The organism is Mesorhizobium sp. M0761 (genome assembly GCF_040320205.1).
Classification (GTDB): Bacteria; Pseudomonadota; Alphaproteobacteria; order Rhizobiales; family Rhizobiaceae; genus Mesorhizobium.
In genome coordinates this window covers 1-86,602 of the sequence record NZ_JAMYPF010000025.1, presented here as the reverse complement: position 1 = coordinate 86,602, position 86,602 = coordinate 1, and the positions used below count along the sequence as shown (strand labels likewise).

Genomic DNA, 86,602 nt, shown 5'->3' with positions numbered 1-86,602 from the left:
AACCATCGCCGGTCCTCCGGCGGACAAGAAAACTGTCACCCATGCTATCGGTCCATTCTGTTACCTATCTATCCGGTTCGGACACTTCGGCGACATCTCCCCCTCAAGGGGGGAGATTACGCTCTCAAAGCGCCTTCACCGCCACCGTCACCGGCTGCTCAATCTCCAGCGGGTTGCGCAGCGGCAGGCCGAAATCCCCGGCCTCGATCTCGAACACGTCGCCAGCCTGAGTCTTGATGCCGTCGGCAAAGGACAGCGTCGCCGTGCCGAACATGTGCACATGCACGTCGCCCGGCTGGCGGAAGGCCGAATATTTGAAGTGGTGATGTTCGAGATTGGCGATTGTGTGCGACATGTTCGCTTCGCCCGACAGGAACGGCTTTTCCCACAGCAAATTGCTGTCGCGATAGATTCGCGATGAGCCCCTGACGTCGGCCGGCAGGTCGCCGATCAGGATTTCCGGCCCGAACGAGGCGTTGCGCAGTTTGGAATGTGCCAGAAACAGATAGTTCACCCGCTCGGTAACATGATCGGAAAACTCGTTCGACAGCGTGAAGCCGACGCGGAACGGCGCGCCGTCGTCGCCGATGACATAGATGCCGGCGATTTCCGGCTCCTCGCCGGCGTCCTGCGCAAAGGCCGGCGACATCAGTGCGGCGCCCGGCGCCACCGCCATGGTGCCGTTGCCCTTGTAGAACCATTCCGGCTGCACGCCGGTCTGGCCCTTGGCCGGCTTGCCGCCTTCGAGCCCCATGCGGAACATCTTCATGGAATCGGTAAGCTGCTCCTCGCCGCCATCGCTGAGCTTCTTGTGCATGGAATCGCGCGTCGCCGCCGAGCCGAGATGGGTTAGGCCGGTGCCGGTCAGATGCAGATGCGCAGGATCGGGATGGTTGATCGGCGACACCAGCCGGCCCTTCTTGTAGACGGCGTCGAGGTCTATCGCTTCACCGAACCCCTTGCGCTCGATCAGCGCGGCGAGGCCCGTTCCGGTGCGCGCGGCTTCCATGGCCAGCGAATAGACGCTGCGGGCGCCGTTGATGATCCTGGTCTTGCCGCCGCCATTGCGGGCGACGACGCGGATGGTCTCGGCGTCGTCGAGGATCTGGGAGATTAGCATGATGAAATCCTCTCTCATGTGCCTTGGCCGGGTTGCCCCTTGGCAAACCTTGACCTGCGCGGCTCGGACCTCGCCGCGCCACGGGTTGAACTCTTCGTCCGGATTGCGCTCGCGAGCTCCATCCCTCGGGGGACTTCTTGTGCCGACAACTTGCCGGCTGCGCCGCGACCGTATGCCTCCTGCTTGCCTCGCCTGAAGCTTGTCAGGCCTTGTTCTTGTTGTAGACGTCGAAGATCACGGCGCCGAGCAGCACCAGGCCTTTGACCACCTGCTGCCAGTCGACATTGACGCCCATGATCGACATGCCGTTGTTCATCACGCCCATGATGAAGCCGCCGACGACTGCCCCGATGACCTGGCCGACGCCGCCCATCGCCGAGGCGCCGCCGATGAACACTGCGGCGATGACGTCGAGCTCCGAGCCGAGACCCGCCGCCGGCACCGCCTGGCCGAGACGAGCCGCGATGATCAGGCCGCCAAGCGCCGACAGCACGCCCATATTGATGAACACCATCAGCGTCAGCCGCTCGGTGTTGATGCCCGACAGCTGCGCCGCCTTGGGATTGCCGCCCATGGCGTAGATGCGCCTCCCGATGGTCATGCGCTTGGTGACGAAGACGAACAGCGTGATCAGCACGCCCATGACCAGCAGCACCACCGGCAGGCCGCGGTAGCTGGCAAACTCATAGACTAGGAACAGCGCCAGCGCGCTGGCGACCAGCGTCTTGACCACGAACAGGGTGAAGGGCTCGGCCTCATAACCATGGCGTTCTCGTTTGCGCCGGGTGCGGACCCCGAAATAGGCATAGGCGAGCACGGCGATCAGCCCCAGCACGACCGTCGTCATGTGCAGGGTCACGCCGCTGCCCATGATGGTCTTGCCGGCTGCGTTCACGACCGGCGGGACGAGCGTCAGTGGGCCGATCACATCCGGGATGAAGCCGGAACTGAGCATCTTGAAGTCGTCGGGAAGCGGACCCACCGACGAGCCGCCGCCAAGCAACGCCTGGCAAATGCCGCGGAAGATCAGCATTCCGGCCAGCGTGACAATGAAGCTCGGTATCCGGTGATAGGCGATCCAATACCCTTGCGCGGCGCCGATCAGGCCACCCGCGACCAGGCAGACGATCGAAACCACCAGGGGATTGCTCAGCGGTCCGAGTTGCCAGATGACCATCATGTTTGCCGCCAGCGCGCCAATGAAACCGGCGACCGATCCGACGCTGAGGTCGATATAGCCCGATACGATCACCAGCAGCATGCCCAGCGCCATCACGATGATGAAGGAGTTCTGCTGCACCAGATTGCTGAGGTTGACCGGCTTGAACAACGTCCCCGACGTGGTGAACTGGAAGAACAGCATGATGACGATCAGGGCTATGATCAGTCCGTATTCGCGCAAATTCGTCGCCAGCGCCGAGACGGCGATGCGCGGGCGCTGTTCGTCAGCGACGTTGCCCTGCGGGGCGGGGGCGCTTTCGGTGCTCATGCTGCTTTTCCTTCTCCCCGGACGATGGCGCGCATTATCTTTTCCTGGCTTGCTTCCGCCGCCGGCATTTCGCCCACCATGCGCCCTTCGTTCATGACGTAGATGCGGTCGGTAATCCCTAGCAATTCCGGCATTTCCGACGAGATGACCACGATCGCCTTACCCTCCGAGGCAAGGCGCGCGATGATCGTGTAGATTTCATACTTGGCGCCGACATCGATGCCGCGTGTCGGCTCGTCGAGGATCAGCACGTCAGGATCGGCAAACAGCCATTTCGACAGCACCACCTTCTGCTGGTTGCCGCCGGAAAGATTGCCGGTCATCTGATAGACGCTTGACGCACGGATATTGGTCTTCTTGCGATAGTCGTTGGCGACCGCAAGTTCGCGCATGTCGTCGATCACGCTGTGGCGCGACACGCCGTCGAGATTGGCCAGCGTAATGTTATGCTTGATATGGTCGATGAGGTTGAGGCCGTAGGTTTTGCGGTCCTCGGTGACATAGGCGATGCCATGTTGGACCGCCTTGCTTACCGAGGAGACATCGACCGGCTTGCCCTTGAGCAGCACTTCGCCGGTGATGCGGCGGCCATAGGAGCGGCCGAACAGGCTCATGGCGAATTCGGTGCGGCCGGCGCCCATCAGCCCGGCGATGCCGACCACCTCGCCCTTGCGCACATTGATGTCGATGCCCTTGATCACCTGCCGCTCGGCATGGAGCGGGTGATAGACCGACCAGTTCTTCACCTCGAACACGACTTCGCCGATCTTGGGCTCGCGCGGCGGATAGCGGTCGTCTAGCGAACGGCCGACCATCGAGGTGATGATGCGGTCTTCGGAGATATCCTTCTTGGCCAGCGTCTCGATGGTGCGCCCGTCACGGATGACGGTTACCTTGTCGGCGACCCGGTTGATCTCGTTGAGCTTGTGCGAGATCAGGATCGAGGTCATGCCTTGCCGCTTGAATTCGAGCAGAAGGTCGAGCAGCGCCTGGCTGTCTTTCTCGCTGAGCGACGCGGTCGGCTCGTCGAGAATCAAAAGCTTGACGTCCTTGCTCAGCGCCTTGGCGATCTCGACCAGCTGCTGCTTGCCGACGCCGATATTGGTGATCAGTGTCTTGGGGTCTTCCTTGAGGTCCACCTTCTTCAACAGGGCAGCGGTGCGCGCCTCGTTGGCATCCCAGTCGATGACGCCGTATCGGGCGTTTTCGTTGCCGAGGAAGATATTTTCGGTGATCGACAGCATCGGCACCAGCGCTAGCTCCTGGTGGATGATGACGATGCCCTTGTGTTCGCTGTCATGGATACCTTTGAACTGGCATTCCTGACCCTGAAAAATGATCTGGCCGTCATATGTGCCGACGGGATAGACGCCCGACAGAACTTTCATCAGCGTCGACTTGCCGGCGCCGTTCTCGCCAACCACGGCGTGGATCTCGCCTTCTTCGACGCTGAGGTTGACGTTCGACAGCGCCTTCACGCCGGGGAAGGTCTTGGTGATGTCGCGCATCTCCAAAATCGTCGTCATCAGGGCAAGCTCCTCCTGTTGCATGTCGCTCCAAAGTGCTTGCGGTTTGAGACAACGACATGCACGCAAACTAAGTCCGGTAGAAACAATACCGGGGTCGCTTGTGAACGGAAAGGGGTCCTGCGTCGCGCAGGACCCCTGTCTTTATAAACGGATTACTTCAGTTCGTCGGCCTTGATGTAGCCGGAGTCGACGACCAGTGCCTGGTAGTTCGACTTGTCGACCTCATGCGGCGTCAAAAGGATCGAGGGGACGACCTTGACGTCGTTGTTGTAGGTCTTTTCATCGAGGCCGTCCGGCTTGCCGCCCGAGAGCACCTTGTCGACGAGTTCGACGGTGGCCTTGGCCAGTTCGCGGGTGTCCTTGAACACGGTCGAGTATTGCTCGCCCGTGATGATCAGCTTGACCGAAGCAGTCTCGGCGTCCTGGCCGGTCACGATCGGCCACGGCTGGGCGTCGGTGCCGTAACCCACGGCGCGCAGCGAAGCGGTGATGCCGCGCGACAGGCCGTCATAGGGCGAAAGAACGCCATCGACGCGGCTGCCGTCCGAGTAGTTGGCCGACAGCAGGTTGTCCATGCGCGCCTGGGCGGTGGCGGCGAGCCAGCGCAGCGTGCCGACCTTGTCCATGCCGGTCTGGCCGGACTTGATCTTGATCGAGCCGTCATCGATCAGCGGCTGCAGCACCGAGATTGCGCCGTTGTAGAAGAAGAAGGCGTTGTTGTCGTCCGGCGAGCCGCCGAACAGTTCGACGTTCCACGGCTTGGTGTTCGGGAAGCGCTCCTTGAGGCCCTTGACCAGCGAGTTCGCCTGGATCACGCCGACGCCGAAATTGTCGAAGGTGGTGTAGTAATCGACATTGGCGGTCTTCTTGATCAGGCGGTCATAGGCGACGACGACGACGCCGGCGTCAGCGGCCTTCTGCAGCGCGTCCGACAGGGTCGTGCCGTCGATCGAAGCGATGATCAGCGCCTTCGGGCCCTTGGTGATTTCGTTTTCCAGCTGGCTGAGCTGGTTGGGGATGTCGTCCTGCGCGTACTGCAGGTCGACCGTGTAGCCGAGAGCTTCGAGCTGGGACTTGACGGCATCGCCGTCATTGATCCAGCGCTGCGAGGTCTTGGTCGGCATCAGCACGCCGACAAGACCCTTGTCGGCTGCATGCGCCGAGTAGGTCATGGCAGCGATGCCAAGGGCCGCGACGGCGGCCAGTGTCTTGATGATTTTCACGTAAAACTCTCCCTGGTTGATGGACGCGACACCTCGGGGCTTCGCGGGCCGCGCAGTCGGGCGGATGCGCCAAAGCGCCGCCGCCGTCATAATCGATCTCCGGTATCCTCCCAATCGGCCCTCAGATTTAAATCGATACGATTTTGCTCGTCATCGACCGTCAAGTCTTGAGGACGCGCGAAAGTGTGACCCTTTGCCATAACTGTCAAATGCGATCTTCGGTGGTTGCTATACCAAAACCGGTATATGACCAGGCCGGTTGGAACAGTGGCGGATGCGGGAAAAGGCATGGCGGCTTTACGAGGTCCTCAGGGAATTTCAAGCGGTTACGATGAATTGCCGGGCGATGGCGAGACACTTCTGCGCAGTGGCTTGAGCCTGCGTCACATGCGCATGATCGCAGCACTCGACGATCACGGTCGGGTGAGCGCGGCGGCCCAGGTGATGAACATCTCGCAGCCGGCGGCCTCGCGCATGATTTCCGAGATGGAAGCGGTGCTCGAGGTGAAGCTCTGCGAAAGGCTGCCGCGCGGCATCACACTCACCCCTTACGGCAAGGCGCTGGCCCGGCGCGCGCGCTCGATCCTGCTCGAAATGCGCGAGGCCGACCGCGAAATATCGGAGCTCAAGGCCGGCAAAGGAGGCTCGGTGTTCCTTGGCGCGGTGACGGCGCCGGCGATCGAACTGGCGGTCCCGGCGATCCGCGAGATACGCCGCCTCTATCCGCGCATCGAGATTACCATGCAGGTCGAGACGTCGAATGTGCTGGCGCGCGAACTGATCGCCACGCGCCATGATTTCATCATAGCCCGTGTCCCCGAAGACCTCAATCCGCGCCTGTTCGAATCGCGCGTCATCGGCGTCGAGAAGGCCTGCCTGATCGTGCGCCGAGGCCACCCGCTGAGCAACGGCCATCCTCTAAACAATGGGAAGGCGGTGCGGCTGGAGGACACCGCCGCCTTTGACTGGGTGTTCCAGTCGGGCGGGTCGCCGCTGCGCCAGGCGATGGAGAGCAATTTCCTGAACCGCAACATCGCCCTGCCGGACCGCATCCTCAACACCTCGTCGCTGCTGCTCACACTGGTCATGGTGGCGCAGTCCGACGCCATCGCCCCGGTGTCGATCCAGGTGGCAAAATTCATCCAGAACCCCGACGGTCTCGCCGGCGCCATCGATGTCGTCCAGACCGAGTTCGACATCGAGGTCCGCCCCTACAGCCTGATCACGGTGAAGAACCGCGTGCTGTCGCCGGCAGCCAAGATGCTGCACGATTTTATCTTGCGGGAAGTGGGATAGGAACTGGAGCGGGTAGAGGGAATCGAACCCTCGCGTTCAGCTTGGGAAGCTGACAAGCTACCATTACATCATACCCGCGTCGGTCTCTCGATATCATGATGGGCATGCTTCGGGCAATCGCCCTTGGACAGCTCTTCGGAAACGGCTGTTGGAAACCCGACCGATTGCGCCGGTCCGCCTGCCTTGATGCGGGCGCAGCAAGTGCGTATTCGTGGGTTTGTACCCCGAATCCGGGCACACCAATCTGGAGGCAGGCCCTTGTCCACAGTGACGCGCTTTCTCGGTGACTCGCCCGTCAGGGTGATCATCAAGCTGCTGGTCGTGTCGTTCCTCGTCGGCCTGGTCATGAATGCGTTCGGCTGGACGCCGATGGACGTCTTCTACCGCATCCAGGGTTTCTTCATCGATCTGTGGAATCTTGGCTTCAACGCGGTCTATCGCTTCTTGGGCTATATCCTGCTCGGCGCCGCGATCGTCGTGCCGGTGTTCATCCTGCTCAGGGTCGCGAACTACCGCAAGTGAAGCGGAGCATGATCCCGAAAAGTGGCAACCGGTTTTCGGAAAAGATCATGCTCAAACCAAAGGCCACTCAGGCAAAGTACGACGCCACCTCGAACAGGATGGCGTGGCGCGCGGCGAGCGCTGCGACATCGGTCGAATAGCCGCCGCCGATGACACCGCAGACCGGGATGCCCAGCGCGCGGAAATGACCGATCACCATGGCGTCGCGGGCACGCACGCCGTCATCGCTGAGCGACAGCCGGCCGAGCCGGTCCTCGGCATGCACGTCGACACCGGCATTGTAGAAGACGATGTCCCAGTGCGCCTTGGCCGAGAGCTCCGGCAGGAGGACACCCAGCCGTTCGAGATAGGCGCCATCGCCGGTGCCGTCCGGCAGGGCAACGTCGAGATCGGAGGCAATCTTGCGCACCGGATAATTGCGCTCGCCATGCATGGAAAAGGTGAACGCGCGTGGCTCGTCTTTCAGGATGTCCGCGGTGCCGTCGCCCTGATGCACATCGAGATCGACGATCAGGATGTTTTTCACCGCGTCTTCGGCTAGCAGCACCAGCGAAGCGACGGCAACATCGTTGAAGGTGCAGAAGCCCGCGCCTTGCGCGCGCCGCGCATGGTGGCTGCCGCCGGCGCTGTTGCAGGCAATGCCATTGATAAGCGCCAGTCGCGCCGCCAGCACCGTGCCGCCGGCGGCGAGTTGCGCCCTGAGCGAAACGCGCGGTCCCACGGGAAAGCCGATCTCGCGCTCGATCTTTTCAGGCACTGAACACGTGATGACCTGGTCGACATAATCAGCCGCATGGGCGAGCTTCAGCCAGGAGGCCGGCGCCGGCTCGGGCAGCGACAGCGCCCCGGTATGGATCAGACCCCTGATATGCAAGGCCTGCATCAGCAGCGGATATTTGCTCATCGGAAAGCGATGATTGACGGCGAAGCCGGCATCGTAGTCGGGATGATGGACGATCTGCAGGGGCATGGCTAAAGCAATTCCAGGAAAAGTGTGCAGCGGTTTTCCCGGGAGAAGCGCGTAGCGCTTCCCTTTGGGAATTGCTTAAAACCAGTACTGGGATCCGGCGGGCTCGCGCCAGAAGAACATTTCGGTTGGCCGTCACGGCAAGAGTGATTGCGCGGTGGCGGGAAAATGGGGCACATCGGCTGTTCGATCAAGCCGCAACCAGCAAGGCAGCAATCCCCTGGACACGGGTGCAACCCCAGCCGACGCGAGACCCTTCGCCGTCACCAACCGTTCGGTGCTCGCCATCGCCGTGCCGATGACGCTCGCCTATCTGACGACGCCGCTGCTCGGCATCGTCGACACGGCGGTGGTCGGGCAGTTCGGCGATGCCGCCCTGCTCGGCGGCCTGGCGGCCGGGGCCCTGGTCTTCGACGTGGTCTTCAGCACCTTCAATTTCCTGCGCTCCGGCACCACCGGCCTCGTCGCCCAGGCGTTTGGGCGCGGCGACGAAACCGAGGAGCAGGCGGTGTTCTGGCGCGCCGTGCTGATCGCGGTCGCCGCCGGCATCGTGCTTGTCGCCCTTGCGCCGCTGATCGCCATCGCCGGCCAGAAATTCATCGGCGGCGAAGCGCGCGTCGGCGAGGCGATGGGCGTCTATATCCACATCAGAATGCTCGCCGCCCCCTTCACGCTGATCAACTACGCCATCCTCGGCTATGTCCTTGGACGCGGCGAGGGCGGGCTTGGGCTGATGCTGCAGGCGGTGCTCAACGGCATCAACATCGTGCTTTGCATCCTGCTCGGCCTGAAGCTTGGCTGGGGCGTCGCCGGCGTGGCCTGGGCGACCGTCACCGGCGAATGTCTGGCCATGCTGCTGGGTCTCGCCATCGTTGTCTGGCGGTTCCGGGCCGCACCCCGCCTGCCGCGGCATCGCCTGCTCGACATGCCCGCTTTCCTGCGCATGCTGTCGCTCAACCGCGATATCATGATCCGCTCGTTCTCGCTGCTCGCCGCTTTCGCGCTGTTCACCCGCCAGGGCGCGCAGTTCGGCACGCTGACGCTGGCCGCCAATGCCGTGCTGATGAACTTCTTTCTCGTCGCCGGCTATTTCCTCGACGGTTTTGCCACAGCCGCCGAGCAGTTGGCGGGACGCGCGATCGGCGCACGCGCCGAGACGGCGTTCCGCCGGGCGGTGCGTCTGACCTTGTTCTGGGGGTTCGGCCTCGCCGGAACCGCGACGCTGATCTTCTGGCTCGGCGGCGCCGGCCTGATTTCTTTGATCACCACGTCGCAGGACGTTCGTGCTGCTGCCGACATCTATCTGCCGTGGGCGGCACTGACACCGATGAGCGGCGTGCTGGCCTTCCAGATGGACGGCGTCTTCATCGGCGCCACGTGGTCGCGCGACATGCGCAACATGATGCTGGTGTCGTTCCTGGCCTTCAGCGCCGCATTGTTCAGCTTGGCGCCGTCTCTCGGCAATCGCGGCCTGTGGGCGGCGCTGCACGTTTTCCTGCTGGTGCGCGGCTTCAGCCTGCTGGCCATCCTGCGGCTCAGGCTGCGCACGGCTTTTTAGAGCGCCTTGGCAGCCCACTGATCGAGCCGGCTGTCGCGCAGTTCGCGCAATGATTTCAGCCGCTCCTTGTCGGCAAAGCGCACCATCCCGGCAAGGATGCGGCCCGGCAGTGCCGGCCCGGCATAGATCATGCCGGTGTAAAGCTGGACGAGATCGGCGCCGGCGCGGATCTTTTCCAGCGCGGCATCAGTGGAATCGACGCCGCCGACCCCGATGACGGCGCGATCCGGCCCGAGCAGCCGACGCATCTTGGCGAGCACGATGGTCGAGCGCTCGAACAGCGGTTTTCCCGAGAGACCGCCGGTCTCGCCGGCGCCGCTTGGGCTACGCAATCCGGATCGCGAGAGCGTCGTGTTGGAGACGATGACGCCGTCGATCTGCTTTTCGGTCACTTCGGCGGCGATGTCTTCAAGCTCGGCCTCGACCAGATCGGGTGCGACCTTGAGAAAGATTGGTGGCTGGGCCGATGCCGAGCCACGGGCCGATATGACGCGAGCCAGAAGTTCGCCGAGCTGTTCGCGCGCCTGCATGTTGCGCAGGCCGGGCGTGTTGGGCGACGAGATGTTGACGGTGAGATAACTGGCGTATTTCGCAAAGCGGGAGACGCCGAGCTCATAGTCATGGACACGATCGGCGCTGTCCTTGTTGGCGCCGATGTTGACGCCGACGATGCCGACGCGTCCCTTGCGCGCGGCAAGGCGCATCTCGGCCGCTTCGTGGCCCTCATTGTTAAAACCCAGCCGGTTGATCACCGCATCATCCTCAGCCAGCCGGAAAATGCGCGGCTTCGGATTGCCGGCCTGCGGCAGCGGCGTCACGGTGCCGACTTCGGCAAAGCCGAAGCCGAGGCCAAGCAGCGCGTCAGGCACCTCGGCATTCTTGTCATAGCCTGCGGCCATGCCGAGCGGATTGGGGAAGGCGATGCCACAGAGGCTGAGCTTCAACCTGTCGTCGCGCACCGTCCGCGCGCCGACCGGCAGACCGCATCGCAGCGCCGCGATCGACATGCCATGCGCCGTTTCCGGATCGAAGGTGAACAGCAGTTTCTGGCCGATGCGATCGAACACGCTCATTCGGCCTCCAGCGCCGGAAACTGGTGTGCGCCATCAGCGCCGAGCGGCAATGGTTTCACCCACAGCACGGCGTTCATGTCGAGCACGCCATAGAGATGCGGAAACAGCGCGCCGCCGCGCGAGACCTCGTATTTCAGCGGGTCACCGAGCAGCGCCCCGTCGATGGCGATCAGCAGCAAATCCGTCTGGCCGGCGAAATGCTTCGCCGCCGTCTCCCTGGCCTGATCAGCAGTGGAGAAATGGATGAAGCCGTCGGCGACGTCGATCGGAGCGCCGGTGAAGCGGCCGTTTTTCTCGGCCTCGCGCCAAAGGGCTTCGGGCGCGATCTTGTAGATGATCTGAGACATTGTTGCGCTATAAAGCAATTCCAGGAAAAGTGTGAAGCGGTTTTCCGCCCGGAATTGCGTTAAAACAAGGAGATAGAGCGGAGCGCCGTGGAACGGCGACCCGCTCTGGTCCGGATGGCTCATGCGGGGAAGGGCAACTCGTCCGCATTTACGGCGCAAAGCTGTGATAGGTTGCGCATACTGGCTCGTGGAGGATGGAACATGCGTCTGCAGCACATACTGATCCCCGCCGCACTGGTCTCGCTGGTTGCGGCATCGGCCTGGTCCGAAGAGACCGACCGCTACCGGCTGGAAAAATCCGCCAACGGTTATGTCCGTATGGACACCCGGACCGGCGCCATGTCGATCTGCGAGGAGCGCTCCGGCCAGCTCATCTGCAAGATGGCCGCCGACGAACGCGCCGCCTTCCAGGAGGAAGTCGACCGTTTGCAGGCCTCGATGAAAGCAATGGACGAACGCGTCGCCAAGCTCGAGAACTCGCTGTCCGCCCGCCTCGAATCGAAGCTGCCGAGCGAGGAGGATTTCGACAAGACGATGAGCTATATGGAGCGCATGCTGCGCGGCTTCATGGGCATCGTCAAGGAAATGGACAAGGATGACGGCGCCAATCTCAATTCGCAAAAGACCTGAACTGCCCGGCGGGGAATGCCCCGTCCGGCCATTGCCGCATGAAGACAAAGCGCTTCGCCGCATAATCGTCCGGTCCCCGTAAAAGCCGATAATCAATAAGGGATTTGGGGAGGAACATTTGCCGTCGGGTTACACCTTCGTCATCGCCGACGACCATCCGCTTTTCCGCGGCGCGCTGAAAGAGGCGCTTGCCGGCGTTGGTGATGTCGCAGCCATTCACGAGGCCGGCGATTTCGAAAGCGCCAAGGTCCTGGTCGTGGCCAATGAGGATGTCGACCTGGTGCTGCTCGACCTGTCGATGCCGGGCGCCAGCGGCCTGTCCGGTCTGATCGCACTGCGCGGCATCCACCCGGCGGTGCCGCTGGTGGTGGTGTCGGCACATGACGACCCGGTGACCATCCGGCGCGCGCTCGATCTCGGCGCGTCCGGCTTCATCTCCAAATCGGCCAGTATGGAAGAGATTCGCAGCGCCGTGCAGACGGTGCTGGCCGGCGACATCGCAGCACCCGTCGGCATCGACCTCGGCGTCGAGCGCGACCCCGAAATATCCGACCTGATCAAGCGGCTGCAGGCGCTGACGCCGCAGCAGACGCGTGTCCTCGGCATGCTGGCCGAAGGCCTGCTCAACAAGCAGATCGCCTACGAACTCAGCGTCTCCGAAGCGACGGTCAAGGCGCATGTCTCGGCCATCCTGCAAAAGCTCGGCGTCGACAGCCGCACCCAGGCGGTGATCCAGCTGTCCAAGATCGGCAGCGATCCGTTGCAGCCAGCAGGCTAAAGCGCATCGCGCTGAACGGATTCATGCGACCCGCTTTAGCTCTTGTTCGATGCATGTCGTGGTCCCAGAACCGGGGCACACTTCTGGGCGACATGCATTGAACCCTACTCGGCCGCCGAGGCCAGCGGCCTGACCCTGGCCATCATCGAGCGCAGCACCGCCGGCTTCAGCGGCTTGTTGATTACCGGCACGTCGAGCGCGGCGGCAGCGGCACGGACCTCGGTGGAGCGGTCGGCGGTGACCAGCACGGCCGGCAGGTCGGAACCATGGATGTCACGCAGGCGCGCGATGATGTCGAGGCCGCTTCTGCCATCGAGATGATAGTCGGCAAGCACGATGTCGGGACGATCGGCCCTGCCAAAATCCTCCGAACCCGAAAACGTGCCGACGCTGCAGCCCCAGCCTTCGAGCAAAAGCCGCATGCCATCGAGAATGCGAGGGTCATTGTCGATGCACATGACGCGCAGGCCGGCCAGCGAATTCGCGGTGCGGGCAGGCGCCTTCGGCTCGACCTCGCGCCGCGGCGCCTCAACCGCCGCAACCGGCAGGATAACGGAAAAGCGCGTACCCTTGCCCGGGTTGGAAAAGATCTGGATCTCGAGCCGCAGTACCCGCGCGATGCGGTCTACGATGGACAGGCCAAGGCCGAGACCTTCGGCTTCGCGCACGCCTTCATCCAGCCGGGTGAACTCGTTGAAGACCGTGTTCAGCTTGTCGCCGGCAATGCCGATGCCAGTGTCGATCACCTGGATTTCGGCGAGTTCGCCGCGCCGTCGCACGCCGACCAGGATGCGGCCATGGGGGGTGTATTTGATGGCGTTGGAGACCAGATTCTGGATCAGCCGGCGCAGTAGGTTGCGGTCCGTCATCACGCTGAGCGACGAGGCCATGATCGTCAGATCGAGTTTCTTTTCGGCGGCGAGCGGCTGAAAATCATTGCCGATCTGGCGCAGCAGCCCGTCCAGGCGGAAGGCGCTGTCGTCCGGTTTCATCGCGCCGGCGTCGAGGCGGGAAATGTCGAGCACGGCGCCCAGGATCGTCTCGACCGATTCCAGCGAGGATTCGATGTTGATAGCGGCCTTGCCGGCCGGGCCCTTGCCGGCCTTTTCGATCAGCGACGAGCAGTAGAGACGGGCGGCGTTCAGCGGCTGCAGGATGTCGTGGCCAGCGGCGGCGAGGAAGCGCGTCTTGCCCAGATTGGCCTCCTCGGCCAGCATCTGCGCCTGCGCCAGCTCCTCATTGACCCGGGTCAACTCCTCGTTAACCCTAGTCAGTTCGATGGTCCGCGTCTTGACCCGCTGCTCCAGCGATTCATTGGCCCGCTTCAGCGCCAAATCCTGTTCGACGCGTCCTGATATGTCGGCATAGGTGGCGACGATTCCGCCGTCCGGCATCGGGTTGGAGCGCAGTTCGAGGATACGGCCACTGGTCTTCAACTCCATCTGCCATGGGCTGACGAAGCTGGTCAGCCGGTTGAGCATCGCCACGCGCTGGTCGGCCGGAATATCGCCGCGCTCGGCGAGGTGGCGCAGGATGCGGTCGAGCGAGACGCCGACCTGGCCCATCTCGTCGGGCAGGTCGAACAGCGCGCGATATTGTCTGTTCCAGCAGATCAGACGAAAATCGCGGTCGAATACGGTGATGCCCTGCTCCATCTGGTCGAGCGCGATTTGCAGCAGGTCGCGATTGTGCTGCAGCGCTTCGGTGGCGTCGTCGAGCAGGCGAAAGGCGTCCTTGGACTCGCGGTCGTTGCGGCGAAACAGCAGCGACAGGATCAGCCGCGCCGAAGACGAGCCGACCGCGCTCGCCAGCAGCTGCTCGGAAAAGCGGATGACATCCATGCTGGCCTGCTCATTGCCGTGCAGCGAGACGCCATTGCTTTTCTCGAAGGATTGGAAGGAGCGCTCGGTGCGCTCGACGCCGAGGTAGCGCGAGATGGTGTCTTTCAGCACATTGACGGTGATGGCGGTGCGGAAGCGGCGCAGGCTGGGCATCGGGCCGGATTCGCGCGGCACGAAGATCGACGCCTGGATCCGCTCCAGCGGCACTGACGCGCGCGACAGCGAGCCGAGCACGAAGAACAGCGTGTTGACCGACAGGCTCCAGAGCACGCCGTGGTTCAACGGTTCGGCGACGGTGCCGAACAGAGCCTGCGGCCGCAGCGCCTCGAAACCGAACAACCCCTGCACGACGATGTCCGCGTCGGCTGCCGAGAGCGACGGCAAAAGCAGCGTATAGCCCCAGACGAGGATGCCGGCGACCATGCCAAGGGCCGCGCCGCGGCCATTGGCGCCGCGCCAGATCAGCCCGCCGATCAGCGCCGGCGCGAATTGGGCGATTGCCGCGAACGACATCAGGCCGATCGACGACAGCCGCGCCGCGTTGGTGCTTTCGCGGTAGTAGAGGAAGGCAATGAACAACAGGATGAAGATGGCGCCGCGCCGCACGTTGAGGATCAGCGTCGACCAATCCTCATTCTCCGAGGTCGTGGTCTTGAGCAGGCGGCGCACGAACAGCGGGATGACGAGGTCGTTGGAGATCATGATTGACAGCGCCACGCTTTCGACGATCACCATGGCGGTCGCCGCCGACAGCCCACCGATGAAGGCGGCCATGGCGAGGAAGTCATGGCCGCCGAACAAGGGCAGCGCCAGCACATAGAGGTCACTGGTGGTTTTGGTGCCGACCAGCGCCAGGCCGGCGAAGGCGATCGGCAGCACGAACAGGTTTATCGCCACGAGATAGAGCGGGAACACCCAGGTCGCGGTGCGCAGTTCGGCCTCGCCGCGGTTCTCGACGATGGTGACGTAGAACTGGCGCGGCAGCATGATGATGGCAAAGCCGCTCAGGCAAGTCAGCACCAGCCAGGTGGCGAGCGAGGTGTTGTAGCCCATGGCTTGCCGCACCTGGCTGTTTTCGGCCAGCTTGTCGATCATGTCGCCCGGGCCACCGAAGATCAGGAAGGTGACCATCAGGCCGATCGCCAGGAAGGCGGCGAGCTTGACCACGGTTTCGACCGCCACCGCCAGCACCAGCCCGTCCTGGTGCTCGGTGGCGTCGGCATGGCGGGTGCCGAACAGCACTGCAAACAGCGCCAAGAGCATGGCCACCACCAGCGAGATGTCACTGACGAAGGGATCGAAGGAGGGCGGCGATCCCGTATAATGCTCGACCATCAGGCCGACCGAACCGGAGATCGCCTTCAGTTGCAGTGCGATATAGGGCACCGCGCCGATGGTGGCGATCAGCGTGGCGATCGCCGAGACGGCAAAGCTCTTGCCGTAGCGCGCGCCGAGGAAGTCGGCGATCGAGGTGATCTTCTCGCTCTTGGCCAGCCGCACGATGCGATTGAGCAGCGGAAAGCCGAACACGAACACCAGCACCGGCCCGGTGTAGATGCCCAAAAATTCGAGGCCGCGTTCGGACGACAGGCCGACCGAGCCGAAGAAGGTCCAGGAGGTGCAGTAGATGGCGAGGCTGAGCGCATAGATGAAGGGCCGGGCGCGGCCGGGTCCCAACGCCGTTGAACGCCGGTCGCCGAGGCTGGCGATGACGAACAGCAGCGTTACATAGGCGACCGCAATGATGACGATGAACCAGCCCTGCACGGCCCGAAAATCCTCCTCGGCCAGCTTTCACCCCGGCCTGCCCAGAGGCAATCACAGCTCTAAGGTCAAGTCCATCGCGGCTTTCGGCGCATGGTCGCGACGCTGCCCTGTCGAACCGTGAACCAAGGTAAGGAGAAAGCGGTGTTTTCCAGCTTTTGCTTCTGTTGCAACCGCAGGTTTTTGTTATGGTGCGCACGGGCCGACGCCGGAGGGACGGCGGCAGCGCGGTCCGTCATGACAAGGAGGGTCGAATGCTGAAAGAATTCCAGGAATTCATTTCCAAAGGAAATGTGATGGACCTTGCGGTCGGCGTCATCATCGGCGCGGCCTTCAGCAAGATCGTCGATTCTCTTGTCAACGACATCATCATGCCTTTCATCGGCGCACTTGGTGGCGTCGACTTTTCCAACTACTTCATAGGCCTCTCATCAACAGTGCATTCGACCAATCTTGCCGACGCGCGTAAGGAAGGCGCGGTGTTCGCCTACGGCAATTTTATCACCGTGGCGCTGAATTTCGTCATCCTGGCTTTCATCATCTTCCTGATGGTCAAGGCCGTGAACAACATGCGCAAGCGGCTCGAGCGGGAGAAGCCGGCCGCACCTGCGGCTCCGCCACCGGCCGACGTCGCTTTGCTCACCGAAATTCGCGATCTCCTCGCCAGGAAATAGATAAGGCCAGATTTCTGGACCAAAACCCCGGTCGTTCGCGGCCGGGGTTTTCTGTTGCCGCATCTGCTAAGAGCATCCGCCAATGCATGTCGCCCACAAGTGCGCAGCGGTTCTGGATAATGACATGCATCAAAGCAGACATCAAAACGGACCTGTTCATGACCCTGATCGATAGCTTGCGCGCCGAAGCGGTGGCCGCCCCCGAAAGCGGCATTGTCGCCGTCGTCAATTACGGCCGTTCGCGCGAGGGCATGATCCCGCTCTGGGCCGGTGAAGGCGATTTGCCGACGCCTGCCTTCATTTCGGAAGCCGCCGCCAAGGGGCTCGCCAATGGCGAGACATTCTATACCTGGCAGAAAGGCATTCCGGAGTTGAGGCAAGCGCTTTCTCGCTACTATGCCAGGCATTTCGGCAAGAGCTTCGCCGAAGAGGAATTCATCGCCACCGGTTCCGGCATGCATGCCATTCAGTTGGCATTAGCCGCGGTCGCCGGCAGCGGCGACGAGGTGGTCTATCTCTCCCCGGCCTGGCCGAATTTCGCCGCCGCCGCCGGTATTTCCGGCGCTACCCCGGTTGCGGTCACGCTCGACCAGTCGGGCAATGGCTGGTCCTGCGATGTCGACAAGATTGCGGCTGCGGTGACGCCGCGCACCAAGGCGCTGTTCGTCAACACGCCATCGAACCCCACCGGCTGGACGGCCGATAAGGAAACGCTGCAGGCGATCCTGAATCTCGCCCGCCAAAAGGGCCTGTGGATCATCGCCGACGAGATCTATTCGCTGTTCCACTACGGCCACGGCCGTGCGCCGTCCTTCCTCGACATTTCGACCGCGGAAGACCGCATCCTGTTCGTCAACTCCTTTTCCAAGAACTGGGCGATGACCGGCTGGCGCGTCGGCTGGATCAAGACCCATCCCGAGCTGCAGCAGGTGTTCGAGAACCTGATCCAGTATTCGACCTCAGGCGTCGCCCAGTTCATGCAGCGCGGCGCCGTCGCGGGGCTGGACCACGGTGATGCGTTCATCGTCGAACAGGTTGAGCGGGCGCGAAAGGCGCGCGACCTGGTCTGCGATATTCTAGGCGCAACCGGCAAAGCGCGCTTCACCGTGCCGCAAGGCGCGTTCTATTTGTTTTTCACGGTCGACGGCATCACCGATCCGCGCCGGGCTGCTTTCGACATCGTCGACAAGGCCAATGTCGGCCTGGCGCCGGGCACCGCCTTCGGCCCTGGCGGAGAGGCGTTTTTGCGCCTGTGCTTCCACCGCCGCCTCGACCAACTCGAGGAAGCGGCACACCGGCTGGCGGGATGGATGAGGACGGTTTGAGGTGAATGGGCGGCGGCTTCAGCCGCCCGACTTCGGCACAAGCAGCGGCACAATCCGGTCGCTCTTGGCGACAGTGGGCCGTCCGGCGGAGCCGTAGGGAATGCCGAGCGCATCCCATGTCTCGATCAGCGCGTCCTGAAGTCCCGCAATCAGCGCATCGGTATGGAACGGCGTCGGGGTGATGCGCAGCCGCTCGGTGCCGCGCGGCACGGTCGGATAGTTGATCGGCTGGATGTAGATGCCGTGCACGCCGAGCAGACGGTCGCTGGCCATCTTGCAGAGTTCGGGGTCACCGACCAGCACCGGCACGATGTGTGTCGGCGATTCCATCACCGGCAGGCCGGCTGCAGACAGAACCTCCTTGGTCCGCGACGCTTGGCGCTGTTGCGCATCGCGCTCGGCTTGCGACCGCTTGAGGTGGCGGATGGACCTGGTGGCGGCGGCGGCGACGGCCGGCGGCAGCGCCGTGGTGAAGATGAAGCCCGGCGCATAGGAGCGCACCGCGTCGATGATGGCGCTGTTGCCGGCGATATAGCCGCCCAGCGTGCCGAACGCCTTGGCCAACGTGCCTTCGATGATATCGATGCGGTCGGCAAGCCCCTCGCGCTCGGTGATGCCGCCGCCGCGCGGTCCGTACATGCCGACGGCATGGACCTCGTCAATATAGGTCATGGCGTTGTAGCGTTCGGCCAGTTCGACGATCTGCTTGATTGGCGCAATGTCGCCGTCCATCGAATAGACGCTCTCGAACACGATCAGCTTGGCGCGTTCGCGGCCCGCCGCCTGTAGCAGGCTTTCGAGATGCGCGACGTCATTGTGACGGAAGATCTTCTTTTCGGCACCCGAGCGCCGCACGCCTTCGATCATCGAGGCATGGTTGAGCTCGTCCGAAATGATCAGGCAATTGGGCAAAAGCCGCGCAATGGTCGAAATCGAGGCCTCGTTGGAGACGAAGCCGGAGGTGAAGACGAGCGCGGCTTCCTTGTCGTGCAGGTCGGCCAGTTCCAGCTCAAGCTCGACCAACGGGTTCGAGGTGCCGGAAATGTTGCGGGTGCCGCCGGCGCCCGAACCCATCTTGCCGGCCGCGTTCTGGAAAGCGGCGATGACATCGGGGTTCTGGCCCATGCCGAGATAGTCGTTGGAGCACCAGACGGTGATTTCCTCGGCGCGGCCGTTGGAACGCCAGATAGCGCGCGGAAACTTGCCGACAATGCGCTCGAGATCGGCGAAAACCCGGTAGCGCCGCTCGGCGTGGAGCTGGTCGATCGCTTCCTCGAAGAACCGCTGATAGTTCATGTCGCCTTCCCAGTTTTGCGCGGGATCATAATCGTTGGCCCATTCGTCGTCCACCGGGCCGTTTTGGTCAAAATGCCACGCCCCAAGCCTGTTCCTAACGACCCCGGATCGTGGCCTATTCCCTTGATGTGGATCAATTTTGTTTCCGTACGATGCCACAGGCCGGTGAGACTGTTACGGATTTAACATTCAGGCGTTTCTAATGGCCTTGCCGCAGACTTTCCAGTAAGGCGGTGATTGAGACAGTTTCCGATAAATCATGAGTAAAAGAGGACACGGATGACGGTTTTGGTAACGGGCGGCGCCGGTTATATCGGCAGCCACATGGTCTGGGAACTGCTGGATGTCGGCGAGAGCGTCGTCGTTCTCGACCGCCTTTCCACCGGCTTCGAATGGGCGGTAGCGCCGGAAGCCAAGCTTGTCGTCGGCGATGTCGCCGATAGGGAATTGGTCGGCCAGATCATCCGGGATAACGAGGTCGACGCGATCATCCACTTCGCCGGTTCCATCGTGGTGCCGGAATCGGTTGCCGACCCGCTCGCCTATTACGAGAATAACACCTCCAAGACCCGCACGCTGATCGAAACCGCGGTGCACGAGGGCGTGCCGCATTTCATCTTCTCCTCGACCGCCGCCGTCTATGGCGGCGCCGGCCTGGAGCCGGTGCGCGAGGATGCCCGCCTGGCGCCGGAATCGCCCTACGGCCTGTCCAAGCTGATGAGCGAATGGATGCTGCGCGACGCAGCGCTTGCGCATCCCTTGCGGTACACGGCGCTGCGCTACTTCAACGTCGCCGGCGCCGATCCCAGGGGCCGGACCGGGCAGTCGACGCCTGGCGCCACGCATCTGATCAAGGTCGCCTGCGAGACCGCGCTCGGCAAACGCCCCTTCATGCAGGTGTTCGGCACCGATTATCCGACGCCGGACGGCACCTGCATGCGCGATTATATCCATGTCAGCGACCTGGCCGCGGCGCACCGGCTGGCGCTGCAGCGCCTGCGCGCCGGCGGCGGCAGCCTCGTCGCCAATTGCGGCTACAGCCACGGCTATTCGGTGCTCGAGGTCATCGACAGCGTGCGGCGCGCCTTCGGCCGGGATTTCGAGGTCAAGATGGGCGACCGGCGCCCCGGCGACGCCGCCGCCGTGGTTGCCAATTCGGACCTTGCACGCGCCGAACTCGGCTGGACCCCGCAACGCGACGACCTCGACCAGATCGTCGCCGATGCACTCGCCTGGGAGCGTATCCTCACCGGCAAGAACTCCGCGCGGGGCTGAGCCGGGCACTTCCGAGGGCTCGCAAGGCGCGCAGCGAAGCGCTATTGAAGGCATTGGCGGTGCGGCGTGGAGGCGCTGTGCCGCGAAGAGCTTTGGGGGGTGGCATGAAGATAACGGTGCTTGGAGCCGGTGTTGTCGGTACCGCGGCCGCGTATTATCTGGCCGCCGACGGCCATGAGGTCACCGTGATCGAGCGCCATCCGGCGCCGGCGCGCGGCACCAGCCAGTCCAATGCCGGCCTGGTGTCGCCGGGCGACGCCACCGCCTGGGCCTCCCCGTCGGCGCTGAAGACCTTCCTGCGCGCGCTCTGGAACCATGATCTCGGCATCAAGGTCAGGCTGCGCTTCGACCCCTATTTCCTCGCCTGGAGCCTGCGCTTCCTGCGCCAGTGCACGGTGGAGCGCCTGCGCGCCAACAGCCAGGTCAAACTGCGCCTGGCGCTCTATTCGCGCGACTGCATCAACGCGCTCTCCGACGCCACCGGCATCCACTATGACGAGCGAAAGAAGGGCATTCTTTATTTCTTCCGCTCGCAGCACAGTCTCGACACCGGCACCGACAACTACCAGTTTCTGGCAAAGCATGGCCTGCCGATCGAGATCGTCGGCCGCGACCGGCTGGTCGAACTTGAGCCCGGGCTCGCCGGAGTGAAGGTAAAGATCGCCGGCGGCGTTTATTCGCCAATCGACCAGACCGGGGATTCCAGGATATTCGTCGATGGGCTGGCCGCCTATGCCGCCGAAAAGCTCGGCGTCAGATTCCTGTTCGACACCACGGTCGAGGGGCTCGACATAGAGGGCGACTGGGTGCGTGCGGTCATGACGTCGGCCGGCCCGGTGACGGGCGATGCCGTCGTCATCGCCATGGGCCCCGAGAGCGGCCTGATCGGCCGCCGCTACGGTATCGACCTGCCCGTCTATCCGGTTAAAGGCTATAGCGCGACCATCCCGCTGGAGGACGAGAGCAAGGGACCGACCATGGGCGGCGCCGACGAGGACCGGCTGGTTGGCTACTCCAGGCTCGGAAACCGCCTGCGCATGTCCTCGACAGCCGAGTTCACCGGCTTCGACCGCAGCTTCAAGCCCAGCGACTTCAAGTCTATGCTGAGCACCGGCAAAGACCTTTTCCCTGGCGCTTTCGACGAGAAGAAGGCGCTGTTGTGGGCAGGTCTGCGGCCGATGATGCCCAACTCGGTGCCGGTCATCGGCAAGGCGAAATACAAGAACCTTTACCTCGACACCGGCCACGGCCATGTCGGCTGGACCATGGCCTGCGGCTCGGGCAAGTTCCTGGCCGACCTCGTCGCCGGCCGCAAGCCGGAGATCGACCCGCAAGGGCTGGTCTACGGGAACTGAGGGAGCTCTAGTCGTCGTGTTGGCATCGAGTCCATTCGCCGTGCACCCATTCGGCAAGCCATCCGCGCTCAAGCTGGCCAATCTGTGCCAAGTTTTCCTGCCTGGAGGTCAAATGGCCGAGACCGATAACTTCGAAATCTCCACAGTCCGCGGGATGATCATGTTCGCCGCAGGTCAGTTGCCACTCACCATCGAAATGATGAACGACCAGCGTCACCGGCCTCTCCGATCGAAAGACGTGCCCACATACAATTGCTCTGGTTTCCAACATTGAGGCCGTCACTGCGCAAAGTTTGACAAATATCGTACGACGATCTGGAAGATGCATCTGGCTGACAGATTCTACAAACCCTGAGTGACGAAATGTCCGGACCGCAAGTCGCTATCGACCTTGGCCGCATCGAGCGCAACGCCCGCACCATCGTCGAGCGCTGCGCGCTGTCCGGCATCAAGGTGTTCGGAGTTACGAAGGGCACATGCGGCATGCCGCAAGTGGCGCGGGCCATGCTGCGCGGCGGTGTTGCCGGCATCGCGGAATCGCGCTTCGAAAACATCCGCCGGCTGCGCGACAGCGGCATCAATGCGCCGGTCATGCTGCTGCGCAGCCCGCCCATGGCGCGCGTAGAGGAGGTCGTGCGCACCGTCGACATCAGCCTGCAGTCGGAACTGACCACCATCCGCGAGATATCGCGCATTGCCGAGCGCATGGGCCGCGTCCACGATATCATGCTGATGATCGATCTCGGCGATCTCCGCGAAGGCATCTGGCCAAGCGACCTGATCCCCACCGTCGAGCAGATCCTACAATTCAAGGGCGTGCGCATCGCCGGCATCGGCACCAATCTCGGCTGCTTCGGCGCCATAATGCCGACGCCGGAGAACCTTGGCCAACTCGTCGCCCATGCCTACAAAACCGAGCGCCTGTCCGGCAAAAGCCTCGACTTCATTTCCGGCGGCGCCTCGTCATCGCTGACGCTGCTGCTCGAAGGCAAGCTGCCGCCCGGCATCAACAATCTGCGCGTGGGCGAGGCGATCCTGCAAGGCGGTGTCGAAACTTTCCGAGACGTGCCATGGCCGGAACTCGAACCCGATGCCTGCCGGCTGACCAGCGACGTCATCGAGGTCAAGCTCAAGCCGTCGCGGCCGATCGGCACGTCCGGCTACGACGCCTTCGGCAACCAGCCGGTCTTCGCCGACGAGGGCGACCGGCTGCGCGCCATCGCCAATATAGGCCGCGAGGACGTGCTGGTGGAAGGGCTGACGCCGATCGCCAAAGGGGTGAGGGTGCTAGGCGCTTCCAGCGACCATCTGCTGCTCGATGTGCAGGATGCCGATCCGCGACCCACCGTCGGCGACCGCGTCGCCTTCCGCATGAATTATGGCGCCATGCTTCTGGCGATGACCTCGGAATATGTCGAGAAGGCGCCGATGCACGACGTCGCGGATTTCTCCGGCCGCAAGATGGTGTCGATCTCGGCCGAACCGGAAGCCGGCGGGATTATCGCCCGCGAGGGAACCGGCGCGCGGCTGGAGGCAATGAATTTCGACGTGGTCGAACTCGCCGACGTCGAGCGGCCGCCCTCGGGCTTGATCCGGCTCGCTGCCGGCGCCGATCGCCGTATCGCCCACAAGGCGCTGACCGCAACGGCGCGCGCCACGCATTCCTTCGGCTTGATCTGGATCGATTCCATCGCCGCCCTGATGCCCGAGGACGAGGAGGCCGAAGACATGCCTGAAGTCTCGGTGCTGGCCCGCGCGCTCGGTCTCGATCACAAGCCCGGCGCGCTGCAGCCGCAGCTGTCGCCGGAAAATGTCGTCATCGTCGGCCTGCGTCACGCCGATCCTGCCGAGGCGAGGGTGCTCAAGGATTCGCGCGTCTCGGCCTTCACCATGACCGATATCGACGCCATGGGCATGCGCGACCTCATGCATGACGCGATCCGCATCGCGACGTCGGGCACGCAGGGCTTTCACGTCAGCTATTCGCCGACGGCGACCGAATTTGCTGGTTGGGCTGCGGGCTCGGGCGGGCTGACGGTGCGCGAGACACATCAGGCGATGGAGGCGATCGCGCTCTCCGGCGGCCTGCTGTCGATGGATGTTTCCGGACTGACCGCCGGTCTGGAGCCGCGGATTGGCGCCGACGCCGTCAACTTCGTCATGTCGGCCTTTGGCAAGCGGATTTTGTGATCAGCCTTGCGCGTCGACTGCCGCGCGCCACGCGGTGACATAGGCCGCCCAGACCGGGTCGGTCTGCGGTTCAGTTCTCTCGCCCTTGCCGTGTGGCACGGACTGATCCGTTGCCAGCAGCGCCCCGCCGATGCTGGTGCCGGTGGCGGCCTCGGAGGCGATGACGATTCGCGCGGTCGCTGCCGCCAGCATGCCGACAAAGAGGCGGTTGCGGGCAAACGGTCCTTCCACGGTGGTCGGGCCGTCGGCGCCGATCAGCTCAAGGCAGGTCGCCGTCATCAGCGCCAGATAGAAGGAGATGGCGGCGAACCGCTCGCCTTTGCTGATGCCCTCGGCACCAAGCCATGCCGCGGCATGGTGCGGGAACGGTCCTGATCCCTGCTGGGTAGAAGGCAAAAGCAGCATCTTTTTTGTCAGAACGGCCAGCACCTCGCTGCCGCTGCAGTCCTGCGGCTTGTCCTTGGTCAGCTGGGAAAACTCGCGGCCACCCATGAACCGCGCCGAGGGGACGGGAGCGCCAAGCGCGCTGACATTGACCAGCGTGTCGCGCGCAGCATCGAGCGCAATCTCTCTTCGGCCGACCGCCATTGACACCACCCAGGTGCCGGTCGAGACGACCGAGAAGGGCGGCGCGTCGGACAGGAGATGCGGCAGCAGCGAGGCGTTGGAATCGTGCAGTCCGCAGAAAACCGGGGTCTGCGGATCGAGCCCGGTGCGCGCGGCAAGCACCGGCAGGATCGGGCCGAGCTGGCCCCTGGCCGGCCGCACCGGCGCCATCAGCCTGCGCCAATCCAGCCTGTCGACCATCGAGGAAAAGTCCGCCTCCCAAGGGCTCCACAGATCGGTGTGGCAGCCGAGCGAGGTCACCTCGTTGGCGGCAACGCCGGTCAGGCGCAGCGCCCAGTATTGCGGATACATCAGCATCGCGGCGGCCCTGGCGAATTCGGTGGGAAAACGCTTCTCAAGCCAGAAGAATTGCGCACCGAGATTGAGGCCGAGCGGCAGGCGCGGCGTCCCAGTCTCAATGAAGGGCGGACGGATCGCACTATACTCTGTAGCCAGCCTGTCGGGGCCGTCGAACTCATAGTCGAGGACAGGCAGCACCAGTTCGCCCGCTGCGTCGACCAGCACGCCGGTCGCACCATGCGTGGTGATCGAAATCGCGTCGATACGCTGTTCGCGGTTGAGGCTGGCAAGGCTGTTGAGGATGAACCTCCACAGCGACTCGACATCGTGATGCGGGTAGGGCGCTTGCCGCAGCGGCGCGTTCGCCATGCGGCGCAACCCCACTTCGCTCAGCGTGACGAGATCGACCAGCGCGACCTTGGCGTTGGTCTTGCCGATGTCGATGACGGCGATATGGCGCAGCCCACTCATGCCAAATGGAACATTGTTTCCAGGGGGATGGCCACCGGTTGGTTGTCCGGCCTGGTCTCCATGATGTCGGCCATGTGCGCCCACCAGCGCTGCATCACCGGGTGCTTCGGCAGGTCGGCCATGCCATGGTCGTCCCGCCGCCACAGCACGCCGAACAGGATGTTGGTGTCTTCATCGAGATGGATCGAATAATCGGAAACGCCGGCCTCTCTCAGCAGCGCCACCAGCGACGGCCAGATCTCATCGTGGCGCTTTTTGTACTCGGCTTTCATGCCGGGTTTGAGCTGCATCTTGAAGGCGTATTTCTCGGGCATCAGCTGTTACCGCGCAGCCGTCGCCAGACGATCGGCAGCGCGATGACGAAGATCAAGAGCAGGCCGATGAAGATCGACATGACGATGCCGGGCACGTTGAGCAGGCCGAGGCCGAAGGTCACCAGCCCCATGATAAAGGCGGCGAGCACGACGCCAACAATGCTGCCGGAGCCGCCCAGAATGCTGACGCCGCCCAGCACCACCATGGTGATGACCTCAAGCTCATAGCCCTGCGCGATCGACGGCCGCGTCGAGCCGAGCCGCGAGGTGATCAGCACCGAGGCGATGCCGGCCATCAGCCCGGTCAGGCAAAACAGGATGAATTTGATGCGGCCGACGCGAACGCCGGAAAACTGTGCCGCGACCGGATTGTTGCCGATGGCAAAGACACGGCGGCCGAAGCTGGTGCGATGCAGCAGGAACCAGTAGGCGACGGCCGCGATGAGGAAGAGCACCAGTTCGAACGACACCACCCACCAGACATAACCCTGGCCGAAGAAAGCAAAACTCTCGGGATAGCCTTTGTAGGCCTGATCGCCCAGGATGATGAAGGCAATGCCGCGAAACAGGCTCATCGTGCCGATGGTGACGACGATGGAGGGCAGGCCGAGCCTTGTCACCAGGAGCCCGTTGAAGGCGCCGCAACCGAGCCCGACGACGATGCCGATAGCCACCAGCATCGGCGTGTCGGCGCCGGCCTGTACCGCCATGCCCATCATGGTCGAGGCGAGCGCGATGATGGCGGCGACCGACAGGTCGATCTCGCCCGAAATGATCAGCAGCGCCATGGCGAAGGCGATCAGGCCTTTCTCGGTGAAATTGAAGGTCAGGTCCGACAGCGAATAGGCATCGAGGAAATAGGGCGATGCGAAGCTGTTGATGGCGAAGATGGCGACCGCCACGACGACCAGCAGCGCTTCCCAGGAAAAGATCGCCGAGGAGAGCGGCTTGTCGAGCCGGTCGGGAATGTGGCGCGGGGCGGGGGTGTCGGTCATGCCGCCTCCGCCTTCCTCAGGATGATCCGCCCCTGCTGGCGTTCGCCGCGCGCGTTGAGCACGACGGCCAGGATGATGGCGCTCCCTGAAATCGCCATCTGCCAGAAGGGGGAGATGTTGATCACCGGCAGTGCGTTGGAGATGATGCCGAGGAACAGCGCCCCTAACACCGCGCCCCCGACCGAGCCGATGCCGCCGGCAATCGAAATGCCGCCGATGACGCAGGCGGCGATGATATTGAGTTCATAGCCATTGGCGACCTCGACCGAGGCGATGACATAACGAGAAATCCAGAGATAACCGGCGAGCCCGCCGATCATGCCGGAAATGCAGAAGACGATGAATTTGGTTCGGCCGACATCGATGCCGGCATAGACCGACGCCGTCGGGTTGACGCCGATGGCATAGATCGAACGGCCAAGCGCGGTTCGCGTCATCACCACGAAGAACAGCGCGATGACCAGTATGGCGATCCAGGACAGAACCGGAATGCCCAGGAAAGCTGCGCGCTGGAAGCCGATGAAGTCCGGGCTCATCTTGTCGGCATTGACCCATGCGCCGCCGGAGAGCACGAAGGTGGCGCCGCGATAGATGGTGAGCGTGCCCAATGTCACCACGATCGAAGGGATGTTCAGCCGCCACACCAGCAGGCCGTTGATGGCGCCGAGCACCAGTCCGACGGCCAGCGCAATGACGATCAGCAGCGGGATCGGGATCGCCGGATGCGCGGCGTTCAGCATCGCCACCACCATGCCGGTGAAGCACAGGTTGGAGGCCATCGACAGGTCGATCGAGCGGGTCAGGATGACGACCATCTGTCCCAGCGCCAGGATCATCAGGATCGAGGTGTCGTTGAACACCTGGGCGAGATTGCCGGGGTCGGCAAAGGCCGGGAAGCGCGTCGAGATCAGAGCAATCAAAACGACGATCGCCGCTGCCAGCCAGATCTCGCGGTATTTAAGGAGAGCCTTCATGCCGCGATCCCCGCTGCCGTCCGGACCAGCGTTTCGGCGTCCAGCCCCTTATTATCGTAGACCGCCGCAACCAGCCCTTCGCGCATGACGACGACGCGGTCGGACATGCCCAGAATCTCCGGCAGTTCCGACGACACCATGATCACCGACAGGCCCTGCGCGACGAGCTCCGCCATGAAGCCGTGCACGGCGGCCTTGGAGCCGATGTCGATGCCCTTGGTCGGCTCATCCAGGATGATCACCTTGGGCGCTGTCGCCAGCCATTTGGCGATGACGATCTTCTGTTGGTTGCCGCCCGACAGCGTGCCGACATCCTGGCTCAGCGACGAGGCGCGCAGGTCTAGCCGCTCGGTGTAGGAGCGGGCGAGCGCGAATTCGTCCGACAATCGCAGCAGGCCGGATTTGGAGGTGCGCTTGAGCGAGGGAAGCGAGACGTTTTGGAAGATCGGCAGGCCGATCACCACGCCCTGCTTGCCGCGCTCCTCCGGCACGTAGACGATGCCGGCTTCGATGGAATCCGCCGCCGATTTCGGCGTGATCACCTTGCCTTCCAGCGTGATCGTGCCGCCCGATATGCGGGTGATGCCTGAAATCGCCTGCATCACCTCTGACCGCCCGGCGCCGACCAGGCCATAGAAACCGAGGATCTCGCCCTCGTGCAGCTCGAAGCCGATATCGCTGAATTCGGTCGGGTGCGACAGGCCGGATACAGACAGCACCGGCGCGCCGATCTCGGCCTTGCGTTGCGGGAAGATGTGGTCGACCGAGCGGCCGACCATCATGCGCACGATCTGGCTCTGGCCGGCATCCTTTATAAGGCCCTCGCCAACCATCTCGCCGTCGCGGAACACGGTGTAGCGATCGGCGATCCGATAGATCTCGTCGAACTTGTGGCTGATGAACAGGATCGCCTTGCCTTCCTCCTTGAGGAATTCGATCAGCAGGAAAAGCTCCTCGATCTCCTTCATCGAAAGGGCTGCGGTCGGCTCATCCATGATGACGATCTGCGCATCGATCGACATCGCGCGAGCAACCGCTACCAGATGCTTGTTGGCGATGCCGAGGTCTTTCAGCCGCGCATCGGCGTTGATATGGCCGGCATGCATGGTGTCGAGCACTTCGCGCGCGTGTTTTCGCATGGTGCGCCAGTCGATGGTGCCTAGCCGCGTGCGCGGCGCATGGCCGAGAAAAATGTTTTCGGCGACGCTCAGATCGTCGAACAGCACGGTTTCCTGATGAATGGCGGTGACGCCGTGGCCGAAGGCGGCATGCGCGCTGGGCAGGGTGACGGCCTGGCCGTCAATGCTGATCGTGCCGGCGTCGGGCTGGTAGATGCCGGTCATGATCTTGACCAGCGTCGACTTGCCGGCACCGTTTTCACCGATCAGCGCCGTAACCTGGCCGGGGTAAAGCGACAGGCTGACATTGTGCAGCGCGCGCACGCCGGGAAAGCTTTTGGAGACGCCGGACAGCGTCAGGCGCGGGGCAGGACCCGTGGGCTCCTCCTTCGCAATGCCGTGCTGGGCTGTCGTGTCCATATCCGTATCAAGCCCTGAAACAAGGTCCGTTTAAAGTCGCGGCGGGATTTTGGTCCCGCCGCGCTTGGTCCGAGATCAATAGATCTTGGAGAACTTTTCGATGTTGGACTTGTCGAACTGGAAGGGCGGAGCCATCGCAGCCGAGTTGCTGTCATCGAGCGTGACCTTGCCGACGCGGCCGATCGACAGCGTTGCGCCCGGCTTTGCCTCTTCCTTCTTCACCGCCAGATCATGAGCGAGGTAGACGGCGGAGTAGCCGAGGTCGATCGGGTTCCAGAGGGCAACCGCCTGGCTGGAACCGTTGTCGATGAACTTCTTGAACTCCGACGGCAGCGCCAGACCCGTGACATTGACCTTGCCGATCAGGTTCGCGTCGGTGACGACCTGGGCAGCGGCAACGACGCCGACGGTGGTCGGCGCGATGATCGCCTTGAGGTTCGGATAGGATTTCAGCAGGCCCTTGGCTTCGTCGGTGCTCTTGGCCGAATCGTCATCGCCGTAGACGGTGGCGACGAGTTTGATCTTGGGGAATTTTTCCGGCAGGATTTTCTTGGCCGCGTCGATCCAGGCGTTCTGGTTGGTCGCGGTCGACGAAGCCGACAGAATGGCGACTTCGCCGCCTTCCGGCAGATAGTCGGCGGCAAGCTTGATGATGGTCTCGCCGATCAGGCCGGTGTCGGACGGGTTGAGGTGCAGCTGGCGGCCTTCCTTGGCGACGCCCGAATCCCACGAGATGACGGTGATGCCGCGCTCCATCGCCTTCTTCAGCACCGGCACCAGCGCGTCGGCGTCATTGGCCGAAATCGCAATGGCGTTGACCTTCTGCGCGATCAGCGAATTGACCACTTCGATCTGCGCTTCGGCGGTCGCCTTGGTCGGGCCGGTGTAGATGATGTCGACATCGCCGAGTTCCTTGGCCGCCTCTTCGGCACCCTTATTGGCGGCGTCGAAGAAGCCGTTGCCGAGCGACTTCACCACCAGCGCGATCTTGACGTTCTCGGCATAGGCGGCATTCACGAACATGGCGGCCGAGAACGCGGCCGTCACCATCAATTTCTTCAGAAAGCTCATCGTATTTCCTCCCTTGAGCGTTGCATTCCATCGTCGCTGCGGTTGGCCTCAGGCCTGCAGCGAGGATTCTTCCTTTGCCGACTTGCGGGCGACGGTCAGCGTCACACCCGCGGCCTCCAGCATGTTGGCTTCGCGATCCTCGATGCCGTCATCGGTGATGACGGTGGCGATGCGCTTGAGCCCGCACAGGATCAGGCTCGAGCGCTGGCGGAATTTCGATGAGTCGACCAGCACCACCAGTTCGTCGGCCTGGTCGATCAGTTTCTGCTCCGCCTGGATCAGCAGCGGGTCGCCTTCCATCAGGCCAAGCGGCCCGAGCCCTTGAGCGCCCATGAACATGCGGCGCGCGTAGAAATTACGCGTCACGTCATTGTCGAAGGGCGAGAGGATGATGTTCTGCTCGCGGTAGATGGTGCCGCCCGACAGCATGACGGTGTTCTTCGAATGCTTGAGCAGGTGCTCGGCGATGGGGAACGAATTGGTGAAGATCGGCATGCGGCGTCCGGTCAGGAAATGCACCATCTGGAAGGTGGTGGTGCCGCCATTGATGATGATCGGTTCGCCGTCCTTGCACAGCTCCACCGCTTCGCGCGCAATCGCGCGCTTCTGCGAAGCGTTAAGCGTTTCGTTGACGGAAAAGGGCCGGCCGGCGAGGCCGATGAACTGCGGTGGCGAGATCGCCTCGGCGCCGCCACGCACGCGACGCAGGCGCTTTTGCACATGAAGAGCCGCGATATCGCGCCGGATCGTCGCCTCGGAGGAGTCCGTCAGGTCGACCATCTCCTGCACCGTCACCACAGGCTTTTCCTGGACGGCGGACAGAATGATCCTGTGGCGCTCTTTTTCGTGCATGGTTCCTCCCTGCATGGTCATGAGGCACTAGAAAACCACCAGTGTCAATCATTTCCGCTCATATAATTTCATTGTGCAGTGCAATATGATCGATCTTGATCGTTTATGATTGACAACCGAGATGCTTGCGTAGACATTTCCGGCAAAATGGACCGCGCCTTTTGCGTCCCAGGGAGGATAATCATGCTCGACAAGCGCTCCGGCTCGCGCCTTGCCAACCTTTGGGACGATGCTAAAGCCAAGGGGCTGAGCGAGCCTGAGCTTCTGGTCTATCGCTCCAACACGCTCGGCTCCGACAAGCGTGTCACCAATTATGGCGGCGGCAACACCTCGTCCAAGATCCGGCAGAAGGACCCGCTCTCCGGCGCCGAAGTCGAAGTGCTATGGGTCAAGGGCTCGGGCGGCGACAGCGCCTCGATCAAGCTGGACGGTTTCGCCACGCTTTACATGGACAAACTGCAGGCGCTGAAAGGCCTTTATCGCGGCGTCGCGCATGAGGACGAGATGGTGGGCTATCTTCCCCACTGCACCTTCAATCTCAACCCGCGCGCGGCCTCGATCGACACGCCGCTGCACGCCTATGTGCCGAAGCCGTTCGTCGATCACATGCATCCCGATGCCATTATCGCGATTGCCGCGGCCAAGGGTTCCAAGGCGTTGACCAAGGAGATCTTCGGTGACGCCATCGGCTGGCTGCCGTGGAAGCGGCCGGGCTTCGAACTTGGCCTCTGGCTGGAGAAATTCTGCGTCGAACACCCCGAGGCCAAGGGCGTCATCCTCGAAAGCCACGGCTTGTTCACCTGGGGCGACACACCCAAGGAGTGCTATGAGACGACGATCTCGGTCATCAACCAGGCGATCGAGTGGTTCGAGCGCCGCTCCGAGGGTCTCGCCATCTTCGGCGGCGAAGTCGTCAAATCGCTCGACGCCGCTGAGCGCCGCGCCATCGCGGCGAGACTGATGCCGAGGATTCGCGGCCTGATTTCGGAGAAGAGCCACAAGCTCGGCCATTTCGACGATTCCGCCGCCGTGCTCGAATTCGTCAACTCCAGGGATTTGCGCCCGCTGGCGGCGCTCGGCACTTCATGCCCGGATCATTTCCTGCGCACAAAAATTCGCCCGCTGGTTATCGAGTTCGACCCAGCGAAGCCCGACGTCGAAGCCGTTATCGCCCGACTCGCCGACGATATTGCTGAGTACCGTGTCGGCTACCAGGCCTATTACGACAGCTGCAAGCATCCGGACTCGCCCCCGATCCGTGACCCCAACGCCGTGGTCTACCTGATGCCCGGCGTCGGCATGTTCACCTTCGCCGGCGACAAGGCGACGGCGCGCATCTCGGGCGAGTTCTACGTCAATGCCATCAACGTCATGCGCGGCGCCTCGACCGTCTCGTCCTATGTCGGCCTGCCGGCGCAGGAAGCCTTCGACATCGAATACTGGCTGCTCGAGGATCTGAAGCTGCAGCGCATGCCGAAGCCGAAGTCGCTCGCGGGCCAGATCGCGCTGGTCACCGGCGGCGCCGGCGGCATCGGCCGCGCCACCGCCAGCCGACTGCTGCGCGAAGGCGCCTGCGTCGTGCTGGCCGATATCGACGAGGCCGCACTTGCCAGCGCCAATGACGAACTGGCGAAAGCCTATGGCAAGGACTTCGTCCGGCCGGTGCTGATCAACGTCACCGCGGAGGAGCAGGTGATTTCCGGCTTCGCCCAGACAGCCGTCGAGTTCGGCGGCATTGATATTCTCGTCTCCAACGCAGGCCTCGCCTCCTCGGCGCCGATCGAGGAGACGACGCTGGCGCTGTGGAACAAGAACTTGGACATATTGTCGACCGGCTATTTCCTGGTCTCGCGCGAAGCCTTCCGGCTGTTCCGCGCCCAGAAGATCGGCGGCAATGTCGTCTTCGTTGCCTCCAAGAACGGTCTTGCGGCGTCGCCCAACGCCGCCGCCTATTGCACCGCCAAGGCCGCCGAAATCCATCTCGCTCGCTGCCTGGCGCTGGAAGGCGCCGAAGCCCAGATCCGGGTCAATGTCGTCAATCCGGACGCCGTGCTGCGCGGCTCGAAAATCTGGACCGGCGAGTGGAAGGAACAGCGCGCCGCCGCCTACAAGATGTCGACCGACGATCTGGAAGAACACTACCGCTCGCGCTCGATGCTGAAGCGCTCGGTGTTTCCCGAAGACATTGCCGAAGCGATTTATTTCTTCGCCTCCGACATGTCGGCCAAATCCACCGGTAACATCATCAACGTCGACGCCGGCAACGCGCAGAGCTTTACGCGCTGAGTTAAGAGCGGAGCGCTTCTCTTCTCCCCGTCACTATAAGGGGAGAAGGTGGCCCGAAGGGCCGGATGAGGGGCAGCGCTGACTGAACGCATTGGGAGGAATAGCACTTGTCCGAAACCATCATCGCCGCCGATCTCGTCTCCAGCCACAACGCCCAGCGCAAACCCGACCTCGAGCGCGACTACGCCTCTCTCGGCGAACGCCTCGACCGCCGCGGCATCGCCATCGATGCCATCCGCGACAAGGTCGAGAAATTCGCCGTCGCCATTCCGTCCTGGGGCGTCGGCACAGGCGGCACGCGGTTTGCCCGTTTTCCCGGCGCCGGCGAGCCGCGCGACATTTTCGACAAGATCGAGGACTGCGCCGTCATCAGCCAACTGACGCAGGCGACGCCGACCGTCTCGCTGCATATACCGTGGGACAAGACCGATCCGAACCGGCTGAGGCAGGCGGCCTCGCGCTTCGGCCTCGGCTTCGACGCCATGAATTCCAACACCTTCTCGGATGCCAGGGACCAAAAACTGTCCTACAAGTTCGGGTCGCTGTCGCATGCCGATGCCGGCACGCGCCGGCAGGCAGTCGAGCACAATCTGGAATGCATCGAGATCGGCAAGACGCTTGGTTCCAAAGCGCTGACGGTGTGGATAGGCGACGGCTCGAATTTCCCCGGCCAGGTCAATTTCGCCAAAGTCTTCGAGCGCTATCTCGACGCGATGAAGGAGATCTATGCCGGACTGCCCGCCGACTGGAAGCTGTTCACCGAACACAAAATGTACGAGCCGGCTTTCTACTCCACGGTCGTGCAGGACTGGGGAACCAATTACATGATCGCCAAGGAGCTGGGCGACAAGGCGTTCTGCCTGGTCGACCTCGGCCACCATGCGCCCAATGTCAACATCGAGATGATCGTATCGCGGCTGATCCAATTCAAAAAGCTCGGCGGCTTCCACTTCAACGATTCCAAATATGGCGACGACGACCTCGATGCCGGCTCGATCGATCCCTACCGGCTGTTCCTGGTCTTCAACGAACTGGTCGATGCCGAACTGTCGGGCGCGGAAGGGTTCGACCCCGCCCACATGCTCGACCAGAGCCACAACGTCACCGACCCGATCGAAAGCCTGATGCTGTCGGCAGTCGAGGTGCAGCGCGCCTATGCGCAGGCGCTGCTGGTCGACCGCAAGGCGCTCGAGGGTTTCCAAGACGGCAATGATGCGCTGATGGCGACGCAGACGCTGAAAGCTGCCTACCGCACCGATGTCGAGCCGATCCTGGCCATGGCGCGGCTGAACACAGGCGGCGCCATCGATCCAGTCGCCGCATATCGCGCGGCGGGCTACCGGGCGAAGGTCGCGGCGGAACGGCCGGCGGTTGTGGCCGGTTCAGGCGGGATTGTTTGAGATTGGCTAATCTCCACCACAGGGGGGAGATCAGCTTGCCTCCGCCAGCAGGCGAACACCAATATATGTTCGCTCATATTGATGATGGACTCGGCCGCTCCATGTAGGTCTTCTAGCCACACTGCACTTGGAGCACCGCCATGCCCTTGACCCGCCGGACGCTGATTGGCGTCACCCTTTCGCTCGCAATTGCGCTCGCGCCATCCGGCGCGCTCCATGCCGCATCGCCTCAACCTGCGAAGGGCGAGCACGGCATGGTCGTCACCGCCCAGCATCTGGCGTCGGAAGCCGGCGTCGAGGTGCTGAAGAAGGGCGGCAATGCCGTCGATGCGGCGGTCGCCGTCGGCTATGCGCTCGCCGTCGTCTACCCTAATGCCGGCAATATCGGCGGTGGCGGGTTCATGACCATCCGCTTCAAGGACGGCAAATCGACCTTCCTCGATTTCCGCGAGCGCGCGCCGCTGGCGGCAACCAAGACCATGTATCTCGACAAGGACGGCAATCCGGTGAAGGGCGCCAGCCTTGATGGCTACCTTGCGGTCGGCGTACCGGGTTCCGTGGCAGGGTTCGAGATGGCTCGTGAAAAATATGGCACGCTGCCACGCCAGGATTTGATGGCGCCGGCAATTGCCTATGCCAAGGATGGCTTCATCCTCGACCAGGGCGACGCTGCTTCATTCGCAAGCAATGCCGCACGGCTGGCGAAGGACCCTGCCGCCGCCGCCATCTTCCTGAAGCCTGACGGCAAACCCTATGGCGCCGGCGAGCGTCTCCTCCAGCCCGATCTTGCAGCCTCGCTCGCCGCCATCTCCGAAAAGGGCGCCGACGCCTTCTACAAAGGCGCCATCGCCGACGCCATCGTCAAGGCGAGCGGCGCCAGGGGCGGCATTCTGGCCAAGGCAGACTTCGAGCAATATAAGGTACGCGAGCTGCAACCGGTGAGCTGCACCTATCGCGGCTATGAGATCACGTCCTCGCCGCCGCCAAGCTCCGGCGGCGTCATCATCTGCGAAATCCTCAACGTGCTGGAGGGCTACCCGCTGTCCTATCTTGGCGCCGGCTCGGCCGAGACGGTGCATGTCATGGTCGAGGCGATGCGTTACGCCTATGTGGACCGCAACTCGGCGCTCGGCGATCCCGATTTCGTCGACAATCCGGTCTCGAAACTGCTCGACAAGGGTTACGCCAAGGAGATCCGCGACAAGATCGACCCGTTCCGCGCCGGCGTCTCGCAGGATTTGATGCCGAAGGGCTTCGGCGAGTCGAAGGAAACGACGCACTATTCGATCATCGACGATGACGGCAATGCGGTCGCGGTCACTTATACGCTGAACGGCTCGTTCGGCGCCGGCGTGGTCGCGGACGGCACCGGCATCCTGCTCAACAACGAGATGGATGATTTCACCCAGAAGCCTGGCGTGCCCAACCTCTACGGTCTCGTGCAGGGAGAGGCCAATGCTATCCAGCCGAAGAAGACGCCGCTGTCATCGATGAGCCCGACCATCGTCGCCAAGGACGGCAAGCCGTTCATGGTTATCGGCAGCCCCGGCGGCTCGCGCATCATCACCATCACGCTGGAAGCCATCGTCAACGTCATCGACCACGGCATGAACATCCAGGAGGCGATCGACGCATCGCGCATCCACCATCAATGGCTGCCCGACACGATCTATGTCGAACCCTTCGGCCTGTCGCCCGACACTGAAAAACTGCTGGCCGGCATGGGCTACCACCTCGATCTCGCGGATTCTACCTGGGGTCAGGCGGCCGGCATTCTTGTCGGCGGCAAGAGCCTGGCGGAAATCGAGAAGGGCGGCGGCGCCCGCTACAACGGCGCCATCGACAGCCGCGCCGCATCCGGCGAGGCGATTGGCTACTGATCAAAACAAGAGATTGATCAGAGGACGAGCGTAAGCGTCGACCCGACGAGCATCAGCGCCGCGATCACGACGAACGCCGCGTAGATGCGGGGACGGTCGAGGAGCAGCGCATTGCCCGATATCCAGGCCGCGGTTGCGCCGCCAAGCGCAAACAGGAAGCCGTTCCGGTGACCAAAGGTCATGGAAGCGGCCATCAGCCCGCCAATGATCAGCGCGCCGAAGACGATGATCACGGCAACGGCGTATTTCTCGAAGTCGTTGCCGCCGCCCATGGCCGGGCCGATCGCGTTCAAATTCGTCAGATCGTCCGGATCGAACGGGTTGGTCGATCCATATTCATCTTGACCGACAGGTTCTCGCATCATTCATTCTCCGCTGACCGGCAACAAATCATCAACATCTGCCGAGCGCAACCGGATCGCGCCGTGCCGAAGGCCGCCGATGCGGTCTTCAACACTTTCTGATGCCGACTTGCCACGGTTTTTTTGCGCCGGTTCACAAAATCTACCCTGCTTTCGGGTCCACACGCCTGAATACCTGGAAAATGAATTACCTGGAAAAATCGCTGCGCACGATGCGGTGCCGCTGCAGCTTGTCGTAGAAGGTCTTGCGCGGAATGCCGAGCGCTTCAATCGTGCGCCGGACATCGCCGTCATTGCGGCCAAGCGCCTCGCGGATGACATTGGCTTCATAGCGTTCCAGCCGTTCCGGCAGTGAGCTGGCGTCATCCGGCTCCGCCGGGGCGGAAGGTGGCGCTTGCGCCGCTTCCTCGAGTCCCAGCACGAAACGCTCGGCGAAATGCGCGAGTTCACGCACGTTGCCCGGCCAGTCGTGCTGGCTCAGATGGCGGTGCACTGAGGCAGGCACGGCTGGCATTTGCCGGCGGAAGCGGGCGGCTGCACGCTCTGCGAAGTAGAAGAACAGCAGGGCGACGTCGTCGCGGCGTTCGCGCAGCGGCGGGATCGAGATCGTCACCACATTGAGCCGGTAGTAGAGATCCTCGCGGAAGGCGCCGCGCCGGCTGGCATCGCCGAGATCGACCTTGGCGGCGGCGACGACGCGCAGGTCGACCGGCCGGATTTCATTGGTGCCGAGCGGCGTCACCTCGCGCATTTCCAGCACCCGCAGCATCTGCACCTGGGTCGAGGCCGGCATGCTTTCGATCTCGTCGAGAAACAGCGTGCCGCCGCTCGAATGCTCGATGCGGCCGATGCGCTTCTTCTGTGCGCCGGTGAAGGCGCCGGCCTCATGGCCGAACAGTTCGCTTTCGATCACCGTATCCGGCAGCGTGCCGCAATTCAGCGCCACGAAATTGCCCTTGGCGCGGCGGCTCCAGCGGTGCAGCAGGCTCGCCACCACCTCCTTGCCGGAGCCGGTCTCGCCAGTCACCAGCACGTCGACATCGGTGTCGGCGATCTGCCGCAGCGTGCGGCGCAGCCGCTCCATCGCCGGCGTCTGGCCGATCAGCGGCAGGCCGTCCTGCGCCTGTTCGGCGCTTTCGCGCAGCGCGCGGTTCTCCATCACCAGTCGGCGTTTTTCCGCCGCCCGCGCCACACTTTGCGCCAGCCGGTCGGCGGCGAACGGCTTGGTGATGAAGTCGTAGGCGCCGTCCTTGATCGCCTTGACCGCAACCGCGATGTCGCCATGCCCGGTGACCAGAATGACCGGAATGTCGGCATCAAGCTGCAAGACGCGGTCGAAGAGCTGCAGGCCGTCAATGCCGGGCATGCGGATGTCGGACACCACCACGCCGGGAAAATTGGCGTCGAGCCCGGCCAGCGCCTCGGCCGCCACCGCAAAGGCCGAGACGGAAAAACCAGCGAGTTCCAGCGTCTGCCGAGTGGCCCTCAACAATTCGCTGTCGTCGTCGATCAATACGACCGGTGCGGTGTCCATCATGCTGCCCTGGCGAGGTGAATGGTAAAGCGCGTGCCGGCCTGGCCGCTCACCACCTCGATGCGTCCGCCATAGTCGGCGACGATGTCCTGCGAGATGACGAGGCCGAGCCCGAGGCCCTTTTCCTTCGAGGTGTTGAACGGCGTGAACAATGAGTTGAGGATGGCAGGCGAAATGCCCGGCCCATTGTCGGCGACGGCAAGAGCCACGCCGTCGGCCGTCTCCTGCGCCGACACCTGCACCCTGGCGCCGTCGCGACCGTCCAGCGCTTCCAGCGCATTCTGGAACAGGTTGATCAGTACCTGTTCGAGCCGCAGCCGGTTGCCCATCACCTTGAGCGTTACCGGCGGCAGCGTGATATCGAGCGCGTCCAGCCGGCCGGCAAAGCGGCTTCTGAGCAGCACCACGGCGCCCTCGATGACGCCGCGCAGTTCGACCGGTTCGGCTGCCGTGCGCCCCTTGCGGGCAAAGACCTTCAACTCTTCGGTGATGCCGCCGATGCGCTCGGTCAGCGCGGCAATCGCTCCAAGGTTCTCCTCGGCCGAGGCGGTCTGCTTGCGCTCCAGGAACACACGCGCATTGTCGGCATAGGCGCGGATGGTCGCCACCGGCTGGTTGATCTCATGCGCGACGCCGGCGGCAACCTGGCCGAGGGTAGCAAGACGGTTGGCCTGCACCAGTTCCTGCTGCATGACCTGAAGCTTGGCTTCGGTGCTGCGGTGATCGGTGATCTCGGCCTGCAGCCGGTCGCGAGCCAGGCTGAGGTCATGCGTACGCTCGACGACGCGGCGCTCGAGCTCGATGCGCGCTGCCTGTTCGGCGGCGATGCGCATCTGCGCCGACTGACGGCGCCACAGGAGATAGCCGGCCAGCGCCAGCAACGGCACCACGACGCCCAGCGCCAGCAGCCGCATCTCACGCACCGCAGCCGCGATCGGCGCTTCGACCGGCACGAGATAATCGAGCCGCCATGGCGTCGATTGGACCAGTGTCGAAAGCCTGAGATATTCGGCATCGCTGCCGCCCGGTGTTATCGCATGCACCATCGACACGTCAGGGCTCAATGCCTCGGGGCGTGTGATCGGCAAGGGGATCAGCGGCGCGTTGCCGAATTGCTGGCTGCTCCGGATGGCGGCAGCCACCGGGCCGGTCAGCGGCGCGGTGGTCATGAAGCGCCAGGACGGCACGCTGGTGATCAGCACGACGCCGTGGTCGTCGCTGACATAGGCCGGCCGGTTGGCCTCATGCCAGTCGGCTTCAAGCTGGTCGAATTCCATCTTGACGACGACGACGCCGAGCGGTGCCGCCGCATTGCCGACGCGACGCGAAATATAGAGGCCCGGGCGCTTGCTGATGTTGCCCAGCGCAAAATATTCGGCCGTTCCCGATTGCATGGCGCCGGAGAAATAGGCGCGGAAACCATAGTCGTTGCCGACGAAGCTGGTTGTTTCGCGCCAGTTGCTGGAGGCGATCGCAAACCCGTCGACGCCGGTGACGTAAAGCACCGAAGCCTTGGTGCCGGAGACCAGCCCTTCGAGCTTGCGGTTGAGCACGTCGATCGTGACAGCGCCCTTGTTCTGCAGGGCGTCATGCACCTGCTGGTCCTCGGACAAGAGCAGCGGCAGCGCCCGCGGGCTTTCCAGCACGGCGCGCAGCAACGCAACCTTCAGATTGGCATCGGTGCGGCCTTGCGCCGCCAGTGCCGCGACCTCGGCGCGGCGCGCGTAGAGGCCGGCGCCGGTGAGCGCCGTGGCAACGATCACCAGCGCGATCGCCGCAAACAGCAGCCAGGCGCGACGCGCGCATTTGCCGAGTTGCTCGGGCGTCGGCGACAGGACCGCGGCAGGGCGTTGCAGCATTCCCTATTTGTGCATGATTTCGCACAAAGCACAATTCAGTCATGCGGATGTCCGCACTTGCGTTGAGCGGCAGCAGCCTCGATCGGACGAATACCCAACAAAATCAATGGCTGCGGTATGCCGCACAGTCTGGCACGGCAGTTGCAGTGACCAATACAGCAGTCGCAAGGCTGCGGAAAACAACTGCCCCGGGAGGTCGAGCTTTCGATCGGGGCGCCATGGAGGACGTCATGCAGCCAGCATTCGCTGCCGCCGAACCGCGCGGCAAGCTACCCTTTTACCGTCATCTCTACGTGCAGGTCCTGACGGCGATCGCCGCCGGCGTGCTGCTTGGTCATTTCTATCCCGAACTCGGTGCTTCGCTGAAGCCGCTCGGAGACGCCTTCATCAAGCTGGTCAAGATGGTGATCGCGCCGGTCATCTTCCTGACGGTGACGACCGGCATTGCCGGCGTTTCCGACCTGAAAAAAGTCGGCCGCGTCGCCGGCAAGGCGATCATCTACTTCCTGGTGTTTTCGACGCTGGCGCTGGTCGTCGGTCTGGTCGTCTCCAACGTCGTCCAACCGGGCGCCGGCATGCACATCAATGCGGCGACGCTCGATCCCTCGAAGGTCGCCACCTTCACCGAGAAGGCGCATGACACGACCATCGTCGGCTTCCTGCTCAACATCATCCCCGACACCATTACCGGCGCCTTCGCGCAAGGCGACATCCTGCAGGTGCTGTTCTTCTCGGTGCTGTTCGGCATCTCCCTCGCTCTGGTCGGCGAGCGCGGCCGCCCGGTCGTCGATTTCCTGCAGGCGCTGACCTCGCCTATCTTCCGCCTGGTCGCCATCCTGATGAAGGCCGCCCCCATCGGCGCCTTCGGCGCCATGGCCTTCACCGTCGGTAAATACGGCATCGGCGCGATTGCCAACCTCGCCTTTCTGATCGGCACCTTCTACCTGACGTCGCTGCTCTTCGTGCTGGTCGTGCTCGGCGCTGTCGCTTGGTACAACGGCTTCTCGATCCTCGCCTTGATCCGCTACATCAAGGAAGAGCTGCTGCTGGTGCTCGGCACCTCGTCCTCGGAAGCCGCTCTTCCCGGCCTGATGGCCAAGATGGAGCGCGCCGGCTGCAACCGCTCGGTGGTCGGCCTGGTCATCCCGACCGGCTATTCCTTCAACCTCGACGGCACCAACATCTACATGACGCTGGCGGCGCTGTTCATCGCCCAGGCGACCGATACGCCGCTCACCTATGGCGACCAGATCCTGCTGCTGCTCGTCGCCATGCTGAGCTCCAAGGGTGCCGCCGGCATCACCGGCGCCGGCTTTATCACGCTGGCCGCCACGCTCTCGGTGGTGCCTACTGTGCCGGTCGCCGGCATGGCACTGATCCTCGGCGTCGACCGCTTCATGTCGGAATGCCGGGCGCTGACCAACTTCGTCGGCAATGCAGTGGCGACGATCGTCGTGGCGCGCTGGGAAGGCGAACTCGACCAGACCAAGTTCGCCGCCGCCATGGCCGGCACATTGTCCGAGGAAGCCGACCTGGCGCTGTCGGGCGATCTGCAGCCCGCCTGACCGCTCCGGGCACTGACGTTTGAGCACAAGGCCGCAGCCGATTCGGTTGCGGCCTTTCCTTTTCCGCCTGCACGCGGCTGGCGCTGGCCGGGCCCTCCCGGGTAGGGTGCGGACGTAAAACCGAAAGGCCGGCCCATGAGCAATCCGTACCCCGAAATCTACCTCGTCCGTCACGGCGAGACGGAGTGGAGCGCTTCGGGAAAACACACCGGCCGCACCGACATACCGTTGACGCCAAAGGGCGAGGCGGCGGCTCGCGGCGTGGCGGACAGGCTCAAGGATCTGTCCTTCCAGGCGGTGTGGTCGAGCCCGTCGCAGCGCGCCTTCAGCACCTGCACGCTTGCCGGTTTCGGCGCTGCTGCCGTGAAGAAGCCGGACCTGCAGGAATGGGATTACGGCGCCTACGAAGGCGTAAAGACCAAGGAGATTCTTGTGCAGCGCCCCGGCTGGCAGTTGTTCCGTGATGGCTGTCCCGACGGCGAGTCGGCGGCGGATGTCGGCGCCAGGGCCGACAGGATCATCGCCGGGCTGCGGGCAATCGAGGGCAATGTGCTGGTGTTTTCGAGCTCGCATTTCCTGCGCGTGCTGGCCGCGCGCTGGCTCGGTCTGCCACCCGAAGGCGGTGCGCACTTCGTGCTTGATACCGCGAGCCTCAGCATCCTCGGCTATGAGCACGATCTGAGCGAGCCGGTGATACGCAGGTGGAACCAGAAGTAGGGTTTCGCGGCAAGCTGCCCCTTAACCCGCGAGTACCGCCAATTCCTCTGCCGTCAGATGCCGCGCCTTGCCCTTGGCGAGCTCGCCGAGCTGCAAACCGCCGATCGCCACCCTGACCAGCCTCAGCACCTCGACATCGAAGGCGCCGAGCAGGCGGCGGATTTGGCGGTTGCGGCCCTCGTCGAGCACGATTTCCAGCCAGGCAGTGCGGCCGCCGCTGCGCAGCAGTTCGATCGAACTTGCGGTCAGCAGTTCGCCGTCGACGATCGCTCCGTCGCGAAAGCGCGCCAGCATCGCTTCGTCGGGCGCGGTACCGATCTGCACATGATAGGTCTTGGCGACATGCGAGGCCGGATCGAGCAGGCCGTTGGCCCAGCGCGTGTCGTTGGTCATCAGCAACAGGCCTTCGCTGGCCTTGTCGAGGCGGCCGACCGGCGACACGAAAGGCAACTCCAGATCCACCAGGCAGTCATAGACGGTGCCACGATCCTGCGGGTCATCGCGCGTGGTGACCTGTCCGCGCGGCTTATTGATCATCAGGTAGACTTTTGCCTCGCCGACGATCTGCTCGCCGTCGACAGCGATGCGGTCGCGGCCGAGATCGACACGCAGCGACGGATCGCGCACCACCTTGCCGCCAACCCGCACGCGCCCTTCGGCTATCAGCAGCTCGGCCTGCTTGCGCGAACACAGGCCGAGTTTGGAAAGCGCCCGGTTCAGGCTAACGCCTGCCTTGGCGGCCTGGTGTCGGGCGATGTCTGGTGGCCGTGCCATTGTCCTGCTTGCCATCCCAATGATCGGCATCGACAAATGCCACGCCCCGCATTGGCTTCGCAACCTGCCGCGGCATCAACATCACGGGTCGCGGGAGCGGGGCTGTTCTCAAATACGATGTGTCAGGGGGTCGGGCTCAACAGCCCGCCATGGAACGCTGCCCCGCGACGGACGTTGTTGCCGACGAGCGATTTGTCGCGAAAGGCACCGCCATGAAGAAAATCTACCAAAAGCCGACGCTCGTGAAGCGAGGCAGGCTCACCAGCCTGACGGCTCAGATCGTCGCTTCTGGGGTCATTCTGGGGGAATGATCCCCCAGATAACGGAAGGGATAAATCGATGAGCGAGCGCGGCGTTGATTTCCTGCAGGGCTGGATCCACGAGCACCTGCCGGGCGAACTGCCTGCCGACAAGGCAACGGCTCGAACCCTAACCACGCGAGCTGCCCTGGATGCTCGGCATTTAGGCCTTGAGGTCAGCGAGATCGAAGAGGATCTCGGTCCGCTGGAACGGGTGATTTTCGAGGCGCTGGATCAGCCCGATATCTGAGCCCCCGATATGAGCCCATTGCAGGCGATATTGGCCCATCGCCATCCTGGCGGGGGCTTTTCCGTGATGGCATCCGTGGGTGCGCAGCCCTAGGCAGCCCGCGCAGCTGACGCTCCCCGTGCCGGCGGCAATTCGAACACAGTGGCGCCGTTCTCTCGGCCGCGTTCGACATAACCGATGACACGGAACCATTTGCCGACGTCGGCCCGCTGCAGCCAGCTGCGCGAGTGGATGGGAAGGTTGCCGGCCAGCGCCTGAATGTGGCGGATGTGGCGCCTGCAGAAGCGGACCGTCGCGGCGCTGAAGAAGCCCTCCTGCGCGGCAAACAGCGTGTCGGCGGCGTCGCTGTTCTCGTGCCAGGCGACGATCGCCACCGTCTTGTCGCCCTCGACCAGCGCGTGCGCTCGGCCTTCCTTCAAATTCATCATCAGATTGTCGTAGGCGACCTTGCTGTCCTTGCCGGCGGCCACATACTCGTCCGACATCCGCGTGGACAGATCACGGAAGACACTTTCGAGATCGCCGATCGTAGCTGCGCGTGCTCGCATTTCTCCTCCTGCAGCCCCGGCAGGCAGTTTGCCCTAGGTGGAGGGGATCACCAAGCAAAGCGAATCCGCCATTTGGCCGATGGGCGCAAAGTGATTTCATTGGGCGGCAAATGTTGGACGCCGCCATCTCCTATCGCGGCAAGCCTGTCATTCGCGTTGCGCCGGTTTTCGTATTTGCTTGACATTGGGCTGATGGAGGCGCGGGTTGCGCCGGGCGTTTGGGCCTCGGGGCATATTTCAATGAAAGAAGTATACGAAAAGCCGGTCCTGCACCGGAAGGGCAAACTTGCGGCGCATGTTGCTTCGCCTACGTCAGGTGGCGGCGGAACCATTGACGTTCCGCCATCCACTGACGAGACTTGATATAGACCTCCACTGAGCGCGAGACTTGCTGATCAACAGAAAGCCCGCTGGCTCAGGCTGGCGGGCTTCTTTCGTTTCTGGAACCATTTCAGTGCATGCCGAATTGACTCGCGATCGCGTTCGGGAGGGGAAGCATGCAAGACCAGCATGTCGATGAGCCGGTTCGCGTGGCGCTCGGCAGGTCCGGAAACACCATCTACAAGGTGGAGCGCGTGGCGCAGGCCGCCGACATCCTGATGAACCGCTGGCCCGCGAAGACGGGCCGCTATCACGTCGCCGCCCGCAAGGCCTGCCTCGGCGTTCTCGAAGGCCTGAAAGAGGCGCACTATGCCCGCGCTGCCTTCGTCAATGCGGCGATCGAGGCCGATATCCTCGTTGAACGCGACGCCTAGGCTTGAGCGGCCACCGCTCAAGTCAGTTCAAATCGTGCTGTGGGGCACAGGCCGTGGCTTCCCGGCCTACTCAATGATCGAGAGGCCACGCTGCCTGAAGTGCCGCAACGGTCCCCCCGTAGACATTTAGGTCCATGTCAGGGTCGGTCCCCGGTACTCGGTATGGGCAGGAAGCAGCAGAGCAGTTTATCTCGCTGGAGAATTGCCAGAGCGTGTAGCCGTGCCAAGGCCCTTCGGGGAAGTCGGTTACGTGCCGCTTGAAGCGTGCATACCAGAGCGGGACGCCGCCGAACTCGGTCGAGCCGTGCCAGTGGCGGGAGAGCTCTTTGGCGACGGAATGGTTCACATAGAGCAGCGGAAACCGTCCAGTCTCCGACTTCATCCTGCGAAGCGCGCTCTCGATCTGCACGAAAGTGACCTTGAACGTTCCATCCTGGCAGTCTGAGGACGTGGAAAGGCATTCCACATCAACGGCATGGGTCTCTGTCGTATCGTTTCCGACCACCTGGAGGTAGTTGCTGATCTGCCGGTCAACGTCGCTTTTTGTCAGGAGGTGGTATGAGCCCCATTTGAGACCGAGCGCCTTTGCCTCGCCTTTGCGGGTGGCATATGCGGAATCTCTGCCGAGCCCCTGCGTCGCCTTGTGAATAACCGCGGCGACGCGCCGGTCCGTCTTTACTTTGTCCCAGACGATGCCGTTGCCCTTGAACGGATCGAGCACGATTGCGTTCTGCGAATTTTCCCAAGGCGCTGAAAAAGGATCAGAAGTATCGGAAGGCGCCTCTTGCCGTGCAGCCTCCTCGCCATTGCCGGCCACGCAGGTACCCTTGGCGATGGCCCCGTCCGTCACCTCCACGAACTTACCGTCCGCTCCGGCGTAAAAAATTGTGAGGGCCGGCGTCTCGGTGGTGATTTCGCCCCCTTGCATCAAACCTTTCACATGAACGAGAGCGGCGAGGGCGCCGTCCAGTTCAACGAATGTGGCGTCAGAGGAAGTGCTGCCCTCTGCCTCAAGATCTTCGGGGTTTGATGCGACCATCTGGTAAGAATAGTTCGAATGCTCTGTGTTGATTTCGATAAGCCGGCTGCCATCGACGCCAGCCTGCCCCTCATAGGTACATTCGAGCGATTTCGCGGCACTCGGCGAATTCATGGCGATCGGGAAAAGCACCGACATTCCAAAAATCCACACGCGCACAATGCCTGACATGCCAGTGCCTCCATAAATACCAGAATTTGCCCAGCACAGTGCTACTGCGCCGCACGAAAATAGACAACGATCATTCAAAAGTGAGAAGCCGACAGGAGAAGGTTACTTTGATCTATTGTAAAAATCCAGTGGCTATTTCAGCGTCTTCGAAAATACCTGAATGCCATGGAAGGAATTGAGCGTGTATCGAGACAAAGACTTGAAGTGCGTCGCAGGATCCCGTTTAAATACGACGCGCTTCGGAAGAAGCTGTTCAAAACGGACAAAGCAAGTCAATCGTCTGCTCCACCCGTTCCCGACGGCTGTGCCGCATCGCGCGTTTGGCATGTTCTTGACGGGCCGGCGGATGGATTGAGCGCCATGACATGGTCGATTGACTCTCGCAAACTAAGCGCCTCGCTTGTGGCTGCGTGCCTGGCGGTTGGCTGGAGCGGAGCGGCGCTTGCGCAGGCTCCGCAACCTTGGACGATCCAGGGCAAGCTGACAGGCAAGCCGAAGAATCTCGAGGGATCGGAGAGCAAGAATTCCAAGGATGTGAGCGGCATTGCCTGCGCGACGGAAAGTGGCTTCCCGCGGCTTTGCCTCATTGCCGATGACGAGACGCAAGGGGCACAGATCATCATCCTGCAGGACGGTAAGCTGATCGCCGGGGATTTCGTGCGGCTGATCGACGACAGTTTCGTCGGCAAGCCTCTCGAACTGGACGCCGAGGGCGTGGCCTTCGCCGGCGGAGCCTTCTATGTCATAGGTTCACATGGCCGGCCGCGCCATGAATCCGGCGTCGACGCCGCCGCCGAGGTCTAGGCGAGGGTCATGGCGAGCAGTGAGATTTTCCGCATTCGCTTTGCGCCCGATTCGATCGATATGACGACCGGCAAGCTCATGGCCGAGCCGGAAAAGAGGCGATCGACGGAACTGCCGGCAATCGTGCGCGCCCAGCCCGAGCTCGCGCCCTTCGCCCAAAGCCCGCTTGAGGAAAACGGCCTCACCATAGAGGGCGTGGCGGTGCGCGACGGCGCCCTTTTGGCGGGGCTGCGCGGGCCGGTTCTGGAGGGCAACCGGGCCGTCATCCTGTCGGTGCCGCTCGGCATGCTGTTCGATCACGGGCCGGGCGGCGCGACCCTGCTGAAGCTGGAACTCGGAGTCGACGGCGAGGGACATGCGCGCGGCGTGCGCGATCTTCTCGCCTATCAGGGAAAGCTGCTCGTGCTCGCCGGTCCCGTCAACGACCCGCCCGAAGGCCAGCCCATCAAGCTCGGCGACTACTCAGTGTTCTCCGATGGCGATCAGGCCGATAAGCTTCTCGATCTCGAAGGCTATGGCGCCGAGATCAAGCCGGAAGCGCTGCTGCCGCTCGGCGAGACCGATGGCAGGCTGCGCGCGCTTCTGCTGTTCGATGGGCCGGCCGGCGGTCAGCCGACGCCGGTCGAGTTCGGACTGAAATAACCGGCGCTAATCGGCGCGGCGTTTCGGATGGCTGCAGGCGGAGTTCAACTCACTGGCGGCGCTGACACCGCGATGTGCAGCGCGGAGGCATTGCTCAGCTATGTGTCCGGAATGGACCCTAGGGTGATGGTGCCCAGAGGCGGAATGGGCAGAACGCTGAAAAAAGATAACAAAATCAATGGCAAAGAAAACGAGTTTGCTCGGCCTGTGTAGCACCTATGTGGGGCGTCGTCGAGACCGCGCTAACCCCATCTTTGTGGCTGCTAGCAAGGCTGGAGCCATAGGGCGCTCACGACAAGCCGCCGTGGGTCGCAGCTGGCCGGTCATGAACGCCTGAACCATTTCAGAATCGACATATTTTCTGTGTAGGCTCTTGTGCTCGGCCCAAGCTCTTCCCAAGTTCTACCATGTCGGCCATGCGGTGGGTCCGATGATGCTTTTTGGCATCCTAGTTTGGCCTTCCAAGGCTTAACTATTTAGAGACAGCGACTTTGCCCCTGAAATCGCGCGGGTAGTGGGGGGTAGAGTCAACGGCAAGCCTGAAAGGGTTGGCCTCCGGTTACCCGAACGGCCGTCTCGTCCTAGTCCAACTCAATCCATGAGTCGGGCTGCGGCGAGCGGCATATTTGCCAAAATCGCAAGCAGCCCGGCTCCAACGACGGAGCGTCCACATGGCTGAACCAACAAAATCCATGGACTACGCGATCCTCAACCTCATCGAGGTGTTGGAGCGAAAAGGCTTGCTCAAACTGAGCGCTCGCCGATATCAGACACCTTCGCCGCGATACCGGCCCGACGACCTTTTGCGCCCGCCTGCGGCTGCTGCTGTTTTGAGGACACCTGCGCGCTGGCGTGTCAGCGGTCTTGGTCCTCGGTACATCAAAATCAGCCGAACCGTCTCATCTCGGATTATGGACCCTCAAGAGTTCCTGCAGGGCAGCGAACGTACAAGAACACGTAATCGCGGAGAGCAATCATGATCTCTCCGTTAAGCTGGCCCCAGTTGCTTCCGCAATTTGAAAGACCTGACTGGTGCGCTGTTGACCGGCACAATACCGCAAATGCGTTCCGACGTCTTGGCTGGGACGAAGCTGCATCGCGAACATGCTCCGACGCTCGGCCCTGTCGGTCAGGCTTATGTGCTGTTTGCATCCGAAAGTTGCGGATAAAGCTGCTCGACTTCATTGATCGCCAACATCTCCATCGACTCCAGTGGCATTTCGCGACCGTTCGTGTCGGAGGCTGGAACATCGAAGCAGGAGATATGAAACCGTTCGGCCGTCTGCGCAATCACCTAATCATCAATAACCTTGTGGCGAGCCTGAGGCGAAAGCATATACCCGGCGTCCTCGTCTTCGGTTCCATCGAGACGGTATATCTGACGCTAGCCAACAAGCCGATGGGAAAGCCTTTTCATCTCCATCTGATGATTTCCGGCCTGCCCAGAGTTGTCATTGAACAGACAATCGAAAAGATCGTCGGCTTAGATGGGCATTACAACCGTCCCCAGCTTGTTAAGGCGGTCCGCCGGAGCAGGCGGGACTTCTTCCGGGTCTCGTCGTATGCGTTCAAGCAGCCTCTACAGAAGAAGTCCAGGATCTCGGAAGACGATGCGGGACAACGCCAATCGCCAAACGCTTCGGAGCGACGTGAATTGGTTTCCAACCTCGGGCTCCATCGATGGACTGAGCGCCTCATCTTAGTTGGAATAAGATGTGACGCTGGGACCTTCCGGCTAACAGCCGATCTGTCGGCGACAACGTGTAGAAGGTCGACTCAGGGTTCCGCTTCAATGGTAGCAAAGAAGCCACCGGCGAGCCCTAAGTTGTCCACGATCTTAGTGCCGGTCGAATCTGCCCCGAGGGAAAAACAGCAACACTGCGGCCCCGGTACAACACTGAAATGCGATCCTCATATAGGCCACCAGCCCCCTTGCCCAAACAGTGAGGCAGGTGAGGCAAGTGAGGCAGGTGAGCCAAAGCAATCTGCTTCACGGACTTCCAATTTGACGGCCGGTGCACTTGCCTCACCTGCCTCACCCCAAACCCACAACGCCCTGCGGAGGAGAAATCCATTGAGTGCACAATCGAAAATAGAGAACGCCAAGGATACGTCTGATTGGAATGTTTCCCGGTGGATTGACGGGGACTCTAAGCAGCACTTCATCGCATTGGCCTTCCTTAGCGCCAATGGCGAGAGAGAAGAGGTGATGTTGCCAATGGCAGCGATTGAATCACCGAAACAGATTTCCGCGGCGCTCAGAAATGCCGGAGCCGTCTTACCACTGGCATCTGGCGAAGGCGGGAATTTCATCCGCGGACTTGTCGCGCAAATTCCTGATCAGGCAGGTCTCTTGGCGGGTCGTTCTGGATGGCACGGCAACGATTTTCTGCTCGGCTCGGAACCTATTGGACGGAACTATTCCGGCCCTCTTTCTTGTTTCAACGACCAAGCGCCTACCAACATGCGCTTGAACTCCCGTGTTGCCTCGACCGCGCCCACTTTGAGCCAAAGGGGGACATTGGATACGTGGTTTAAGAATATTGCTGAACCCGCCACGGCCTCGACGGCGATATCCTTCGCAATAATGGTCGCGTTTGCTGCACCTCTGGCTCGCTTCGCCTCGCTAGACGAAGGTGCAATCTTCAATTTTTCTGGAAAAACATCGACAGGCAAGACAACCGGGTTACGTGCAGCGCTATCTATTTATTCAGCACCGAGAAAACTCACAGACTGGAACGTATCGCCGCGCGCGTTGGAGGAAAGCGCTGCGGCTTTTAGCGATCTGCCTTTTGTCATTGACGATCTCGAGAGACTTCGAAATGACGGTCGGCGTGTATCCGAATTTTTGAGTAAGCAACTCCACGTCATTACCGCTGGACGATCAGCGAGGAACTCCGACGTTGTTCGCGAGGGTTTGTCTCCGCTGGAATGGTCTGCCATGGCCTTGAGCACTTCACCTCGTACTCTGCGCGAACAGTTCGCGCGAGATCACAAAGAACCGACAGCTGGAGATGAAGCGCGATGGATTGATATCGCTGTTGATCCCATCAAGGGTGGGGTGTGGGACCGCTCTCCACCGATGTCATCGCCTGTTTCGCTTGCCCGTCGGTCCGAAGCGATCAAAGAGGCCACCGAGCATCATCATGGTGTGGTCGGAAAAAGGTGGCTCTCCAAGCTTGTTCGGCAACGCAATGTTCTACCGGCCGTCGTGACTCAAGGCATAGAAGAGTTCGTATCGGTATCGTTGCCTGAGGGTTCTGCAGAGGAGCGTCGTATAGCTCGAAAAATCGGCGCTGTTTATGCGGGCGGAATGTTGGCAGTCAAGACGGGCAACCTTCCGTGGTCGAAGGACCACCCCATGGCAGTGTGCTGCCGAGTACTGGACAACTACCTTAACAGTCGTCGGTCAGAGAGCGCTTCGCTGGATGCAATTCGAGCCGCGCTGGTCGGGAGAGTTCGTGATAGTTCAGTTATCCCGACCTATCAAATGGGGGTAGTCCCAGAGTTTGTGGACAACGCGCATTTCGTCGGGTTTCGTCGGGCAAACGACCGTAACGTGTTCCTTCGGAATGAATTCATCCAGCAGATGGCAGGTCCGCTTGCGCAACGTTTGCTGATCGATTTGCAGATGGCGGGGGCGACAAAGGCCGGTCAAGGTGGAAAAGCGACGGCGCAGGTTCGCGTTCGCGTAGGAGGCGGTTCAATCAAAGCTCGGCTACTCGTCTTCGATTTTGATTTGTTCGTTAGCACCCTCTCGCCCATGGGAGACCAGAAGATTTAGCGTTTCAAGGTGCGGCCGATCATAATCAAAGCTGCCACACCGATTTAGCTCGGCAGCTTGGGACTAGGCCTTAACGGCACAAGCGGAATCACGCACCGTGTCACAGGCGGGATACCATCGCGGTCGGTACTACGTGATTGATGCCAAGCTGGGACTGAATCTTAAGCCCGGGTTCGCGGGGCGAAAGCCTGACGTGGCCACCAAGTGCGGCTGCTTGGACATGTACTATTGACACCTGTCAGGAATAGATGTATATATGACGGGTGTCGCAGATGGAGGATCGCATGCCCGCAAAATTGGATGCCCTGGAATATCAGCCACAGAATTTTCGTGATCTGGCAGACACCGAACTAGGCAAGGAAATTTGGGCTTATCTGAAGGAGTATGACAACCAAATCAGGATGGAAACAGCTACTTTGCTAGAGCGGGCTGCGGTGGAACCGTTGGCGGCAGGCCTTATTGCTGAGTTTGGTGAAGACATCTCAGACGACCGCGTGAAGCAGATGATAGGTCATATGGTTAGGCAGGTAATGTTTGCACTCGGGTTTGAACCGGAGCGTTCAGCCCTGCGCATAACTCGTCCTAGCCTGTTCACAAGCGGGACGACCTATCGTCTCGTAGGTAGCGATCCTCGGACTATGAAAATCACACGGGAGCAGCGGGAAGCTTGGGTTAAGAACACCAAGAACAGCGCGTTCAACGTGTGGCTCAACAAGCAGGTTCGAGATGAAAACGGCGATCTGCTTCTGGAACGGCTTTATGCCGTAGCCAAAAAATATGGCATCGAAAAACGCTATGACAAACTCAATCCAGGCCAACAGCGCATGAACATCGGCGTTCAGCTGCGCAAACTGGTTGATCCCAAAGAATACGAAGCCAAGGCCTGAGGGGAAAACATGTACACGATTGACAAACTGAAAGCCAAAACGCTCGAAGAGCGTGACCAGATCTACAAGAACTGCCTCAAGAAGGGCGGACCCGAAGCGGAGGCTATAATTGAAATGTTGAAAGCCACAGGATCGCCGTATCAGAAGGACCAATCTCTCGCCCACGGCGATCCGACGTATCGGGCTATGGAGATCATCATCAACAACCCAGAGAACGTCGAGAAGATGTTGGATGCTGCGGCGAAGGGTCGGCCTCCGCTAGAAGCGGTCGATCCATTGATCAAAGCGAAGCTCGGCAAAGACTACGGCTCCCACAACGACGGGACTGTCACGGCTGGGTATCTGGTTGGGCAGAAGATGTACGCGCTCGATTACGAAAAGACTGGTGCACTGCCCATAGTCGGCTGCGTAGCCAAAACCGCAGCGACGTTTCGCAAGCGAAAGACGGGTTGATCGGTCGACGTAGGCGCGACCTACGCGGTCAGGTTGGTCACCCGATGCCGGTATAAACCGTCATTCGTCCGACCTCGTCCAAGTCAATAAATGCCCGCTTCCCGCGTCGGCCGACCGCCATGAAAACCAGTCGATCTTTATGATGCTCAAGCAGTCGTAACGCCTGCCCAGAGGGGTCGTAGTGGGTTATGTCCTCACCACCGGTCTCTTTAAATCCGATGCTGTCCAGAAATTCCTGATTTGCCTTGGAGACGGCAAATGTTCGTAGGCGGCTGGAGCGCTGAGCCGCTCCCCACATCAAACCTATCGCTACGAAGGCTGCTGTGATTGCGGCACAGACCAGTGCGGTTGCATGGAGCCCAGCGTTTGGCAGGGTTTCATCGTACGTCAGGTATCCAAGCAAGCAAAAAGCAAGCCCAAAGCCCAAGAGAATGAGACAAATGCTGCCAACAAAAGTTACAAGAAGACTAGCAATCGGTCCTCGATCATGGCCTCTTACCAGTGCCCGTCCACCGACAACCGGGAGCGCAACAGCGCCAAACAAGGCGACGGCAACCAGAATGACAGCTGAGCTCCGTTTGGTCGTTTTCCAAAGGTCTCTGCCAATTGATAGGCCGTAGCCTGCAACTGCTGCGCTACCGACTCCAGCCGCCACGAGCGCTAATGTAGACCGCTTCGCCAATCTCGACCCCTCCCAACCTCAGCGTAGCCTTCGCAAGTTGCGGACAAACGCAAACACTGACCAGACCGCACCAAGCACCCACACTACAGCGTAGATCACCGCGCCAATGATTGCATAGACCAGCTTGCCCAAGTAGATGCCGCTCTTGCCAAGCAGACGAATTATAGGTGACGAGCGCTTTCCTGCCTTCTTAGCCAACATCCCGTAACGGGCTAGGTCTGTCGGATTGTCCGATTTTGACAGCGCTTGAAAAGCAGCCTTTAGGCCACCGCCGTAGGCTACAGTCGAAACTCCACCTGTAAATTTCGCCACCTCTTCCAACTCTTCTGGCCGAAGAACCCCATTGAATTTTTTCCGAATAGCGTTGGTGTCTATGGGGCCGATTTCACTGGCTGCAGCCTTTAGCCTTGAGAAATCCAAATCCTCAATCTCCCTGACAGATATCTTGTCTCTCAGGCGCAAGATCGAACTGATGCTTGGCATTTTGAACAGTGGGTCGGCCGTTGAAAGGGGGCTTTTCAACGCGTCCAAGTCCACCAAATTGGCAAACGTTTTCTTGAGGAAGCGGACCATCGGGGCGGTCAGCTTCTTCGCCTTGTTGGCATTTTTCACAACTGAAGTGCCAACGTCTAACGTCCCCGTGCCGGGTACCACTGTCAGAATGCCGAAGACCGAAGCGCCTAGGGTAATCCGGTCATAATCTTCGCCTTTGATCGCCTTCTCACCTTCGATAGTTGCGTCCCTTATGTCGCCAAAGCCAACGTAGTCCGCGAGGATCGCTCCGGGCACACTGCCAAATGTCTTGACGTTGCCCGACAAAAAGCCGGAAACAAAATCATTAGCATTCCGCCATCCGGCTTGAAGCATTCCTTCTTTCGTTCGCGCGATCAGCTCGGAATTGAACGTGTGGCCTTGCTCGGTTCCGATCTCGACGAGCTTGGTTGCGTCGGAGAAATCCTTCTCAGCAATCGCTTCCTCAATCTTCGCCGCGATCTCATCGGTTGAGAGCCAGCGGAGCCTGAAGTCAGCAATCGAGATCGGCTCGCAGTAGGAGAATGCTAGCTTGGTTGCCCCGAACATCGGGGAAACAAAGTAAGCGACAGCGGTTGCGACCAAGCTGCTCAGCGCAATTGTTCTTCGAATGCCAGCTATCACGCATCGCCCCGCCCTGTTCCCCAAGCAACTATGCATCAAAGGCGCGGCGATTGCATCGCTTAGCAGTCATTTCGGCAAGTGAATTTCGCACCCATCCAACTTCACCTCGGTGGCCGCCAAACTAGCTCTTTTAGTGGAAAGCCTTGACAAGAGGCATATATTCCTATATACTGGAGCTGTTCGAATGGCTGCCTTTTGCGGTCGAAACGACCAAATAGGTGGGTATTTGCGCGATTTCAACATAGGGCTTCGACCCCCGTTTTTGCCGCCTTCGGCTTCACGCCGACGCCACCGATCATCATCTGAAAACTCAACCAAAGGGGCCTTCGGGCCTCTTTTTCGTTTTGGAGCCAATGAATGACCAACGCCGCTGTTTCTGCCGGTGCTGCTTCCGCCTTGCCCGCGCTGATCGTCCTGGGCTTCGATGATGGGGGCAAGGCTCACGCTTCATGGTTCGATGAGGCCGAAACCGACGTTGCCGAGAAGGCCGCAGGTATGATGGGGATGGCCGCGCTTCGGGCCTCGACCGACGAGTTGCGCGACTTAGCAGGCAAGCTGCCACACGGCCGGGTGTTCGCCTCTGGTAAGGCCTTCGTGCCTTTCGTGAAGGCGACGATGTTCGACAAGATCGCCACGCACTTGCCGAGATCCTATAGGTGGCCGGTCAAAGCCGCCAAGCCCGCAGCTGTGAAGCCCAAGCCCGGCAAGAAGGCATCGGCCGTCGGTGCCGCCCAATCGGGTGATCCAAACGAGGGCCTGACGATCCCCGAAGGGTTCGATAAGATACTGTTCGGCTCGTTGGTGCTGGCCTGCGAAGATCCCAACGAGGGCTGGTTTCATGCGCACGTGATCCAAGTCAGCGCCGACGGTCTTTTCACCCTCAAGTGGCGCGACTTCCCTGATTGGCCGGTCATCGTGCGTCGCACCCATCATCTTGCCCTGTTGCACCCCCGGCATGCTGAACGATGATCAGCAACTCAGCTCATGCCTGTTCGCCTGATCATCAACAGCCGGATCAACGATGACCGACAAAGCATCAGAAATTCGCCGCCTTAACGATGCCTTCCGCCGCAGCTTCATCGGCGGCCATGTCGTGGTCACCAGCGGCGTGGCTGCTCTTGCTGATACCGAACGCCGGGCGCTCCTGCGCTCGGTGCGGGCCTTCGAAGCGTTCGACAGCGACAACGATCCTTATGCCGAGCACGACTTCGGCGCCGTCGACATAGAGGGCTCGAAGTTCTTCTGGAAGATCGACTACTACGCGCCGGACATGCAGTCGGGGTCGCCTGACCCGGCAAACCCGGAAGTGACGCGCCGAGCGCTGACGATCATGCGCTCGGACGAGTATTGATGGTCGCGAGGATGAATGTTGCGACCACCACTCGCCGGGCCGTTGTCCTGGCCCTGCCAGCGGTGGCATCGTTGCCGCTGGCCTCCGGCGGCGCCTCGGCTACCATATCGGTCCTGCCTGTCGAGCTCCAAGTGGACCGGATTGCCCGGCTCGCCCACGAACTGTCAGAGGCGTTGAACGAGCTTGATGGCCGCAAATCGTTCGTGACCGTCTATCCCTCGGACTATGTCGAAAACCCCGTCAGGCACGGCGACATAGAGGACGCCATGGACGCGGCCGACACTGTATCGCCGGGCCTGATCGATGCCATGGTTTCGCACTGCGCTGCCAGCGCTGCGGTCGTCCAAGCAGCACGGCAAGCAGACACTGTCGCGCTTGACCGTGAGGTCAGCCGGGCTGAACGGCGCAGGCTGGAACATGCCAGTGACGTTGAACGCGACTTGTTCATGGCGCTTTGCCGATATCCTGCCCGGAATGATCCTGAGCGCCATGACAAGGCAACCTACCTGCTCGGGTTTTGCGAGGGCGACGAGCTCGAACGCGAACATGTAATCGCCATCTTGCAACCCATGAGACCGACGGTTGAAGAAGTCCCCGGCGCTGGAACTAACGGTCTTGATCGTCGGGCATCACGAGCTCGACATGGCTGACGCCAAGTGCCTTCGCGATCTGAAAGAGCGTTTGGACAGTCGGGTTGCGCTTACCGTTCTCGAGCCCGCTGACGTACTGCTGGCTGACATTGGCGCGCTCAGCGAATTGCTCCTGCGTCAGGCCACTCGCGGCACGTAGCCGCGCGAAGTTCCTCCCGACTAGTTTGCGCATATCCATGCGAAAGCAATCGAGGAAAATCGTCGTTGAGTTTATCAACTATAATATGTATCGCATCTTTGCTAACAGCGACATGAGAAGGGGGCTTATGGCCGACTGGTACTACGAAGAGAATGGAGCGCAACGTGGGCCGCTGTCAGAGAGCGACCTCAACTCGATGCTCGTCAATCATCTGCTGCCGCCAGACACACTGGTTTGGACGGAGAGCTTGGGCTCGAGTTGGAAGCCTGCTTCGCAAACGCATCTTGAAGCCGCGCCGCAGCGGGTAACGCCGCCACCCCTACCGAAGTCAGAAGCCGCGCCACCGCCCTTACCGGCAGCAGCTGCCCCTTCTCTGGGCAGACAGGTCACCGTCTCTCCCATCCCCGTGCCGGGCGGCATCCCAACGGAGAAATGGGCAATGTGGCTTGCCTGCCTGCCGCTCATCCTCCTCGCCGTCGAGATCGCGTTCGTATCGGCCGGGTTCGATCCGTATGGGCACAACCCTCAAGCAGGCGGCCTTTCGATTTGGACAGGCATCGCTACGATCTGGCTGGCGTACAAGGATGCAAAGGCGGTCAACAACGCGGGCCGCAACCCGCAACGCAAGTGGCTACTACCCTTTATTCTGCTCATGCCACTCGGCTATTTCATTCGCCGCTGGTATGTCGCTGCGACCCCGCTGACACCGCTTTGGATCTGCATAGTGAGCGCGGTTGTGTACGTGATGGGTGTCGGAGCGCTGACGGCACAATGAAAATTAGCTGGGGGATATCGCGCCTTGCCGCAATTTCGACCGCCACCGTGCTGATGTCTAGCAGGGCGTGGGCAGCCGACGAGAACCTCAATGCGGGAACCGCAGCCTTCGCGATCTTCCTACTGCTGATCGCAATCGTCTATGAGTTGCCAGCAATCATCGCCTTTGTTCGAGGTCATCCAAACCGCTGGCTGATCCTAGTGCTCTGCACGGCGCTCGCTGGCACCGGTATTGTTTGGCTAGGCTGCCTAATCTGGGCGTTCAAGGCACTGCATATTAGCGTTGATGCAACCGGCTCGAATGGTGGCGAATCCGGATTGAACCTGCTGGCAAATGACGTTCAGCGGGTGCGATTGGAAAATCCATCGGCCATACAGCCGTCAAGCATCCAGCCCGGGCATCACGACGCCGTCGACAAACTGGAGCGCCTAAAGAGGTTGCGCGACGATGGCGTGATCGACGATACGCAGTTTCGGCGCATGCGTGACCTGATTGCAGGCGGCTAACGAATTCGGTTGTGCTGGCTGGCATAACACGCAAGCGTTGCAATCGCCGAACTACCGAAAAACCGCCCCAGCTCAGCGCCTCGATAGGTGTTTTTCGGGCCGCACAGGGGCCGCCAGCGCGCGAAGCTGCCTGCGGGCTCGCTGGGTGGGCCGAGCCTCGGCTGCCGGGCCACGCCTCGTCGCAGCCAATCGAAAAAGCATTCAAATTTCACCTTGGGCAGCCACTAATTGACCACCCATAAGCTCTTCAGCTCGTGGCCAACTGCCCAATCAGATGAAGCGTCTTTCTCACATCTCGCCTCATATGGAGTCACGCACCATCTTAAATTCGTTATCGATCATGGCCCCGAAAACGAAACATTCATCTTTGATTCTCGGCGTCGCGCCAGATGGCCGAGAGTGGATGTTCGTTGACGGCAGAGGCCCACGTCAGTACCTTACTTTCAGAATTTCCGTTGGTATCTAGTGCCAACATTACAAGGGGGGGCGTTTATGAGCGATGCTGGCGACGCAAATTTCTGCACTGATTACCTTGCCACCGACGCCGAGGTCAAAAATATGATCGCTGCGGGCAAAGAGGAGTTTTACATTCAGTACAACAACTGGATAAATGCCTCAGAGCCGTCGAAGCCATCCGTTATGCTCGCTATTTTCGGCGCGATTGATGATGCCGAACGAAAATTGGATCTCGGTAAAGGTTCCAGTGGCTCGGGCGGTGTCTACAACCGACACTGTGGTGTATTCAATGACTTTGTCATGACATATAAAGCTGCTGGCGCCGTATATGATCAACAATATGCACAAAGTCTGCCTTTCTTTCGGACGGCCGGTGGCGGGAATCCGAGCCTTGTTGCGTTTAGGGTAGCTTTGGCCAAATATTTTGCTGGGCTTACGCTAAGTGAGGATGAGATGTATACTATAAACGGCGCGATGTTCGTGCAGGTGGACATTGATCCCGTTATTGGTTCGGGAGACAAGAGGCTGTTTGCGATTCCAGCGTATGCCCTTCTAGCTTATGATGTGAACTTGGACGATGCCGCGTGGGACCTAATTGATCAGCGCGTGGGAACGGCCCTCAACGCAGTCCGTGGCAACACTATCAATGTGACAGGCGCTGTCCATCTGAGGCTGGGCGACGACAATTTCCCGATCTACAAGCCTATTGTTATAGGTGATGGCATGGTCGTGATGGGGCGAGCCTGATCGCGGAAACATCCGAAACGGAGTACGGCTCGGTAGCATGGCCGTTGGCGCTCGCTGAGGCCGATGAGTTTGCGATCATTGGCAACCCGCGCATTTGCCGATCGAAGGCCACAATTAAGGCCGCGCTCCGCCTTGCAACTGCGGCTGGCATAACTCGCGTCGCAGACATTAGTGGCCTCGACGATCTAGCACTTTGCGTAGTGTCGATCGTCCGCCCGAATTCGGCGTCTCTTAGCGTCTCATCAGGAAAGGGCCTCGACATCCAGAGCGCTTGTGTGTCGGGGCTTATGGAGGCCCTCGAACTCTATCACGCCGAGACGTTTGCGGAATGGATCCCATTCGCCGAGATTCCGGATGGCGTACATGTTCCGCCTCTGGCAGCGTTGCCGAAGGCGTCGCTTCGTGGGACGCAGCCTTCTCGTTGGCCGAGAATGTCGATAGGTTGGGATATCGTATCCGGCAAGGTGACGGCCGTTCCTTTCGATCTCGTTCATGCCGATTTTACGACTGAGGCATCATCTCAAGGCGACGGTTTCATTGTCAGTAGCAACGGACTAGGCGGCGGGGTCTGTTACTCGGCTGCCGTAATACACGGACTATGCGAAGTCATTGAAGGCGATGCTATTGCAATTTTCCAGGCCAGCAGGCCTGAGCGATATTCACAGATCCTCTGGGACACAGTTTTGGACCCCGGCACGAGACTTCTATATCAAGCCTGTTCCATCGCGGGAATCGATGCGGTCGCATGGGACATTAGAACCGAATTAGGTGTACCGACCTATTATGTTCGGCTTGTCGAAAGTCGAAAGGACCCTCCCACCTTGATACAAAGTGCCACTGATGGTTCGTCGTCCCACCTCAATGCCGAAGTCGCCTTGAGGGGAGCCCTAATGGAGGCCATCCAAACTCGACTGATGCTGATTTCGGGTGCCCGCGACGATATTCGTCCCCGCTCATATGTGAATGGGCCGGGAAATTCGATTCAGTGCAGAGAAGTAGTGCCATTTCCGGCCGAATCGGCAAGTCAACAAATGACTGACGACGAAGCAGTTGGCAGGCTGGTGGAACAAGTAGTTCGAGCTGGTTTTCCGCAGGTCGTGGTCGTCGATTTGCAAAGCATGGCGAAAGAACTTTCGTTCGTTCGAGTTGTTGTACCCGGCTTGGAGGCGTATCCGCATTCTGTTGACTACTCCCCCGGTTCGCGCGCACTCGCAGGTCTCAACGAATGAAGGTCGCCATTTTCTCCGGTCCCACAATGCGAACCCGGCAGGTCGATATCTCGTCGGTATTTGGCTTTGAGTCGCGACCACCAGCCAAGCGCGGTGATATCTATAGGGCTGTCGTGGGAGACGGTGTATCGGTGGTCGGACTGATCGACGGCTACTTTGGCAGTGTTCCTTCCGTCCTGCACAAGGAGATACTATCCGCAATGGCCAAAGGCTGCACGGTATTTGGCGCGGCCAGTATGGGTGCCCTAAGGGCGTCCGAACTACACTCGTTTGGCATGATTGGCATCGGAAATATCTTCCATGACTTTGTGTGTGGCCGTCTGGTTAGGGACGACGAGGTAGCCATCGAGCATGGGCCTGAGCAAGTTGGCTTCGCACCCGCTTCTGAGGCCCTCGTCAACATTCGCTACACGCTCGCTAACGCTGTCACGTGCGGTAAAATTTCTGATCGCGCGTCAGATGAAGTAACTGAAATGGCCGCAAATACACGATATTCTCGTCGTACTCTTCTCGGCGCTCTCCACCTATACAATCAGCGCCGCCCACATGAGACAATTTCGGAAGAGACAATTGGTTGGATTTTGGCAAATAAAGTCGATCAGAAGTTTCGAGACGGTTCAGCCCTACTTAATGCTATCCGGGAGTTTACAGCGGGAGATTGTAACCGAGCGCAGACGGACCTCGATGTAAAGCAAACCAGATTCTTTACCGATTTTCGCGCTACAATGGACAACTCTCTGGTTAGAGACTTGGTATATTAGGAGACTGGGCCGGTATGGCGTTCTGAAGTGACAAGGCTAGCCGTTGTTCAATGCTAATTGTCAAAGATCTATACCGCTTGTGATTGCGAAGTGGCTCAAGGTCAAGGTCATTCGCCAACCATCGGCCGAACTCAGCTGGCATCTTGGGAAGACACGACTCCAACAGGCTGAGTGCCTTCTCCCGTTCGCCTGCCTGTGCCATGGCGCACGCAAGGTTGTATTGGTCGGTCAGGTCATCTGGTTCGATAATCAGCGCGCGATCGGCCCATTCGAGCGCTCGTTCATTGTCTCCCAAGCGAGCCCATGCGAGCGCACCGTGCGCTAAGGCGTTAGCATTGTCGGGCCGGGCGGCAATCTCCCTCTCTATGCGCTCAAGAGCTCGATATGTTGTAGTAGTGAACTCGTCATTGCGCCCCAAAGATCGCTGCGCCAAAGCGAGAAGGTTCAGGGAGCTATGGTCCGACTCCAATAGTCGCGCTGCTTCTTCAAAGTGTTGCAGCGAGTCTTCATGCCGTCCAAGCTCAAGGTAGGTGATGCCAAAGTTGTGGTGAACGTCAAACGAATCTGGCTCTAAACGCCGAGACTCTTCATGGGCGCATAAGGCCGCTTCGAACTCGCCTCTTTCGGCGAGAATGCGGCCCATCGCAGCATGGGCTTCGGCGAGGGTGGGATCGAGAATTGTAGCTTGCTGCGCTGCGTCTAGTCCGGAGTCGGTCGCCCTACCGCTCTGGTGTAGATACGATAAGCAAAGGGCGGATAGCGCCCAAGCTCGTGCATAGGACGGATCGACTTCCAAGGCGCGGCTGCAAAAACGGAGTGCGATCTGATAGTTGCGAACGCCTCGCAATACAAAGTACCTACGCCCCATGAGATAGAGACGGTACGCCTCTGAATCGTATGTTGAGCGGAATTCTAAGGCCCGTCGTTCAGTGGGCAGAAGCTTCACTCGAAGAGCAGCTACGATCGCCTTTGAAAGCTCGTCTTGAATCTCGAAGACATCTTGTAGGTCGCGGTCATAACGCTCGGCCCATATGTGCGTATCCCCGACTGCATCGACAAGTTGAGCACTTATGCGAATCCGCCCCCCAGATCGCCGAACGCTGCCCTCCAATAGATAACTTACTTTCAAACGTTGGGCGATCTGACTCACGCTGTTCGTGCGATCCCTGAATGCAAAGGCGGTGTGACGCGAGAGAACATCAAGCGCGGAAATCTTGGACAAATCGGTGATGATGTCTTCTGTAATGCCATCGCTAAAATAGCCTTGCTCCGGATCTCCGCTCACGTTTGCAAATGGCAGCACTGCAATCGTGATTTTCGAGTGCACCGAAGAGGCTGCGGTCGCTGAGTTTTGCTGGCCACGCCTAACCCGGAATACACGAACAGTTTGGCTAATGTTTTTCAGATCTTTGACGCCTATATCGTCAAAGTGGAAATCGCCTTTGCCGCGCGCTTGGCTAAAGACAGCCTCAGATACGAAAACGGTGCCCGGTTCCGCGATTTGCTGCAGGCGTGCAGCTATGTTCACACCCTCTCCAAAAAGGTCGTCGTTCTGAACAACTACATCGCCGAGACTGATCCCTATCCGATAAATGATCTTCTTGTCATCGGGCAGATCGCCGTTCGCGGCGATCAAGGCAGTCTGAAGTTCGATTCCGCATTCGACAGCGCCGACAGCGCTGGCAAACTCGAGAAGCACGCCATCGCCAATCAGTTTGACCACGCGGCCCTTGTGGGTCGATACCAGAGGCTCGACAATCGTGCTGTGCCGCGTTCTCATAGCGGCGATTGTCGCCGCTTCGCTTGCTTCAACCAGACGACTGAAGCCAACGATATCGGCAAAGAGGATAGCCGCTAGTCGGCGCTCCACGTTTGTACTCCATTTCGGCAATGTTCAAATCGAGCTTACGCTTCGTGAGCGGCCCGCAGAAGTGAAAAAGTCACATCCCCGCTAGCGCTACACGGCTTCGGATTTGAGTAGGTCGAAACAGCATCGACTGATTGATTGGTGGGACGGAAGGGATTCGAGCCCTTCGTCTGCCGCGCCTGCGCAGAAGACCATAGTCGACTAGCCATGCAAAGCGATGTCATCGAAGTCATTGGGTGGAGGAAATAGCATCTCCCAAGGTTGCGCACTTTCCGTTTCCTGATAGGACGGACCGAAACCAAGAGGGAAAATCGAACAATGGCAACCGAGAGTGAAGCAACTACAAGCGCGCATTTGTTGGAGCTGACTGCAGATATTGTAGCGGCGTATGTTCAAAAGAATGCAGTGCCGGTTACTGGGCTCCCTGATTTGATCGCCAGCGTGAATTCTGCACTGCTGGGGATTGGGCAGCCTGCGAAGGAGCCGGAGCCCGAACTCGTCCCCGCAGTCAATCCGAAGAAGTCGGTGTTTCCCGATTACATCGTGAGCCTCGAAGATGGGCGCAAGTTCAAATCTATGAAGCGCCACCTTGGCCTACTGGGCATGACACCTGACCAGTACAGAGCCAAGTGGGGTCTTGCGAAGGACTACCCTATGGTGGCACCGAGCTATGCGGCCCAGCGATCAGCTCTCGCAAAATCCATTGGTCTCGGCCGCAAGGCTGTTCCAGAAATGCCGCCGAAGAAAGCACCAGCAAAACGGAAAGCTAAGGCCTAGACACCAGTCACTATCTGCAACTTCTAGACTTCCGCTCCTAGCAGACGCATTCTCCCTCGAGAGGGCGATGGGCAAAGCAGTTCATCCCAAATGGACAGGACGGCGAAGGTTATGGTGGCGCTCGCATCGCGCCACTCGCCTTGTGGTGGTTCTTGCACTACTTGGGTTTACGTCCGTCGCCTACTTTGCGACCGGCGATCAGCACCAGCTCCCGCGGGTCCATTCGTCCGGCACGTCACCGAGCAATGTCGCCGCGCGGAAGGTGGGCTGCGATATCAAGGGGAACATCAACGAACGTGGGGAGCATATCTATCACATGCCGGGCCAGGAATATTATTCAGCCACGCGCCTAAACCCAGCGCGAGGGGAACGCTGGTTCTGCTCCCAATGGGAGGCTTGGTGGGCTGGGTGGCGAAAGGCTAAGTATGATTTCAATGAGCAAACGGATCGGATCCCTAATCGCGATTGTGTTCGCGTTGTCCGTCCTGTCGACGCGGCTGGAGGCAAGCCAATGCTTCGACATCTCTAAAGGGGGAGCCTGATTATCTATCGGGACTTCTCACCTATCGGATATTCCCCGGATCGCCAAATTTCGAGGATGTGACGAAGGGAGATGCCCCTGAGCCAGCATACATACTCCGTCTTGACTCACCCATTTGTCTGACGGGGGATGAGTTCATAAGCGAGGCGAATGAATTCTCGACGGTTCAGCTGTCGGGAACGCCCGCGACCGAAGCGCTACTTCGCTCGCTAGTTGGAAAGGATGTTGGTGTCCGTCTGACCGAACAAGCGGGGGCGATCACTGCTCATCACCACGCGCCACTCCTTGCGACGGCCGTCGAAGTCAATTTGAGCCAGGATACTACTGAAGAGGGCTCGATGCTGGTTAGCTGCAACGGTTGCTTGAGATGCCCATAGATTGCCGTGATCGCGGCTGCAGAAAGGGGACCACGCCTCCGCTTTTCCGGGATTACGTATTGCGCAGCCTGAACGCCGTCACCCTGCTCAAGAGCATAGTAGAATGCTCTCACAGTGGTGGCTGCGGTCCCATACTTAAAAAGGCCTCTCGCCCGACGAAGCATTTGGGCATTTTTGATGTTGGAAAACGGTCGCAATTTAGTAGAGTCTTTGGACGTGTGGCGTGGGGAGTGTCTGTGGTGGTTTGGCGTTCGTTTATTGCTTCTGGGCTATGCATGCTTGGGCTGCTCAGCAGCGCTGAGGCTGCCCCCCTTTTTGAAGTCAATTCCTGGATAGGCTTTCAGAATTACGATGCCACAGGGTGTATCATGATCTCACCCTTTCCGGACGGAAAAGCCGGGCTGGCAGTGGAGATGGCCGGTTCGGATGACATCACGATTGGTGTTCGCTGGATCGAGGCGGACTACTCAGGAATGATGGGACAGGACATTCCCGGCAAACTTCTTGTCGATGGTGACCCGCCTATCGAGGTTGTCGGACACTTCGTGCAGAAGGACTACCTTCGATTCTCCTCTGAACGTAAGGGTCTGCTTAAGCATGTATTCACCGCTGGACGGTCGATGAGGCTGGACTACAGGGATGGAGGCTGGGTTGCCGCCCCCCTCAGAGGCACTACAAAGGCAGTGGAGCGACTTGCCGCTTGTGCCGACAGGCAAAGAACGGCGGCGCAATTTGATCCCAAACCATCGTCGCCTCAAAGCGCAGATAGCACCTCCAAATCCGAACAACCCTCAGCCTCGCCCTTTCCATCGTTCATTGGCGACAAAGGCTCACTCGTTAATCAGCAGTCTTTCCTCTCAATATCTCTTGGGGACTTGATCACTAAAGAAAAACTTCAGGCAATATTCCCTATGACTGACATCGAGTTTCAGATGTACACGGAAGATGGGGAGTGTGCCGACGGCTGCTATACCATTGGGAGTAAAGACAAGGACGCGCTTAGCGCCTTCTTGAAAGTTAACAAGACCGGAAATTTGTTAAGCTTCTCGTTTTCTGGAGCCTCAGTGTCAGACTCCAATGGCAATAAGGCTGGTCAGCTTTTTAGTGACATCAAAGCATTTCCGGATATAACGTGCGACAGCGGTGACGTAATGACGTGTTATGGAGCACCTGACGCCGTGCAATACATCAATCCAGACGTTTCTTGCGACCTTAAAGACGCACTCACAGAGACGGCGCAAGGTATGTATATTGTTAAGAACCGTGGCTGTTTTAAAATAACATCTTTTCAATTTTATAGATATTAAGCTTGAGGAGAACGCTCACCTTTGGCCTTAGAACTTTAGTTGGCCCACAAGGTGCGCGAGGAGGAAAGGCGTGACCTTCATAGAGCAAGCCTATTACCCGCGGAGATCGGAAGTGAAAGTCGGAGTTTATTTTCTCGTTGCCTACCTTGGCGCCAGCGTCGCCGCAAAGGCAGATACCTTTGACTACCGATGCAAGTTTGGCGTCAAAACCTATTCCCTCAAGGTGAATACCGAGGCAAACACCCTCGAATGGAGGGGCCAGACATACAGGATAGTCAAATCCAGTTCTGACAGTGATTATAGCGTATGCGCCAATTACGGATGGCACGTGGAGGGTGACGGCACGTCTTTTGATTTCTGCACCGCCACTCAGGGATATGCAGACATCCAGAAGGACGGAGAGATTCAAGTGCAATGCGATATGAAGAGGTGATTGGCACTTGAGCCCAACTGCCCGAGTATCGCGACGAGAAGGAAATCAAGGTTAGCCAATCTGCAGGCGTCAAGCATCTCGCAAATGCGATAGACTTGCTGCCGCGAGAAGCCAACTGCCTTCGAGATTGCGGCAGCTCCTTCGCCGCCTCGGTGGAGTTGCAAAACGCGATTCCGGTCGAGTCTCTGGTTGCCGCCCCTAATAGACACCAGTGGCCTTAGCCGCCGCCGTTTGGGGGCGGTTTTGATCGGGCGCGCTGGTGGCCGCGCCTGCACCGTTTGCATTGAAGGTCGCCGCCAAGCTGCCAAGCCCTTAGCACCCGCTATCGACAAACGATGTCTGCCCGCGCACGAGCAAAGATAGGTGGTCCATCTTGACCCCTCTAAACATTCACGATATAGAGGGGCGATATCTAGCACCTAAAGGAGATCGGCAGATGCCTCAACCTAAGTTTCGTCTTGGAAAAGACCCACTCGGCAAAATGACTTGGACCGAAGTCATTTCACGACTGCATGAGTTGTCGGGGACTTACGCTGATCACGTGCTAGACGACGATGACATTGCTCCCGCTCGAGTCCAAGTGTGGGTCGTATCTACCGGCGCATCGGGTGAGAGCAAGTTTGCCTCGGCCAAGATGCTTGGCTATGCCTCCAGCGTCGCAAAGTACCTCAAAGCGCGAGAGCGTGGCGATGCGATGACCGGCGTGGATGCGGTCACAGCATTGCGGATGAGAGGCTTCGTCGATTGCGAGTGTGCTGCACATCCGAAACTCGACAGGCAGTTGACGAAATGGTTGAGCCAGATGGGGAGCCATCCTCGCTCCGCCTATCGCTTCATGATCCACCGTGTGGACCTTGCTCGCATGTCCAAACGGCTTCCAAAGATTTGCGCCTTGTTTGGTGGGTTGGACAGCACCGAAAAGAAAGTATTTGCCGACCTGCTCGCCAACGATGAGGTATCGAGCGTTCTGGAGCGGGATTCAGTCCTCTAGGTCATCTCGTCCAAAGCAAGCCGCGCAACGTCAACTCCAGCCTAGTAGGTGGAAGGCGACGGTCAGTCAGACTGCTCGGGGGGCGTTCCCCGAGACAGTCCTCTTCCGTCGTCGCTTGGCTGGGGGCCAGCGCCCGAGCAATTTGCGCGGGCCAGCATCCCTCGGATGGGTAGCGTTCAACGTGCCGCGCGGCTAGTGCGAAACCTCGCAGACACAAGTCCGAACTGCTTTGTCTGAGCGGAGCACGATATCGTTGCAGGGCCAGCAAACGGATCAGTAAATGTACAGGAACCGGATGCCCGATCCGCGCCCAGCAACTGACCTAAGCCCGACCCGATGTTGACGAATGTCAACGGTAGGCGAGCTGTAGTCTTGTTACCCACTACCTTCCGGCCATTTCCCTGAAAACTGATTATCCCACCAGTTCGGAGAGAGAACATGAAGGACACATCGCCTCGACCGTTGACGTTTGCGATCTCCCCTTTGCAATCCGCTGTGAAATTTGTCTTTCCAATGGAAAGGTGTAGGCATTTGCCCGGAAGTACCATCGTTCCATCGGCGCCCGGATTGTTATCTGCCAGCGCTGCACCGTCACCTACCATCACTGACAGTGCCGTTAGGCCGAGCCGACAAAGAAATGAGCGTTGCTTCATGCTTTCTCCATTAGATTAGCACAGAGTCTCGCATGCGACGCCGTCGCCATCACGGTCCAGCTTGCGACCCCACGAGCAGTTGTGCAGATACCATTGAGCTTCGTCGCAAGAACTGATCTGCGAGCAGTTTCTCCTCGGCTCACATGAAAGCCCGCTCTGTGCGACCAGCTTACGGCTGATGATCCCGAGTGGTTGCCTCGGGGGCGCTGCTCCATAAGCATGTTCCGCGCGCCAGTCCCAAGGCACTTGGAAGGCACCTACCCAGAGGCCAACCTTAGCCGACTTCGCCTTCGCCTGCTGCTCGGCATACGCGCCATGGCTATAGCGGGGCCAATCCACAGCTTGACCATGTTCGACCATCCATGAAGCAACACTCACGCCGTCGGCGCGTCGGCAATCACCGACGAACCGGCCATAGCGGTCCCAAGTCACGAATGCGCATTGCACCGGCTTAGATGCCGCAAGGAACGCATCCAGAGCTTCGGCCGAGCGGCGGCCACATGGATACTCAAAACCCTTGGCGTCGTCGCAGTACTGACGGCTCTCCGGGGCGTCGATCCCGTTGAACCTGATGCGTTGGCCGTGAACCTCTACGGTGTCGCCATCGATAACAGAGGCAACGCCGGAGAGTGCGTTCGGCTGTGCTCCTGACCACCTCGACAGGCTGATGTCAGGGACCCAATCTTTGTGGTCGTGAACGACCGACTGGATCAACCCTGCTATGGCGGCAATAGTCACAATGATTAGGCGCAACGTCACATATGGCCAGCGACGAAGTCGAAATCCTCGTCTGCCAGCGCGTCGCCGCCAACGGTCTGATTGGTTATTGTGTCGATAACGGTCCAAGCCCCTACCCCTAGGAATGGCAAAGCCATCAATTCATGCTACTTTGGTTGGCAAAACAAGAGGGGGCAAAGAAAGATGCTCGAAATGGGAGAAGAGACTGCGAAACGCATCGTTAACGCCATTGCAGTTGCAATAGACGGAAAACCATCGTCTGCGAAGACATTCAAGTCATCGCCGCACAAAGATTTAGGGTCATATAGCGATTGGGCTCAGGACGACAACAACAGCAAGTTCGACACAACGCGAACTCGTGCGCTTCTGATTTCGTACCTTGTATTTTCTGGAGGCCGCATCCCCCTGCTTGGCATCCCAATCGGCGAAAAGTGGTTTCGGCCAGACAAATGGGTTGCAGGCGCGCTGGTGAAGAAGGGTTTCTTCGACGTCGATGAAGCTGCGGGCGAGTTCGTGGTCACGCCAGCCGGATGGGAATATGTCGCCGAAACCCTTGAGACGCACCTCAAGGGATGAAACGAGCGGGGGCCGACTAGCCGGACTTTGAGGATACCCTTCAATCGGCGGCTATCGCACCACTGGCATGGCGTCGAACGGTGCGCCCAATCTCGGCGGCGCTATTTCCGAGCGTCGTAGTGCGCGAAGACAGCTTCGATCATATCAGCAGCCATCTCCTTCTGCTCTTCGGTGGGAGGATTTGCTTGCTTGAAATCGATTTGGCTCGGCAGTCCGTCCTTGTTGACGACTAAGAACGTAATGTCTGGCGTCTCCTCGCTACTAATTTGATCGAGAACTGGCTTCCAAGGTCCTTGAGCAGGAATGCCGACCGCCTTTCCGAGCACTCCGTACCTTATAGTCAGGCGCTGCATCGCGCAGTGTTTGAGCACGGCTCGAACGGCCTCTTTTTGATCAGCATATGGGATCATTCGATGGCCCTCTGTGATTTAGGTGATCGCAGTTCATTCTGATTTGTAACGGGCTAGTGCAATTCGGTCCTCGGGAGAGACGTGGATTGTAATCCCGTTGTACCCACCATCTGATATCGCAGAACGAACGACCTCGACCTTGAACCCGAGATCATGAGCAATGTTGGCGAAAAAATACTGCTGAAGCTCGCGGGGGTCATTAGCGATGAGGCGATTGACGTGATTCGCAACACGTCGGGCAAGTGCGATGGCATCGGCACTTTTGAGCTGGAGATCGCGCTTACCGCCCCGGTAACGTTTTACGTGCGGCACCAGCGGCAGGATTGCCATGCTCTTCACTCCTTCGGCCCTGTGAGCACCTGCGGAGAGCTACGCCTTGGTTCGACGATTGGCGCCCGTCTTCTTTGTGCTTTTCGCGGCACGTTTTGCCGACGCCTTGCGCCCAAGCCTGCCGGAACATTCAGGTCGAGCCTAGGGCGTGTCGCAGGTTGGCTAGGTCCGAAACGAGTCGCCCACCAGTGGTCTGGAGCGACTTGACTATTTGGTCAGCCTCGTTCTGTTCAATAACAAGAACTGTGCGTTGCGGCTGTTTTGATCGGAACGCAAGCGTCCGCAGTACGAGCAACCAATTCCCTTGTCGGTCAAGCACAACCTTACCGACACCGTGGGCCAGCGACGAGCGCAAGCCCTCATGTTCACGGAAGGCCAACAGCGCTGCTGCAGATGCCTTCCCTTTCGAAGCAAAAGCCCCGGTTGGTCCCATTAACGTCGCCAATTCTTCGAAGCGCTGTCCGACCAGATGAGGTAGTTTCACCACAGCATCACCCTTGGGCGCATTTGCCAGCAACAACAGCGTCTCGCTGACGGCCGCCTCACTCCGCGCGAACATGTCGAGGCAACGTCCACGCCATGCGTTTGCAGCGGTCAGCGCATTAAGCCACTGATCGTTTCTTACAGCAGGAATAGTGGTCGTTTCGATATCCATTTGGGAATAGATAATAGCAGGCGACACTTACCAGCAAGTGCCTATGGGCAAGTTTTGATAGCCATCTGTACTCAGTGCCGACATTTGCGAAAGCGACGTAAGGCATGCTCGTGTGTAGGCTAGTGAGGGCGCGATTGAAGGCGGCCGAGAAGCACTACCGCGAAAACTATGGGAAAAAGGACCGAAGTCATGAAAGAAGAAATCACCGCGGAAATGAGCAGCGGCAACGTGTTTGCGGACCTGCGCTTTGACAATCCCGAAGAGGAATTGCTTAAGGCCAAGCTGGCCCGCGAGATCCGCGCCATTATCAAACACCGCCGCCTGACTCAGGCGAAGGCGGCTGAGATGCTTGGTATGAAACAGCCCGACGTCTCCGCGATTGTCACCGGCCGCACGGGAAAGTTCTCTATCGACCACCTTGTCCGCTGTCTCGAATCGCTCAATCGGGCTGGAAAGGTCGACGCGGAAGACAACGCGGAAGGCAAATAGACATCACCTCCGACAGCCTTTTTAGTTGAACCGGGTGGAGGGCCGACATGCGCTTGCTTTAGCGTTCAGCCGTCTTCAAAAGCGCCCTCGCTCTTTTCAGCGCTGCCGAGCGGGACTCTGATCGGGTGGTTGGGAACCCTGCCAACCCATAGGCCTGGAGCATCGAGCCAAATCGCGATCTGAACACACCAGCCGCAGGAAGGTCTGGGTCCGCATTGATGAGAGCGGAGGTGATATATCCGAAATTTGCGTGTAGCCGTCGGAGTCCATCGAGAAGTTGATCATTCGTTAGTCCCCACTTAAACTTGCAGTGAGGATGTGCCGTCGCCCTTTTCATCCCCGCACGAACGGACTCAGATATAGTTGAAGGAAAGCCTGCCCGCGCATAGGCCCGCATTAACGAACCAAATCGGAACGTGAGCACACGAGCCACTGGAAGGTCTGGGTCTGCATTGATCATTTTAGCTGTGACATATCCGAACTTGGTATGAAGTCTTCGTATCCCGTCGATTAGATAGTCATCCGTATATCTGAGACCTTGCTGCCAAAGGCTTTTATATCCAACGAGTTCATAGCATGCTACGAGACTACCAAAGTGGTTAACATACGAACTCGAGGAAGCAGTGTATGAACAGGCATCAATTATTCCCTGAGAGAGCTTTCCCTTCTCCCTGAAAAGCCTCCTCAACCTATCGATCATGTCCGGCTTCGCATAGGCATTGCCGACTTTGCGTCTCATCTCCTGTTGGACCTTCGCGAATTGTTTTGGGTCAACAATCGGATCCATTACCCGCGTTCTGATCCATAGGTCGGGAGGATTTGGTCTGGACGGCCCTTTCATCCGCCGCGTTCGTACGTTGTAGACGTAGTATCCTATCATCAACTCGCTTGTGAGCAGGGTTCTGACGCGCCTCTGGGTCCAAGCCTGACCGTGTGTTGAAGGGACACGTTCAAGGTTCAGTCTCCAGGCGATGGTTGTCGTTGTTCGATGCTGGCTAACGAACATCCGGAAAATGCGGCGCACGGTTGTGATTTCATCCGGTGGACCGGGCACAAAGACGACGCGATCTGTGCTTAGGCCTTTTTGCTCGCCTAGACCGAGGAGAAATCGATGCTCTCCATCTTCGCTGACCAGCAGGCGTCTTACGCCGTAGAGCACCCCACCGCCCTGCCTAAACCCAAGACGTGCTTGCTGGGTTTGCGCCCTTGAGACTTTTGTAGACAGTTCGCGGCTGTACTCACCGGCCATCACCCGCTTCAGATTCTTAACGATCATCGAAACCATGCTGCCGTCGTTCTCGAATGGTTCACCGCAATACTCGACCGCGACCCCGGCGTCCCGACAGATGAATTCGTAATGCGCGGATTGGTCCGTATCCTGAAAGCGGCCCCATCGGCTGACGTCTAAAACGAGAATGGCAGAATAGGAGTGTTGGCCAGTCACAACGTCAGCCAACAACTGCTTCAGGCCATCTCTTCCCCTCAAGGTTAAACCACTTTTACCGGCATCGGCGTAGGTATCAATGATAGCGAACCCTCGTTTTTCGGCATACTCCCCGATGGCAGCGATCTGGTTCTCTAAAGAATACCGCTGGTTCTCGGTCGACATGCGAATGTATTGCGCAGCCGGAACACGGAGATCGCTTGTAAGCTCGGTCACTATAGTGCCTCCGCGCGAGCCGATTTCTAATGCGGCAGGAACGACGCTGATGATTACAAGCGCATATTACTCCTACAACGTGCTTGAGCAAAACGTTTTGAGCGGTCGATTCAGGTGTGCCTGCCATAGCCGAGGATAGCGCACCCAGACGGCGGGAAGCGATGCCAGCGCCGTAAGCGTAAGCCCTTAGCCGTGGCAGGCCTCGATGCACCGAAGGCTTCATGGCGGTGCCACCGCAGGCGCATTGAGGATACGGTAAACCTGCATCCTTGAGCAGCCGACTATTTTCGCGATCTGCGTCGGGCTCTGGCCGTCATCGCGAAGGGTCATCACCTTGTTCCTGTCAAGACGCTGTCTGCCCCCTTTGTAGGCACCGACAGTCTTTGCTCTCTCAATTCCCTCGCGCTGACGATCCTTGATGAAACGCCGCTCCATCTGAGCGACCATCCCCAGGACCGTCAGTACGATATGACCCATCTCACCACGAGTCGAGACATGCGGGTCCAGGACAGTCACGAAAGCACCCCGTTGCTCGCACTCGTGGATCAGGTTCAGAACGTCGCGGGTGTCGCGGCCGAGCCGGTCCAGCCGAGTGACGAGCAGTTCATCACCCGGCCGCAGAAACTCGATGATGGTGGCGAGTTCTGCCCTGCCGTCGCGGCTCGCACCGGACACCTTTTCAGATCGGATGATGCTGCACCCTTCGGTCTGCAGCTTGGCAATTTGGGTTTCAAGGTCCTGGTCGACGGTGCTGACGCGAGCGTAGCCTATCCGGCTCATGTGGTGTCACCTCAAGGTTTAGGCCTGAGGCTACCTTGTCACAAATAGTCGCTGTCAACCCAGATGTTACATGGCCGTTGCGGTCGGGCGTTACGTCACTTCAGGGCATACTCTGCCGTTACATCCATATTTCAATTTAAAAACCAAGCGCATTAGAAATCTAACAGGTCACCCTGTCCGGTGACCCTAGCGTTTTCTTTTCGAGCAAACGTCAGAGCCTCTTGCACCTTTGCGACGATGTATTTTGCACCCGAGTGCTTCGCATCAACGTAACCCGGGAAAGACATCAAAGCAGCCTCCTGCCGCCTAAGATACTTTTCGAATCCCTCCACGAGGTTCACAGCTTGATGGAGATGAATTTGTCCCGCCCGGTTTTCAACCTGCATCAAATCAAACACACGAGCTGCAAGGGTCTTGTCGTCCATTGGGGTGGTGGGAAGGACGGCCGACAAGTACTCGATGCGTGACGACAAAAGACGCATGTGCGCCCATCCACTGGCAGTCGCCTTCACGCTGTCGCGCTCTCTAATCGTATCCAGCGAGGATGTCTCGACTTCAATCAGCTCCTTTGTGAGGCAGAAGCGAGCTGCGTCTTCGATGTCAGATCGCACAAATCCAAGTGCCTCCATATTTGCCAATAGACGTGGAAGTGCGACAAAACCCATTTGGCCATTGTCGCCGCGGACCTTCCGCAAGGAGATAAGATAGAAAAGTATCTCAGAAAGTAGCATGTTCATGGGTCGCTGCCAGCGGCTATCGCAGTTGAATATATTGGCGATAAACCCGCTGTTGTTATTAAAATACCTGTAATCCTGCCGCATGAGCGCTCTTAGAATTCTGTATTCAGGAAATGAGCGGAAGCCGCTCCCTTGGGCGACTCCTACTATTACCTCTTCAGGCATATGCCCTGAGGTGATTATAGCCATAAACATATCGAGGGCACGTCGTACGTTTCGCCCCGCAAGAGCCTCCAGCATGCGTGAGAGATTATTGGGCCGCTGAAACAGCTCCACATAAATTCCTTTCAGGAATTCGCCCGCCCGGCTTTTCGGGTAAGAGATATGCATACCGGAGCGTGTCTCAAATTTTACGTGTTCCGGGGCTTCAGCAGCTAGGACCTCAAGGCTGAGCTCTAGCCGCTTCTTAACTACATCCACAAATCGAGGTGGGCTGATGTGAAAAATCTGGCCAGTTCGGTATGTATCAAGCGGTGGTTTATGCTTGAAAGCCTCGAAGGTCGAATCGCGCATTTGCAGAATAACAAGGCACTTGGTTTGGTCCATGAACCAGAGCGCGATCTGAAACGCAGCTAGTTGGGCTTCGGTCTCTCGCCGATCCACGTTGTCGAACACAACAATCAAATTTTCGCCACGGTCGCCTTGCAAATACCGTGAGATGCCGCGGGTGAGTATCAAGGAGTCGAGCCGCCAAGCTTCCAGATCACGTGCTCTCTCAAGCCCGCCACGACCAGCTTGAGACGCCTCCATCCTGTCATAGAATGCCTTCCGATCTTCCAAATCGCTAGAGAACACTCGCTCTTGGTCAATTGGGTCCCTCAAATCTATTGGAGCGCCCTCAGCGACTACGCTCTTCGCGAAAGCTTCACATACCCATTTGTCCCATAGATGATAATCTTCCGGCGCATTGTTGAAGTTGAGAAATGCCCAGTGATTCTTATCACGGAGCGGCCTCGGTTGTAGAAACTCCTTGTACCTCCTCGCAAAAAGGGATTTTCCGACTCCGACTCCCCCGGTTACTAGCTGAATATCTCCAGAGTTTTGCCGACTCTCTTGGAAATTCGAAATTGTCTTTGTAACGATATCAGATTTGCGCTTTGTAGTCCGTACTTCAACACGACGTTTAGCCCTTGAAAGGCGATCCTTCAGGTAGGATTCAAGGATTCTATCATAACTAGTAATCTCGTTTGAGGAGATATAAGCACGACTGTAGATCTCTTCGTCGGTCGACTGGTCCCGAGACGAGAAATACCGTCGCAGAACGGGTGCTAAATCGGCTGCGAAGGTGTTCGGCTCGATCCTAGAGGCAATTTGGCTAGGACCCGCGCCCTGATTGAACGGACGTTTAAAGCTCTTGGAGCGAAGCGCATCATTGAGTTGGCTGGCTAACCTCGATAAGATTTCATTACCTAGAAGGGCCGAAAGATCATCAAATGTAGAAGTACCCGGGGCAAGCAGTTCGATCTTTGTGCTAATGGCTGGGTCAGCGTCCCAATGGCCAGCGAGCAATGCGATTCCGTTAGTTGCGATGACTCGGCAGCACGGATTTATTCCAGCCGGAAAAGATCTGTTTATTTCGGTGGCGTATAGCCTAGCCTCCCCGTATGCAGCAACAACATCGCTCGACGGAGATTTTGCTTCTACGACAAGAACCGGAAGTGATTGTTTGTAAATGCAGAAGTCAGGAATATATCCGATCTTTCTCTTGGCGCCTTTCCCCAAATCTCTAGCTGAGATGCCTTCTTTGCTTCTAATTTCGTCGAGAGGTATCGCCAATAACTCTGCGCGAGTGAGGAGAGGCGTCAGGATTTGTGTTTCTACGTCGCCTTCAGTGGCGCCATCAAGGACAGGATTCATTGAAAAGCCACCTAATGTGATTCGCCGATACAGCTCAGATTATAGCATGAGTCCACCACCTTCGGCCTGAGCGGCCACCGGCGGTTTCGAGAATCCAAGCTCGCTGGTAGGAGAGCTAAAGCCGCGTGAGGGGAAAACGTTGTTTCGCAATTTACGCCCGCAGCTGGTAAAAAGTGTCGTCGGGGTTCTAAAGACTAGTGGCCCTTCCTGCCGCCGCCGTTTTTCGCTTTGAAGGGCTTACTATTAGCGGCGCTCTCAGGTTTTGGTGTAAGGACCGCCCCTAAGGGCCAAACAGCCACGGAAGTTTTTCCCGGAGCCTTGAACTCATTGATCGGCCATTTGAGCAGGTCAGGACCGCAAGCGTCGTGAATCGATTTCCTTTTCCGTTCAGCCCATAGGTTGGGGCGAGCTGGAAAACTACTATTGCCCTCCGCGTGGCCTTCATAAAATAATGAACGATTATCTTGACTTGTGACTTTAGCGAAGGTGTCCCAGCACAAAATAACGTCTGAGCGTCTCTTTTTCCGATCTAAGTAGTGGTAGTGCCAGCCGAAATGGTCGTGATGTTCACGTTTAAGCGTATGGTCATCACCAGATACGGTGATCAAATAGGCGACAAGACCCTCGTCTAGGATCACGTAATTCGCATAGCGAGCTGGTTCCAAAAAGCCACGATGTATCGGCCTAGGGGCAAATCGAAATTTGATGGCACCAAGGCTCCAAAATTCGCCTTCCTGCAAAGGCGGGTGGTGCGCATCGAAATGCTCTTTGTGGCGGAGCTGATCGAGCGCAGTCAGGAGCTCCTCCACTTCACGTAGGAGATGCTTTAGCCCGTGCTCCGTGACCCATCCCGGCGGATTGGGCCAAAGGGGCAGTTCCGAGGTCGGCCCAAACGGAAGATTGAGGTCAAAACGGCTCAACTCACTTGATTTGGCCTTGAGCAGAAGCGCGAGTCCGTACGCGTCGTTTCTAATGCCGGTTTTGTACAACACACCTCCGTTTGCTCACTGGAAGGGCGCGATGTGAGAACTTCGCGCGAGGCTGCTGGATGAAAAGAAGCCGCCACACTTATTGCATAGGGAGCAGCCGCTGCACTCATCGGCGTATTCATTTTTCCAATCGCTGATCGAGCGTTTTGCGTACTGATGGATGGAGCCATCAAGAAGACAGAGTTGGTGATTGTAGACTGAAACATTGATCCTAGCCGCAGCCAGATATTGCACAGCCGCCCGCAACTCACTTCGATAGTCGTATGGGTCCATCCAGAGCTTATCCATATTTGCCCTTGTGAAGCCAGTGATCTCCAGCCCCATGAACGTCACGTGGTCTACGAAGGTCAGGTTTCTAAAAATGAAATCTGACAGGTCGGCGAGACCTTCATAGGTTTGCTTGTGAACGACAACTCGTATCTCAACCTCAGCCCCGACGGACTTCAGGTTCATGATCCCGCGGATGGTTTCATCGAAAGCGCCTTTGGATTGAACCACATAGTCGTGCACTTCCGGGTCCGCCGAGTAGATCGGTATGCCGACGGAAAGACGAGGATGCCCGATTGCTTGATAGCGATGCGAGAAGGCCTTGTCCTTAAATGTCCGGCCATTGGAAAGAATATGAACCGGCGTAGACGGAAGGTGGTCACGAGCTGATGACAAAATGTAAAAAAAGTCCTCACCCACCAGCGTTGGCTCACCGCCAGTGATCCCGAGAAACGGGGTCGTTACGGGCAGCAGGGGCAGCACATCCAAAATCTCCCTCGCCAACCAGCGATCATCAACGTCTTTGGGTGGCTGGGAGCACATCAAGCACAGGTGGTTGCACCGCTCCGTTACGAGGAAATAGTTCGCGTTGGCATCCTTTCTGAACAGGACACGCACTGCCTTCCGATCCGGCACAAAGCGGATGACGTCTCCTTCGCTGAGGTAGTCGAACTCGTGGGGCAGAACGACTAGTCGTCGGTCTGAAAACAGTCGCTCAGCTTCCGGCCGATGCTCCTCAAAGGTGACAACCCACTGGCATTCAGGATGAAACGTCTGCCCCTTGAAAAGATACGCATCATGTTCTCGGTTAGGCGCTTGCTCAGTTTGGCCCGTCACGAGCCTAAGTGCCACTCGCTGTGAAAAATCACCGACGCTTGCTGACGCAGCGAAGCCACTCAGTCGCAACATCCTAATTCGCCCAACTTAGAAAGAGTTCTCGGGCGGTAACGTCCTTCTCCATGAGGTCGATCAGCCTCTTGAAGATCGACATATTGCGATTGCAGAATCCCGAGCGCGTTTTGAGGCCAACAAAGTCGCCCTGCGTTGCGGTATGGAACACCGGATCGGAGCCACAGAACGGTTCATAAGCGCAGTCGGCGCACATCGGTACGGAGCCTGCAAAAGACTGCTCGATAGGATCGAGGAGAGCGTCGGACCCGAAAATCTCAGCATAGTTGTTTTCGTGGACATTCCCGAGCAGAAATGTCTTGTCGCCCATTTCGGCCAACATTCGCGCTTCGTCGGACGCATAGACGCTGGCGTCATAGTTGTAGACAACGGCGGAGATGCCGATGCCTGCCGGGCTCATCAGGTCCACATATCCCGGCTCGAAAGGCGTGAGCATCTTTGTGAGGATGGTGGCTGCGTAAAATTCCTTGAAAGGAATGCCGTTCCGATTCAGTTCCAGGATGTAGTTCAGCCCATCAAAATAGAAGTCGAGCCAGCGGTCCACACCATAGGCGGCGTATGACTTCGTCTTGACCGCAAAACCGTATGGAGAAAGTGGCCGAAGAAATATTCCGGGGAAATCTAGCCGGACATATTCGTCAATGACCTCGCGCACCAGTGGAAGGCTGGCTTTGGTCGTCGTCATAAGTGCGCTGACGCGTTCATGGCCGAGAGCCAGTCTGGCCTTGTGGATACCTGCCACAGCCAATTCATAGCTGTTCTTTCCCGGGCGCGGTCGATTGGCATTGTGAAGAGTGGCCGGACCATCAAGCGACGTAGAAATTAGAATCCTGTGCTCGCGGCAAAACTCCAAGATTTCGTCCGTAACGACAGCGAGGTTCGTCGTGATGACGAACTGCAGCGACCGCCCGGCGACTTTGTTGATCGCTTCAGCCCGATGCACGACATGTTGGATCAATGGGAAGTTCAAAAGCGGCTCGCCACCCTGGAACTCGATCTTGATAGCCGGGCTTGGAGATTGAAAAATGAGTCCCAAGGCCTTCTCGGCTGTCTCCTCGGTCATATCGAAGGCTGATCGATCTTCGCTTTGACGGGATACCTGACAGTAGGGGCAGGAGTGCTCGCAACGCAGCGATACGACCATTATGTGAAGAGATGTGAAGTTCTCCAGCCTTTTTGCCTTGGTCCGAACCTTCAGCGCCAGCAGCTCCTTGCCGATATTGGAGGATGCATCAAAGAGGAACTGCCTGCTGCGCAGGCGGGGGTAGGCAGGGTGTGTGCTGGGAAGCTCGTGCTTGACAAACGAAGCCAGCACGGCGCGCGGCAATACCAGATATTCGCCCGCTTGGTTAGTCAGCACATACCGCTCGTCGTCCAACTGGGAAAAACGGAAGTACGCGAGCTGATATCTGTCGTCCCACGGTCGTTGGAACTCAGTTGCCGGAGCAAACTTAGTCATCGGACTGTAGGCCCGATCTGGAAAACGCCAGCGCCAGTATCGCGTTTCTAACCGTGGCGGTTTCGGCGGCGATGCTGCTACGCAGGTCCTGATCCAAGACCTCTAACCGCAGCCTTTCTATCGCTGCGTCGGCCGAAGCTCGCGCGGCCGCCTTATTGAAGTTGATCGTGCATACAGCGAAGCCGCCTTCGATCATGATCTCAACCGCAGCGTTTCCGGTCACCCGATAAGCTGCGCGCTTCACGCAGTCGAGGCTGAAGACTGACAGATCAAACTTGACTTGGGCAGTCTGGACGAGCTCGCTATCGCGAGAGGTGTCCGACATCAACAATAGCTGTAGCCAGAGCAGTGGGACCCGTGACTAGCATGGCTTGAATGGCTGGTGTGGTACGCCATGATGACGTCTGTGCCATTTGAGCGGTCGAGCACCTCACCGTAGCCGAGGTCCGCCGGAACAGTGCCAGCTTCAGCGAGCTTTGCCGAAGGCTGATTTGCCGATTCGACAAGGACTGCAGCCTGAACTTGGCCGCCGAGAATCATCGTGGCCGACAAGGCCATTGGTGACAGGAAATTGCGCTTCGACATTATCCAAACCCCCGTTTGTACGGACTCTTTAGCAAAACGGGCTAAGCCGGACAAGTACCGATTGTGGAGAAGTGCTTAAGAGATCACTAATGCTCCAGCCAAATACTGTAGTGCGGAGTTGACGGGGATCCGTCTTCTGAGCGCAATCGATCGCAGAAGCGGCCCGACGATGCTCTTTTGCAGCCGCTTCGGCTGCCGCCAGAAAGCGCTCGGATTTCAGCCCGAGAAAGCTGTTCGGAAGGTTTGGTTCTGGGCCATTGGCGATCTCCGCTTGGTGGGGTTCGCCGCAACGCGGACCATAGTCCTACATGCCACGCTTCCTGACCTCCTGGCCTACTCTCACGGGAGCGATAGGGCCAGGCGCCAAGCGCCACCATCAGGAGGGAAGCGGTCATGCCGACCATGTCTCGCGCCTGTAGCGTCTCGGGCGCCGCATCAAGGAAGCGGGCTACAGCGCTGCGGCCTGATACTGGACTCCGGGCTTCAGACGATGCATTCTCGCCTCGGGGAAGGGATCATGGGCAATTCTGTTCACGCCAGGAGGTTGGAGAGGCGACGGCCTTGGTGGCGCTCGCTTTTCCGCTATCGTCTCGCCGCCGTTCTGGTGATGCTCGGGGCGACTTCCGCGGGCTATCTTGCAGTCGGCGACGATCGGCACGAGCTGCCGCGCGTTCACCATGGCGGCGATTCGTCGGCCAGCAACGCGGCTGTCCGCGAGGCGGGCTGCGATATCAAGGGCAACATTAACGAGCGCGGCGAGCATATCTACCATATGCCGGGGCAGGAATATTACTCTGCTACGCGCGTCAACCCAGCTCGAGGAGAGCGCTGGTTCTGCTCACAATGGGAAGCGTGGTGGGCGGGCTGGCGGAAAGCGAAAGTGTAGCGATTGCCTTTAGACTACACCTTCAGTTGCTCGATGCGCGTGCTCTTTATTGGAAGTTCGAACATCGCGCCGCCCGCGACAATTTCCGATTGCTTTTCGATCGTGCACCAAAGGGCGAGTAGCCGCTCCATTTGCTTGACGACCGGAGCCTTGTAGAGGCCCTTCGAAAGAAAAAACCCGACGAGCCGAGAGCTTCGAAATGCAGCATATTCGACCTTGTTCCGGGTAATGCGTCGATCGCCAGAGATGACGATCCAACGCCCCTCCGTGCTCAGCTGGCCGATCCAGGCCACATCCGCGCCGATCCCATTCTCCGGCGCAAATGGCGCCGCCTTGGCCATCTCGGCAGATCGTCGAGTAGTCGGGCCAATGCCTTCCAAGCAGGAATGCAGCCAGAGCGACGCGGCAAAGCCCATCGGGACGCGCCAGCCTAGGTCTTCCTCCCCCCGCTGCATGCCAGACGTATTGTCCTTGGGCATCGCGCCGATCCATCGGCGAGGCGTCAGTTCGTCTCGCCGACGATACTGTCATAGTCGCGGCCGATCAGTAGCAGCACGAAGCCGCAGGGCACTGTCACGCTGGTGAGGGCAATAAGGCCGAGCCATCCATAGTCCGGCTTCGCAAAATAGTAGTACCAGCTAATCGCCTGCACCAGCGGAGACACGATCAACATCCAAGCACCCCATATGCCATCCGTGTTGAGCCGGATCGTTGTCGTCGCCCGATAGCTGATTGCCATACGTATGCCCTCCCGTTCCTCAAAAGGCAGCTTCGCGCCGGTTGAGCGCGAACGCAAGCGCCGGCCCGGCTACGGCTTTGCGAGCCTCACGCCGGCGCCTCCTCCATTCTGCGGAATGAGCTCAACCCCGGCAGCCTCCAGAGCGGCCTGCAGGTCGACCAACGTGCGGTCGTATGGCGTCCGCTTGCCAGCTTCGAAATTGGCAATGGTCGTCTTGGCCACCTGGGAGGCCGCTGCCAGCTGATCCTGCGACCATCCAACAAGCGCCCGGGCTGCCCGGCATTGAGATGGCGAAATTTTCATTTTAGTTAAACCTTACATTAAAGTGCGACTGTACGATACGTGCAGCCTTATACCATTAGTGCAACGTTATCGCAAATGCAGACCCAAATGCCTAACACCCCTCTTCTGGAGGCCGGCGAAGCTATGGCCGCTGCCTTCCCTTAGAAGATTTTCCCGCGCCCTGCTCGGTGCCATCGCCTCTATTCCGGGCATAAGAGGCGCGGCCGCGGCGCATGTCTCGCCGCAACCGGCGCCTCTGCCCTCCCAGGAGGAACTGCTGCAAGCCTACAGTGAGTGGCTGTTCTTCGAACGTCTGCTGCTTATGCGCGACATCTACCCTGGCGAGCGCAACCCCTACCGCCAAACAGCCCTCGTGCCCTGCAACACTCTTGCGGCGCATTACCATTTCCCGCTACGATGACCGAGAGTTATAGCCCGACATGGGAAACGGTGCCCTCGCCAGCCACGCGTGCGCTGCTCGTCTTGCAGACTGTCGGCGTTGACTTCAGGCCGCTGAGTGAACGGCAATGATCTTTCGTTCAGAAGGAAACTGCCATGCGAACGACCGAACGTGATCGACCGCCTTCCGGCTGGTTTGTGGTCGACGTGATGCGCCGCGAAGCCCGGAAGTGGGACTGGGCGGCGCTTGTCACCGATACGCATCCTGACGACGATCTAGAAGCTCGGATCTTTGCGAAGCAGTGCTGGGTCCCCATTCCCGGCAAGCACCGAAACCGAGATGCGGCTTGGGATATGTTCGAGGCGATGTCAGCCACGCGGCACTGACTGACTTTCATTCCGCAGAAGAGAAACGAACAGCCCGCTGCTGCTGGTGGCGGGTTTTTCATGTCGCGTTTCATGTCGCGTCCATCAGCCGCGCATCAGTAAAAACCGTCGGAAACCAAGGATACTCAGTTGCTACATGGTGTAACATGAGCTGAATATTACAGAAACAAGTGGTGCCCAGGGGCAAGTAGGAAATGTCTGTGCTTTCAGATCTTACCACGCACATGGCCTGCGGACAACCAACAGAAATACCAACAATATATTCTGGTGGGTTATTTCATTCCTCCCGGAATGTCCGACTGATTTGGTCCGACAGCGGCTTCACGAAATAGGAAAGCGCCGTACGCTCGCCCGTCTGGACCATTGCTTCGGCCGGCATACCGGGCACGAGCGTCAGGCCCTTGAGCTTCGTCAGTTCCGCCTGCGGAACCGACAGGCGCACCAGGTAGTACGAAATGCCGTTTTTTTCATCCGTCGCCAGATCCGCTGCGATCCGGCTGACATATCCGTTCAATATCGGCGTGGTTCTCAGATTGAAGGCTGACATCCGCAGCACGGCCTTGTGACCAAGCTGGATTTGGTCGATGTCCTTCGGGGTGATTCGTACTTCAAGCGCAAGATCGTCGCCTTCCGGCACGATTAGCATGATCGGATCGGCGGGCGTAATCACTCCGCCGACCGTATGAACTGCGAGTTGTTGAATGGTGCCTGACTGCGGCGCGACGATATCGATCCGCCGCAGTTCCTGTTCAACCGCCACCTTGCGCTCAACATACTCCCCGACCTGCGCCTGAACCTCTCTGAGCTCCTGGCCCACTTCCGACTTGAAATCCTGATCGATCTGCGGGATCTGGAGGCGCGTTTCGGCTATGCGGGCTGCCGTCTGTGCCTGATCTGCGATCTTCTCACCGCGTTCGCCACCGAAAGTGGCAACCTGGATCTTCAGGCTGTTCAACCGTTGGTCCGAGACAATGCCTTGGTTGCGCAGCCCACTTAGAACAGCAATTTCCTTTTGGAGAACCTGGATCATTTTTTCACAAGCAATTTCCTGCGCCTTGAGTCCTTCGATCTCGTGGTGATATTGAGTAATGCGTTCCGCCAATTGCGCCTGCTTCCCGTCGCGGGATTGCCTGCGGAATTCGAACAGCAACGTCTCGCTATCTATTGCCGAAGCTACGTCCGGAACATCTCTTCGGGCGAGTAGCCAGTCCGGGAAGGGGATTTCCGCGAGATCGTCACGCTCAGCATCGAGTCTTGCCAGGTAGGCGGCCAGCTCATCGAGCCGCTTGGTGACTATGGCGAGATTAGCGCGCGCCTGGGTGGCATCGAGCCGCATGAGGATGTCGCCGGCTTTTACTTTATCGCCTTCGCGCACAAGGATTTCTCCCACCACCCCGCCAGTCGGGTGCTGCACCTTCTTGACATAGGAAACGACGACAAAGTGTCCGGACGCTACAACCGCACCGGAGAGATTCGTGAAGGTCGCCCAGGCTCCGGCTCCTCCCACAAAGATCACGCTCGCCAGAAGGCCCGCCACCAGGTGGCGGCGAATGGAGCTTGAAACGTCATTGTTCTGATCAATGCCGGACACCGGTATCCTCCATGTCAGCGCGCTCTGCCACGTTATCCTGCGTAGACTCGATGGCCTTCAGGACTTTGGAAGGCGCACCGAATGATCGCTGCCGTCCACCTTCCATCACCAACACCAAATCCACGGCGCGGATGACGCTCGGCTGATGGCAGACAACAACCGCAATGCCCTTGCGCTCGCGCACGGAGGCGATCGCCTTAGCGACTGCAGCTTCGCCTTCCGCGTCGAGATGGATATTGGGTTCATCCAGCACAACAAGGAAAGGGTCTCGATAAAGGGCACGGGCAAGACCGATAAGCTGGCGCTGCCCGGCGGAAAGTGCCGATCCGACCTCACCAATCGGAGTTTCGTATCCGTGCTCAAATCGGAGGATCAGTTCGTGCGTGCCCGCTGCTTTTGCCGCGGCGACAATAGCCTCAGGGTCAGGATCATGTTCAAAACGAGCAATGTTTTCGGCAATGGTGCCGTCGAACAGTTCAACACCTTGTGGTAGATAGCCGATATGACGGCCTAGTGCTTCCCGGTCCCATTGATCGAGGCTTGCGCTGTCAATGCGAACCTTCCCGGCGACCGGCGTCCATGCGCCGACGATGGCGCGCGAGAGTGTCGACTTGCCCGAACCCGATGGACCGATGACCCCGAGTGCGCTTCCCGCCTGAATGGCAAACGCAATGCCGGTCACGGTCGGCTTGCTTTCGCCGGGCGGAACGATTGTCACGCCTTCCAAGCGCAGTTCGCGTTCAGGTGCAGGCATAGGCACAACAGGAGCGGTTTCAGGAACCCTTTCCAAGAGGTCCTCCAGCCGCGCCCAACTCTGGCGCGCAATGAGGAAGGGTTTCCAGCTTGAAATGGCCAGATCGACCGGAGCCAGCGCACGCCCCATCATTATCGAACTGACAATCATGACCCCGGCCGTAGCCTCCTGCCTGACGACAAGGTACGCACCGACGGTAAGAATGGCCGATTGCACCTGCAGGCGCAAGTCGGCATTACATCGCGCTGCTTGCAGCAGGCCATTGCGTGCCATGTTGTGGGCAACGGTATCGCTTATCGGCCCTTGCGAGAGAGTGTTGGCAAGGAGTGTCAGAGATGTGAGAC

At 59.7% G+C, this 86,602-nt stretch carries 85 protein-coding genes, 1 tRNA gene and 1 pseudogene; 41 read left to right on the top strand and 46 right to left on the bottom strand.

The window, feature by feature from the left end:
* Window positions 1-124: 124 nt before the first annotated feature.
* The 4 genes from araD1 to chvE all read right to left on the bottom strand — a co-directional run bounded on the left by araD1 (window position 125) and on the right by chvE (window position 5,361).
* Complete coding sequence (araD1, locus tag NKI32_RS28620; RefSeq protein WP_352459172.1) at window positions 125-1,120, bottom strand: AraD1 family protein; 996 nt, start codon at window positions 1,118-1,120, stop codon at window positions 125-127.
* Between the two features lie 202 nt (window positions 1,121-1,322).
* Entirely contained in the window at window positions 1,323-2,609 is a 1,287-nt protein-coding gene (gene mmsB / locus NKI32_RS28615) for a multiple monosaccharide ABC transporter permease (RefSeq protein WP_023669637.1), read from the bottom strand.
* Window positions 2,606-4,138 (bottom strand): multiple monosaccharide ABC transporter ATP-binding protein, encoded by a 1,533-nt coding sequence (mmsA, locus tag NKI32_RS28610; protein ID WP_353004724.1) that lies wholly within the window; start codon window positions 4,136-4,138, stop codon window positions 2,606-2,608. Before mmsA ends, mmsB begins: the two co-directional genes overlap by 4 nt.
* A gap of 152 nt (window positions 4,139-4,290) precedes the next feature.
* Entirely contained in the window at window positions 4,291-5,361 is a 1,071-nt protein-coding gene (gene chvE, locus NKI32_RS28605) for a multiple monosaccharide ABC transporter substrate-binding protein (RefSeq protein ID WP_023681943.1), read from the bottom strand.
* Between the two features lie 288 nt (window positions 5,362-5,649).
* Between chvE and NKI32_RS28600 the strand changes: the two genes are divergently transcribed.
* Complete coding sequence (locus NKI32_RS28600; protein WP_023681942.1) at window positions 5,650-6,657, top strand: LysR family transcriptional regulator; 1,008 nt, start codon at window positions 5,650-5,652, stop codon at window positions 6,655-6,657.
* Between the two features lie 4 nt (window positions 6,658-6,661).
* Here the strand turns inward: NKI32_RS28600 and NKI32_RS28595 are convergent.
* Window positions 6,662-6,735 (bottom strand) — tRNA-Gly (locus NKI32_RS28595).
* Between the two features lie 180 nt (window positions 6,736-6,915).
* Here NKI32_RS28595 and NKI32_RS28590 point away from each other — a divergent pair.
* Window positions 6,916-7,179: a DUF6460 domain-containing protein gene (locus NKI32_RS28590; RefSeq protein ID WP_023669641.1), complete on the top strand. Its 264-nt coding sequence runs from the start codon at window positions 6,916-6,918 to the stop codon at window positions 7,177-7,179.
* 67 nt (window positions 7,180-7,246) lie between these two features.
* On the opposite strand, the gene NKI32_RS28585 is transcribed toward NKI32_RS28590, so the two are convergent.
* Entirely contained in the window at window positions 7,247-8,149 is a 903-nt protein-coding gene (locus tag NKI32_RS28585) for a histone deacetylase family protein (RefSeq protein WP_353004719.1), read from the bottom strand.
* Window positions 8,150-8,366: 217 nt separating this feature from the next.
* Here NKI32_RS28585 and NKI32_RS28580 point away from each other — a divergent pair, with 217 nt between their 5' ends.
* Window positions 8,367-9,704, top strand: coding sequence for an MATE family efflux transporter (locus NKI32_RS28580; protein ID WP_353004722.1), 1,338 nt, complete (start codon window positions 8,367-8,369; stop codon window positions 9,702-9,704).
* Here the strand turns inward: NKI32_RS28580 and NKI32_RS28575 are convergent.
* Together NKI32_RS28575 and NKI32_RS28570 are read right to left on the bottom strand one after the other, a co-directional pair.
* The gene (locus NKI32_RS28575) at window positions 9,701-10,777 is read right to left on the bottom strand and encodes a quinone-dependent dihydroorotate dehydrogenase (protein WP_353004717.1); all 1,077 of its coding nucleotides are present in this window, start codon (window positions 10,775-10,777) and stop codon (window positions 9,701-9,703) included. The two genes, NKI32_RS28580 and NKI32_RS28575, sit on opposite strands and share 4 nt — an antisense overlap.
* Window positions 10,774-11,124 carry a DUF952 domain-containing protein gene (locus NKI32_RS28570; RefSeq protein WP_023692523.1) on the bottom strand — a complete coding sequence of 117 codons (351 nt, stop codon included), beginning with the start codon at window positions 11,122-11,124 and terminating at the stop codon, window positions 10,774-10,776. Before NKI32_RS28570 ends, NKI32_RS28575 begins: the two co-directional genes overlap by 4 nt.
* 201 nt (window positions 11,125-11,325) lie before the next feature.
* Here NKI32_RS28570 and NKI32_RS28565 point away from each other — a divergent pair, with 201 nt between their 5' ends.
* A complete protein-coding gene (locus tag NKI32_RS28565) occupies window positions 11,326-11,754 on the top strand; it encodes a hypothetical protein (RefSeq protein WP_023692522.1) in 429 nt (142 codons plus the stop codon).
* Between the two features lie 118 nt (window positions 11,755-11,872).
* Window positions 11,873-12,532 carry a response regulator gene (locus NKI32_RS28560; protein WP_023669647.1) on the top strand — a complete coding sequence of 220 codons (660 nt, stop codon included), beginning with the start codon at window positions 11,873-11,875 and terminating at the stop codon, window positions 12,530-12,532.
* Window positions 12,533-12,636: 104 nt separating this feature from the next.
* Here the strand turns inward: NKI32_RS28560 and NKI32_RS28555 are convergent, their stop codons facing one another.
* Window positions 12,637-16,140 carry a PAS domain-containing hybrid sensor histidine kinase/response regulator gene (locus tag NKI32_RS28555; protein ID WP_023807731.1) on the bottom strand — a complete coding sequence of 1,168 codons (3,504 nt, stop codon included), beginning with the start codon at window positions 16,138-16,140 and terminating at the stop codon, window positions 12,637-12,639.
* Between the two features lie 251 nt (window positions 16,141-16,391).
* Here NKI32_RS28555 and mscL point away from each other — a divergent pair, with 251 nt between their 5' ends.
* Both mscL and NKI32_RS28545 read left to right on the top strand, forming a co-directional pair.
* Entirely contained in the window at window positions 16,392-16,811 is a 420-nt protein-coding gene (mscL, locus tag NKI32_RS28550) for a large conductance mechanosensitive channel protein MscL (protein WP_023681933.1), read from the top strand.
* Window positions 16,812-16,969: 158 nt separating this feature from the next.
* Window positions 16,970-18,136, top strand: coding sequence for a pyridoxal phosphate-dependent aminotransferase (locus NKI32_RS28545; protein WP_353004715.1), 1,167 nt, complete (start codon window positions 16,970-16,972; stop codon window positions 18,134-18,136).
* 18 nt (window positions 18,137-18,154) lie between these two features.
* On the opposite strand, the gene hemA is transcribed toward NKI32_RS28545, so the two are convergent.
* A complete protein-coding gene (gene hemA / locus NKI32_RS28540; protein WP_353004713.1) occupies window positions 18,155-19,432 on the bottom strand; it encodes a 5-aminolevulinate synthase in 1,278 nt (425 codons plus the stop codon).
* Window positions 19,433-19,711: 279 nt separating this feature from the next.
* On the opposite strand from hemA, the gene galE reads away from it, so the two are divergent.
* Both galE and NKI32_RS28530 read left to right on the top strand, forming a co-directional pair.
* Entirely contained in the window at window positions 19,712-20,707 is a 996-nt protein-coding gene (gene galE / locus NKI32_RS28535; protein ID WP_023730982.1) for a UDP-glucose 4-epimerase GalE, read from the top strand.
* Window positions 20,708-20,811: 104 nt separating this feature from the next.
* A complete protein-coding gene (locus tag NKI32_RS28530; RefSeq protein ID WP_353004711.1) occupies window positions 20,812-22,062 on the top strand; it encodes a D-amino acid dehydrogenase in 1,251 nt (416 codons plus the stop codon).
* A 7-nt stretch (window positions 22,063-22,069) separates the two neighbouring features.
* On the opposite strand, the gene NKI32_RS28525 is transcribed toward NKI32_RS28530, so the two are convergent.
* A complete protein-coding gene (locus NKI32_RS28525; RefSeq protein ID WP_031203497.1) occupies window positions 22,070-22,279 on the bottom strand; it encodes a hypothetical protein in 210 nt (69 codons plus the stop codon).
* Between the two features lie 146 nt (window positions 22,280-22,425).
* Here NKI32_RS28525 and NKI32_RS28520 point away from each other — a divergent pair, with 146 nt between their 5' ends.
* Entirely contained in the window at window positions 22,426-24,252 is a 1,827-nt protein-coding gene (locus NKI32_RS28520; RefSeq protein WP_353004709.1) for an alanine racemase, read from the top strand.
* On the opposite strand, the gene NKI32_RS28515 is transcribed toward NKI32_RS28520, so the two are convergent.
* The 7 genes from NKI32_RS28515 to NKI32_RS28485 form a co-directional block, all read right to left on the bottom strand.
* A complete protein-coding gene (locus NKI32_RS28515) occupies window positions 24,253-25,629 on the bottom strand; it encodes an FGGY-family carbohydrate kinase (protein ID WP_353004707.1) in 1,377 nt (458 codons plus the stop codon). It lies immediately after the preceding gene.
* Entirely contained in the window at window positions 25,626-25,943 is a 318-nt protein-coding gene (rhaM, locus tag NKI32_RS28510; RefSeq protein ID WP_352858793.1) for an L-rhamnose mutarotase, read from the bottom strand. Before rhaM ends, NKI32_RS28515 begins: the two co-directional genes overlap by 4 nt.
* Window positions 25,943-26,938: an ABC transporter permease gene (locus NKI32_RS28505; protein WP_353004705.1), complete on the bottom strand. Its 996-nt coding sequence runs from the start codon at window positions 26,936-26,938 to the stop codon at window positions 25,943-25,945. Before NKI32_RS28505 ends, rhaM begins: the two co-directional genes overlap by 1 nt.
* Window positions 26,935-27,912, bottom strand: a complete 978-nt coding sequence (locus NKI32_RS28500) for an ABC transporter permease (RefSeq protein ID WP_023745314.1) — start codon at window positions 27,910-27,912, stop codon at window positions 26,935-26,937. Before NKI32_RS28500 ends, NKI32_RS28505 begins: the two co-directional genes overlap by 4 nt.
* On the bottom strand, window positions 27,909-29,450 hold the full coding sequence (locus NKI32_RS28495; RefSeq protein WP_023730989.1) for a sugar ABC transporter ATP-binding protein: 1,542 nt from the start codon (window positions 29,448-29,450) through the stop codon (window positions 27,909-27,911). The genes NKI32_RS28500 and NKI32_RS28495 overlap by 4 nt, the downstream gene beginning before the upstream one ends.
* A gap of 75 nt (window positions 29,451-29,525) precedes the next feature.
* Window positions 29,526-30,521 (bottom strand): rhamnose ABC transporter substrate-binding protein, encoded by a 996-nt coding sequence (rhaS, locus tag NKI32_RS28490; protein WP_023669661.1) that lies wholly within the window; start codon window positions 30,519-30,521, stop codon window positions 29,526-29,528.
* A 48-nt stretch (window positions 30,522-30,569) separates the two neighbouring features.
* Window positions 30,570-31,373: a DeoR/GlpR family DNA-binding transcription regulator gene (locus NKI32_RS28485; protein WP_353004703.1), complete on the bottom strand. Its 804-nt coding sequence runs from the start codon at window positions 31,371-31,373 to the stop codon at window positions 30,570-30,572.
* 183 nt (window positions 31,374-31,556) lie between these two features.
* Between NKI32_RS28485 and NKI32_RS28480 the strand changes: the two genes are divergently transcribed.
* The 3 genes from NKI32_RS28480 to ggt all read left to right on the top strand — a co-directional run bounded on the left by NKI32_RS28480 (window position 31,557) and on the right by ggt (window position 36,939).
* Complete coding sequence (locus tag NKI32_RS28480) at window positions 31,557-33,659, top strand: bifunctional rhamnulose-1-phosphate aldolase/short-chain dehydrogenase (protein WP_353004702.1); 2,103 nt, start codon at window positions 31,557-31,559, stop codon at window positions 33,657-33,659.
* A 107-nt stretch (window positions 33,660-33,766) separates the two neighbouring features.
* Window positions 33,767-35,059 (top strand): L-rhamnose catabolism isomerase, encoded by a 1,293-nt coding sequence (gene rhaI / locus NKI32_RS28475; protein WP_353004699.1) that lies wholly within the window; start codon window positions 33,767-33,769, stop codon window positions 35,057-35,059.
* Between the two features lie 140 nt (window positions 35,060-35,199).
* Window positions 35,200-36,939 (top strand): gamma-glutamyltransferase, encoded by a 1,740-nt coding sequence (gene ggt / locus NKI32_RS28470; RefSeq protein ID WP_023821568.1) that lies wholly within the window; start codon window positions 35,200-35,202, stop codon window positions 36,937-36,939.
* A gap of 17 nt (window positions 36,940-36,956) precedes the next feature.
* On the opposite strand, the gene NKI32_RS28465 is transcribed toward ggt, so the two are convergent.
* The 3 genes from NKI32_RS28465 to NKI32_RS28455 all read right to left on the bottom strand — a co-directional run bounded on the left by NKI32_RS28465 (window position 36,957) and on the right by NKI32_RS28455 (window position 40,694).
* A complete protein-coding gene (locus NKI32_RS28465; RefSeq protein ID WP_032885862.1) occupies window positions 36,957-37,304 on the bottom strand; it encodes a hypothetical protein in 348 nt (115 codons plus the stop codon).
* Window positions 37,305-37,488: 184 nt separating this feature from the next.
* Window positions 37,489-38,838 (bottom strand): sigma-54-dependent transcriptional regulator, encoded by a 1,350-nt coding sequence (locus tag NKI32_RS28460; protein ID WP_353004697.1) that lies wholly within the window; start codon window positions 38,836-38,838, stop codon window positions 37,489-37,491.
* Window positions 38,835-40,694 (bottom strand): sensor histidine kinase, encoded by a 1,860-nt coding sequence (locus NKI32_RS28455; protein ID WP_353004695.1) that lies wholly within the window; start codon window positions 40,692-40,694, stop codon window positions 38,835-38,837. The genes NKI32_RS28460 and NKI32_RS28455 overlap by 4 nt, the downstream gene beginning before the upstream one ends.
* A gap of 230 nt (window positions 40,695-40,924) precedes the next feature.
* Between NKI32_RS28455 and NKI32_RS28450 the strand changes: the two genes are divergently transcribed.
* The gene (locus NKI32_RS28450) at window positions 40,925-42,259 is read left to right on the top strand and encodes a dicarboxylate/amino acid:cation symporter (RefSeq protein WP_502898009.1); all 1,335 of its coding nucleotides are present in this window, start codon (window positions 40,925-40,927) and stop codon (window positions 42,257-42,259) included.
* A gap of 135 nt (window positions 42,260-42,394) precedes the next feature.
* Window positions 42,395-42,976, top strand: coding sequence for a histidine phosphatase family protein (locus tag NKI32_RS28445; RefSeq protein ID WP_353004691.1), 582 nt, complete (start codon window positions 42,395-42,397; stop codon window positions 42,974-42,976).
* 21 nt (window positions 42,977-42,997) lie between these two features.
* Here NKI32_RS28445 and NKI32_RS28440 read toward each other — a convergent pair whose 3' ends face one another.
* Complete coding sequence (locus NKI32_RS28440) at window positions 42,998-43,750, bottom strand: pseudouridine synthase (RefSeq protein WP_353004689.1); 753 nt, start codon at window positions 43,748-43,750, stop codon at window positions 42,998-43,000.
* Window positions 43,751-43,899: 149 nt separating this feature from the next.
* On the opposite strand from NKI32_RS28440, the gene NKI32_RS28435 reads away from it, so the two are divergent.
* Together NKI32_RS28435 and NKI32_RS28430 are read left to right on the top strand one after the other, a co-directional pair.
* The gene (locus NKI32_RS28435) at window positions 43,900-44,061 is read left to right on the top strand and encodes a hypothetical protein (RefSeq protein ID WP_023669672.1); all 162 of its coding nucleotides are present in this window, start codon (window positions 43,900-43,902) and stop codon (window positions 44,059-44,061) included.
* A gap of 28 nt (window positions 44,062-44,089) precedes the next feature.
* The gene (locus NKI32_RS28430; RefSeq protein WP_023669673.1) at window positions 44,090-44,299 is read left to right on the top strand and encodes a DUF768 domain-containing protein; all 210 of its coding nucleotides are present in this window, start codon (window positions 44,090-44,092) and stop codon (window positions 44,297-44,299) included.
* Window positions 44,300-44,388: 89 nt separating this feature from the next.
* Here the strand turns inward: NKI32_RS28430 and NKI32_RS28425 are convergent, their stop codons facing one another.
* A complete protein-coding gene (locus tag NKI32_RS28425) occupies window positions 44,389-44,847 on the bottom strand; it encodes a hypothetical protein (RefSeq protein ID WP_023669674.1) in 459 nt (152 codons plus the stop codon).
* 497 nt (window positions 44,848-45,344) lie between these two features.
* Here NKI32_RS28425 and NKI32_RS28420 point away from each other — a divergent pair, with 497 nt between their 5' ends.
* A complete protein-coding gene (locus NKI32_RS28420) occupies window positions 45,345-45,602 on the top strand; it encodes a DUF982 domain-containing protein (RefSeq protein ID WP_023703408.1) in 258 nt (85 codons plus the stop codon).
* Window positions 45,603-45,672: 70 nt separating this feature from the next.
* Here NKI32_RS28420 and NKI32_RS28415 read toward each other — a convergent pair whose 3' ends face one another.
* Window positions 45,673-46,812 carry a glycoside hydrolase family 25 protein gene (locus NKI32_RS28415; protein ID WP_023687388.1) on the bottom strand — a complete coding sequence of 380 codons (1,140 nt, stop codon included), beginning with the start codon at window positions 46,810-46,812 and terminating at the stop codon, window positions 45,673-45,675.
* Window positions 46,813-47,172: 360 nt separating this feature from the next.
* Between NKI32_RS28415 and NKI32_RS28410 the strand changes: the two genes are divergently transcribed.
* The 6 genes from NKI32_RS28410 (at window position 47,173) to NKI32_RS28385 (ending at window position 53,382) form a co-directional block, all read left to right on the top strand.
* A complete protein-coding gene (locus tag NKI32_RS28410; protein ID WP_353004687.1) occupies window positions 47,173-47,616 on the top strand; it encodes a hypothetical protein in 444 nt (147 codons plus the stop codon).
* A 9-nt stretch (window positions 47,617-47,625) separates the two neighbouring features.
* Window positions 47,626-48,258 carry a DUF3616 domain-containing protein gene (locus NKI32_RS28405; RefSeq protein WP_352597382.1) on the top strand — a complete coding sequence of 211 codons (633 nt, stop codon included), beginning with the start codon at window positions 47,626-47,628 and terminating at the stop codon, window positions 48,256-48,258.
* A gap of 671 nt (window positions 48,259-48,929) precedes the next feature.
* Window positions 48,930-49,238: a hypothetical protein gene (locus NKI32_RS28400; RefSeq protein WP_353004684.1), complete on the top strand. Its 309-nt coding sequence runs from the start codon at window positions 48,930-48,932 to the stop codon at window positions 49,236-49,238.
* A gap of 1,094 nt (window positions 49,239-50,332) precedes the next feature.
* On the top strand, window positions 50,333-52,042 hold the full coding sequence (locus NKI32_RS28395) for a DUF927 domain-containing protein (RefSeq protein WP_353004682.1): 1,710 nt from the start codon (window positions 50,333-50,335) through the stop codon (window positions 52,040-52,042).
* Window positions 52,043-52,326: 284 nt separating this feature from the next.
* A complete protein-coding gene (locus tag NKI32_RS28390; RefSeq protein ID WP_353004680.1) occupies window positions 52,327-52,929 on the top strand; it encodes a hypothetical protein in 603 nt (200 codons plus the stop codon).
* 9 nt (window positions 52,930-52,938) lie between these two features.
* The gene (locus NKI32_RS28385; protein ID WP_353004678.1) at window positions 52,939-53,382 is read left to right on the top strand and encodes a hypothetical protein; all 444 of its coding nucleotides are present in this window, start codon (window positions 52,939-52,941) and stop codon (window positions 53,380-53,382) included.
* Window positions 53,383-53,419: 37 nt separating this feature from the next.
* Here the strand turns inward: NKI32_RS28385 and NKI32_RS28380 are convergent, their stop codons facing one another.
* Both NKI32_RS28380 and NKI32_RS28375 read right to left on the bottom strand, forming a co-directional pair.
* A complete protein-coding gene (locus NKI32_RS28380; protein WP_353004676.1) occupies window positions 53,420-54,064 on the bottom strand; it encodes a hypothetical protein in 645 nt (214 codons plus the stop codon).
* 18 nt (window positions 54,065-54,082) lie between these two features.
* A complete protein-coding gene (locus tag NKI32_RS28375) occupies window positions 54,083-55,219 on the bottom strand; it encodes a transcriptional regulator (RefSeq protein ID WP_353004675.1) in 1,137 nt (378 codons plus the stop codon).
* A 357-nt stretch (window positions 55,220-55,576) separates the two neighbouring features.
* Here NKI32_RS28375 and NKI32_RS28370 point away from each other — a divergent pair, with 357 nt between their 5' ends.
* From NKI32_RS28370 to NKI32_RS28360, 3 genes are read left to right on the top strand one after another with little or no spacing between them, the layout of a single operon-like run.
* Complete coding sequence (locus NKI32_RS28370; RefSeq protein WP_353004674.1) at window positions 55,577-56,188, top strand: hypothetical protein; 612 nt, start codon at window positions 55,577-55,579, stop codon at window positions 56,186-56,188.
* A 52-nt stretch (window positions 56,189-56,240) separates the two neighbouring features.
* Window positions 56,241-56,570 carry a DUF3768 domain-containing protein gene (locus NKI32_RS28365; RefSeq protein ID WP_353004673.1) on the top strand — a complete coding sequence of 110 codons (330 nt, stop codon included), beginning with the start codon at window positions 56,241-56,243 and terminating at the stop codon, window positions 56,568-56,570.
* A complete protein-coding gene (locus NKI32_RS28360; RefSeq protein WP_353004671.1) occupies window positions 56,570-57,220 on the top strand; it encodes a hypothetical protein in 651 nt (216 codons plus the stop codon). Before NKI32_RS28365 ends, NKI32_RS28360 begins: the two co-directional genes overlap by 1 nt.
* On the opposite strand, the gene NKI32_RS28355 is transcribed toward NKI32_RS28360, so the two are convergent.
* Window positions 57,177-57,398, bottom strand: a complete 222-nt coding sequence (locus NKI32_RS28355; RefSeq protein ID WP_353004669.1) for a helix-turn-helix domain-containing protein — start codon at window positions 57,396-57,398, stop codon at window positions 57,177-57,179. The two genes, NKI32_RS28360 and NKI32_RS28355, sit on opposite strands and share 44 nt — an antisense overlap.
* Here NKI32_RS28355 and NKI32_RS28350 point away from each other — a divergent pair.
* The 5 genes from NKI32_RS28350 (at window position 57,397) to NKI32_RS28330 (ending at window position 61,833) form a co-directional block, all read left to right on the top strand.
* Window positions 57,397-58,134 carry a DUF4339 domain-containing protein gene (locus tag NKI32_RS28350; RefSeq protein ID WP_353004665.1) on the top strand — a complete coding sequence of 246 codons (738 nt, stop codon included), beginning with the start codon at window positions 57,397-57,399 and terminating at the stop codon, window positions 58,132-58,134. The genes NKI32_RS28355 and NKI32_RS28350 overlap by 2 nt on opposite strands.
* Window positions 58,131-58,640 carry a superinfection immunity protein gene (locus NKI32_RS28345; protein ID WP_353004663.1) on the top strand — a complete coding sequence of 170 codons (510 nt, stop codon included), beginning with the start codon at window positions 58,131-58,133 and terminating at the stop codon, window positions 58,638-58,640. Before NKI32_RS28350 ends, NKI32_RS28345 begins: the two co-directional genes overlap by 4 nt.
* A gap of 492 nt (window positions 58,641-59,132) precedes the next feature.
* Entirely contained in the window at window positions 59,133-59,843 is a 711-nt protein-coding gene (locus tag NKI32_RS28340; RefSeq protein WP_353004661.1) for a hypothetical protein, read from the top strand.
* Window positions 59,844-59,887: 44 nt separating this feature from the next.
* Window positions 59,888-61,072: a YcaO-like family protein gene (locus NKI32_RS28335; protein WP_353004658.1), complete on the top strand. Its 1,185-nt coding sequence runs from the start codon at window positions 59,888-59,890 to the stop codon at window positions 61,070-61,072.
* Window positions 61,069-61,833, top strand: a complete 765-nt coding sequence (locus NKI32_RS28330) for a TfuA-like protein (RefSeq protein ID WP_353004656.1) — start codon at window positions 61,069-61,071, stop codon at window positions 61,831-61,833. Before NKI32_RS28335 ends, NKI32_RS28330 begins: the two co-directional genes overlap by 4 nt.
* Here the strand turns inward: NKI32_RS28330 and NKI32_RS28325 are convergent.
* The gene (locus NKI32_RS28325; protein ID WP_353004654.1) at window positions 61,814-63,703 is read right to left on the bottom strand and encodes a TPR end-of-group domain-containing protein; all 1,890 of its coding nucleotides are present in this window, start codon (window positions 63,701-63,703) and stop codon (window positions 61,814-61,816) included. The genes NKI32_RS28330 and NKI32_RS28325 overlap by 20 nt on opposite strands.
* A 315-nt stretch (window positions 63,704-64,018) precedes the next feature.
* Here NKI32_RS28325 and NKI32_RS28320 point away from each other — a divergent pair, with 315 nt between their 5' ends.
* The 4 genes from NKI32_RS28320 (at window position 64,019) to NKI32_RS28310 (ending at window position 67,135) form a co-directional block, all read left to right on the top strand.
* A complete protein-coding gene (locus NKI32_RS28320) occupies window positions 64,019-64,477 on the top strand; it encodes a Ros/MucR family transcriptional regulator (RefSeq protein ID WP_353004652.1) in 459 nt (152 codons plus the stop codon).
* Entirely contained in the window at window positions 64,371-65,006 is a 636-nt protein-coding gene (locus NKI32_RS31640; protein ID WP_502898008.1) for a sunset domain-containing protein, read from the top strand. The genes NKI32_RS28320 and NKI32_RS31640 overlap by 107 nt, the downstream gene beginning before the upstream one ends.
* Window positions 65,007-65,454: 448 nt before the next feature.
* The gene (locus NKI32_RS28315; RefSeq protein ID WP_353004650.1) at window positions 65,455-66,702 is read left to right on the top strand and encodes a hypothetical protein; all 1,248 of its coding nucleotides are present in this window, start codon (window positions 65,455-65,457) and stop codon (window positions 66,700-66,702) included.
* Window positions 66,703-66,772: 70 nt separating this feature from the next.
* Window positions 66,773-67,135 (top strand): hypothetical protein, encoded by a 363-nt coding sequence (locus NKI32_RS28310; RefSeq protein WP_353004649.1) that lies wholly within the window; start codon window positions 66,773-66,775, stop codon window positions 67,133-67,135.
* Here NKI32_RS28310 and NKI32_RS28305 read toward each other — a convergent pair.
* A complete protein-coding gene (locus NKI32_RS28305) occupies window positions 67,108-67,419 on the bottom strand; it encodes a helix-turn-helix domain-containing protein (protein ID WP_353004647.1) in 312 nt (103 codons plus the stop codon). The genes NKI32_RS28310 and NKI32_RS28305 overlap by 28 nt on opposite strands.
* A gap of 152 nt (window positions 67,420-67,571) precedes the next feature.
* Between NKI32_RS28305 and NKI32_RS28300 the strand changes: the two genes are divergently transcribed.
* Window positions 67,572-68,126, top strand: coding sequence for a hypothetical protein (locus NKI32_RS28300; protein WP_353004645.1), 555 nt, complete (start codon window positions 67,572-67,574; stop codon window positions 68,124-68,126).
* A gap of 668 nt (window positions 68,127-68,794) precedes the next feature.
* Here the strand turns inward: NKI32_RS28300 and NKI32_RS28295 are convergent.
* Window positions 68,795-69,493 (bottom strand): thermonuclease family protein, encoded by a 699-nt coding sequence (locus NKI32_RS28295; protein ID WP_353004643.1) that lies wholly within the window; start codon window positions 69,491-69,493, stop codon window positions 68,795-68,797.
* A 207-nt stretch (window positions 69,494-69,700) separates the two neighbouring features.
* Here NKI32_RS28295 and NKI32_RS28290 point away from each other — a divergent pair, with 207 nt between their 5' ends.
* Complete coding sequence (locus NKI32_RS28290) at window positions 69,701-70,093, top strand: hypothetical protein (RefSeq protein ID WP_353004641.1); 393 nt, start codon at window positions 69,701-69,703, stop codon at window positions 70,091-70,093.
* A 101-nt stretch (window positions 70,094-70,194) separates the two neighbouring features.
* Here the strand turns inward: NKI32_RS28290 and NKI32_RS28285 are convergent, their stop codons facing one another.
* The 3 genes from NKI32_RS28285 to NKI32_RS28275 all read right to left on the bottom strand — a co-directional run bounded on the left by NKI32_RS28285 (window position 70,195) and on the right by NKI32_RS28275 (window position 71,488).
* The gene (locus NKI32_RS28285; protein WP_353004639.1) at window positions 70,195-70,503 is read right to left on the bottom strand and encodes a hypothetical protein; all 309 of its coding nucleotides are present in this window, start codon (window positions 70,501-70,503) and stop codon (window positions 70,195-70,197) included.
* Window positions 70,504-70,536: 33 nt separating this feature from the next.
* Window positions 70,537-70,833, bottom strand: coding sequence for a hypothetical protein (locus NKI32_RS28280; RefSeq protein ID WP_353004637.1), 297 nt, complete (start codon window positions 70,831-70,833; stop codon window positions 70,537-70,539).
* Between the two features lie 130 nt (window positions 70,834-70,963).
* Window positions 70,964-71,488, bottom strand: coding sequence for a hypothetical protein (locus NKI32_RS28275; RefSeq protein ID WP_353004635.1), 525 nt, complete (start codon window positions 71,486-71,488; stop codon window positions 70,964-70,966).
* A gap of 189 nt (window positions 71,489-71,677) precedes the next feature.
* On the opposite strand from NKI32_RS28275, the gene NKI32_RS28270 reads away from it, so the two are divergent.
* Window positions 71,678-71,977 carry a helix-turn-helix domain-containing protein gene (locus tag NKI32_RS28270; protein ID WP_353004633.1) on the top strand — a complete coding sequence of 100 codons (300 nt, stop codon included), beginning with the start codon at window positions 71,678-71,680 and terminating at the stop codon, window positions 71,975-71,977.
* 58 nt (window positions 71,978-72,035) lie between these two features.
* Here the strand turns inward: NKI32_RS28270 and NKI32_RS28265 are convergent, their stop codons facing one another.
* The 8 genes from NKI32_RS28265 to NKI32_RS28230 form a co-directional block, all read right to left on the bottom strand.
* A complete protein-coding gene (locus NKI32_RS28265) occupies window positions 72,036-73,637 on the bottom strand; it encodes a recombinase family protein (RefSeq protein ID WP_353004631.1) in 1,602 nt (533 codons plus the stop codon).
* Between the two features lie 219 nt (window positions 73,638-73,856).
* Window positions 73,857-74,417 (bottom strand): recombinase family protein, encoded by a 561-nt coding sequence (locus NKI32_RS28260; RefSeq protein WP_353004629.1) that lies wholly within the window; start codon window positions 74,415-74,417, stop codon window positions 73,857-73,859.
* 152 nt (window positions 74,418-74,569) lie between these two features.
* Window positions 74,570-77,011, bottom strand: a complete 2,442-nt coding sequence (locus tag NKI32_RS28255; protein ID WP_353004628.1) for a hypothetical protein — start codon at window positions 77,009-77,011, stop codon at window positions 74,570-74,572.
* 194 nt (window positions 77,012-77,205) lie between these two features.
* Window positions 77,206-78,000 (bottom strand): hypothetical protein, encoded by a 795-nt coding sequence (locus NKI32_RS28250; protein WP_353004626.1) that lies wholly within the window; start codon window positions 77,998-78,000, stop codon window positions 77,206-77,208.
* A gap of 15 nt (window positions 78,001-78,015) precedes the next feature.
* Window positions 78,016-79,176, bottom strand: a complete 1,161-nt coding sequence (hxsC, locus tag NKI32_RS28245; RefSeq protein WP_353004623.1) for a His-Xaa-Ser system radical SAM maturase HxsC — start codon at window positions 79,174-79,176, stop codon at window positions 78,016-78,018.
* Window position 79,177: 1 nt separating this feature from the next.
* Window positions 79,178-80,635, bottom strand: coding sequence for a His-Xaa-Ser system radical SAM maturase HxsB (gene hxsB, locus NKI32_RS28240; RefSeq protein WP_353004621.1), 1,458 nt, complete (start codon window positions 80,633-80,635; stop codon window positions 79,178-79,180).
* On the bottom strand, window positions 80,628-80,960 hold the full coding sequence (locus tag NKI32_RS28235) for an HxsD-related protein (RefSeq protein WP_352912275.1): 333 nt from the start codon (window positions 80,958-80,960) through the stop codon (window positions 80,628-80,630). Before NKI32_RS28235 ends, hxsB begins: the two co-directional genes overlap by 8 nt.
* Window positions 80,960-81,220 carry a hypothetical protein gene (locus NKI32_RS28230; RefSeq protein WP_127218519.1) on the bottom strand — a complete coding sequence of 87 codons (261 nt, stop codon included), beginning with the start codon at window positions 81,218-81,220 and terminating at the stop codon, window positions 80,960-80,962. The genes NKI32_RS28235 and NKI32_RS28230 overlap by 1 nt, the downstream gene beginning before the upstream one ends.
* A gap of 517 nt (window positions 81,221-81,737) precedes the next feature.
* Between NKI32_RS28230 and NKI32_RS28225 the strand changes: the two genes are divergently transcribed.
* Complete coding sequence (locus NKI32_RS28225) at window positions 81,738-82,106, top strand: sunset domain-containing protein (RefSeq protein ID WP_084566736.1); 369 nt, start codon at window positions 81,738-81,740, stop codon at window positions 82,104-82,106.
* Window positions 82,107-82,120: 14 nt separating this feature from the next.
* On the opposite strand, the gene NKI32_RS28220 is transcribed toward NKI32_RS28225, so the two are convergent.
* From NKI32_RS28220 to NKI32_RS28210, 3 genes and pseudogenes are all read right to left on the bottom strand, one after another.
* Window positions 82,121-82,585: a PIN-like domain-containing protein gene (locus NKI32_RS28220; RefSeq protein WP_352793034.1), complete on the bottom strand. Its 465-nt coding sequence runs from the start codon at window positions 82,583-82,585 to the stop codon at window positions 82,121-82,123.
* A gap of 23 nt (window positions 82,586-82,608) precedes the next feature.
* A complete protein-coding gene (locus NKI32_RS28215; RefSeq protein ID WP_023687371.1) occupies window positions 82,609-82,845 on the bottom strand; it encodes a hypothetical protein in 237 nt (78 codons plus the stop codon).
* A 75-nt stretch (window positions 82,846-82,920) separates the two neighbouring features.
* A pseudogene (locus tag NKI32_RS28210) lies at window positions 82,921-83,148 on the bottom strand (helix-turn-helix domain-containing protein); the annotation flags it as partial.
* Window positions 83,149-83,682: 534 nt separating this feature from the next.
* Between NKI32_RS28210 and NKI32_RS28205 the strand changes: the two are divergent.
* Window positions 83,683-83,913 carry a hypothetical protein gene (locus NKI32_RS28205; protein ID WP_031202508.1) on the top strand — a complete coding sequence of 77 codons (231 nt, stop codon included), beginning with the start codon at window positions 83,683-83,685 and terminating at the stop codon, window positions 83,911-83,913.
* A gap of 277 nt (window positions 83,914-84,190) precedes the next feature.
* Here NKI32_RS28205 and NKI32_RS28200 read toward each other — a convergent pair whose 3' ends face one another.
* Window positions 84,191-85,504 (bottom strand): HlyD family type I secretion periplasmic adaptor subunit, encoded by a 1,314-nt coding sequence (locus NKI32_RS28200; protein WP_352793031.1) that lies wholly within the window; start codon window positions 85,502-85,504, stop codon window positions 84,191-84,193.
* On the bottom strand, window positions 85,491-86,602 hold a 1,112-nt coding region (locus NKI32_RS28195; RefSeq protein ID WP_353004618.1), incomplete at its 5' end, for a type I secretion system permease/ATPase. The genes NKI32_RS28200 and NKI32_RS28195, both read right to left, overlap by 14 nt.

Bases quoted from the DNA above. Each gene is read 5' to 3' on its own strand.
- NKI32_RS28285 (WP_353004639.1), bottom strand. From the start codon at position 70,503: ATGATCCCATATGCTGATCAAAAAGAGGCCGTTCGAGCCGTGCTCAAA.
- NKI32_RS28435 (WP_023669672.1), top strand. From the start codon at position 43,900: ATGGAACGCTGCCCCGCGACGGACGTTGTTGCCGACGAGCGATTTGTC.
- NKI32_RS28575 (WP_353004717.1), bottom strand. From the start codon at position 10,777: ATGAGCGTGTTCGATCGCATCGGCCAGAAACTGCTGTTCACCTTCGAT.
- NKI32_RS28480 (WP_353004702.1), top strand. From the start codon at position 31,557: ATGCTCGACAAGCGCTCCGGCTCGCGCCTTGCCAACCTTTGGGACGAT.
- NKI32_RS28505 (WP_353004705.1), bottom strand. From the start codon at position 26,938: ATGACCGACACCCCCGCCCCGCGCCACATTCCCGACCGGCTCGACAAG.
- NKI32_RS28255 (WP_353004628.1), bottom strand. From the start codon at position 77,011: ATGAATCCTGTCCTTGATGGCGCCACTGAAGGCGACGTAGAAACACAA.
- NKI32_RS28485 (WP_353004703.1), bottom strand. From the start codon at position 31,373: ATGCACGAAAAAGAGCGCCACAGGATCATTCTGTCCGCCGTCCAGGAA.
- galE (WP_023730982.1), top strand. From the start codon at position 19,712: ATGACGGTTTTGGTAACGGGCGGCGCCGGTTATATCGGCAGCCACATG.
- NKI32_RS28340 (WP_353004661.1), top strand. From the start codon at position 59,133: ATGAGCGATGCTGGCGACGCAAATTTCTGCACTGATTACCTTGCCACC.
- NKI32_RS28260 (WP_353004629.1), bottom strand. From the start codon at position 74,417: ATGAGCCGGATAGGCTACGCTCGCGTCAGCACCGTCGACCAGGACCTT.
- hxsC (WP_353004623.1), bottom strand. From the start codon at position 79,176: ATGTTGCGACTGAGTGGCTTCGCTGCGTCAGCAAGCGTCGGTGATTTT.
- NKI32_RS28515 (WP_353004707.1), bottom strand. From the start codon at position 25,629: ATGAGTGGGCTGCGCCATATCGCCGTCATCGACATCGGCAAGACCAAC.
- NKI32_RS28385 (WP_353004678.1), top strand. From the start codon at position 52,939: ATGTACACGATTGACAAACTGAAAGCCAAAACGCTCGAAGAGCGTGAC.
- NKI32_RS28345 (WP_353004663.1), top strand. From the start codon at position 58,131: ATGAAAATTAGCTGGGGGATATCGCGCCTTGCCGCAATTTCGACCGCC.
- NKI32_RS28355 (WP_353004669.1), bottom strand. From the start codon at position 57,398: ATGGATATGCGCAAACTAGTCGGGAGGAACTTCGCGCGGCTACGTGCC.
- NKI32_RS28230 (WP_127218519.1), bottom strand. From the start codon at position 81,220: ATGTCGAAGCGCAATTTCCTGTCACCAATGGCCTTGTCGGCCACGATG.
- mscL (WP_023681933.1), top strand. From the start codon at position 16,392: ATGCTGAAAGAATTCCAGGAATTCATTTCCAAAGGAAATGTGATGGAC.
- NKI32_RS28330 (WP_353004656.1), top strand. From the start codon at position 61,069: ATGAAGGTCGCCATTTTCTCCGGTCCCACAATGCGAACCCGGCAGGTC.
- NKI32_RS28235 (WP_352912275.1), bottom strand. From the start codon at position 80,960: ATGTCGGACACCTCTCGCGATAGCGAGCTCGTCCAGACTGCCCAAGTC.
- NKI32_RS28455 (WP_353004695.1), bottom strand. From the start codon at position 40,694: ATGCTGCAACGCCCTGCCGCGGTCCTGTCGCCGACGCCCGAGCAACTC.
- NKI32_RS28495 (WP_023730989.1), bottom strand. From the start codon at position 29,450: ATGGACACGACAGCCCAGCACGGCATTGCGAAGGAGGAGCCCACGGGT.
- NKI32_RS28305 (WP_353004647.1), bottom strand. From the start codon at position 67,419: ATGCAAACGGTGCAGGCGCGGCCACCAGCGCGCCCGATCAAAACCGCC.
- NKI32_RS28585 (WP_353004719.1), bottom strand. From the start codon at position 8,149: ATGCCCCTGCAGATCGTCCATCATCCCGACTACGATGCCGGCTTCGCC.
- NKI32_RS28425 (WP_023669674.1), bottom strand. From the start codon at position 44,847: ATGCGAGCACGCGCAGCTACGATCGGCGATCTCGAAAGTGTCTTCCGT.
- NKI32_RS28215 (WP_023687371.1), bottom strand. From the start codon at position 82,845: ATGGCAATCAGCTATCGGGCGACGACAACGATCCGGCTCAACACGGAT.
- NKI32_RS28275 (WP_353004635.1), bottom strand. From the start codon at position 71,488: ATGGATATCGAAACGACCACTATTCCTGCTGTAAGAAACGATCAGTGG.
- NKI32_RS28300 (WP_353004645.1), top strand. From the start codon at position 67,572: ATGCCTCAACCTAAGTTTCGTCTTGGAAAAGACCCACTCGGCAAAATG.
- NKI32_RS28405 (WP_352597382.1), top strand. From the start codon at position 47,626: ATGGCGAGCAGTGAGATTTTCCGCATTCGCTTTGCGCCCGATTCGATC.
- NKI32_RS28420 (WP_023703408.1), top strand. From the start codon at position 45,345: ATGCAAGACCAGCATGTCGATGAGCCGGTTCGCGTGGCGCTCGGCAGG.
- NKI32_RS28450 (WP_502898009.1), top strand. From the start codon at position 40,925: ATGCAGCCAGCATTCGCTGCCGCCGAACCGCGCGGCAAGCTACCCTTT.
- NKI32_RS28600 (WP_023681942.1), top strand. From the start codon at position 5,650: ATGGCGGCTTTACGAGGTCCTCAGGGAATTTCAAGCGGTTACGATGAA.
- NKI32_RS28520 (WP_353004709.1), top strand. From the start codon at position 22,426: ATGTCCGGACCGCAAGTCGCTATCGACCTTGGCCGCATCGAGCGCAAC.
- NKI32_RS28290 (WP_353004641.1), top strand. From the start codon at position 69,701: ATGCTCGAAATGGGAGAAGAGACTGCGAAACGCATCGTTAACGCCATT.
- NKI32_RS28410 (WP_353004687.1), top strand. From the start codon at position 47,173: ATGACATGGTCGATTGACTCTCGCAAACTAAGCGCCTCGCTTGTGGCT.
- NKI32_RS28570 (WP_023692523.1), bottom strand. From the start codon at position 11,124: ATGTCTCAGATCATCTACAAGATCGCGCCCGAAGCCCTTTGGCGCGAG.
- NKI32_RS28370 (WP_353004674.1), top strand. From the start codon at position 55,577: ATGACCAACGCCGCTGTTTCTGCCGGTGCTGCTTCCGCCTTGCCCGCG.
- hemA (WP_353004713.1), bottom strand. From the start codon at position 19,432: ATGAACTATCAGCGGTTCTTCGAGGAAGCGATCGACCAGCTCCACGCC.
- NKI32_RS28390 (WP_353004680.1), top strand. From the start codon at position 52,327: ATGCCCGCAAAATTGGATGCCCTGGAATATCAGCCACAGAATTTTCGT.
- NKI32_RS28565 (WP_023692522.1), top strand. From the start codon at position 11,326: ATGCGTCTGCAGCACATACTGATCCCCGCCGCACTGGTCTCGCTGGTT.
- araD1 (WP_352459172.1), bottom strand. From the start codon at position 1,120: ATGCTAATCTCCCAGATCCTCGACGACGCCGAGACCATCCGCGTCGTC.
- NKI32_RS28400 (WP_353004684.1), top strand. From the start codon at position 48,930: ATGGCTGAACCAACAAAATCCATGGACTACGCGATCCTCAACCTCATC.
- NKI32_RS28205 (WP_031202508.1), top strand. From the start codon at position 83,683: ATGCGAACGACCGAACGTGATCGACCGCCTTCCGGCTGGTTTGTGGTC.
- NKI32_RS28465 (WP_032885862.1), bottom strand. From the start codon at position 37,304: ATGATGCGAGAACCTGTCGGTCAAGATGAATATGGATCGACCAACCCG.
- hxsB (WP_353004621.1), bottom strand. From the start codon at position 80,635: ATGACTAAGTTTGCTCCGGCAACTGAGTTCCAACGACCGTGGGACGAC.
- NKI32_RS28415 (WP_023687388.1), bottom strand. From the start codon at position 46,812: ATGTCAGGCATTGTGCGCGTGTGGATTTTTGGAATGTCGGTGCTTTTC.
- NKI32_RS28280 (WP_353004637.1), bottom strand. From the start codon at position 70,833: ATGGCAATCCTGCCGCTGGTGCCGCACGTAAAACGTTACCGGGGCGGT.
- NKI32_RS28365 (WP_353004673.1), top strand. From the start codon at position 56,241: ATGACCGACAAAGCATCAGAAATTCGCCGCCTTAACGATGCCTTCCGC.
- rhaS (WP_023669661.1), bottom strand. From the start codon at position 30,521: ATGAGCTTTCTGAAGAAATTGATGGTGACGGCCGCGTTCTCGGCCGCC.
- NKI32_RS28430 (WP_023669673.1), top strand. From the start codon at position 44,090: ATGAGCGAGCGCGGCGTTGATTTCCTGCAGGGCTGGATCCACGAGCAC.
- NKI32_RS28545 (WP_353004715.1), top strand. From the start codon at position 16,970: ATGACCCTGATCGATAGCTTGCGCGCCGAAGCGGTGGCCGCCCCCGAA.
- ggt (WP_023821568.1), top strand. From the start codon at position 35,200: ATGCCCTTGACCCGCCGGACGCTGATTGGCGTCACCCTTTCGCTCGCA.
- NKI32_RS28225 (WP_084566736.1), top strand. From the start codon at position 81,738: ATGGGCAATTCTGTTCACGCCAGGAGGTTGGAGAGGCGACGGCCTTGG.
- NKI32_RS28445 (WP_353004691.1), top strand. From the start codon at position 42,395: ATGAGCAATCCGTACCCCGAAATCTACCTCGTCCGTCACGGCGAGACG.
- NKI32_RS28440 (WP_353004689.1), bottom strand. From the start codon at position 43,750: ATGGCACGGCCACCAGACATCGCCCGACACCAGGCCGCCAAGGCAGGC.
- NKI32_RS28270 (WP_353004633.1), top strand. From the start codon at position 71,678: ATGAAAGAAGAAATCACCGCGGAAATGAGCAGCGGCAACGTGTTTGCG.
- NKI32_RS28460 (WP_353004697.1), bottom strand. From the start codon at position 38,838: ATGATGGACACCGCACCGGTCGTATTGATCGACGACGACAGCGAATTG.
- NKI32_RS31640 (WP_502898008.1), top strand. From the start codon at position 64,371: ATGCGGCCCAGCGATCAGCTCTCGCAAAATCCATTGGTCTCGGCCGCA.
- rhaM (WP_352858793.1), bottom strand. From the start codon at position 25,943: ATGCCCGAGAAATACGCCTTCAAGATGCAGCTCAAACCCGGCATGAAA.
- NKI32_RS28500 (WP_023745314.1), bottom strand. From the start codon at position 27,912: ATGAAGGCTCTCCTTAAATACCGCGAGATCTGGCTGGCAGCGGCGATC.
- NKI32_RS28350 (WP_353004665.1), top strand. From the start codon at position 57,397: ATGCGAAAGCAATCGAGGAAAATCGTCGTTGAGTTTATCAACTATAAT.
- mmsB (WP_023669637.1), bottom strand. From the start codon at position 2,609: ATGAGCACCGAAAGCGCCCCCGCCCCGCAGGGCAACGTCGCTGACGAA.
- NKI32_RS28220 (WP_352793034.1), bottom strand. From the start codon at position 82,585: ATGCCCAAGGACAATACGTCTGGCATGCAGCGGGGGGAGGAAGACCTA.
- NKI32_RS28360 (WP_353004671.1), top strand. From the start codon at position 56,570: ATGGTCGCGAGGATGAATGTTGCGACCACCACTCGCCGGGCCGTTGTC.
- NKI32_RS28320 (WP_353004652.1), top strand. From the start codon at position 64,019: ATGGCAACCGAGAGTGAAGCAACTACAAGCGCGCATTTGTTGGAGCTG.
- NKI32_RS28530 (WP_353004711.1), top strand. From the start codon at position 20,812: ATGAAGATAACGGTGCTTGGAGCCGGTGTTGTCGGTACCGCGGCCGCG.